Here is a 113,612-nt window from a genome sequence, read left to right on the forward strand (position 1 = left end):
TTGCCGGCGCCGGGGCGATCGGCGAAGACGTCGAGCTGGAGGAAGCGGCGCTGCGTCATGGTTTTCAACCGCGGACGGGGGAGGCGCATTGTGGCCGGCCGCGCGTGGCCCGTCATCGAATAAAATCGCGCGCTCTCATGAGCATGCGTCATTCGCCCGAGGCGGCGTCGCGTGCTCCGATTCGCCTCCCGCGGCAGCCGCCGCACCTCCAGGAAACCTCGTGACCGCTTCGACGCGCTGGGTCGTACTCAAGTTCGGTGGCACTTCCGTGTCGCGCCGGACCCGTTGGGACACCATCGGACGACTCGCGGGCAAACGTGCGAAAGACGAGAACGCGCGCGTGCTGGTGGTGGTGTCGGCGCTGTCGGGCGTGACCAACGAACTTCAGGCGATCGCGAACAGCGGCGCGGGCGAGGCGACGGATGCGAAGGTCGCCGCGCTCGTGGCGCGTCATCGCGAATTCGCGGCGGAACTCGGTCTGGATGCCGACGTCGTGCTCGCCGAACGCCTCGCCGCGTTGCAGGCGCTCGCGACCGATTCGCGCGCGACTCAGCGCACGCTCGACTGGCAGGCCGACGTGCTGGGGCAGGGCGAACTGCTGTCGTCGACGCTCGGCGTTGCGTATCTGAAGTCGCAGGGCCTCGACATCGGTTGGTGCGATGCACGCGAGTGGTTGAACGCCGTCGCGCTGCCGAACCAGAGCGATTGGGCCGGTCGTCTGTCGGTCAACTGCCACCACCGCACCGATCGCGACTTCGCGCAGCGCTTCACCACGCAACCAACGACGATCGTCCTGACGCAGGGCTTCATCGCGCGTCATGGCGACGGCGGCACCGCGATCCTCGGTCGCGGCGGTTCCGACACGTCGGCCGCGTACTTCGGTGCACTGCTCGGCGCCGCGCGCGTCGAGATCTGGACCGACGTGCCCGGCATGTTCAGCGCGAATCCGCGCGAGGTGCCCGACGCCCGCCTGCTCGCGCGCCTCGACTACGCCGAAGCGCAGGAAATCGCCACCACCGGCGCGAAAGTGCTGCATCCGCGTTCGATCGGTCCCTGCCGCGACGCCAACGTACCGATGGCGATCCTCGACACCGAACGCACGGACCTGCCGGGCACGCGTATCGACGCGACCGCCGCGACGGTGCCGGGCGTCAAGGCGATCAGCCGTCGCAACGGCATCGTGCTGGTGTCGATGGAGTCGGTCGGCATGTGGCAGCAGGTCGGCTTCCTCGCCGACGTGTTCGAACGTTTCAAGAAGCACGGCCTGTCGATCGACCTGATCGGTTCGTCGGAAACCAACGTGACGGTGTCGCTGGATCCCAGCGAGAACCTCGTCACCACAATCGTGCTGAGCGCGTTGAGCGAGGACCTGGCGCAGGTCTGTCGCGTCAAGGTCATCGCGCCCTGCGCGGCGATCACGCTGGTCGGCCGCGGCATGCGGTCGCTGCTGCACAAGCTGTCCGACGTGTGGGCGACGTTCGGCCGCGAGCGCGTGCACCTGATCTCGCAGTCGTCGAACGATCTCAACCTGACGTTCGTCGTCGACGAAGCCGACGCCGAAGGCCTGCTGCCGACGCTGCACGCCGAGCTCGTGCGCGGCGGTGCGATGCCCGTGCTCGACGAGAGCGTATTCGGGCCTGCATGGCGCGATGTCGTGCACGGCCGCCCCGAACGCGCGACGCCATGGTGGCTCACACGTCGCGATGCACTGCTCGCTCGTGCGAACGACGGCACGCCGCGTTACGTCTACCACCTGCCGACGGTGCGCGAGCGTGCGCGTTCGCTGATCGAAGGCGGCCCGGTCGACTGTGGCTTCTACGCGCTCAAGGCGAATGCGCATCCCGAGATCCTCCGTGCGCTCGAGGCGATCGGTTTCGGTTTCGAGTGCGTGTCGCTCGCCGAAGTCGAGTACGTGCGCCGGACGCTGCCGTCGCTCGATGCGTCCCGCATCCTGTTCACGCCGAGCTTCGCACCGCGTCGCGAATACGAGGCCGCGTTCGCCGCGGGCGTCAACGTCACGCTCGACAGCATCGAGCTGCTGCAGCGCTGGCCGGATGTCGTGCGCGGTCGCAATGCGTGGCTGCGCCTCGACCTCGGCCACGGCGACGGCCACCACGAAAAGGTGCGCACGGGCGGCGCGGAAGCGAAGTTCGGCCTGCCGATCACACGTTTCGATGCGTTCATGGCCGAGGCCCGCAAGCTCGGCCTGCGCATCACGGGCCTGCACGCGCACCTCGGCAGCGGCATCGACGATCCCGCCCACTGGCGCGAGGTCTACGGCACGCTGGCGGCGCTCGCGGATGCGAGCGAGACGGTCGACACGATCGACATCGGCGGCGGGTTCCCCGTGCCGTACACGCCCGACGCGCGTCCGTTCGATCTAGAGGCGTGGCGTGCCGGCGTGCGCGACATCAAGGCGGCGTACCCGCGTTGCCGCCTCGCGATCGAGCCGGGTCGCTTCCTCGTCGCCGAAGCCGGCGCGCTGCTGCTACACGTCACGCAGGTGATCGAGAAGGACGGCATCCGCCGCATCGGCCTCGACGCCGGCATGAACGCGCTTGCCCGCCCGGCGATGTACGACGCCTACCACGGCATTCACAACCTCACGCGCATCGACGACGCCGCGCTCGACACGTTCGACGTGGTCGGCCCGATCTGCGAAAGCGGCGACGTGCTCGGCCGCGGCCGGCGCCTGCCGGCGGCGACGGGCGAGGGCGATGTCGTGCTGATCGCCGACGCCGGCGCCTACGGCATGGCGATGGCGAACACCTACAACCTGCGGCCGCTGCCGGCCGAGGACATTCTCGATGACTGATTGGCGCTTCTCGCGCGACGCGATCCAGGCCTTCCGGTTCGTCCGCTGCGACTTCGACGCGGCGACGGGCGTGGCCCGGCTCGTCTATGCCTTCGACGACGGCCCCGAACTGGTCGAAACCGTCTCCATCCCCGGTGCGCCGTTCACGCTCGATGCGGCGCGTACGGAGGCCGTGCAGCGCGCTCTGCGTCTCCTGCATCTCATCGCGGGCGTCAGCTACTACAAGGCGGCGGTGCCTAAGACGATCCGCATCGACGGCTATTCGATCGATGCGGCGACGGCCTCGCTGCTGAACGAGGGGTACGAGAACGGCCTCGGCGAGTTCGCGTACCGCAACGGTTTGCACCTGCGCGGCACGATTCGCTTCCCGGCCGATGACGCGCCGGCGCACGCCGCCCCAACGCTCGGCCTCCGTGAGCACGCGCTCACCGCGATCGGCGGCGGCAAGGATTCGCTGGTGAGCATCGAGTCGCTGCGCATCGCAGGCGTCGATCAGACGGTGACGTGGATCGGCGGTTCGCAGCTGATCGCCGCCTGCGCCGAGCGCACCGGCCTGCCGACCCTCAACCTCGGCCGCCAGCTCGCACCGCAGCTGTTCGAGTACAACCGCAATGGGGCGTGGAACGGGCACATCCCGGTGACGGCGGTGAACTCCGCGATCCTCGCGCTGGCCGCGCTCGTGCTCGGCGTCGACCAGGTCGTGTTCTCCAACGAGCGCTCGGCGAGCTACGGCTCGATGATCGAGGGCACGGGCGAGGTCAATCACCAGTGGTCGAAGGGTTGGCAGTTCGAACGCGACTTCGCCGCGCATCTGCGCTCGCACGTGGCGGCGGACCTGCGCTACTACTCGCTGCTGCGTCCGCTCAGCGAACTGGCCGTCGCGCGCCAGTTCGCCAAGTCCGACCGCTACGACCAGCACTTCTCGAGCTGCAATCGCAACTTCCACATTCTCGGCGAGCGCCCGGCACAGCGCTGGTGTGGCATCTGCCCGAAGTGCCACTTCGTGTTCCTTGCGCTCGCGCCCTTCATGAGCAAGCCGCGATTGGTCGGCATCTTCGGTCGCAACCTGTTGGACGAGCCGTCGCAGACCGGCGGTTTCGACGCGCTGCTCGAATACCGCGACCACAAGCCGTTCGAATGCGTGGGCGAAGGTCAGGAGTCGCGCGCCGCGATGGCTGCGCTCACGCAGCGCCCTGAATGGCGAGAGGACGCGATCGTCGAGCGCTTCGCGCGCGAGATCCTGCCGCAGCTCGCCGATGGTCCCGCGGTCGACTCGTTGCTGACCATCGACGACGAGCACGGCATTCCCGATGCGCTCTGGGCCCGCCTGCGTGCGCATTTCGCAGCTTGACGGACAGCGCGTCGCGCTCTGGGGCTGGGGCCGCGAAGGCCGCGCCGCGTATCGCGCGATCCGCTCGCGGCTGCCGACGCTGCCGCTGACGCTGTTCTGTTCGCAGGATGAGGCGGTGGACGCCGCGGCGCTCGGCGATGCGCATCTCGTCGTGTCGACGACCGTGGACGGCGAATCGCTCTCGCGCTTCGAGATCGTTGTGAAGTCGCCGGGCATCAGCCCCTACGGCGAAGCAGGGTCGATCGCGTCGGCCGCGGGCGCGCGGCTCATCGGCGGCACGTCGCTGTGGTTCGGCGATCATGCCGACGAAAATGGAATCGTTGCGAACGCGGTCTGCGTGACCGGCACCAAGGGCAAGAGCACGACGACCTCGCTGCTCGCGCATCTTCTGCGCAGCGCCGGCCACCGCACGGCGCTCGCGGGAAACATCGGCCTGCCGCTGCTAGAAGTGCTCGACCCGCAGCCGGCGCCGGATTACTGGGCGATCGAGCTGTCGAGCTATCAGACAGGCGATGTCGCCGTCAGCGGTGCGCGTCCGGCCGTTGCCGTCGTGCTCAACATCTTTCCCGAGCATCTCGACTGGCACGGCTCGCACGCGCGCTACGTCGCCGACAAGCTGCGCCTCGTCACCGACGCGCATCCACGCATCGCGGTGCTCAATGCGGCGGACCCGATCCTTTCGACCTTGCAGTTGCCGGAGGATGTCGCGGTCCGCTGGTTCGGCGACGCGCGCGGTTGGCATCTGCGCGACGACGTGCTGTATCGCGGTGACGACGCCGTCATCGATACGCGTGGCCTGCCGCTGCCGGGCCGACACAACCGCGGCAATCTCGCCGCGGTGCTCACCGCGATCGAGGCGCTCGGCTTGGACGCGCAATCGCTCGCGACGGCCGCGTTCGACTTCGAGCCGCTTCCGCATCGCCTGCAGACGCTCGGCGAGCGCGACGGCACGACCTACGTCAACGATTCCATCAGCACGACACCCCATGCAACGCTCGCGGCGCTGGACTGTTTCGCCGATCGCGATGTGGCGGTGCTGGTCGGCGGCCACGACCGCGGGCTCGACTGGTCCGACTTCGCGGCGGCGATGCGCGCGCATGCGCCGAAGGCGGTCGTCACGATGGGCGCCAACGGCCCGCGCATCCATGCGCTGCTCGCGCCCGTCGCCGCCGAGGCGGGCTTCGACCTTCGCGAGGCATCGGACCTCGCCGATGCGATGAACCAGGCACGCGACGCGCTGCAGCGTGCTAGCGCCAAGTCGCCGGTCGTGCTGCTGTCGCCCGGCGCGCCGAGCTTCGGCGTCTGGCGCGACTACGTCGACCGCGGGCGCGATTTCGCACGTCGCGCGGGCTTCGATCCCGACATGATCAGCGCGATCCCGGGCCTCGGCATCGCCTGAGCCTCGACACGGGCCGACATGGGGACGCGCTACGCTCGGTCGTCCCCAAGCCGGAGGCTCCCATGTCGATCGTCCGTCGGTTCCGTATCGCTTCGACCCTTCTCGTTCTCCTCGCGGCAGCACATGCGCAGGCCGCAGTGCGCACCCGGAACGTCGACTGGACGCTCGACGGCCAGAAATTCCAGGGGGTGCTCGTCTATGACGACGCCGGTCCCAAGAACAAGCCCGGCCTCGTGATGGTGCCGAACTGGATGGGCGTGAATCCGTCCGCGGTGGAGAAGGCCAAGAAGGTTGCGGGTCGTGATTACGTCGTGCTGGTGGCGGACGTCTACGGTGCGAATGTTCGACCCAAGGATTCGAAGGAAGCGGGCGCGGCCGCGGGCGCGCTGAAGGGTGATCGCCCGAAACTGCGGGCGCGCATGCAGAAGGCCGTCGACGTGCTGCGGGCACAGGCGGGCAGTTCGCCGCTCGATACGAAGCGCATTGGCGCGTTCGGCTTCTGTTTCGGCGGCACGTCGGTGCTCGAACTGGTGCGCAGCGGCGCGGCGCTCGACGGCGCGGTGACCTTGCACGGCGGCCTCGATGCGACGGCGCCGGCGGCGCCCGGAACGGTGAAGACGCCGCTGCTCGTGCTCAACGGTGCGGCGGACAAGTCGGTGTCGCGCGAGGACGTCGCGAAGCTGCAGTCGGAAATGACCGCGGGTGGCGCCGACTGGCAGTTCGTCGATCTCGGCGGCGCGGTGCACTGCTTCGCCGAACCCGATGCCGGCAACGATCCGAACAGCAATTGCCGTTACGACGCCAGGCAGGCGCCGCGCGCGTATCGCATGCTGGCCGACTTCTTCGCGGAGCGGTTCGCCGCTGTAGGTGGCGGCACTCGCAAGCGGTAGTCGCAGCGCGAGAAAATTCGCGCGGCGATCGGGCCGCGCGAATCGTAGGAACCGGAATAAGCCCGCGGATCAGGTGGAGCGGCTGACCGCGTAGTGGGCCAGCCCGCGCAGCGCGTCGGTGTACGCGTTCGCGGGGAGGCTTGCGAGCGCCGCTTCGGCCCTGGACGCGTAGGCATCCGCGACGCTGCGGCTGTAGTCGAGGCCTCCGGTCGCGCGAATCGCAGCGACCACTTCGTCGAGCGCGTCGACGTCGCCGTTCGACACGATCTCGCGCAGGCGTTCCGACGTCGCAGGATCGCTGTTACGGATCGCGTGGATCAGCGGAAGCGTTGCCTTGCCTTCAGCGAGATCATCCCCGAGGTTCTTGCCGAGCGCGTCGGCGTCGGCCGCGTAGTCGAGCACGTCGTCCGCGATCTGGAACGCATAGCCGAGATCGAGGCCGAACGCGTCCAGAGCGTCGCACTGCGCCGCAGGTGCCCCTGCCAGCAAACCACCGAGTCGCGTCGCCGCGGCGAACAGCACGGCCGTCTTGCGCTCGATGACGCGCAGGTAGGCGGCTTCATCCGTGTCCGGATTGCGGATGTGCAGAAGCTGCAGCACCTCGCCCTCGGCGATGCGGTTGGTGGTGTCCGCGAGAATCCGCATCACCTCCGGACGCTCGAGTTCGACCATCAGCTGGAAGCTGCGCGAATACAGGAAGTCGCCGACCAGCACGCTCGCGGCGTTGCCCCACACCGCGTTCGCAGTGCGCCGGCCGCGTCGCATGTCGGACTCGTCGACGACATCGTCGTGCAACAGCGTTGCGGTGTGAATGAACTCCACCACCGCGGCGAGCTGGTGCGCGCGCGCGTCGATCGCCGACTCGCCACCCGCCGCGCCTGTGGCGAGCAGGAGCAGCATCGGCCGCAGGCGCTTGCCGCCGGCCCCGACGATGTACTCGGCGACCTGGTTGATCAGGACGACGTCGGAGGCCAGGCGAGCCCGGATCAGGGCGTCGACCGCGGCCATCGGGCCCCGTGCGAGCGCCTGGATGTCGGGCAGGGACGGGGTCGGCATCGACGCGTCTCGGTCGGTGGGAAAACGGCCGGCGATTATAGGCGGACCCCGTCGTTTGCCGGACATTTCCGACGTCGCCCCGCGGCGTCGGACGACCCCCACCGGCCGCCGGGTATACTCCAATGTCGGTCGTCAACCACGACCCACCCGAAGGAAAAGCACATGGCACGCGGCGTCAACAAGGTGATTCTCGTCGGCAATCTCGGCAACGATCCCGAGGTCAAGTACACCCAGGGCGGCATGGCGATCACGACGATCAGCCTCGCGACGACGAGCGTGCGCAAGGACCGCGACGGCAACCAGCAGGAAAAGACTGAATGGCATCGCGTGAAGCTGTTCGGCAAGCTCGGCGAGATCGCCGGCGAGTACCTGAAGAAGGGCCGTTCCTGCTACATCGAAGGCCGCATCGAGTACGGCTCGTACGAGAAGGACGGCGTCAAGCACTACACGACGGACATCGTCGCCGACGAAATGCAGATGCTCGGTGGTGGTGAAGGCGGCGGCGCCGGTGGTGGCGGTCGCGGTGAGTATCGCGGTAGCGGCGATCGTCCGCAGCGCTCGCAGCAGTCCGCACCGGCTCCCCGTCGCGAAGCGCCCGCAGCACGCAACAATGATTTCGGCAGCGATTTCGCGGACGACGATATTCCGTTCTGATCGCTGACCACTGTAGGCCCCACACTGCAGGAGCAATCGTTTGACCACTTGGCTCGTGACCGGCGGTGCCGGTTTCATCGGCGGCAATTTCGTGCTCGAGGCCGCGCAGCGCGGCATTCGTGTCGTCAATCTCGACGCACTGACCTATGCCGGTAACCTCGATACGCTGTCGTCGCTCGATGGCAACGCGAATCATGTTTTCGTCGAGGGCGACATCGGAGACGCAGCGCTGGTCGAGCGCCTGCTGAACGAGTACCGCCCGGACGCCGTGATCAACTTTGCAGCCGAAAGCCATGTCGATCGTTCGATCGACGGTCCGGCTGCGTTCGTGCAGACCAACGTGGTCGGCACGCTGAACCTGCTCGAGAAGACGCGCGATTTCTGGCGCAGTCTCGATGCACCGGCGCGCGACGCGTTCCGCTTCCTGCACGTGTCGACCGACGAGGTCTACGGCTCGCTCGGCGACACCGGCAAGTTCACCGAGACCACGCCGTACGCGCCGAACTCGCCCTATTCGGCCTCGAAGGCGGCGTCCGATCACCTCGTGCGTGCGTTCCACCACACGTACGGTCTCCCGGTCCTTACGACCAACTGCTCGAACAATTACGGCCCGTTCCAGTTCCCGGAAAAGCTCATTCCGCTGATCATTGCGCGAGCGCTCCGCGGTGAGCCGCTGCCGGTGTATGGCGACGGGCGAAACGTGCGCGACTGGTTGTTCGTCGGCGATCACTGCTCCGCGATCCGTCGCGTGCTGGAGTCGGGTCGCGTGGGCGAGACCTACAACGTCGGCGGCAACGCCGAGCGCGAGAACATTGAAGTCGTGCGCACGATCTGCCGTCTGCTCGACCAGAAGCGGCCAGTCGGCGACGGTCGTGCGCGCGAATCGCTGATCACGTTTGTGGCGGATCGACCGGGCCACGATCGACGTTATGCGATCGATGCGTCCAAGATCGAGCAGGAGCTGGGTTGGTCGCCGACGGTGACGTTCGAACAGGGCATCGAGCGCACGGTCGACTGGTATCTCGACAACCAGTCGTGGGTCGAGCGCGTGCTCGACGGCAGCTACCGTCTCGAGCGGATCGGTCAGGCATGAGCACGACGGGACGCAAGGGCATCATCCTTGCCGGCGGTTCCGGCACGCGCCTGTATCCGATCACGCAGGCGATCAGCAAGCAGCTCCTGCCCATCTACGACAAGCCGATGATCTATTACCCGCTGAGCGTGCTGATGCTCGCGGGCATTCGCGACGTGCTCGTCATCAATACGCCGCATGAGCAGGCGCTGTTTCGCAATCTTCTCGGCGACGGCTCCCAGTGGGGCATGCGCATCGAGTACGCGGTGCAGCCGAGTCCGGATGGCCTCGCGCAGGCGTTCCTGATCGGCGAGAAGTTTCTCGACGGTGCACCAAGCTGCCTCGTGCTGGGCGACAACATCTTCCACGGCCCGGGCCTGACGGCGATGCTGCGCGAGGCCGACGCACGCACTGAGGGCGCGACAGTCTTTGGGTACTGGGTTAATGACCCCGAACGCTACGGCGTCGCCGAATTTGACGCAGATGGTCGTGTGGTCGGTATCGAGGAGAAACCAGCCAAACCGCGCTCGAACTATGCAGTAACCGGCCTTTACTTTTATGACGGCCGCGCAAGCGAGTTCGCCTCGCGCCTTTCACCGTCGCCACGCGGCGAGCTTGAGATCACGGATCTTAATCGGTTGTATCTCGAAGAAGGATCGCTGCACCTGCAGCGCCTCGGTCGAGGTTACGCCTGGCTTGATACGGGCACCCATCAATCGCTTCTCGAAGCTTCCAACTATATTGAGACCATCGAGGCCCGGCAGGGCTTGCGAGTCTGCTGTCCGGAAGAGGTCGCGTGGAGCAATGGTTGGATTTCGAACGGGGAATTGATCGCGCTTGCGAAGCCGCTCAGTAAGAACGGCTACGGCAATTACCTCATGGGGCTTATCGATCGAGGGCACGTGCCGTGAAGCTCGTCGAAACGGATCTTCCAGGTTGCGTGATTGTCGAGCCGCGTGTTTTCGGTGATGACCGCGGCTATTTCTACGAATCGTTCAATCTCGACCGATTGGGCGCCGAAGGACTTGCACCGACATTCGTGCAAGGCAACGTGTCGTTTTCCCAGCGCGGTGTTCTGCGAGGCCTGCACTATCAATGGCCGAAGCCGCAGGGCAAGTACGTCACCGTGCTTCAAGGGGAGGTATGGGACGTGGCTGTCGACATCCGTCGCGGCTCTCCTACATTCGGCAAATGGACGGCCGTCGTCTTGAATGCGGAGAACAAGCGTCACTTCTGGATTCCGGAGGGTTTCGCCCATGGATTCGTCGTGACGAGTGACACGGCGCTTTTCTCGTATCTGTGTACGGCGACCTACGACGCCACGGCAGATGCGGCGATTCGCTGGGACGATCCGACGTTGGGGATCGACTGGCCGGCGAGCAATCCTTCGCTATCGACAAAGGACGCGGATGCGCCTTTCCTCGACGCAATCCCGGCCGATCGACTGCCGGTCTACTCGGCATGACGACACTCGTCATCGGCGCGGGCGGGCAGGTCGGCCGCGCGCTTCTTGCGCGCAGGCCCGATGGTATGCAGTGGCTCGCGACATCCCGTGATGGGGCGGCGGCGGGCGGAGTGGAGATGGCCCCACTCGACGTCACCGACGAAGCTGCTGTCACCGCGCTTGTCGCACGAGTGCGACCTACGGTTGTCATCAACGCCGCTGCTTACACCGCGGTGGATCGAGCAGAGGCGGAACCCGACGGCGCATTCGCCACGAATGCCGCCGCGCCCGCCGCGATTGCCCGCGCCTGCAACGCGGTCGGCGCGTTCCTCGTCCACTACTCGACCGACTACGTTTTCGACGGTGGCGGCGCGGCACCATACCCCGAGGATGCTGCAGTCGCCCCACTCGGCGTTTACGGTGCTAGTAAGCTTGAGGGCGAGCGTGCGGTCCTCGCTCTTGCTCCGGCGTCGCTCGTGATTCGAACGGCGTGGGTCTACGCGCCATACGGCCACAACTTCATGCGCACCATGCTCCGCCTGGCGTCGGAGCGTCCTGAACTGCGCGTGGTGGATGATCAGGTCGGCGCGCCGACCACCGCAGACTTCATCGCGCGTTCGACGATAGCGCTCGTGAATCGTGACGAGCGCCCCACAGGCGTTGTCAACGTTGTCTGCGGTGGCGCCACCAGTTGGTACGGCTTTGCGGACGCCATAGTGCGCGGCGCATTCGCGCGCGGCTTGCTGAAGCAGCGTCCAGACGTGACGCCGATTCCGACGTCGGCTTTCCCGACACTCGCGAAGCGGCCCGCCTATTCAGTCCTGTCGATCCGGAAGCTGATCGAACTCGGCGTCGATGTCCCCGACTGGCGGTCGGAGCTTGACCGCACTCTCGATCTCATGGCGACGCAAGGCGGCTCGAACCCCTGATAATGGCGGTGGGGGAGGGCCGGAGAGGCCCGCCGAAACGTGCCAAGAGGGGATTGCATGAAGACGTTCAAGGCTCTGGTGGGCGCGCTCGCGCTCGCACTGGCTTGCGCCAACGCGCACGCGGTCGATGTCGACTCGTTCATCCGTCGGGACAAGTTCCACGACATCAAGATCTCGCCGACAGGGGAGTATCTGGCGGCAACGGTGCCGTTCGAGGATCGCGTCGCGTTCGTCATCCTTCGACGCAGCGACAACAAGGTCACCGGCACGTTCGATCTCGGGCGCAACACGGCAATTGCCGGATTCGACTGGGTGAACGACGAACGCGTGCTCATATCCGCAGCCGAGAAATTCGGAGCACTCGATAAGCCATCGCCGACGGGTGAGCTGTACGGCATGAACGCTGACGGGTCGCACACCGAATTGCTCGTCGGATTCCGGGCTCATGGCGAGATGGGTACGCACATCCGGAAGAAGCAGGCCGAAGATGTCGCGGCGTTTCCAATCGATAGCCTCGCCGCCAGCGACAAGTTCGCGGTCATCAAGGTGATCCCGTTTGCCGCCGAGCCGTACAACCGCGCCGAACGGCTCGACGTCTACACCGGCCAGCGCCAGCGCCTCGCAAGCGCGCCCATCCGGAATGCCGCCTTCATTACCGACAACAGCGGTGTGGTGCGCTTCGCGTACGGCCAGGAGTCCGACCTCGCGCTGAAACTCTTCTACCGTGATGGTGACGGTGCGAACTGGCAGTTGCTGAACGACGAATCGGTCACCCATCGTCGCGAGGTCGCGATCGGCTTCTCCGCCGACAACGCGACCGCATTCCTTGAGGTCAGCGACGACACGCACCCGGCGAAGCTCGTGGCGCTGGACCTGAAGACGCGGGCCCGCAAGGAGCTGTTCGGAGATGAGGTCGCCGATCCTGCCTCGTTCCTGTACCGCCACGGCACGCGGGAGCCGATTGGCGTCATTTTCGATGACGGCAAAGGGCGGACCGAGTTTTTCGATCCGTCGGGGCCGGATGCGCGCCTACAGAAGAGCCTGGAAGCCGCCTTCGTTGGCCAGCGCGTGTTCGTGACGTCGGAGACCACGGACGGGCGCCTGGCATTGGTGAGCGTGTCGAGTGACCAGAACCCAGGCGACTACTACCTGTTCGATACGGTCGCGAAGAAGGCCGACCTGCTGCTCAGCAGTCGCGATTGGGTCGACCCGGCGCAGGTGCACAAGGCGGAACCGATCGCGATCAAGGCGCGGGACGGTCTCCAGCTGCACGGCTATCTCACGCGCCCCGCCAACGCGGACGGCCGTCGTGTTCCGATGGTCGTCCTACCCCACGGTGGCCCGTTCGGCATCAGCGATACGTGGGACTACGACACGGAGCGCGATCTCCTTGCAAGTGCGGGCTACGCTGTCTTGCAAGTCAACTTTCGCGGCTCCGGAGGCTATGGGCATGCGTTCGAGCAGGCCGGCGCGCTTCAGTGGGGCAAGGCCATGCAGGACGACCTCACCGATGCTACGAAGTGGGCCATCGACCAAGGGATCGCCGACGGCTCGAAGATCTGTCTTTACGGTGCCAGTTACGGCGCCTACGCGTCGCTCATGGGCGTCGCCAAGGAGCCGACCCTCTATCGCTGCGCCGCCGGTTATGTCGGTGTCTACGATCTGCCCACTCTTTACACGAATGGAGACAGCAACGACACGAAGAGCCAGCGGAACTGGCTGGAGCGGTGGGTGGGTGCCAAGGACGAGCTCCCGGATTCGTCGTCACCGACCAAGGTCGCTCAGCAGATCAAGGTGCCGGTCTTCCTCGCAGCAGGTGGCGAGGACCAGCGTGCTCCCATCCAGCACAGCAAGCTGATGGAGCAGGCGCTGCGTCGGGCCGGCGTTCCGGTCGAGACGCTGTACTACGACACCGAAGGTCACGGCTTCTACAAGATCGAGCACCAGCGCGAGTTCTACACGAAGCTGCTGGCGTTCCTGTCGCGCAACATTGGCGGGCAGACGGCGACGCCGTCGACCGGGAGCGCGTCGGCGGCAAAGTAGAGGCCGCCGTCGTAGATCCGGATAGCAAGAAGGGCGCCCTAGAGCGCCCTTCTTATTTGTGCTGACAATGGCGCGGCTCACCGCACGCCGTGCATCCACTTGCGAAGCAGTGGCGAGATCAGGAACGCCACCACCGCGCAGCCGACGCCGATCCACATCATCAGCCAGAAGAGGTGCGCGTACTTCGCGCCGGCTTCGGCCATGTTGATCGTCGTTCCTTCCGGGATGTCGAGCGATGCCAGCTTGCCGAACAGTGCCGCCAGCGTTTCCGAGAACGCGGTCGCAAGGAACCAGGTGCCCATCATCAGGCTGACGACGCTGCGCACCGACAGCTGCGTCACTGCGGACAAGCCGACCGGCGCCAGGCACATCTCGCCGACTTCGAGCACGAAGTAGGCGAGCACCAGCCACCACACGCTCGCCATCGCGCCGGTGGCGCCGGCGTGCTCGGCTGCCCATGCGAGCGGGATGAAGCTCAGCCCGGCGAACAGCAGGCCGAGTGCGGACTTCGTCGGCTTCGAGGGATCGAGTCCACGACGACCGAGGAACGCCCAGATCGCGCTGAAGGTCGGTGCGAGCAGCACGATGAACATCGCGCCGAGGTAGGTCAGCGAGCCCGCGGTTTGCGGCAGCACGAGCGCGTCGCGGATCAGGAAGACGAGCATCGCGACGACGGCGAGGCCGAACAGCACGCCCGGCGCCGACGACTGCGGATTGCGGTCCGACAGCGACGCCGACGCCACGAACGCGAGCGGGGCGAGCAGCAGCGACACGATCGACCACGGCGCCGACTGCACGAACTGCGAGAACGTCACCGCGGGCGCCCCGGCGGCCTGCACGTCCGGCACATGACGCACGAGCGACGGCACAATGTCCTTGGTCAGCATGCGGTCGGTGAACGTCACCCACGAGCCGTACGTCTGCTCGTACAGCGTGAAGAACACGAGGCACATCGCGATGAGCAGGATCAGCGCATACATCTGCTGGCGCTCGACCGGCGTGCAGCGCGTCGCCGTGAACCAGAAGAACCAGGCCAGCACGCCGACCATCACAAGAATCATCAGGCCGAGTGCCAGCGAGATGTCGCCCGGCAGTGCGAACGCGCCATTCGCGACCGCCCACATCAGCCACGCCACCGGGAACAACCCGACGATCGCACCGACATAGATGGCGAGCTCGCGCGGCATGCCCCACACGCGTTCGCGCAGCAGTTCCGGACGCGGCGGTTCGGCGTGCCCTTCGAGATATTTCTGGCCCCATAGGAACTGGCCGAGACCGAGCGCCATGCCGATGCCTGCCGCGCCGAAGCCGTACTTCCAGCCGAGCGTCTGGCCGAGGTAGCCGCAGACGATCGACGCGAACAGCGCGCCGAGATTGATGCCCGCGTAGAACAGCGAGAAGCCCGAGTCGCGACGCGGATCGTCTTCCGCGTACAGGCGGCCGACAATCGTCGAGATGTTCGGCTTGAGGAAGCCGACGCCCATGATGATCAGCGCGAGCGAGAGGTAGAACGCGCGCAGAGCCGATTCGTCGCGCACCACTTCGCCGCCGATGACGTGCGCATCGTGGCCTTCGATCGTCATGCCCATGTGGCCGAGCACGAGCAGGATGCCGCCGAAGATCACGGCCTTGCGCGTGCCGAGATAGCGGTCGGCCAACATGCCGCCGAACACCGGGATGCAGTAGACGAGGCCGCCGTACGCGCCGAGCACGTCGTAGCCCGAGGCGTCCTTGAACAGGTGGTGCTTCAGCAGGAACAGCAGGAGCAGCGCCTTCATTCCGTAGAACGAGAAGCGCTCCCACATCTCGGTGAAGAAGCAGACGTAGACGCCCTTGGGGTGGCCGAACAGGTCGCGACGGGGATCCGCGGCGAGCGCGGCGGCATTCGAGGCTGGCGTCACGCACCACTCCGGCGTGAAAAAGGTGCCCGAGTATAGCCACGGCGCCGCGGGCGGCCCGGCGACGCGCCGTGCACGCTTCAGCCGCAAATGCGCGCGGCGTCGTGTTGCAGTGCACGACGGTCGGCACGCGCTCGCGCCGCCAGCGCGACGCCGCGCACGGATACGCGACCGCACGGCGCCGCCCGCGTCCGCGTTCGCTTTGCCACCACCGGCCGTACGCCTACCATCGGCGCCCTCGTCACCCCCGCGGAGTCCCGATGCCCCGTCTCGCCTTGCTGCCCCTGATGCTCGCCGCCGCGCTGCCCCTCGCCGCGGGCGCCGCGCCCCATGGCCTGCAGCCCAAGGAGCTCGCCACGCTCGACCGCTTCTCCTCGCCGGTGCTGACGCCCGACGGCGCGAAGCTCGTGTTCGCGCGCCGCGTCGTCGAGTTCGATGCGAACAAGTCGTCGACCGCGCTGTGGGTGCAGCCGACGTCGGGCGCCGGCAAGGCGACGCGCCTCACGCCCGAAGGCTGGAACGTCAACTCGCCGCTCGTGTCGGAGGACGGCAAGCGCGTCTACTTCCTGAGCTCGAAGGGCGGTTCGTCGCAGGTGTATTACGTGCCGGTCGGCGGCGGTACGCCGGTGCAGGTCACGGCGATGCCGCTCGACGTCAGCACGTATTCGCTGTCGCCGAAGGGTGACCGCATCGCGCTGTCGATGGAAACCTATCCGGACTGCGCGGCGGATCTTGCCTGCAATACCAAGCACGAGAAGAAGACGGACACGCCGAAGACCACGGGCGTCGTCTTCGATCGCATGTTCATCCGCCACTGGGATGCGTGGAACGAGGGCAAGCTCAATCGCCTGTTCGTCGCCGACCTGCCGGCCGCGGGCAAGACGGTGAACACCGCGAAGCTCGTCGGTGGCAACGTCGTCGCCGACGTGCCTTCGCGCCCATTCGGCGACGCCAGCGAGTTCACCTGGTCGCCTGACGGCCAGCAGCTCGTGTTCAGTGCGCGCAACGCCGACCGCGACGAGCCGACGTCGACCAACTTCGACCTCTACCTCGTGCCCGCCGACGGTAGCGCCGATGCGCGCAACCTCACCGCGGCGAACAAGGCGTGGGATACGGGTGGCGCGTTCAGTGCGAACGGCAAGACGCTCTACTACCGCGCGATGAAGCGCCCCGGTTTCGAGGCCGATCGCTTCGCGCTGATGGCGATGGATCTGGCGACGGGCGAGTCGCGCGAAATCGACCCGAAGTGGGATCGCTCCGCCGACGGCATCACGCTGTCGTCCGACGGCAAGTCGATCTACACGACGGCCGAGGACATGGGCGAGCACCCGCTGTGGGCGGTCGACATCGCGTCGGGCGGCGTCACCAAGCTCGTGGGCGAGGGCACGGTGTCGGCGTTCGACGTCAAGAACGGCGTGCTCGCGTTCTCGCGCAACTCCCTGAAGTCGGGCGACCAGCTCTTCGTCGGTGGCTTGAACGGCAAGGGCGTGCGCGCCGTGTCGCCGTCGGCAGGCGAGCTGCTGAAGGACGTGCGCTTCGGCGACTACGAGCAGTTCAGCTTCAAGGGTTGGAACAACGAGACGGTGCACGGCTACGTCGTGAAGCCGTGGAACTACGAGCAGGGCAAGACGTACCCCGTCGCGTTCCTGATCCACGGCGGCCCGCAGGGCAGCTTCGGCAATGGCTGGAGCTATCGCTGGAATCCGCAGACGTACGCGGGCCAGGGCTATGCCGTCGTAATGATCGATTTCCACGGCTCGACGGGTTACGGCCAAGCATTCACCGACGCGATCAGCCAGCACTGGGGCGACCGCCCGCTGGAAGACCTGCAGAAGGGTTGGACGGCCGCGCAGAAGCAGTACGGCTTCCTCAACGGCGACAAGGCCTGTGCGCTCGGCGCGAGCTACGGCGGCTACATGGTCTATTGGATCGCTGGCAACTGGAACCAGCCGTGGAAGTGCCTGGTCGACCACGACGGCGTGTTCGACAACCGCATGATGGGTTACAGCACCGAAGAGCTGTGGTTCAGCCGCTGGGAGAACGGCGGCACGCCGTGGGAAAACCCGGAGGCGTACGAGAAGTTCAACCCGATCAACTACGTCAAGAACTGGCGCGTGCCGATGCTGGTCATCCACAGCCAGCAGGATTTCCGCATTCCGGCCGAGCAGGGCATCGCTGCGTTCAGCGCGCTGCAGCAGAAGGGCATTGAGTCGAAGTTCCTCTACTTCCCGGACGAGAACCACTGGGTGCTCAAGCCGCAAAACAGCGTGAAGTGGCACGAGACCGTGAACGACTGGCTGCGCACGCACATCGGCCAGTAAGTCCGACGTTCGGTCACGAAAACGCCCGGCATCGCGAGATGCCGGGCGTTTTCGTTGGACGGCTGCGTTGACGGCGCGTAGTCGGCGCCTTGCGCAGGCTTCGCGCATGAACGAATCGCAGAAGTGGCCCGACCGCCTGTGGATCGTCCGCCACGGCGAGTCGGCGGGAAACGTCGCGCGCGAGAAGGCGCGCGTCGCTGACGCACTGACCTATGACTACGGCACGCGCGATGCCGACGTGCCGCTGTCGGCGCTCGGCGAACAACAGGCCGACGCGCTCGGCCGCTGGTTCGCGGCGTTGCCGGAGCACGAGCGTCCCGACGTCTTCCTCTGCTCGCCGTACGTTCGCGCACAACAGACGATGCGTCGCGCGTTACGGCAGGCGGGCATCGACTGCGACCGCATCCGCCTCGACGAGCGCCTGCGCGAACGCGAGTTCGGCATCTTCGACGGCCTCACGCGCCTCGGCGTGCGCGACCGTTATCCCGAGCAGGCGAAGGCGCTCGATCTCATCGGCAAGTTCTATCACCGGCCGCCGGGCGGCGAGAGCTGGTGCGACGTCATCCTGCGGCTGCGCAGCGTCGTCGACACGATCACGCGCGAGTACCGCTGCGATCGCGTGCTGATCGTCGCGCACCAGGTCACGGTGCTGTGCTTCCGCTACCTGCTCGAGCGGATGACGGAAGCAGAGATCCTCGAGATCGATCGGCAGAAGGACGTCGCGAACTGCGCAATCACCGGCTACGAGTTCGATCCGACGCAAGGCCACCGCGGCAAGCTTGTGCTCGAACGCTACAACTTCGTGGCGCCGCTGATCGAAGCCGGTGCGCCGGTGACCACCGAGCCCGACGTGCCGGCGGGACCGAAGTGAGTCGCGCGCGCGTCACGCCGATTTCGCCCGCGTGGCTGCGGCGCCATCCGCTGCCGATGCCCTCGCATGAAGGCGACAAGGATGCGCGCGGACGCATTCTCGTCATCGCGGGCGCCGGCGAAATGCCGGGCGCAGCGTTGTTGTCGGCCGTGGCCGCGTTGCGCGCGGGCGCAGGGAAATTGCAGGTGGCGACGTGCGCGAGCGCGGCGCCGCTCGTTGCGGCGGCGGTGCCGGAGTCGCGCGTGGTCGCCTTGCCGGAAACACGCAGCGGCGCATTGGCTACGGCGGCCCGTAGCCGGATCGAAGCGATGTCCGAACATGCTGACGCCATCGTCGTCGGCCCCGGCCTGCTCGAATCCGATGCGATGGCGCGGATGCTGGGTGGATGGCTGGCGACGTTGCCGGAGATTCCAGTCGTGATCGATGCGGCCGCGCTCTGCGCCTTCGATCGCGATGCGGACGCGATCGCCAACGGCAAGGCACTGCGCATCCTTACACCGCATGCGGGCGAGGCCGCGCGATTGCTCGGTTGCGAACGCGTGGCCGTCGAAGCGCGGCCGCTCGAACTCGGCATCGACATGGCGCGACGCTTCCGTGCGGTGTGCGTCATGAAGGGTTCGACCAGCTTCGTCATCGACGGGCCTGCGCTCGAGGCAGGCACCGCCGGCGCCATCGTGTCGAACCGCTACGGCAACGTGGGCCTCGCGACGTCGGGCTCGGGCGACACGCTGTCGGGAATCATTGGTGGACTCGCTGCGCGCGGCACCGACGCCTTCCGTGCGACGGCATGGGGCGTTTACCTGCACGCCGCTGCAGGCGACGCACTCGCCGAGCGGCAAGGCGGCCCGCTCGGATTTCTTGCCCGGGAATTGCTCGACGAGATTCCGCGGCTGATGCAGGCAGTGCCGGGATCGAAGCGACGGGAACGCTGAGCGTCGCGACGGTCGATCCGACGTGTCGCGATGACCTCGAAGCGCGGGCACTTCGCGTGCAGACAACGGGCGCTCGTTCAGCGCAGTTCGACACCGCAACGCGCCGTGGGGACGAGCGCTTTCGAACGTCGCTCAACAGCAGCGCGAACGGCCGCGTCCGTACCTTGCCTGCAGGCGCTCACGGAAAAACGTCGCTTCGTCCATCGGTGCAGCACCCGGATGCGTGCGGCGCATGTGCTCGAGGTACGCGCCGTAGTCGGGAATGCCGACGGCGAGTCGCGCCCCCTGCACGAGGCTACGCCACGCCTGCGACAGCGGCGAACGACGGAGATGCTCAGAGCGAATGTGCGGCGACATAGTCGGTCTCCCGCGCCGTCGGACGCACCTCACCGCGCGCGGCCAGCATCGCCCGGACGCCGAACACGGCGGTGAGCACCAGCACGCCGACGAACAGCACGCACAACGCGGCGTCGAGCGTGTTGTTGAAGGCAACGCGTTGCATGTCGGCGATCGTTTTGGCGGGGGCGAGGATCTCGCCACGCGATGCGGCGTCAGAGAACTTTCGCGCCGCTGCTAGGAAGCCGATCTTGGGATCGGGATGCAGAAGCTTCTCCGCGCCCGCCGTCAGTGTGCAGACGAGCAGCCACAGCGTGGCGATGCCGGGAATCCACACGTAACGCTCGCGCTTCATGCGCACCATCACGACGCAGCAGAAGACCAGCGCGATCCCGGCGAGCATCTGGTTGGCGATGCCGAACAGCGGCCACAACGTGTTGATGCCGCCGAGCGGATCGACGACACCCTGATACAGGAACCAGCCCCAGCCGCCGACCGCGAGCGCAGTGCACAGCATGTTGCCGAGCCAGCTCTCCGTCGCGCGCAACGGCGGATACGCGAGGCCGGCGATCTCCTGGAACATGAAGCGCGCCACGCGCGTGCCGGCGTCGATCGTCGTGAGGATAAACAGCGCTTCGAACAGGATGGCGTAGTGGTACCAGAACGCCATCATGCGATCGCCGCCGCCGAGCCCCGCGAGGATGTGCGCCATGCCGACCGCGAGCGTCGGCGCGCCGCCGGTGCGCGACAGCACGGTCTCCTCGCCGATCGACTTCGCGGCCGCGGCCAGCGTGTCGGGCGTGATCGCGAAGCCCCATGCGTTGATCGCGGCCGACGCGGAGTCGAGCGTCGTGCCGAGCGCTGCGGCCGGCGCGTTCATTGCGAAATAGAGGCCCGGTTGCAGCACGCAGGCGGCGACCAGCGCCATCACCGCGACGAACGCTTCCATCAGCATCGCGCCGTAGCCGATCAGCGGGATGTCGCGCTCGTTGCGCAGCATCTTCGGCGTCGTGCCGGAGCTGATTAGCGCATGGAAGCCGGACACCGAACCGCAGGCGATCGTGATGAACAGGAACGGGAACAGCTTGCCGGCGAACACTGGGCCCGTCCCGTCGACGAAGCGCGTCATCGCCGGCATGTGCAGGTCGGGCATCGCGATCAGGATGGCGACCGCAAGGCCGACGATCGTGCCGATCTTGAGGAAGGTCGACAGATAGTCGCGCGGCGCGAGCAGCAGCCACACCGGCAACACCGAGGCGACAAAGCCGTAGCCGATCAGCAACCACGCGAGCGTCGTGCCCTGCAGACGGAACACCGCGCTCCCCTGCGGGTCGGCTGCGACATGCCCGCCGATGGCGATTGATGCGAGCAGCAACGCAAGGCCGATGATCGACGCTTCGAGAATGCGGCCCGGCCGGATCCAGCGCAGCCATGCGCCCATGAGCAGCGCGATCGGAATCGTCATCGCAAGGGTGAACGTGCCCCACGGACTCTGCGCGAGCGCCTTGACGACGACGAGCGCCAGCACCGCGAGCAGGATTAGCATGATCGCGGCGATGCCGAACATTGAGACGACACCCGCGGCATTGCCCATCTCGCTGCGGATCATTTCGCCGAGCGAGCGGCCGTCGCGACGCGTCGAGAAGAACAGCACGAGCATATCCTGCACCGCGCCGGCGAACACCACGCCGAACAGGATCCACAACGTGCCGGGCAGGTAGCCCATCTGCGCGGCGAGCACGGGGCCCACGAGCGGGCCCGCACCGGCGATGGCGGCGAAGTGGTGGCCGAACAGCACGCTGCGCTCGGTCGGCACGTAGTCGAGGCCGTCGTTGCGGCGATACGCGGGCGTGAGGCGCGACGGATCGATGCCGATCGCGCGCGCGACGTAGCGCGAATAGAAGCGGTACGCGATGAAGAACGTGCTCGCCGACGCCGCGACCAGCCACATCGCGCTCACCGTCTCGCCCCGATGCAGGCCGAGCACCGACAGGGCCGCGACCGCGATCACGCCGAGTGCCGCCCAGAAAAGTCCTGCCGATCCCCGCATCGCACGCTCCCCCTGTGAGGCCGCGAGCGTCGCGCAGGCGGTCGGCGGGGTCAATCTGCGATGCGGCAGAAACCGCAGCGCGGGCCTAGAGCCAGCGCGCCTTCTTGAACTTCCAGTACAGCGCGAGCGTCACCAGCGCCATAGCGCCAATCAGGATGAAATAGCTCCAGCGCCCGTGAAGCTCGGGCATGTGCTCGAAGTTCATGCCGTACCAGCTGGCCACGAGCGTCGGCGCCGCGAGCAGCGAAGCCCACGCACCCAGCCGCTTGACGATCTCGCCCTGCTGCACGGTCACAAGCGACAGGTTCACGCCGACCGCCGCGGTCAGCATTTCGCGCAGCGTCTCCGTACTCGACTGGATGCGGATGGCGTGGTCGAGCACGTCGCGCAGGTAGGGCTGGATGACGTCGTCGATCAGGCCGGTCTGCATGCGCGTGAGGTGGCTGATGATGTCCTGCAGCGGTTCCGCCGCCATGCGCAGGCGCGTGAGGTCGCGCTTCAGCCAGTACAGGCGCTCGACCGTTTCCTTGCGGAAATCCGCGGCGAACACGTCCTTCTCGAGTTCGCCGAGCAGGCGGTCGTACTCGTCGACGATGGGCATGAAGTTGTCGACGATCAGGTCGAGTACCGCGTACAGCGCAGCGCCCGGCCCATGTACCAGCAGCGCCTTCTCGCGTTCCAGCCGCCCGCGGGCCGGTGCGTAGCTCGACGACGCGCCGTGCCGCACCGTCACGAAATAGCGGGGGCCGACGAACATGTGCGTCTCGCCGAAGCGGATCGTGCCGTCGGTGGTCTGCGCGGTGTGCACGGCGATGAAGATCGAATCGCCGTACGTCTCGAACTTCGGCCGCTGGTGCGCGTTCTGCGCATCCTCGACGGCCAGCGGATGCAGGTCGAATTCTTCCTGCAGCTTGGCCAGCACGCTCGGGCCCGGCTCGTACAGGCCGACCCAGACGAAGCTGCCGTCGTCGACGGCCAGAACGTCGCTGATCTGCTCGATGTCGATGTCGCGACGATTGCCCTGGCGGTCGTAGGCCGCACAGTTGACGACGCAGTGGGCGTACTGGGGCTCGGTCATGCGCCGATGCTAGCGGCCGGGGCGTCCCGCGTCGTGCGAAGGCCCGCCCACAGGCCGAGGTGGGTCGGCAGCAGCAGTGCGATCCAGCGCAGGTTGTCCTGTGCGCCCGATTCCAGCCACGACGCGAACATCGCGATCAACGCGAGGCCGGCGAGCACGGGCAGTGCCTTCTGCATCAACGCGCCGGATCCGCGACCGCGCAGCACGCGCCACGCGCCCGGAACCGCCAGCCACGCCAGCGGATTCAGCAGCAGCAGATTCCGGTTGGCCCACGCGAACTCGTGCACCGTGCCCAGCCACAGGAACAGCATCAGCGCGCCGATCAGGCCGGCGAGCATCCAGAACGGCAGCGCTAACGCGGCGACGAGGCGCGGACGACGTGCCCCCGTCGTTGCGAGCAGCACACCGAGGACAAGCCCGGCCGCCAGCCACGGCCACGTCGCGCGCGGCGCGTCGGCAGGTTCGGGGGCGATGCGATGCGGCAGTACGGGCGTTTCGCTTTCGACCAGCGGATGGTTGTCGATCTCCACCTCGCGCAGCGACGCCGCGAGCCGCATCGGCACGAAGGCTTCTTCCCACAGCGACAGCGGACGATCCGAGCGCGGGCCGAGGCCGACGTCGAATCCCGTGCCCATCCACCACGCGGGCGACGCCAGACGCACCGCTTCGCTGCGATAGGTCGCGCCGTGCGAGCGGCCCGCGAGTTGACGGTGCAGTTCGCCGCCGAGCGCGCGGTCGATCGCGTCGCGCACGCGCGTCGAGCAGTTGTCGCGGAAGTAGTCGTAACCGTAGACGGCGTTCTCGGGCCGCGCGTTGACCGCGAGTGCGTTCGCGAGCTCGTTCGCCTGCGCATCGGTCAGATGCAGCCACTGGATCGACACGCCGCGGCCCTCCTCGCGGTACATCACCATGTCCTCGTCGAAGGGCAGGGCGGCGAGGCGGTAGCGCATGATCCCGTGCACGAAGTTGCCGACGAAGCCGGGCTCGGAGGGATCGAAGAAGCCGAAGTTGTACGACGTCGCGGCACCGGTCACGGGGTCGATGACGACGATCGCGTCGTGCCCGAAGCGCTCCCAGAACACCTCGCCCGGCTGCATCGTCGCCACGCCGATGCGCGGCGCCGCGGCCGATGCCGCGAACGGCATCAGCAGGGCGACCAGGAGAAGCAGCGTGCGGACGAAGCCGCCGGTGCGGCGATCAGGCCTCGCCATGCACGCCCACGTGGAAGGCGTGCACGCGACGCGCGTCGGCACCGGCCACGCGGAACACGAAGCGATCGAGCGTCAGTTCCTCGCCGGCTTCAGGGAGGTGACCGATCGCGGCGGTCACGAGGCCGCCGATGGTGTCGTATTCGTCGTCGTCGAAATCCGCGCCGAAGCGTTCGTTGAAGTCGGCTATCGGTGTCAGCGCGTCGACGACGAACTGGCCGTCGGTCTGCGCGGCGATCAGCGCATTCGGATCGGCGGCTTCGTCGTGTTCGTCATCGATCTCGCCGACGATCTGCTCCAGCACGTCCTCGATCGTGAGCAGGCCGGCGACGCCGCCATGCTCGTCGATGACGATCGCCATGTGGTTGCGCGACTGGCGGAATTCGCGCAGCAGTACGTCGAGGCGCTTGGATTCCGGAATCAGCAGCGCGGGGCGCAGCAGCTCGTGGATGGTGGCCGGCCCGTGGTCGGCGACCACGCCGCGCAGCAGGTCCTTGGCGAGCAGCACGCCCAGCACCTCGTCGCGATCCTCGCCGTGCACCGGGAAACGCGAATGGCCGGACTCGACGACCATCTTCATGAGGTCGAGGAAGCGGGTGTCGGCCGGCAGGGAGACCATCTGCGAGCGCGGGATCATCACGTCGCCGACGGTCATGTCGGACACCGCGATCGCGCCTTCCATCATGCGCAGCGTGTCGGCTTCGATCAGCCCGTCGTTCTGCGCATCGCGCAGCAGTTCGACGAGGTCCTCGCGCGTGGACGGCTCGCCGGACAGGGCGGAGCTGATCCGTTCGAACCAGGAGCGGCGATCGGTGCCGCGTTCGTGATGGGTACTACTGTCGTCCTCGGACATTGTCTTCGTGTCGTGCGCCACTCGGAGCGGCGGCGCCAGTCTAGCCGGTCGTCATGGCCGGCCCGTGGAGATGGGGGCCGCGCACCGCCGCTTCAACCGGCCGCCCGTCGCTCAGTAGGGGTCGGCGATGCCCAGCCCGGCCAGGATCGCGCTCTCGCGGGACTCCATGGCCTCGGCCTCGTCATCTTCCTGATGGTCCCAGCCCAGCAGGTGGAGGACGCCGTGGACGGTGAGGTGGGCGTAGTGGTCGGCCGGCTTCTTGCCCTGCTCGGCGGCCTCGCGGGCGACGACATCGGCGCAGATCACGAGGTCGCCCAGATCCGGCAGCTCGACGTCGTCCGGCAGGCCCTGCGGCCGCTCGGCCGGGAAGCTCAGGACATTCGTCGCGTAATCCTTGCCGCGATACGTGCGGTTGAGCTTGCGGCCTTCGTCCGGCGCGACGATGCGGATGGCGAGCGACGCTGGCGCGTCGCGGTCTTCAAGCGCCGCCGCGACCCACTTCCGGAAGCTGGCCGACGACGGCACGCCGGTGCGCGACGTCGCATAGCTGACGCTGACTTCGGGTTCGATCGACATCTCGCGCTCCGCGCGGTCAGCTGCGGCCGGTGGCCGCGTCCGCCGCGTCGCGCGCATCGTAGGCGTTGACGATCTTCGCCACCAGCGGATGACGCACCACGTCGCGCGATTCGAAGAACGTGAAGCTGATGCCATCGACGCCACGCAGCACTTCGATCGCATCCTTCAGGCCGGACTTCTGGTGCTTCGGGAGGTCGATCTGCGTCATGTCGCCGGTCACGACGGCGGTGCTGCCGAACCCGATGCGCGTCAGGAACATCTTCATCTGCTCGACGCTGGTGTTCTGCGCTTCGTCGAGGATCACGTACGCATCGTTAAGCGTGCGACCGCGCATGTACGCGAGCGGCGCGATCTCGATGACGTTGCGCTCGAGCAGCTTCGCCACCTTCTCGACGCCGAGCATCTCGTACAGCGCGTCGTAGAGCGGGCGCAGGTACGGGTCGACCTTCTGCGTCAGATCGCCGGGAAGGAAGCCGAGCTTCTCGCCGGCTTCCACGGCGGGGCGCACGAGGATGATGCGCTGCACGCGCGAGGAGTTGAGCGCTTCGACCGCACTCGCCACGGCGAGGAACGTCTTGCCGGTGCCCGCGGGGCCGATGCCGAAATTGATGTCGTTCGTCGCGATCGCGTGCAGGTATTTCGCCTGGTTCTCGCCGCGCGCGCGCAGGGTGCCGCGCTTCACGCGGATGATCACTTCCTGCGGTTCGACGTCGTTCGCCGCGCGCTGCTCCATGCCCGCGTCGGACAGACGAAGGTGGATCGCATGCTCGCTCAGCGTTTCGTTGAGCGTGTCGTCCCAGAGCTCGTGGATCAGGCGGTCGGCCTGCTGCGCGGCAGCGGGCGTGCCGGTCACGCGGAAGACGTTGCCGCGATTGGCGACCTGCACGCCCAGGCGCAGTTCGACCAGGCGCAGGTGCGCGTCGAACGGGCCGGACAGGTTGGCAAGCCGCTCGGGATCGGGCGGGTCGAGGACGAAGTCGCGATGGATCAGCTCGGCCATTCGGATGAGTGCGGTGGGTGTCGGGCGGACGATGCACCGGACGCCGGCAGCGGCGCGTGATCTTGCGTCGGGCGGCCGTGTTGCGCAGAGTCGGCCGCCACGGCGGAGGGATCACGATGCGGATGGCGCGTGCGGGTCGGGTGGTGCAGGGGCTGGGCATTGTCGCAGCCCTGTGGTCGGGTGGGGCGTTCGCGCAGGTCACCGTGGTGACCGCGGCGAAGGGCCACACGATGGACGTCGCGCATCCCGAGGCGGAGGCATTCGCCTACGACGCGGGCGGCCGCCTTCTGGACATCGGACCGCGCGACGCGGTGCTCGCCAAACATCCGGGCGCGAGACGCCTCGATCTCGGCAGCGCCACCGTCGTGCCGGGGCTGATCGACGCGCACGGCCACGTCGCGAATCTCGGCTACACGTTCCTGCGCGCGGACCTCGTCGGCACCACGTCGAAAGACGACGTCATTGCGCGACTGAAGGCGTTCGCCAAGGACCTCAAGCCCGGCGCATGGCTGCTCGGCCGCGGCTGGGACCAGAACGATTGGCCCGAAAAGAATTTCCCGACCGCCGCCGACCTCGACGCCGCCTTCCCCGATCGCCCGGTCTGGCTGCGGCGCGTCGACGGCCATGCGGGCTGGGCGAACACCGCCGCGATGAAGGCGATCGGCCGCGACGTCGGCGGCGACTGGCAACCCGATGGCGGCCGCATCGAACGCAGCGGTGGACGCGCGACCGGCGTGTTCGTCGACGGTGCGATGCAGCTCATCGACCGGGTCGTTCCGCCGGTCGACGACGAGACGGCCACGCGCGCGCTCGAACTCGGCATGAAGTCCGCGGTCGAACACGGCCTCACTGGCGTGCACGACGCCGGCGTGCCGCTCGCCGACCTGCGCCGCTACATGCGCCTCGCCGATGCCGGCAAGATGCCGCTGCGCATCGACGCGATGGCCGACGGCGACCACGAAGCGTTCGCGTGGCTGTGCGAACACGGTGCGTATCAGCATCCCGGCGGCCGCCTCGAGATGCGCACGGTCAAGCTCTACATCGACGGCGCGCTCGGCAGCCGCGGCGCCGCGCTGCTGCAACCGTATGCCGATGCGCCCGACACCCACGGCTTGCTGATCATCGAGCCCTCGAAACTGCGCGAGGTCACGCAGCGCGCACGTCGCTGCAAGCTGCAGGTCGCGACGCACGCCATCGGCGATCGTGGCAACCGCGAAGTGCTCGACGCCTACCAGCTCGCACTCGGCGCGAATCCGGGCGACCACCGCTGGCGCATCGAGCATGCGCAGGTGCTGTCGCAGGACGACCTGCCACGTCTGGCGAAGATGGGCGTCATCGCGTCCATGCAGCCGACGCACGCCACCAGCGACATGCCGTGGGCGGAGGATCGCCTCGGCCCTGAGCGCATCGTCGGCGCCTATGCATGGCGACGCCTGCGCGACACCGGCACGCGCCTCGCGCTGGGTTCGGATTTCCCGGTGGAATCGGTCGACCCACGCCTCGGTCTCTACGCAGCGGCAACGCGCACCGATGCCGATGGCAAACCTGTCGGCGGTTGGCATCCGGAAGAGAAGCTGACGGCGTACGAAGCGCTGCGCGGCTTCACGCTCGACGCCGCGTACGCCGGTTTCGACGAACACGAGGTCGGCAGTCTCGAAATCGGGAAGCGCGCCGATTTCGTCGTGCTGCGCGAGGATCCGCTCGCGATCGATCCGTCGCAGCTGCCCAACCTGACCGTCGAAGCGACGTACGTCGACGGCAAGGCGGTGTACACCGCGAATTAGGCGACGCGCTCAGCCGGTTTCGGTTTCCATCGCAGCGCGTTCGTCGTGAACCTGACGCGCGCTGCGTCGAAGAAAGGGATGCCGCGTCAGCGCGAGTCCGAACAGCGCCGTCGCCAGTCCGCCGATGACGTCGGCCACGACGTGCTGGCCTGTCGTCACGACGGAAGGCAGCAGCACCGCGATCGATAGCCACGCGGCGCGGGCGTAGCGCGGATACTGCGTCGTGAATCCGGTGGCGATGACGATCGGCAACGTGACGTGGCCCGAGGGGAAGCAGTTGCCGGGTGCATCGAGCGCGAGTAGCAATCGCCATGCGGATGACGTGGCGGCATCGAGGCCATCGGGCAGCGGCACGCGCGGAAGCCGCGTCGGAACCGACAGCCACAGCGCGACGTTCAACATCAGCGCGACGACGTACGCACGCATCGTCGCCACGAATACCCGCCGCTCGCTGATCGCCAACGCGAACGCGGGCGCCAGGAGCAGAAGCAGCCAGTACGGCCAGATCGTCCACGCGTGCCGACCGAGCGCCATGTCGAGCGCAGACGGCTCGATCACGGTCGCGCCCGATGGCTGGCGGTGGTTGATCGCGAGATAGATCGCGGAATTCACCGCCACCGCGAGCGCGACGACGCCCGCGCGGCGGCCGAACGTCAGGTACGCGGGCGGATGGTCGAAAGCGGGCACCGGTCCAGTCTGCCAGCAAGCGCGGGGGCATACTGGCCGCGCCTTCGAACGACCTCGACCATGAACCAGCCGCTGCCTGACCTCGTCGCTGGATCGTCGCGGCCGAATTTCGACCTCGGATGGCAGGTCAGGATCGCGGGGACGGGCACATACCTGCCGCGTCGGCGCGTGGAAAGCGCCGAGATCGAAGCGCGCGTGGGCGTGCCCTCGGGTTGGGCCTGCATGAACAGCGGTGTCGCCGTGCGGCACTGGGCCTCGCCGGACGAAACGGCGAGCTGGATGGGTGCGCAGGCCGCGCTGCGCGCGTGCGCCGCGGCGGGCGTCGAACCTGAGTCGGTGGATCTCATCGTCGGTGCGTCCGGTTCGGTCGAGCGCGCGATTCCCGATGGCGCGCCGCTGCTGCAGAACGCGCTGGGTCTGGGGCGCTCGGGCATTCCGAGTTTCTCCGTCCACGCGACCTGTCTGAGTTTCCTTGCGGCGTTCGAACTCGCAGCCGAGCGAATCCACGGCGGGCGCATCCGTCGCGCGCTCGTCGTGAGTAGCGAGATCGCATCCGTCGCGCTCGACTTCAACGCTCCGGAAGCGTGCACGCTGTTCGGCGATGGCGCCGCGGCCTGCGTGCTCGAGCGCAGCGGTGACGACGACACGGGTCGCGTCCATCGCGTCGAATGGATCACCCACGGCGCCGACCTCGAACTCACTACCGTGCGTGGTTGCGGAACGTTCCGGCATCCGAACGCGGCCGACGCCGATCCGCTGGACGCGCTGTTCCGCATGCAGGGCCGCGCGACATTGCGTCGCGCATCGCGGCTGGCGCCGAAATTGCTGGAACGACTCGGGCTCGACGCGGACGCACGTCGTGCATTGCGTTGGGTCGTGCCGCATCAGACGAGTCGTGCGGGCATGAACATCGTCGCGTCGATGGGCTTCGGTGATGGTGCGGTGGTCGACATCCTGCGCGAGACGGGGAACTGCATCGCCGCGTCGATTCCGATGGCGCTCTCGCGCGGGATTGCCGACGGGCGGATCCGACGTGGGGATCGCGGCATGCTGATCGGCACCGGCGCTGGGTTGTCCGCCGCTGCGATCGTGATGACGTACTGACATGAGTGCGTCGAGGTCGCAGCGCGTCGTCGTCACCGGGGCCACGGGGGTCCTCGGCGGCGCGGTTGCGCGACGGCTGCACGCGACGCGACCCGATGTGCATGTGATCGCGCTCGGACGCGATGTCGCGCGCGGCGCCGCGCTGACGTCGGACGGAATCGATTTCGTCCGTGTCGACCTGTGCGATGCCCAGGCGGTGCGAACCGCGATCGCCGGTGCGGATGCGGTCGTCCACGCAGCCGCTCTATCCAGCCCTTGGGGCCCGCGTGCCGCGTTCGTCGCGGCCAACATCGATGCGACGGTGAACGTCGTGCACGCGTGCGTCGACCACGGCGTGCGACGCCTCGCGCACATCTCCACGCCCGGTATCTACCACGACGGTCGGCCGCATCGCGGCATCCGCGAAGACCACCCGCTGCCCGTGCGTGCCGTCAATGACTATGCGGCGACCAAGCGCATCGCCGAACAGCGCGCGCTCGAAGTCGCGACCAACAGCGACACCTCGCTGCTCATCCTGCGCCCACGCGCGATCTTCGGTCCGGGCGATACCTCGCTGCTGCCGCGCATCGCCGAGGCGCTGCGAAGGCGTCGGCTTCCGCGCATCGGCGACGGGCGCTGCACGGTCGATCTCACCTACGTCGACAACGCGGTCGACGCGGTCGTCCATGCGCTCGATGCACCGACGTCGCTGCACGGCCGCGCCTACAACGTCAGCAACGGTGAGCCGGTGCTCATCTGGGACGTGATTGATCGTCTTGCTGCGGCGCTGGGCGCGCCCGCTCCTCGGCGTCGCGTGCCCGCGAGCGTGCTGCACGCGTTCGCCGGCGTCCTCGAGCGTGTGCATCGGATGGCCATGCCGGATCGCGAACCGGCGCTGCTGCGCTACGGCGTCGACCTGCTCAGCGTCGACATGACGCTCGATATCTCACGCGCTCGCGCGGAGCTCGGTTACGCGCCGCGTGTGAGCATCGACGAGGCGCCCCACCGTACGTTTGCCACGCTGGCGGGACCGCGCGCATGACCGGAACACGCGTGATGCTCGGCGTATCGGGCCACAGTCATGTCGATCCGCGTCTTGCGGCGCTGCCGGAGCGCGGCGAAGGGCGCACCGCATTTCCTGCCGGCTGGGCGCTGATCGAACATCCGATCCACGGCCCGATCCTGTTCGACTGCGGCTATGGCGAACCCGCGCGAACGGCGATGCGTCGTGGCCTTCGTCGCGTATATCGCGGCGTCCTCGGTGTCTGCTGTCCCGCGGAAGGGGATGCCTCCACGCTGCTCGCGCAACGCGGCATCGCGCCCGGCGACGTGCGCTGGCTCGTGATCAGCCACTTCCATCCGGACCACGTGGGCGGTCTTCGCGCATTTCCGTCCGCGCGCTTCGTCGCGCATGCCGATGCATGGAAAACGATGCAACGCGGCGCGCTGGCCCGGCTGCATGCGCAGGTCTGGCGGGAGCTGCTGCCCGAGGATTTCGTTGCACGTCTGATGCTGCTCGCGCCCGATCGATTCACGGCACTCGGGGGTGATCTCGCGCCGCTCGGCTCCGGTGTCGACCTGTTCGATGACGGAAGCGTCGTACTCGTCGACCTGCCCGGGCATGCCCACGGACAGATCGGCCTCGCAACGCACCATGACGGCACGCGCATCCTGCTGGTCGCCGATGCGTTCTGGCAACACGCGCAGCTCGACACGCCGCAACCGCTGTCGTGGCTGGCGCGGCGTCTCGCGATGCACGCGTCGGGCGATTACGCGGCGACGCTCTCGCGCCTGCGCCAGTTCCGCGACGCGCAGCCCGACGCATGGATCATCGCGTCGCACTGCGCGCGAACACTCGAACGCTGGACGCATCGCCATCCCGATGCCGTATTGCTCGCATCGGGATGATCTCGCGGCGTGTTACGCCGGCACGGCCTCGTCCTGCACGACCACGCGGCCGCGCAGCGAATTCGACAGCGCCTCGGTAATCACGACATCGACGAACTGCCCGATGAGTCGGGGCGGGGCGGGGAAGTTCACCGAGCGCATGTTCTCGGTCTTGCCCGTCAGCTCGTTCGGGTTCTTGCGCGACGGGCCATCGACCAGGATGCGCTGAACGCTGCCCACCATCGACTGCGAAATGCGCGCCGCATTCGCATTGATCGTCGCCTGCAAGCGCGACAGCCGCGCGTGCTTGGTCTCGCTCGACACGTCGTCTTCGAGATTGGACGCGGGCGTGCCGGGGCGGCGCGAATAGATGAAGGAGAACGATTGGTCGAAGCCGACGTCCTCGATCAGCTTCATCGTCTTCTCGAAGTCCGCATCGGTCTCGCCCGGGAAGCCGACGATGAAATCCGACGAGATCGAGATGTCCGGCCGCACCGCGCGCAGCTTGCGGATCTTCTGCTTGAACTCGAGGGCGGTGTAGCCACGCTTCATCGCGGCCAGGATGCGATCCGAGCCGGACTGCACGGGCAGGTGCAGGTAGTTCGCGAGCTGCGGCACGTCGCGGTAGGCCTCGACCAGCGAATCGGAGAATTCGAGCGGGTGCGAGGTGGTGAACCGAATGCGGTCGACGCCGTCGATCTGCGCGATCGTGCGGATCAGCAGGCCGAGGTCGGCAATCTCGCCTTCGCCCATCGGCCCGCGATACGCGTTGACGTTCTGCCCGAGCAGATTGATCTCACGCACGCCCTGTGCGGCCAGCTGCGCGACTTCGACCAGCACGTCCTCGAACGGGCGGCTCACTTCCTCGCCGCGCGTGTACGGCACGACGCAGAACGAGCAGTACTTCGAGCAGCCTTCCATGATCGAGACGAACGCGCTGGGGCCGTCGGCGCGGGGCTGCGGCAGGCGGTCGAACTTCTCGATCTCGGGGAAGGAGATGTCGACCTGCGGCTTGCCGGACTCGCGGCGGGCCTCGATGAGCTCGGGCAGGCGATGGAGCGTCTGCGGGCCGAACACCAGGTCCACGAACGGGGCGCGCTTCACGATCGCTTCGCCCTCCTGGCTGGCCACGCAGCCGCCCACGCCGATCAGGACCGGCTTGCCACCCTGCTTCAGAGAGCGCCACCGGCCGAGCTGGCTGAAGACCTTTTCCTGCGCCTTCTCGCGGATCGAGCAGGTGTTGACGAGGATGACGTCGGCTTCGGCCGGGTCATGGGTGATTTCGAGGCCGTCGGCTGCGGCGAGAACATCGGCCATCTTCGCCGAGTCGTACTCGTTCATCTGGCAACCGTGGGTTTCGATGAAGAGCTTGCCGCGCGGGGTGGCGGCAGCGATCGTCGCCGGTTCGGCGACGGAGAGGGTCAGGTCGGTCATGGGTTCCGGGAAGGGCGGCGGTTAATCCGGGCCGGCCGGTGCAGTTTACCGCGGTGCAACAGGTCAGGTGATCGCGTCCGCAGATCAACAATTCCTGTCCGATCAAAGGCTTGTGAAAATTCCGGGAACGCGGAATGATGGCCCCATGAAGACGCCCGTCGCACTTCTGCTGCTTGCCGGCCTGTTCGGCGCCGCCCCGGCCTTCGCCGGCACTGTCTATCGCTGCAATGTCGATGGCGTCCGCAGCTACTCCAGCAAGCGGCTGTCCGGCGCGAGCTGCGAAGTGGTGAGCCGCTACACGGCGAAGAAGGCGTCGCGATACGTCGCCCCGAAGGCCCCGGCGATCGGTGCCGTGACGCCCGTGAACCTCGTCGCCGGTTCGCCGGCCTCGGGCTCGCTCCCGGCCGTGTCGACGCCCGCCGTCCAGATCGCGCCGGCCGCCTCCGCGCCGGTGGCGTCCGCTCCGACGAGCCGCCTGGTCCAGGGCCAGATCTATTCGTACATGCAGGACGGCGTGCGGCACTACTCGAGCCGCCGCCCGCAGGGCGTCGCGATCGCGGGTGCCGTCCGCACGATCAAGTACAGCTTCATGGAGACCTGCTACGCCTGCGGCGCGCAGCCGGGCGTCAACTTCTCCACGATCCGCCTGAAGCCGGACGCCTATCGCAGCGAGATCGCCGCGGCCGCCGCCCAGTACGGCGTCGAGGAGTCGATCGTCCGCGCCATCATCCACGCCGAGTCGGCCTACAACCCGAATGCGCTGTCCCGCGTCGGCGCGCAGGGCCTGATGCAGCTGATGCCGGCCACGGCCCGCCGTTTCGGCGTCGGCAATGCCTTCGACCCGGCGCAGAACATCCGCGGCGGCGTGCAGTACCTCGCGTTCCTGTTGAAGCGCTTCAACGGCGACATCCGCCTGATGGCCGCGGGCTACAACGCGGGCGAGGGCGCGGTCGACAAGTACGGCGGCGTGCCGCCCTACAGCGAGACCCAGCGCTACGTACAGCGCGTGGCGCTGCTCGCGGACCGCTACCGGAGTTCGCCGGTCCTGCGCTGAGGCGTCTGCCCGTCCGCCTCGAAAGGCCAGCCTTCATCCGGCTGGCCTTTTGCATTCCGGGGCCTGCGGAGTGCGAAATGCGTCCGGGCTCGTCATTCGAACGCGGGTTGCCGATTGTCGGCCCGTTCACCGTTCCGTTACACTTCCGCGTCTTTATCAGTCGTCCCGCATGGCCTGCGGGGCGGCCCATGTCGAAATCAGTTTTCGGAGTGCCGGATGGCCAACGAAGGGGTCAACGAGCCCAACCACGAGCCGGTCAACCTCGGCCGCCGTCGGTTCCTTACCGCGACGACCGCTGTCGTTGGCGCGGTGGGTGCCGGCTTCGCCGCGGTGCCGTTCATCAAGTCGTGGAACCCGAGCGCGCGCGCCAAGCTCGCCGGTGCGCCGGTCACGGCGGACATCAGCGGTCTGCCGATGGGCCAGCGCATGATCATCGAGTGGCGCGGCCAGCCGATCTGGATCGTCCGTCGCTCGCAGGACATCCTCAAGGCGCTGCCGACGCTCGACAACCGCCTGCGCGACCCGAAGTCGGAAGACGTCGACCAGCAGCCGAAGTACGTGCTTAAGGGTGACGTGCACTACCGCTCGATCAAGCCGGAAATCTCCGTGCTCGTCGGCCTCTGCACGCACCTGGGCTGCTCGCCGGAAATGAAGGCGGAAATCCGCCCCGAGCCGTTCGATCCCGAGTGGAAGGGCGGCTATTTCTGCCCCTGCCACAAGTCGCGTTTCGACATGTCCGGCCGCGTGTTCCAAGGCGTTCCCGCGCCGAAGAACCTCGCGGTGCCGCCGCATTACTTCGAGAACGACAACAGCATCGTGATCGGCGTCGATCCGAAGGGAGCCGCCTGACATGGCCACCAATAACGATACGAAGCAGGCGCCGAACGATCCGGCGACCGGCCTGATCGCCGGCGTCGTGAACTGGTTCCACGACCGCGCCCCGGGCGCGGGCGAGGCGTACAAGAAGCACATGACGGAGTACTTCGCTCCGAAGAACTTCAACGTCTGGTACTACTTCGGTTCGCTCGCGCTGCTGGTTCTGGTCAACCAGATCGTCACCGGCATCTTCCTGACGATGCACTTCAAGACCGACGCCGCGCAGGCGTTCGCGTCGGTGGAGTACATCATGCGCGACGTGGAGTGGGGCTGGCTGATCCGGTACATGCACAGCACCGGCGCCTCGCTCTTCTTCATCGTGGTCTACCTGCACATGTGGCGCGGCCTGATGTACGGGTCGTACAAGAAGCCGCGCGAGCTGGTGTGGATCCTCGGCATGGTGATCTACCTCGTGCTGATGGCCGAGGCCTTCATGGGCTACGTGCTGCCGTGGGGCCAGATGTCGTTCTGGGGCGCGAAGGTGATCATTTCGCTCTTCGGCGCGATTCCGGTCATCGGCAACGGCCTGACCGAATGGATCATGGGCGACTACCTGCCGTCCGACGCCACGCTCAACCGCTTCTTCGCGCTGCACGTCATCGCGCTGCCGCTGGTGCTCCTGCTGCTCGTCGTGCTGCACCTCGGTGCGCTGCACGAAGTCGGCTCGAACAATCCGGACGGCGTCGACGTCAAGTACGGCCCGAAGGGCAATCGCTGGTCGGCGACCGCGCCGAAGGACACGATCCCGTTCCATCCGTACTACACGGTCAAGGACATGGTCGGCGTTGGCTTCTTCCTGATGCTGGCGGCCTTCATCATCTTCTTCGAGCCGACCGTCGGTGGCCTGTTCCTCGAGCACGACAACTTCACCGAGGCCAACCGCCTGGTCACGCCGTCGCACATCAAGCCGACGTGGTACTTCACGCCGTACTACGCAATGCTCCGCGTGGTGCCGAACAAGCTGCTCGGCGTCCTGACGATGTTCGGCGCGATCATGCTGCTGTTCTTCGTGCCGTGGCTCGACAAGGCGAAGGTCAAGTCGATGCGCTATCGCGGCGTGCTGGCCAAGACCATGTTCCTGCTCCTGGCGTTCGCGTTCCTGTGGCTCGGCAAGATCGGTTCCGGCCCCGGCACGGACATCAACGAGACCTACATCGGTCGCGCCCTGACGTTCTTCTACTTCATGTTCTTCATCACCATGCCGATCTGGACGCGCATGGACAAGACGAAGCCGGTGCCCGAGCGGGTGACGATGCATGACTAATCCGTCCGTTCGCCCGTCCACCTCCTTCCAGCCTGCCGGATCCATGAAGATGCGAGTTCTGCGATCGCTTGCGACGCTCGTGCTCGGCCTCGCGGTGTCGATGCCGCTGTTCGCCGAAGAAGAGGGCAACCTCCAGCAGGCGGGCACGGACATCACCGACCGTGCCTCGCTGCAGCGCGGCGCCCAGCTGTTCATGAACTACTGCTCGGGCTGCCATTCGCTGAAGTACCTGCGTTACTCGCGCATGGCCGAAGACCTCGGCCTGACGGAAGACGAGGTGCAGAACAACCTCAACTTCACGGGCGCGAAGTTCGGCGAGACGATCGACGCCGCCATGCCGCCGGAGTCGAAGGACTGGTTCGGCAAGCAGCCGCCGGATCTCTCCCTGATCGCCCGCGTGCGCGGGCCGGACTGGGTCTACACCTATCTCAAGTCGTTCTACCTGGACGAATCGCGTCCGGTGGGTTGGAACAACACCGTGTTCCCCAACGTGTCGATGCCGAATCCGCTCTGGCAGCTGCAGGGTCTGCAGCACGCCGAGTTCGGCAAGGCCGACGCGACGGGCGAGCGCCCGGTCCTGGGCCTGAAGGTCACCGAGCCCGGTACGCTCGATGCCCAGGGCTTCGACCGCGCGGCGCGCGACATCACTACATTTCTCGAGTACGCCGGCGAGCCCGCGGCCATCAAGCGTCAATCGATGGGTGTCTGGGTGGTGCTGTTCCTGGCGTTGCTGACGTTCCTCGCCTGGCTCTTGAAGAAGGAGTACTGGCGCGACGTCGAGCACTGATCGCGGCCGCGGTGTCGGGGATAGGGCACCGCATCGCCGTGACTCGGGACCGTTGGCGACCGCCCGCACGGGGTGGGCGGCGCCCTGCGGCCGGCGGTTTCCGGTCGATCGAGGTCGACGATGGCGGCGAGTCCACGCATGCGTAATACCCTGACCCTGTTTTCCTCTACCGATTGCGTTCTCTGTCATCGCGTGCGCCTGGTGCTCGCGGCCAAGGGCGTGACGTACGACCTCATTCCGGTCGATCCGCAGAATCCGCCGGAAGACCTGGTGGATCTCAATCCGTACCAGTCGGTGCCGACCCTGGTCGAGCGCGATCTCGTGCTCTATGCGGCGAGCGTCGTCAGCGAATACCTCGACGAGCGCTATCCGCATCCGCCGCTGATGCCGGTCGACCCGCTGTCGCGCGCGCGTCTGCGCCTCGCGATGCTGCGGCTGGAGCACGACTGGGTGCCGCAGGTGCAGGCCATCCAGCTGGGCAACAAGGCGCAGCAGGAAGCCGGTCGCAAACGCCTCAAGGAACTGCTGACCGCGTCGGTCCCGCTGTTCAAGGCGAGCAAATTCTTCCTCAATCCCGAGATGAGCCTCGCGGACTGCGCGATGGCGCCGATCATCTGGCGTCTGCCGGCACTCGGCGTGCCGCTGCCCAAGGACGGCAAGGTCATCGAGGACTACGGCAACCGCATCTTCCGCAACCCGGGTTTTGCGCGCAGCCTGACCGAGCAGGAACGCAAGCTCCGCGACATGCCGATGTAAGTGGCGATGCCACGAGCGTCGATCGAGCCCGCCATCCGGCGGGCTTTTTCGTTCTGAACGGGCATCGTGTCACGCGCGCCTGCGACAGTCCCTCGCTTAAACTCCACCTATGAGTGACGAGTTCGAAATGACCAGCCATCGCCCGTACCTGCTGCGGGCGTTGTACGAGTGGATCGCCGACAACGGCCTGACGCCGCACCTGCTGGTCGACGCGACGCGGCCGGGCGTGCAGGTGCCTAAGCACGCGATCAACGACGGGCGCATCGTCCTCAACGTTGCCCAGCGCGCCGTCGCCGGGCTGGAAATGACCAACGACCTCATCCGCTTCAGCGCGCGCTTCGGCGGCGTGAGCCACTCGGTGTCCGTGCCGGTGGGCGCGGTGCTCGCGATCTATGCGCGGGAGAACGGGCAGGGCATGGCGCTTCCTGCGGATTCCGACGAAGGTGCGGGTTCGACCGCTCTGTCGGCCGACGCGCTCGGCGATGACGGCCCGATGCTCGAACTCGTGTCGGACAGCCGCGACGATGCATCGACGGAGCCCGACGACGACGGCGACCACGAGCCGCCGACGCCTCCGCGCCGCGGCCACCTGCGCATCGTCAAGTAAGCCGCGTCAGTTCAGCGGTGCACGCTGCGGAAACGCGATCGGTTCCGGCGTTGGCGGTCCGACGAAGCTGACGAGACGATCGCCGCGCAGCACGAGTCGGCCCTGGTGGCGGTCCGTGCCATCGGTCGAATAGTCGAATCTGAACGTGCGTTCCCAGCCGAGCTTGCCGCTCTCAAGTCGTCGCGGTTGCATGCCGATGACATGGACGGAGTCGTCCAGCCATTGCACGCGCGCAGCGCGGCAGGCGTCGCGGCCGAGATCGCGTGCGCGCTCGGCTGCGGCGCGTCCGGCGTTCCAGAACGCGACCGCAATGGCGGTGAAGATCATCATCACGATCAGGGAAGGCATTTTGTTACTGTGGCGGCGGCAGTGGTTCTGGGCAAGAGCCGCCAAGGATCGAGGGGGCGATCTCAAATGAAACTCGTATTTCCGGGTGGCGAACACCCGCAGGTCATCCTGCAACCGGGCGTCAACAGCGTCGGGTCTGCGCCGGATGCCAACATCGTGCTGGATCGCCCCGGCGTGCAGCCGCGCCATTGCCAGCTCCACGTCACGGCCAACGGCGTGATGCTCGACGTGCCGGTGGATGCGTCCGTCGCGGTCAACGGTTCGCCGGTGCGAGGCCTGATCGCGCTGCGCGACGGCGACCGCGTGTCGTTCGACCGTTTCGAGGCCCGCCTGACGGGCATGGAGAACGTCGCCGCCGCGCGCCCGGGCGCGAGCGCCCCCTCGGCGAACGACGACCTGTTCGCGACGACCGTTCGTGCCGCGCTGCCGAAGTTCATGCTGCGCGGCGTGTCGGGCCATCTGTTCGGCCGCAGTTTCGCGCTGGCCGCGACGAATACCGTCGGCCGCGCGCCGGAATCGACGTTGCGCTTCGACGAGAACGGCATTTCGCGCGCCCATGCGCGCCTCGTGCCGACCGATACCAGCGTGCAGATCGAGGATCTGGGCTCGACGAACGGCACGTTCCTCAATGGCAAGCGCATCCTCAGCGGCGAAGCCAAGATCGGCGACGAAATCGGGTTCGATACGCTGCGTTTCCGCGTGCTGTCGACCGTGCCGTCGGAGAACGAGGAGCACGACGCTGCAGCGCCGTCGCGTTGGGATCCGCGGCTTCTGTGGGGCGTCGTGATCGGTATCGCGCTGCTCGCCGCCGCGATCGTCGTCGCGCTCTAACTCCGCGTCGCCAAATCGGCCGGTTTGCGGCCGAGCTTCAGCGAGAGATCGATCGCGCGGACGTGCTTGGTCAGTCCGCCGATCGAAATGCAGTCGACGCCGTCCTCCGCGATCGCACGCACGCCGTCGAGATCGACGCCGCCCGACACCTCGAGTGGAATTCGCCCGTTCGCGATGCGCACCGCTTCGCGCCGCATGTCGCGGTCGAAGTCGTCGATCAGGATGCGGCTGCAGTCGGTATCCAGCGCCTCGCGCAACTGATCGAGCGTTTCCACTTCCACGATCACCGGCAGCGACGGCGACTGCGCGCGCGCGTTGCGCACGGCGCCGGCGATCGAGCCCGCCGCGCGGATGTGGTTTTCCTTGAGCATCACCGCGTCGTACAGACCCATGCGGTGGTTCGTGCCGCCACCGACGCGCACGGCGTACTTCTGTGCGAGACGCAGGCCGGGAATCGTCTTGCGCGTGTCCAGGATCTTCGCGCGCGTGCCCGCGACTGCAGCGACGTAGTCGGCCGTGACCGTCGCGGTCGCCGAGAGCGTCTGCATGAAGTTGAGCGAGGCGCGTTCGGCGGTCACGAGCGCGCGCGCATGCCCCTGAAGCGTGGCAAGCAGCGTGCCGGCGCGGACACGATCGCCTTCGGCGACGTGCCAGGCGATCGCGACGTCGGGGTCGAGCGCGCGGTGGCAGGCGTCGAACCACGGGCGCCCGCAGGCCACCGCCACGTCCTTGCAGAGCAGGTAGGCGGTGTCGGCGACGTTGGGCAGCAGTGCTGCGGTGACGTCGCCGGTGCCGACGTCTTCCGCGAGCGCGCTACGGATATCCGCCTCGACCGCCTCGAGCGGCGGATCGAACGCGAGGCTCATGCGACGGTGATGCCGCAGGTGGTGAGGTCGAGCGATTCCTCGGCGAGCAGGACCGGAATGCCGTCGTCGATGCGGTAGGCGAGGCGGCCGTCCGCGGTCACAAGGGCGGCGTCGACGGCGGTCGACTGCGCGCTGCCGTCGCCGCGCTTCACGGCGCCGCCGGCGATGGCGACGTTGAGGTCGTGGAGCATGCGGGCATCCGCCGGGCGGAGCGGCTGTCGGGTGGTCGGGCAGGCCAGCAGGTCGAGCAGCTTGCGGTCCATGGCAGGGAATCGCGGGTGGGCCGTTTAGAATACGTCTTTGACCGGAAGGGGACGTATGGCTGCCGTGCAACCGCCCGCCGCCGTGGTCGGCATCGTGATGGGCTCGCGTTCGGACTGGGAGACCATGCAGCACGCGGCTGCGAAGCTCGAGGAGCTCGGCGTGCCGCACGAGGTGCGCGTGGTCTCCGCGCATCGCACGCCGGACGTCCTCTTCGACTACGCGGCGACCGCACGTGACCGTGGCCTGCGCGCGATCATCGCGGGTGCCGGTGGCGCGGCGCACCTGCCGGGCATGCTCGCCTCGAAGACGCCGGTTCCGGTGCTCGGCGTTCCGGTGCAGTCGAAGGCGTTGAACGGCATGGATTCGCTGCTGTCGATCGTGCAGATGCCGGCGGGAATCCCGGTCGCGACGTTCGCCATCGGCAACGCGGGCGCAGCGAACGCCGCACTCTTCGCCGCCGCGATGCTCGCGAGCGACATGCCCGATGTCGCCGCGAAGCTCGATGCCTTCCGCGCCAAGCAGACGGCCGATGTCATGCAGAACGACGATCCACGCCGATGACCACCGTCGGCATCCTCGGAGGCGGTCAGCTCGCGCGCATGCTCGCGCTCTCCGGTGCGCCGCTCGGCCTGCGTTTCCTGGTGATGGACAACGTCGCCGACGCCTGCGCGGGGCAGTTCGCACCGATGGTGGTCGGTGACTATCGCGACGAAGCCGCGCTCGCGGAATTCGCGTCGCGTGTGGACGTTGCGACGTTCGATTTCGAGAACGTGCCGGCGGAATCGGCAAGCTGGCTGACGCAGCGCGTGGACGTCTTCCCGAATCCGCGTGCGCTGGCGACCGCGCAGGATCGCCTTGCCGAGAAGACGCTGTTCCGCGAACTCGGTATCCCGGTCCCACCGTTCGCGGCCATCGACACGCTCGACGACCTGCGTGCGGCCATCGACACCATCGGTACGCCGTCCATCCTCAAGACGCGCCGCCTCGGTTACGACGGCAAGGGGCAGTTCCGGCTGCGCACGAAGGACGACGTCGATTCCGCATGGGCCGCGCTCGGCGCACAGGCGTCGAAGGTCGGCCTCATCCTCGAAGGCTTCGTGCATTTCGAGCGCGAGTTGTCGGTCGTCGCCGTTCGCGGTCGCGACGGCGAATTCCGCGCGTGGCCGCTCACCGAGAACTGGCATGTCGACGGCGTGCTGTCGGCGAGCCTCGCGCCTGCGGTCGTCGACGATGCGACGCAGGCGCTGGCCTGCGACCATGCGAAACGCCTCGCCGAAGCGCTCGATTACGTCGGCGTGTTCGCGCTCGAGCTGTTCTCGCAGGATGGCGTTCTGCTGGCGAACGAACTCGCGCCGCGCGTGCACAACTCCGGTCACTGGACGATCGAAGGCAGCGAGACGTCGCAGTTCCAGAACCATCTGCGCGCCGTGATCGGCCTGCCGCTCGGCGACACGCGGATGGTAGGCGTCGCGTGCATGCTCAACTGGATCGGCGACATGCCGGATGCGACGCCCGTGCTCGAGGAGGCCGGCGGCCATTGGCACGACTACGGCAAGGAACCGCGTGCAGGTCGCAAGGTTGGCCACGCGACGCTGCGCGCGGACGACGGTGCATCGCTCGCCGCGGCGTTGAAGCGCGTCGGCGAGCGACTCGGCCGCGACGCGCAGGTCGCGCCGGTGATCGAGCGCCTTTCCGGTCGTTGAGGCGGATCAGGGCGCGGCGACGGCCGCGTCCGGTGTCGTGACGCGCTTCATCCGCTGCATCAGACCGACGCCCTGCACGACGTAGAACGTCAGCACGGTGGCCGCGATAGCGAGGGTGAGCGGGCTGGAGGACTGCGGCGTCGTGAAGCCGCCCGACGCGAAGCGCCACGCCATGCGTCCGACGAGAAGAGCGGTCAGCGCCGCGCCGATCCATGGATTCGGCGTGTAACCGGGCTGGCCGCCCGCGGTGTCGATGCGGATCAGGCGCAACGCGAGCATGCCCAGTCCGACCCCGAGCAAGGCGCCGACGCCGATCCCCCAGTGTTCAGCGGGACGCAGCGCGCCCAACAGCGCGAGCGGCACAAGGAACAGCGAGAGCAGCACGACGCGCGCCATCGTGCGCTTCGGTCGCCACGGCTGGCGGCCGAAATGGCTGCGGATGCGTCGATAGATGCTGAAGCCGACGGTGGCGGCGATGAGGTACGGCACGTACCCCGGCATGGCGGTCGCGGTCATTCGGAACTCCCCCTGGAGACGCGAAGCCTAACGCAGGTTCCGGAAACACGAACGGCCGGGTCGCCCCGGCCGTTCGTGCGTTCCGTCGTACGACGGATCACTTCATGTTCGACGCCACGAAGTCCCAGTTGACGAGGTTCCAGAACGCCTCGACGAACTTCGGACGCGCGTTGCGATAGTCGATGTAGTACGCGTGTTCCCAGACGTCGCAGGTGAGCAGCGGCGTGTCTTCGCCGGTGATCGGCGTGTTCGCGTTCGACGTGCTCACCAGCGCGAGCGAGCCATCCGGACGCTGCACCAGCCAGCCCCAGCCCGAACCGAACGTGGTCACGCAGGTCTTCGCGAACTCGTCCTTGAACGTGGCGAAGTCGCCGAACGCGAGGTTGATCGCATCAGCCAGCTTGCCCGTCGGCTCGCCGCCGCCGTTGGGCTTCATGCAGTTCCAGAAGAAGGTGTGGTTCCACACCTGCGCGACGTTGTTGAACAGGCCGCCCTGCGCCTTGCGGATGATGTCCACGAGCGGCATGTCGGCGAACTCGGTGCCCTCGATCATCTTGTTGGCGTTGTCGACGTACGCCTTGTGGTGCTTGCCGTAATGGAAGTCGAGCGTCTCGGCCGACATGTGCGGCTCGAGCGCGGCGCGGTCGTAGGGCAGGGGAGGCAGTTCGATGGCCATGCGGCAACTCCTTGTGGGGGCGTACAATTTCGCATTCTATCCCCACCATGCCGCTGCAATCCGTCGCGGCGGTGCAACGCACAGGAGCCGGCCCATGAGCATCATGGAGCGCATCCAGGCGGAGATCGACCGCCACCCCGTCGTCCTCTTCATGAAGGGTACGCCCCAGTTCCCGATGTGTGGCTTCTCCAGTCGAACGGTGCAGGCGCTTCGCCAGGCGGGCGCCACCGAGCTGCACACGATCAACGTGCTCGAAGACCCCGAAGTGCGTGCGAACCTGCCGCGCCTGTCGAACTGGCCGACGTTCCCGCAGCTCTTCATCAACGGCGAGCTGATCGGCGGCTGCGACATCACGCTGGAGCTGCTGGAGTCCGGCGAGCTCGCGCGCATCGTCAGCGAGACGCAGGCTTCGTGAGCGAGTCGGCGTCCCGCGTTCTCGACGGCCGCGTCGTCCTCGTCACCGGCGCGCATGGCGGCTTCGGCAGTGCCGTCGCGCTGGCGTGCGCGCAGGCGGGCGCGACGGTCGTTCTGCTCGGCCACAAGGTCCCGAAGCTCAACCGGCTTTACGACCGGTTGTCCGCTGTGGGTCCGGAACCGGCGATCTATCCGCTCGATCTCGAAGGCGCGTCGCCCGATGACCATGCCGAGCTCGCGGAACGACTGGAGTCCAGCTTCGGTCGTCTCGACGGCATCGTCCACTGCGCCGCCGAGTTTCGTGGCCTGACACCGACGGTGCATGCCGACCCGGCCGACTTCGCACGCTCGATCCACATCGGCCTCACCGCGGCGGGGTGGCTGACGCAGGCGACGCTGCCGCTGCTGGGCAAGTCGAACGACGCGGCCGTCGTGTTCACGCTCGACAGCCCCGAGCGCGTCGGCGCGGCGTACTGGGGCGGCTACGGCGTCTCGCAGTTCGGGCTGCAAGGTGCGGTCCGCATCCTCCACGCCGAGCTCGCGAACGGGCCGGTGCGCGTCGCCGGCCTGATGCCGGGCCCGATGCGGACGACGCTTCGCGCGCGGGCGTGGGTCGAAGAAACCGACCGCCAGGCGGTCGACCCGTCGGTGTACGCGCCGGCCGTTGTCACGCTGTTGTCGGAATCGGGGCGCGCGCACCGCGGCACGATCTGGTCGCCGACCGCCGCCGAGCTGGCCACGGCCGTCGCATGACCGTCGCCTCGGCCGCGCTGCTGCTGTTCCTGATCCTCGACCCGCTCGGGAACATCCCGGTCTTCCTCAGCCTGCTGCGGACCCTGCCGCCGCGCCGTCAGCGCGTGGTGCTCGTCCGCGAGCTGCTGATCGCGCTCGGCGTGCTGTTCGCCTTCCTGTGGGGTGGCAAGTACGCGCTGGAGCTGATGCACCTGCGTCAGGAGTCGGTTTCGATCGCGGGCGGCATCGTCCTGTTCCTGATCGGCATCCGCATGATCTTCCCGCCGCCGGAAGGCTTGATGGGCGAGATCCCGGACGGCGAACCCTTCATCGTCCCGATGGCGATCCCGCTGATCGCGGGGCCGTCGGGCATGGCGGCGGTGATGCTGATGGGCAGCAACGAGCCCGGTCGACTGGGCGAGTGGAGCGTCGCCTTGCTCATCGCCTGGGCGGGGACGGCAACCATCCTGTTCTTCGCGACGGTGCTCTATCGCTTCCTCGGCAAGCGGGTGCTGACCGCCATCGAGCGGCTGATGGGCATGCTGCTGGTCGCCATCTCCGTCCAGATGTTCCTTGACGGACTGTCGGCCTATCTCCGCTGAAATCTTCAGGCCGTCCGTCGGCCGGCGCGTTTTACGTTCCGTCACGCGCCTGTCACGAAACGGCCCTAGCGTGTTAACCTGATCTTAACCACAGCCGGGACGGGGAGTTCCGGTTGTGCCATTCCGTCTGATCGCGTCCACCGAGGCCTCCCGTATGTCCCATACCAGCCGCCTGCGGCTGTCCAAGCTGACGCTTGGCCTGTTCACCGCCCTTGCCGCCGCCAATGCGTTCGCGCAGAGCACGTCCGCCGGTGTCGGCGGTACCGTCACCGATGCAGGCGGCCGGCCTGTCGCCGGTGCGGACGTCTCCATCGTCCATGTGGAATCGGGCACGGTGAGCCACGTTACGACTGACGCCAATGGGCGCTATGCGGCGCGCGGACTTCGCGTTGGCGGTCCGTACACGATCACCGTCACGCACGACGGTCAGAAGGACGTCGAGAACAACATTTATCTCGAGCTGAACTCCGCCGCGAACGTCGATGCCAAGTTGGGTGGTAGCTCGACGCAGCTCGATACGGTGGTGGTGACGGGCGCACGTCTCGCGGCGACCTTCAACCCGGATAACAAGGGCGTCGGTACGTCGGTCAGCGGCCGCAAGCTGGAGACTGCGGTCAGCGGCAATCGGTCGATCGATGACATTGCTCGCCTCGACCCGCGCATTACCGTAACGGACCAGAACGACGGTTCGATCTCGGTCGCCGGTCAGAACAACCGCTACAACAACATCAGTGTCGACGGCCTGTCCCAGACGGACCCGTTCGGCCTGAATGCCAACGGCCTCCCGTACACGAGTTCGCCGATCTCGGCTGACACGATCGCGGCGTACGACATCAAGGTTGCGGACTTCGACGTAACCTCCGATTCGGTTGGCGCAAACATCAACGCCGTCACGAAGTCCGGTACGAACGACTTCCACGGATCGGTGTACTACGCACTGAGCAATGCCAGCAACATGGTCGGCCGCCTGGGGGGGCCGGAATACAAGGGCTACGATCAGAACACCACGAAGGGCTTCACCTTCGGTGGTCCGCTGTTGCGTGATCGCCTGTTCTTCTTCACATCGTACGAAGATCAGGAAATCACGAACATCGCGGGCGTGGGTACGGACGCAATCAGCTCAGGAAAGTTGACGCAAGCGCAGGCGGACTCCGTCGCGTCTGCCTTCAAGCAGATCGGTGTGGATCCCGGCACGCAGATCCAAGCCAACCTCGCCGACAAGCGCTACATCGCCAAACTCGACTGGAACATCAGCGAGAATCAGCGCGCCTCGTTTACCTATCAGCGGACGAAGGAAACCAAGCCAACGCCGTACAGCTCGTACGCGAAAGACTATAGCGTCATTGAGCCGAGCAATTGGTATACGGTTGCGAGCCAGACTGACAACTATGCGCTGCAGGTCTTCAGTGACTGGACCGAGAACTTCAGCACGGAGCTGAAGATCGGCTACCAGAAGTACAACGCGAACACCGGTGCAGCTCTCGACCAGCCGGAAGTCTATGCCTGCTTCACGGCCGTCGCGAGCAACTGCCCGAATAACCCCGCCAATATTTCTTCGAGCACCCCGTGGGTCATTGCGGGCGAGGATCGCTTCCGTCACGAGAACAGCGTGGCTAGCAAGCGCCTGACCGGTACTCTTTCGGGCATCTGGTATGTCGGCGATCACCGCGTGAAGGGTGGTGTGGATTTCGTCAGCAACGAGATCGCCAACGTGTTCGGCCAGCTGCTGCATGGTTCGTACGGCTTCTACGACAAGAACGGTAACGGCACGCCGGTCGACGAGATCCTTGCCAAGAACTACGGCACGTTCGTCAAGAACGTTATTCCGAACGGCGTTGACCTCAACACGTTCGCTGGTGCGTGGAAGTACACACAGGTCAGCCCGTTCCTGCAGGACACGTGGCAGGTCAACGACCGACTGTCGATCGTCTACGGCGTTCGCGCCAACTTCCCGAAGGCAGACCACGCGCCGCCGGTGGCGGGCTACCAGCTCACCGCCCAAACGCTGCCGAACGGCCAGTACAACCCCGCCAACCCGATCCAGCCGGGCGTGTGGGAGCACTACTACGGATATCCGTCGAACACGACGCTTGGCTCAAGCAACCGCGTCATCGAGCCGCGCTTCGCGTTCAACTACAGCTTCGATACCCCGCGTCAGCTTCAATTGCGTGGTGGTCTGGGCCTGTTCCAGAGCACGCCGCCGTACGTGTGGTTGACAAATCCGTACACGAACAATGGCGTTGTTTCGTCTAAGCAATACACCGGCACCAACCCGGTGACTGATCCGTTCAGTGCTGATCCCTACAATCAGCCTGGCGTCCAGTCGAGCGCGATTCCTGCGGGCGTCTGTACGCGTGGCGGCAACTGCCAGATCGACGTGTTGGATCCGAACTTCAAACTTCCGAGCGCGTGGAAGTTCAGCCTCGGTCTCGACGGTGAGCTGCCGTGGTGGGGCTTGGTCGGCACCGTCGAGTACATGCACATCAAGAACAAGAACGCGATCGCGTACTTGCTCCCGAACGTAGGCACCCCGAAGGGCACACTGCCTGACGGCCGCCTGTCGTACTGGCAGACCTATCCGAACGCGAACCCGGCGCAGATCGGTAACGGTTCGAACAACGGCGCGTACCCGGAGCTCAATACACGCTCGACTCTGCTTACGAACACCGATCTCGGTGGCTCTGACTCGCTCACATTGAGCGTCGGCCGGTCGATGCCGAAGGGCTTCAGCGGCAATTTCAGCGTCACCTACACGCGCAGCACCGAGGTCAACTCAGGAAGTAGTTCGCAGGCGTATTCGAACTACAACTATGTGCCGCGCATCAACCCGAACGAGATTGTCAACGCACCGTCGCGCTACGACATTCCGCTGTCGGTGAAGACGTCGCTGAGCTGGGACCATGCGTTCTTCGGCGACAACCGGACAACGATCAGCCTGTTCTATAACGGCCACAGCGGTCAGCCGTATAGCTGGGTGTTCGGCACCGACGTAAACGGCGATGCTGTCGGTACTAACGTTGACCTTGCCTACATCCCGCTGGTTAACGATCCGATCGTCACGTACAAGGCGGGGACGACAGCTGCGCAGATCAACGCGTTCCAAGAGTTCATCTCGCACGATCCTTACTTGCAGTCTCGTCGCGGTCAGATCGCGGAACGCGGTCAGTCCCGCCAGCCTTGGGTCAACCAGCTGGATGTCGGCTTTCAGCAGGAGTTCCCGGGTTTCGTCGCGGGCAATAAGTTCGTGGTTCGGCTCGATATCTACAACTTCCTCAACTTCCTGAACAAGGATTGGGGTACGCAGGAAGGCTTGGGCTTCTTCGGTACTCGCCGCCTCGCAAACGTCGCCGACGTCGCGAATGGTCAGTACGTCTACGACCTGGGCACGCCCGCCTCGCCGTCGTTGCAGAACTTCGGCATCTATGACACGTATACGAATCCGCAGCGCGTCGTCTCCCGCTGGCAGGCTTTGTTTACGGTCAAGTACAAGTTCTAAGCGACGCACGCAGTACCGAAAACGGCCGGGCTCGCCCCGGCCGTTTTCTTTTGCGGGGACGGCGCGTGCGCTAGAGTCCGCGGACACATGAACGACAAGAAGACAGCAAGCGGAATGAGCGCAGTGACCGAAGCACCCACCAGCACCATCCTTCCGACCGTCGATGCGCGGATCTACCCGCGCAACGGTCTCGACATCCTGTCGCGCACCGAGGTCGCGCGCCTGCGCGACGCCTCGAGCGGCGGCATGCACGAACTTCTGCGTCGATGCGCGCTAGCCGTGCTGACCAGCGGCAGCACCAGCGACGACCCGCGCGCCGCGCGCGAGCTGTATCCCGACTTCGACATCCAGGTACAGCAGCAGGACCGTGGCGTCCGCATCGACCTGGTCAAGGCGCCCGCGATGGCGTTCGTCGAAGGCGAACTCATCCAGGGTGTCGCCGAGCTACTCGCCGCCGTGGTGCGTGATCTCGCGTACACCGCGATCGAGCTCGGCCACGACTGCAATCGCGATCTCGAGAGCAGCGACGGCATCACCGACGCCGTGTTCGGCCTGCTGCGCAATGCACGCGTTCTGACGCCGGGCGACCCGAATCTCGTCGTCTGCTGGGGCGGTCACTCCATCAATCGCGATGAGTACCTCTACACCAAGCAGGTGGGCTACGAGCTCGGCCTGCGCGGCATCGACATCTGCACGGGCTGCGGCCCCGGCGCGATGAAGGGCCCGATGAAGGGCGCGACCATCGCGCACGCGAAGCAGCGCCGTCGTCGCATGCGTTACATCGGCATCACGGAGCCCGGCATCATCGCCGCCGAGTCGCCGAACCCGATCGTCAACCACCTCGTGATCATGCCGGACATCGAGAAGCGCCTCGAGGCGTTCGTCCGCATGGCGCACGGCATCATCGTGTTCCCGGGCGGCGTCGGCACGGCGGAGGAGATCCTCTACATCCTCGGCATCCTGCTGCGTGAGGAAAACAAGGATCTGCCGTTCCCGCTGATCCTCACGGGTCCGACTGCGTCGGCGCCGTACTTCGAGCAGATCGACCAGTTCCTGCGGCTCACGCTGGGCGAGGCGGCGACGTCGCGTTACGAAATCATCGTCGGCGACCCGGCTGAAGTCGGGAAGCGCATGTCCAAGGGCCTGCGCCGCGTTCGCGAGCATCGCATCGCGCATCGCGATTCGTTCTTCTTCAACTGGTCGGTCGACGTGCCGCTCGCGTTCCAGCGTCCATTCGTGCCGACGCACGAGGCGATGGCGTCTCTCGACCTGCACCACGGTCGCAAGCCGCATGAACTGGCGGCGGATCTCCGCCGTGCGTTCTCGGGCATCGTCGCCGGTAACGTGAAGGAAGACGGCATCCGCCGCGTGGAAGAGCACGGCCCGTTCGAAATCCATGGCGACGTCGACATCATGCAGGCGCTCGACGCGCTGTTGCGTGCGTTCGTCGAACAGCACCGCATGAAGATCGCGGGCGACTATCGACCGTGTTATCGCGTGGTGACCTGAGTTCGCGAGTTTGCCGGGCGAGGGCGGGGCAGGCGGACGGTGGCGACGTAGTGTTCGCCGACCGTCTGCGTTTCGACACGCCCGGCACCATTGGTAAGCGCATCCACGCGCGCCTGCGCAGCACGAACGCCGACGCCGTGCCCCGGCGTCGAGCGCTCGCTTCCGAGCACCAGTGGGCTGCGCACGCGAATCAGGATCCAGTCGGGATCCGACTCGAGCGCGATGTCGACCGTTCCTCCGCGTTCGACGCGTTCGATGCTGTGATGGATCGCGTTTTCGACGAGAGGTTGCAGCGATAGCGCAGGCACTTTGACGCGTGGCAATTCCGGCGGCAGCGACCATTGCACGCGCAGACGGTCGCCGAAACGCAAGGACTCGATATCGAGATACGCCTTCGTGATGTCGATTTCGTCGCGAAGCTCGACGACCTGAGGTTTTGCGAGCGCGGTGCGCACGAGTTCTGCAAGTCCCAGCAGGACGGTCTCGGCCTTGTCCGGCTGCTGATGCACCAGTGCCACCGCGGTGTTCAACGCGTTGAAGAGAAAATGGGGATGCACGCGAGCCTTCAGCGACTCGAGTTGCGCCTGCTTCGCTTCGAGAGCGAGCTGCTTCGATCGCCAGTGGTTCTGGAGACTGAGCAGTCCTAGCGAACCCGCGATCGCGACGATCCCCACGGAGCGCCAAACGAGCGAATGCCATTCGCGGGGAGAGAGTTGGACGACAGGCTCGAAGACGTACCGCGTCACGACCGCGACGACGACCGTGCTCGCAAGCATCAGGCTGAAAGCGATGTACGCGGCGGTCGGAGCCGGCAGTGGCGCCAAGGGGCGCCGCGCGACGTAAAGCGAGATCACCGTGAGCAGTACGACGACCTGTGTCGCAAGAGAGACCACCGCGAAGCGATCCAGCATGTTCGGCGTTTCGAGCGCCAGCGTCAGGATCGCGGCCAGAAACTCCCCGGCGACCATCACCGCCAGCAGCGTGCGGGTGTCACGCCATAGCAGAGGCAGGGCGTTTTCGTGCGGCGTATCACGGTCCGACGCCGCGGCCGCGCGGCGGCTGGATTTGTCAGGGTTCAATGGGCGCCTCGTTCATACCCGAAATGCGACCGCCGGTCTCGAAGTCCTTGCCGTGGACCGGGACGGCCCTAGCATGTCCATCAGGAGAAAAGGGGACGTCATGCGGCACCATACAGCCAGAGCGCGCGGGGCAGCAGGGTTCACGCTGATCGAACTGATGGTGACGGTCGGCGTCATGGCCATCCTCGCCGCGATCGCGTTTCCGAGCTTCCAGGGCGTCATGCGCTCTAACCGGCTTGCCACGACAACGAACCAGGTGCTCGGTGCGCTGGCGCTGGCGCGGGCCGAAGCGATTCGCAATACCCGCGGCGCCGGTGTCTGCCCCAGCACGGACGGCTCGTCCTGCGCATCCAGCACGAATTGGACCACTGGCTGGCTCGTGTGGTCGGACGTCAACGGCAACGGCACGTACGACGGTTCAAGCACCGATACCGCGCTTCGCTTCGTGCAGGGAAATCCCAAGGTCACCATTACGGGTCCGTCCGGCGCCGCCGCTGTGCGTTTCGACGCGCGCGGTCGCCTTGCCAACACCGCGCAGACCATCACCCTTCAGCCTGACACGTGCGGCTCGCAGGCTCTGCGCCGCACGCTGACCATCAGCGCGACAGGCCAGGTGCGCAAGAACGGGAGTCTCGCAGCATGTTCGTAAGTCGCCGCCGTCGAGCCACGTCCCCGGATCGCGCCCAGCGTGGCTTCAGCCTGATCGAAGTGATGGTCGCGGTGCTGATCCTCGCGATCGGCTTGCTCGGTTTTGCGTTGATGCAGACCATGGGCATACGTTTCGCAGAGAGTTCCAATTACCGAACGCAGGCGATCAATTTGGCGTACGACCTCCTGGACCAGATGCGCGCGAATCGTCTGCTTGCTGCTCAGTACCAGAACGCCACGTTTGCAAGCGGCACGGCGCCGGCCGCCTGCGCGCCGCCGACGGGCACGGTCACCATCGCGACGCGCATCACCGACTGGCAGTGTCGCGTGCGTTTGGCCTTGGGCGACGGAGCGTCGGCGTCGGTGACCTACAACAACGGACAGGCGACCGTGACGATCAATTGGGACGATCAGCGTTGGGAAGCGAACTCGGCACGCAAGACCGGCACATTCAATACCGGGCAGGTCAGCTTGGGGACCCAACTGTGACGGCCCGGGTTAAGCGCGCCCGAGGTTTTTCGCTGATCGAGCTCATGGTCGCACTGTTGATCGGTGCGATTCTGACGATCGGCATCGTGCAGGTGTTTTCCGCTTCGCGTACCTCGTACGCCATGGTGGAGGGCATGAGTCGGGTGCAGGAGAACGCGCGCTTCGCAGTGGATGCGCTGGAGCGTGACCTGCGCATGGTCGGTCACTACGGTTGCGTGAACGACCAGTTTCGACTGATGACCACGGGTGAACTCAATTCCCATTTCGCGACCACCGGTGCGCTCGACTTCAATCGTTCGATCCAAGGCTACGAAGCGACGAATACCGGGCCGGGGAACACGCTGAACTTGGCGTCGCCGACAGCGGGCTGGTCGCCGGCGCTGCCAACGTGGATCACGTCGCTGAACCCTGCGCCCGCCGCTGGCAGCGACGTCATCGTCTTGCGCTATCTGACGCCCGAAGGCATTCCCGTCACCGGGTTTGGCACATCAGGCACCGACGTCACCTTGTCCGTCGATTCGAGCAAGTGGTCGGTCCTCACGCAGAACGGTGTCGCGAACCCCGCCTTGTTCGGGGTCGCCGATTGCACCAATGCCGACATCTTCGAGGCGAAGGCTGTGGCCGGCGGCGTCGTGACCACGGGTGCCGGTGCGCTGAACACGACTGCGATCGATTTCGCCAGTCGATACACCGCAAGCCCTGCCGGCCAGACGGTTCTGTATCGCGCGGAAGCAGTGGCGTATTACGTCGCGAACGGTACGAACGGTCGATCGCTATATCGCGCGCGGTTTACGCCGGCGGTTAATGGCACCGCTGTGCCTGGGCCGGGCATCGCGCCTGAAGAGCTCGTGGACGGCATCGAGACGATCCAACTCCTTTACGGTCAGGACCAGTCGACAGACGTGAATCGTCCGACCGGCCATATCGGCACTCAGGAGAAGGCCGATGCGACGGGTCTGGGCACGGTCGAAACGAATTGGCGGCGCGTCGGGCAAGTGCGTCTGGGCGTTGTCGCGGTGAGCCCGGATTCCGCAGCGGCTGGGACAACGACGTCCACCACGGACACGAACCTTCAGGTGGTGGGCGTAACCGTGACCCGCCCTGCCGATCGCCGCTATCGCGCGTTCTACGACGCCACGATCGCACTGCGCAATCGCCTCTCGAGCACGAACTGAACGCCATGCGAAAAACCCCTTCCATTGCGGGACGTCGGCAGCAGCGAGGCGCCGTGCTGTACGTGGCGCTCATCATGCTCGTCATCATCGCGTTGCTCGGGATCTCGGGCATGCAGGTCGCGACGATGCAGGAAAAAATGTCGTCCAACTACGTCAATACGAACATCGCGTTCCAGAATGCGGAACAGGTCGCGCGAGGCGCTGAGTGCTATCTCGACGCGCGAGTCAACCGCACGTCAACGGCATGCGCACCCGCTTCGACACAGATCGAGGAGATCTGTCAGAGCAGTTTCGACGCGACGAGCTGGGCGAAGGGCATGGCGATGAATACGCCCGCCACTAATTCGATCAGCATGAGGTCGATCGGCAAGTGCATTTCCGGCCAGTCGAGCCTAGCGATGGGGCGCGAAGCCGAAAAGGGCGGCGATCCGAATCCCGTGTTCGAGATCACTGCGTACGCGACCGATGACACGACAAACCCGACAGCCGATTCGGCAGTCGACACCATTTTCATGCCTTGAGGCGTCTGCAGCCATGCGCGCAAAGACTCCAATCATTCTCGCCACGACGGCGGCCATCCTTGGTCTCGGCGGCTATTTCGCCTATTCGGTACTCGCGACCCAAGGCGCGGGCACGCTTGCACAAGCGCCGCTAAACATCGAAGCGAACATCAAGCCCGCTTTCATCATGGCGGTCGACGATTCGAACTCCATGACGTTCGAGCGCCTGTTCGCCGGCGGTGACGGCAAGATGCGTTGGAACACGACGAACAACAGCTTCTTCAGCTCTGCGGGCGTCTTTTACGACGTCGGTGCTCCGTGTACCGGCAACGACACCGATTGCTACGTTTATCTGTACCCGCACAACGGCTACAACGACGCCTACACCCCCGGCGAGGCGATCCCGCCGCTGGATAGTCTGGGTTTCGCGCGATCGCCCGCCTACAACAAGACCTACTTCAATCCCAGCGTCACCTACGAGCCGTGGCTCAACGGTGATGGGTCGAGTTGGCCGAACGCCACGATCAATGCGGTGCGCGCCGATCCCCGTAACCCGACCACGTACGGCACGACCGGCAGCACGACCTCGACTAAAGCGTATTCGGTCGTCTACGACCTGACGCAAAACCGCGCGTCGACGACAGAGGGGTTTCGGATGCAGGCCGGTATGGCCATTCCGGATCTGAGTTCGCGCGGCATGCGATATCGCACGACTGCCAATGGCAACTGGACTACGTCCGCCGCGACTGCAACGAACGCGGTCTACTACTTCGACTACTTCCCGGCGACGTTCTACCTGCCGGCGAACGACCCGGCGCCTACGGGGTATAAGACCGCTGACGCAAACCGTCCCGTGGTCGCCAATGCGTGCGGTCCAGGTTGCGACTTGCGTCGCTACGAGATCAAGTCCGCGAATTACAACACGTCCGCCGACTATGACGCGGCGATCCAGAACTTTGCCAACTGGTTCCAGTACCACCGCGACCGCGTGCTGGCGACGATCGGGTCGATGACGCATGCGCTTTCCGACGTGAGCAACATGCGCGTCGGATATTTCACGATCAACAATCGTGTCAACGCGACCATGGACGACATGGGCGTCCAATCGGAAAAAAACGCCCTCTATGCCCAAATCATGGGGCTGTATACCAGTGGCGGCACCCCGAACCGCCAAGCGGTAGCGGCGCTCGGCGCACAGTTCGCTCGAACTGACGCGAACGCGCCGGTGCAGCTGGCCTGTCAACGCAACTCAGGCATGTTGTTTACGGACGGCTACACCAATTCGGGCAACATCTCCACGGTCGGGAACACTGACGGCGCGTTGAGCGCGCCATTCGCCGACAACTACGCAGACACGATTGCGGACATCACAGCCAAGTATTACTCGGGCACAGGGGTTCCGCTGCGCTCCGGGACGGGTTTCCCGGCGGGCAAGGTGAAGGTTCCGGACCAGTGCGCGACGCTCGATCCCACGACAGCGGCGTACAAGCGACTGGATTGCCAGACGAACCTGCACATGAATTTCTATGGGATCACGCTCGGTGCGGCCGGCCGCATTTACGGCGTGAATTCAGCCGCCACGAGCGATCCGTACGCCAACCCGCCTAACTGGAACAGTTTGCCGAACCCGACCGGTGTTGATGACGGCACCGTGATCGACGAGATGTGGCACGCCACCATCAACAGCCGTGGCGCGTTCATCAACGCTTCGACTCCGAATGAAGTAACGAACGCAATGCGACGCGTCATCGATGCGGCCCGAAATGGCGACTCGCCCTCCGGCGGTATCGGTATCACGGGCGCGCGCATCGGCGCGGGCTCGCTCACGATCGTGCCGGAGTACAGCTCGACGAATAACGGCACCGACTGGTACAGCCGCCTTACCGGTTATCGTGTTGCGACTGACGCGACGACTGGCGCGGTGACCTTTACCAATATCTGGGAAGCGAGTGCTCAGCTGGGCGCTGCCACTTCGCGCCGCATCTTCCGGGCCAAGACCAGCGGGACAGTCACGCCGAACGTCTCCGCGTTCGATTCCTCGTCGGTCACGGCGGCGGATCTCTGCGCAGACTCGCTTGCGCTTTGCACCGCGGGCGGTGTGACCAACGGCATTGTCGGGTCAGGCAGCAAGCTCAGCATCACGATCGCGGACGCGGTCAACTATCTCCGCGGCGATCAGACGCTCGAGGCGACCAAGCTGCGTACTCGTACGTCGCGCCTGGGCGACATAGTGAATTCCACACCCGTGGTCTCGTCGCCTTTCATCGACTTCGGCTATCGCTCGATCCGCACGACGTCGGGCGGCACCACGACTTACCCATACCAGACGTCGTACGCCGCGTTCCTGACCAGCAAGGCGTCGACCACGTCGGTCGTCTATGCCGGCGCCAACGACGGCATGTTGCACGCCTTCAACGGTGACACCGGCGGCGAGTTGTTCGCGTACATCCCGTCGATGGTGCTGGGGCATATGGGCAACTTGTTGTTCCCATACGACCCGGCGCGCCAAGGCGATCAGATCGCGCGTCACAAGTACTACACGGATGGCCCGGTCACTGTGGCAGATGCCTATATCAGTGGCGCGTGGAAAACCGTCTTGGTCGGGACGGCTGGCGCGGGCGGACGTGGTGTGTTTGCACTCGACGTGACGACGCCATCGTCGTTCGGAACAGGCAACGTCCTCTGGGAGGTGAATTCCCAAGTCACGACGCCGTCGAATGTCGACGGGAATATGGGCTTCGTGTTGGGCCGTCCTGTGATCGTGCCGGTGATGGATTCCACGGGCGTTCGATGGAAGGCGATCTTCGGCAACGGTTACAACAGCACGAACCAGCGCGCGGTTCTGTTCGTCGTGGACCTGCAGACGGGTGCGCCGACGATGATTACGGCGCAGGAGACCGGTCGATCCGGTATTGCCAATGGGTTGGGCAACATTGCGGTGCTCGACAGCTGGATCGGCAACACGAAGGGCACGGCCGAACTGAGTGGTCGCGACGGTCTGGCGGACACGGTGTATGCCGCGGACCAGAACGGCGCCATCTGGAAGTTCGATCTCCGCGACAACACTGTGCCGTCTACGCCGTTCTTCATCGCGACGGATCCCTCGGGCGCGCGTCAGCCGATTCTCGGCGGTATCGAGGCCGGTGCGGGTCCGGGCGGCGTCATGGTGTACTTCGGAACGGGCAGCTTCTCATTCGAGAGCGACAAGACCGATACGCAGATCCAGTCGTTCTACGGCGTCAACGATCGCGGTTCGAATGTTGCGCGGTCGCAGCTCGTGCGCCAGACGCTGACCGACAATGGTGCCGTACGCACCATGTCGGCGAATGGCGGCAACGCCTACGGCTGGTACGTCGACCTGGGCGCGATTTCCGGAACCACGGTGACTGCAACGGGCGAGCGTTCGGTCGGCTATCCGCGCGTCGAGAACGGCGTCGTGTTTTTCGCGACGTACCAGCCGACGACCGCCGTCGACTGCGACGGTGACGGTACGAATCGGATTTACGGCGTGAGCGCGGTGTCTGGTGCCTCGTCGATGGACTCGGTGCGTATCGGCTCACTGACGGGCTCTACTCCAGCAGCGGGTACGAATGGGTTCGCGCTGAATACGGGTGGCTCCGCACCGGTCAAGGACATCGCTGTCCTGTCGACCCCACGGCAGCAACCGTTGGCATCGGGCGCCACGACTGCCGAGCAGGCGGCCGCGCTCGCGATGCGGTGCTCCTCGATCGTCCAAGTAGCTGGCGCGCCCCCGATGTATCTGCCGCGCGCATGCGGCCGACAGTCGTGGCGTCAGGTACGCTGACGATGCCTATCCGTTCTTTTATGAGGTCCGACCGAATGCGCCCGAGCGTCGCGCGTACCAGCCGTGGTTTCACGCTGATCGAGTTGATGATCGTCGTCGTCGTGATTGCCATTCTCGCGGCGATCGCCTATCCGTCGTATTCGCAGTACACCCGGAAAGCCAAGCGGAATCAGGCCAAGGCGGACCTGGTGGAGTACGCCGCGCTGGCGGAGAGGTTCCACACGACGAACAACACGTACGTGGGCTTCACATTGCCCAATACGGTCTCACCGAGGCAGGGTGGCAATACGGCTTACAACCTGACTCTGAATCCGGCCGCGACGCAGTCCACGTTCACCATCTCGGCGGCGCCGACGACAAACCAGAACAAGGACAAGTGCGGGACGCTGACGATCAACCAGGCGGGGGTGAAGACTCCCAACACCGGTTCGCAGGCGGATTGCTGGTAGCGCAGCCGCATAGGCAACAAAAAAGGCCTGCATCGCTGCAGGCCTTTTTCATTTCGATCTGGCGCCCGAAGTTGGACTCGAACCAACGACCCCCTGATTAACAGTCAAGTGCTCTAACCGGCTGAGCTATTCGGGCGGGGGCTGCATTCTAACCGACAGGGTGGGGCGGTCAACACCTGGATGCCATCAACTGCAGAGGCGGGCCGCGGCCGATGCGTCAACGCGCGCCCGGCCGGCGTTGTTGACGATCACGGCGCGGTGGATGCCCTCGCTGCAGATTTCTATGGTCGTGTTCGTGCCGCTGGCCGCGCCGTTCGGGAGGAAGCGGACCAGCGGACGGGCCGTACTCGAACGCGTCTGCACGCGGGCGCCGGACGGCCGGGCTTGAGACAGAACTCCCGCGACCGGCCGCCCGCTTCGTGACGCGTCTTCGAAGACGATCCAGCCGGCGTCCCAGACGCCGTCCTGACGGCAGGTTTCGCCATCGGAGCTCGGACAGACGCTTACCGCAGTGTTCCGCGCCACGGCGCTGAGCCGCGCGGACGCCAGGCTCGTCACCAACGTGGCGGTGGTCGTGCGCACATGGGTTCGGCGTGTCACGCCGGCGAGCGACGGCAGCGCCACACCCAGGATCAGGCTGGCGACTGCGAGCGTCATGATCAGTTCGATCAGGGTAAATCCGTTTACCTTGGTGCGCATCGGTTCCTCCGTGTGCCAGCAAGTCTCCGCATAGTTGAGCGCCCGCTGTATCGGTCTGTGCGCCGGTCCCCTGTCAGACTTTTCTGGGGAGCGACCGCCCCCACATCGCGTATTCGCCATGCCCGAGCTTCCGATGCCCGACTCGACTGTCCGCTCCGCGTCCACCGACGGCCGCTTCCAACTCGTTTCCCCCTAGTCCCCCGCCGGTGACCAGCCGCAGGCGATCGAGCGGCTGGCCAACGGTTTCGAGGCCGGCATCGCGGCACAGACGCTCTTGGGCGTCACCGGCTCCGGCAAGACCTACACGATCGCGAACGTCGTCCAGAAGATTCAGAAGCCGACGATCGTGATGGCGCCGAACAAGACGCTGGCGGCCCAGCTCTACGGTGAGTTCAAGGCGTTTTTCCCGCACAACGCGGTCGAATATTTCGTCAGCTATTACGACTACTACCAGCCGGAGGCGTACGTCCCCGCGTCGGACACGTTCATCGAGAAGGACAGCTCGGTGAATGAGCACATCGAGCAGATGCGGCTGTCGGCGACGAAGGCGCTGCTGGAGCGGCGGGACACGCTGATCGTCTGCACGGTGTCCGCGATCTACGGCCTCGGTGACCCTGGCGAATACCACCGGATGGTGCTGCACATGGTGCGCGGCGAGCGCATCGACCAGCGCGAGCTGATCCGCAAGCTGACGGAGATGCAGTACTCGCGTAACGACACGGAGCTGCGTCGCGGTACGTATCGCGTACGCGGCGAAGTGATCGACGTGCATCCGGCGGAAAGCGAGAACGAAGCGCTGCGTGTCGAGCTGTTCGACGGCGAGATCGAGCAGCTGTCCGCGTTCGATCCGCTGACGGGCGAGGTCTTTCGCAAGCTGCCGCGCTACACGATCTACCCGAAGTCGCATTACGTGACGACGCGGAAGACCGTGCTCGAGGCGATCGACACGATCAAGGATGAGCTTCGCGTGCGCCTCGAGCAGCTGTACGCCGAGAACAAGCTGGTCGAGGCGCAGCGGCTTCAGCAGCGCACCCAGTTCGACCTGGAGATGCTCGCGGAAGTCGGCTTCTGCAACGGCATCGAGAACTACTCGCGACACATGACAGGAACCGCCCCCGGCGAGCCGCCGCCGTGTCTGTTCGATTACGTGCCGCCGGACGCGCTCATGGTGGTCGACGAATCGCACGTGACGGTTCCGCAGGTCGGTGCGATGTACAAGGGCGACCGCTCGCGCAAGGAGACGCTCGTCGAGTTCGGTTTCCGCCTGCCGTCCGCGCTCGACAACCGGCCGTTGAAGTTCGAGGAGTGGGAAGGCCGCGCGCCGCGCGCGATCTACGTGTCCGCAACGCCAGGCAAATATGAACTGGACAAGTCGGAAGGCGAGATCACCGAGCTGGTCGTACGACCGACCGGCCTCATCGATCCGGAAGTGGAGGTGCGCCCGGTCGCGACGCAGGTCGACGACGTGCTCGGCGAGATCAACAAGCGCGTCGCCATGGGCGACCGCGTGCTGATTACGACGCTCACCAAACGCATGGCCGAGAACCTCACCGAATACCTCACGGAACACGGCATCCGCGTGCGCTACCTGCACTCGGACATCGACACCGTCGAGCGCGTCGAGATCATCCGCGACCTGCGCCTGGGGAAGTTCGACGTGCTGGTCGGCATCAACCTGCTGCGCGAAGGTCTGGACATGCCGGAGGTGTCGCTCGTCGCCATCCTCGATGCCGACAAGGAAGGCTTCCTGCGGTCGGCGGGCTCGCTGATCCAGACGATCGGCCGCGCGGCGCGTAACGTCCGCGGCAAGGCGATCCTGTATGCGGACGTCGTCACGCGATCGATGAAGATCGCGATGGACGAGACCGACCGACGCCGGCAGAAGCAGGTCGAGTACAACGAGGAGCATGGCATTACGCCGCAGTCGGTGGTGCGGCCGGTCATGGACATCCTCGAAGGCGCGCGGAGCGAGCCCGAGGATGCGAAGGGGAAGGGCAAGAAGGCCCGACGCGTCGCCGAGCCCGAGACCAACTACGCCGCACTCAGCCCGGCGCAGCTGGCCTCGCGCATCAAGGCGCTGGAGCAGCAGATGTACCAGCACGCCCGAGACCTCGAGTTCGAGGCGGCTGCAAACGTGCGCGACCAGCTGCGAAAGCTGAAAGAGGCGGGCTTCGCGAGTTGACCGGCTTGTCGCCGGCGGCCGGTCCGGCTAGACTGTGCGCCCTTCGCCGAGGCAGCCGCTTCGGCATTGGGCGGTTAGCTCAGCGGTAGAGCACTACCTTGACATGGTAGGGGTCACAGGTTCGAACCCTGTACCGCCCACCACTTACGTGGTCAGACGGCGCGATCTCACGATCGCGCCGTTTTGCTTTTGGCGATCAGGCGACGCGCCGCGTCGGGCCACTGGGTGGCCGGGACCGCACCGACCGGCCGTGCCGGCGATGTGCGGCGCGACGATGGGCACGGGCCTCGAGGCGGGCCGCCGTGCGTCCTTCGACGTCGAGCAGGACGAGCCACGCGACCAGGCAACCGACCGCTGCGAGGGCAGCCACGGTGCGCGCGAGCGCCTCGGCGCGGCACGCCCCGGCGATCAGCATCGCGGTCAGAACGGCAAGCAGGGCGAGGGCGCAGCGGAGTCGACGCAGCGGGCGGGGCGTGGCGGTCATGAGGCGCTCCGGGTCGGTCGCGTCATTTTTCGGGCGCGCCATGACAGTCCGGTGAGACGGTACTGAAAGTTCGATGACAGGTCGTCTCGGCCGGTGAATGCGCGAGACGTTAAGCTGCACGCCTGTCATGCCGGCGGCGCTGCCGACGGCGGGAAGGAGTCCGATGTCCGTCCTGTCCGACCCGTTCGGTCGCACATTTCCCTACTTGCGGCTCTCGCTCACCGAGGCCTGCAATTTCCGGTGCGGCTACTGCCTGCCGGACGGCTACGCCGCGGACGGTCGCCCGGTATTCCTCGCACGCGACGAGGTGCGACGCCTGATCGAAGGTTTTGCGAGCGTCGGCATGCGCAAGGTGCGCCTGACCGGCGGTGAGCCGACGTTGCGCAAGGACCTGGTCGACGTCATCGGCGATATCGCATCCGTCCCGGGCGTTTCGAATATTGCGCTCACCACGAACGGCACCCGACTGCCTTCACAGGTGGGCGCGTGGCGCGAAGCCGGCTTGACCTCGCTCAACGTCAGCGTCGACTGCCTCGACCGCGACGTCTTCCACGCCGTCACTGGCCACGATCGTCTTCCGGAAATTCTCGAAGGCGTCGAGCAGGCGCTGACGCTCGGCTACGACGCGATCAAGCTCAATGCCGTGTTGCTGCGTGGCGTCAACGACGAAAGCCTGCCGCAGTGGCTCGACTACCTGCGCGATCGACGCGTCAGCGTGCGTTTCATCGAACTGATGCGCACCAACGACAACGTCGCGTACTTCGAGCGCCACCACGTGCGGGCGGAGACGCTCGAGCGGACGTTGGTCGAATCCGGCTGGGTGCGGATGATGCGCGCGTCGGACGCCGGCCCCGCGAACGAATACGTGCATCCGGATTACGCCGGTCGCATCGGCGTCATCGCACCGTATTCGAAGGACTTCTGCATGGGCTGCAATCGGTTGCGCGTGACGGCGCGGGGCGACCTGCGCCTCTGCCTGTTCGGCGACTTCGGCGTGCCGCTGCGACCGCTCCTGCAGCGCGACGAAGATCGGGACGCCCTCGTCGACCTCATCGCAGGCCAGCTGCGGTTGAAGGCGGCCGGTCACGGTCTGCACGAAGGCAACAGCGGCATCACGCCGCATCTCGCATCCATCGGAGGCTGAGTGTCGGTCGAGTCGTTCCACATGGCCGACGTGCGCGGCAAGCGGCCGACGCGCCGGCGTGCCGTGGCCGTCGGTGAATTGCACGCGGGTGCCGAGGCGTACGCGGCGATCGTCGAGCGTCGCCTGCCGAAGGGCGACGCGATGGTGATGGCGGAGATCGCCGGGCTGCAGGGCGCGAAGCAGGCGTCCAACCTGATGCCGCTCTGCCATCCGTTACTGCTCGAACTCGTGCGTGTTCGTTGCGTGCCGGTGCCGGAGCGCCGTGCGATCCGCGTGTACTGCGAAGTCGCCACCGAAGCGCGCACGGGCGTCGAGATGGAAGCGCTGGCGGGGGCGAGCGCCGCGCTGCTGACGCTGTACGACCTGACCAAGCCCGTCGAGCCGGCGCTGTCGATCGAGGCCGTGCGCCTGCTCTTCAAGGAAGGCGGCAAAAAGGGGCTGTGGCGACATCCGCTCGGGATGAGCGACGAGGAGATCGCGCATTACAAGCCGCGCGATGTCGCGCGACTCGAGGGTGTCCCTTGTGCCGTGATCACGTTGAGCGACCGGGTGAGCAATGGCGAGGCCGAGGATGCGTCGGGGCCGGAACTCGTCAATGGCCTGAAGAAGCTCGGCGCCGAGGTGCGCGCAGAGCAGTTGCCGGACGGCATCGAGCCGCTGCGCTCGCGCTTGATCTTTCTCGCCGCCGACGGCGTTCGGCTGTGCCTGTGCACCGGCGGCACCGGATTGGGGCCGCGTGACAACACGCCCGAAGCGTTGCTGCAGGCGGGCGGTATCGAAGTCGAAGGCCTCGCGGAAATGTTCCGCAGCGAAAGTCGTCATTACACGCCGCTGGCGTGGCTAAGTCGCGCGCGCGCGATTCGTCTCGATCGCATGCTCGTCATCGCACTGCCCGGGAGCCCGCGCGCCGCACGACAGGGCTTCGACATCCTCGCACCGCTGCTTGCGCACGCGCTGGCGATGGTGGAAGGAGCAGGGCACGCGTGATCGATTACGACGACGCACTGCGACGCCTGCTCGACGCCGCGAAACCACTTCCCGCCGAACGCATCGAGGCCAGCGACGCGATCGGGCGCGTTCTTGCGGCGCCCGTGGTGAGCGACGAATCCCTGCCGCCGTTCGACAACTCCGCGATGGATGGCTTCGCACTGCGCACCGCGGGCAACCCAGTTGCGGCAGGCACGGAGTTCATCGTCCAAGGTGGCCGCGCCGCAGGTGACGGGGCGGCCGTCGCGACGTCGGGGGCGTGGGAAATCATGACCGGCGCGCGCATGCCTGATGGGTTGGACGCGATCGTGCCGGTCGAGCAGGTGGAGGTGCTCGAAACCGACGCCAGCGGACGGCCGGCACGCATCCGTCTCACCGCATCGGTTGCCACAGCACAACACCTGCGCCGCGCGGGCGAGGACGTCGAGATCGGTGCGACGCTCGCGCCAGCGGGCACGTTGATCGATCCCGCGTTGCGCACGCTCTGCGCTGCGGTGGGTCTCGCGACGGTCGATGTTGCGCGTCGTCCGCGCGTCGCGCTGATCAACACTGGTCGCGAGCTCGTCGACGATCCGCGCCGGGCGCTCGAGGCCGGGCAGATCCGTAATTCGAACGGCCCGGTCCTCGCTGCGCGTTTGCGCGCTGCAGGCGCCGACGTCGTGGCCGCACACACCGTGGGCGACGACATCGACGCGTTCATCGACGCGATCGCATCGCTGCCGCCACACGATGTCGTCGTCAGCACAGGCGCAGTGTCGATGGGGCGGTTCGATTTCGTGCCGGAAGCACTGAGCCGAATCGGCGCGACGACGCTGTTCCACAAGGTGCGCATACGCCCCGGCAAGCCGATCCTTGCGGCGACGCTGCCGTCCGGCGCGATGTTCTTCGGGTTGCCGGGTAATCCCGCATCCACGGCGGTCGGCCTGCGCTTCTTCGTCGAGCCTGTCCTGCGCGCAATGCTAGGCATGGCGCCGGAAGCCGGGACGTTGCTGCCGTTGCGCGCGTCGTACGCGAAGCGCGTGCCGTTGCGCATGCATCTGAAGGCGCGCGTCGCGCTGGACGCTGATGCGCGTGCGACCGTCGAGCTTCTTGGCGGCCAGGAGTCGTTCCGCATCCGACCGCTACTCGACGCCAACGCCTGGGCCGTGATCGAACACGATGTCGATGCCCTCGACACCGGTGAACGTGTGCGCGTGATGAGCCGCGGGCACCTGGAACCGCTGACGGTGGCTTCATGAAGACAGTCCGCATCGATCTGTTTGGCGCGCTGCGCGACGTCGCGCCTGGTGCGTCGCTCACGATCGACACCGATGCACGCACGGTCGGTGAGTTGCGCGCGCAACTCGACGCGCAATCCGGCGAGTGGCCCGCACAGGCACGCGCACTGTTGTCGCGTTCGGCACTCGCGAGCACGTCGACCGTTCTTCGCGACGGCGACGCGTTGCCCGACGACGGCCAGCTCGCGCTGCTGCCGCCGGTGAGCGGAGGCTGACGTGGAGCGGGTGCACCTCGGCATCGCCGACGCCGCGACGCGCTCGCTCGATATCGGGGCGGCGTTCGATTTCGTCGCCGATCCTGGTTTCGGCGGCTACAACGCGTTCGTGGGCCGCATCCGCGACCTCAACCACGGTCGCCCGGTCGTCGGCGTCAGCTACGACATGTTCGACGCGCTCGCAATGCAACGGTTTCGCGAGATCGCTGACGAGGCGGTCGCTGCGTTCGGCCCCGATATCCGCATCTGGATCGAGCATGCGAAAGGGCGGCTCGACGTCGGCGGCGTGGCGGTCGTCATCGCGGTCGGCACGCGCCATCGCGACGAGGCCTTCCGCGCGTGCCGGCAGGTGATCGAAGCGGTCAAGCACACCGTGCCGATCTGGAAGCAGGAGCACTACGAGGACGGCAGCAGCGAGTGGAGCGAAGGCTGCTCGCTGTGCCACGCACCGTGAGCTTCACCGGCGTCGTGCTCGCCGGCGGGCGTTCCTCGCGGATGGGACGCGACAAGGCGTTGCTCGAGATCGACGGTCGTACGTTGCTGGATCGCGCCATTGCGCTGCTGCAGGACGCGGGTGCGTCACGTGTTCTCGTCAGTGGAGATAGGCCGAAACATGACGGCATCGTCGATCGAACGCCCGGCGCCGGGCCGGTCGGTGGCATCGCGAGCGTCATGCCGCATGTTGCCGGTGGGCCGATGCTGGTGGTGCCGGTCGACCTGCCGGATCTGGACGTCAGGAACGTGCAGATATTGATGGCGGCGCTTTCGACGGCACAGGCCGTCTGTTTCCAGGGCCATCCGCTGCCATGGGCGGCACGCGTGGACGCGCGACTGCGCGGGATCGTCGACGACGTGATGCGTGATGCTCCGCAGGGCCCCTCGATGCGCGCCCTGCACGCGGCGGTCGGCGGCATCGAAATCGAAGTGCTGGCGCCGCTCGCGCTGCGCAATCTCAATGCGCCCGCCGACTTCGAGGCCCGATCACGATGAAGGTGCAGTTCGACGAGCGCCGCATCCGCGTGCGCCTGGGCAAGGCGGAGTTCGCCGCGTTGTGCGGGGGCGCGCCGCTTTCCGTGTCGGCCGGGTGGGCGACGGGCACGTGGTCGTTCGCGATTGGGCTCGGCGATGCCTTCACGACCGTCGGCGAGGGCGGCAACGTCCGAGTGACGCTGCCGCGCGCCGACCTCGAAGTCCTCTCGGTGCGTTTGCCCGCGAAGGACGGTCTGACCTACGCCATCGACGGCCCGTGCGGCGCCTGCGAGCTGACCGTCGAAGTCGACCTGCACGACGGCCGCGCCCGCGCGCGTTGACGTACGCGTCGAAAGCCCCAACCATTACGGTTCGCGCGGCGTCCTGGCCGCGCCCGAGACCGAGGTGGCCCGCGGGAACGCCGGCCGAGCGTGCGACATGAGCACTACCATCGCCCCGCGCTGAATTCCTCCCGCACCGGCCGCCGCCGGTGCCGCGTTCCCGTGTCGCACGGCCGACACTGCAATACCGGATATCCCATGATCGCCATCACGCTGCCCGACGGCTCGCGCCGCGAGTTCGACCACCCCGTTTCCGTTGCCGACGTCGCCGCGTCGATCGGCCCGGGCCTCGCCAAGTCCACCGTCGCCGGTGAAGTCGACGGCAAGCTCGTCGACGCCTGCGACGTCATCGACCACGACGCGAAGCTCCGCATCATCACGCCGAAGGATCCCGAGGGCGTCGAGATCATCCGCCACTCCTGCGCGCACCTCGTCGGCCACGCGGTGAAGCAGCTCTATCCGAACGCCAAGATGGTGATCGGCCCCGTCATCGAGGACGGCTTCTACTACGACATCTGGAACGAGCGCCCGTTCACGCCCGACGATCTCGTCGCCATCGAAAAGCGCATGGCCGAGCTGATCGACAAGGACTACGACGTCATCAAGCGCGTCACGCCGCGCGAGGAAGTCATCGCGGTCTTCAAGGAGCGCGGCGAGGACTACAAGCTGCGCCTCGTCGAGGACATGCCCGACGAAAAGGCGATGGGCCTGTATCACCACGAGGAATACGTCGACATGTGCCGCGGCCCGCACGTGCCCAACACGCGCTTCCTCAAGGCATTCAAGCTGACGCGCATCTCTGGCGCCTACTGGCGCGGCGACTCGAAGAACGAGCAGCTGCAGCGCATCTACGGCACGGCGTGGGCGGATACCAAGCAGCTCAAGGCCTACATCCAGCGCATCGAGGAAGCCGAGAAGCGCGACCACCGCAAGATCGGCAAGCAGCAGGATCTCTTCCACCTGCAGGAAGAGGGTCCCGGCCTGATCTTCTGGCATCCGAAGGGCTGGTCGATCTGGCAGGTCGTCGAGCAGTACATGCGCCGCGTGTACCGCCGCTCCGGCTATCAGGAAGTGCGTTGCCCGCAGATCCTGGACGTGTCGCTGTGGCAGAAGTCCGGCCACTGGGACAACTACAAGGACAACATGTTCTTCACGGAGTCCGAGAAGCGGACGTACGCGCTGAAGCCCATGAATTGTCCGGGCCACGTGCAGGTGTTCAACCAAGGCCTGCACAGCTATCGCGACCTGCCGATCCGCTACGGCGAGTTCGGCGCCTGCCATCGCAACGAGCCCTCGGGCGCGCTGCACGGCATCCTGCGCGTGCGCGGCTTCACCCAGGACGACGGCCACGTCTTCTGCACGGAAGACCAGATCGAGTCGGAAGTCCGCGCGTTCCACGCGCAGGCGCTGAAGGTCTATGCCGACTTCGGCTTCGAGGACATCCAGATCAAGATCGCATTGCGTCCGGACAACCGGCTCGGCGACGACGCGACCTGGGACAAGGCGGAGGACGCGCTGCGTTCGGCGCTGCGCGCGGCCGGGGTCGAATGGCAGGAGCTGCCGGGCGAGGGCGCGTTCTACGGCCCGAAGATCGAGTACCACCTGCGCGATGCCATCGGCCGCACGTGGCAGCTCGGCACGATGCAGGTCGACTTCATGATGCCGGCACGCCTCGGCGCGGAATATGTCGACGAGGCTTCGCAACGCCGCCATCCGGTGATGCTGCACCGGGCGATCGTCGGCTCGATGGAGCGCTTCATCGGCATCCTGATCGAGCACCACGCCGGCGTCTTCCCGAGCTGGCTGGCGCCGATCCAGGCCGTCCTCATGAACATTACCGACGCCCAGGCGGATTGGGTGGCCGATGTCCGGAAAACCCTTATGGATCAAGGCTTCCGCGTCGATTCCGATTTGCGGAACGAGAAGATCGGCTATAAGATCCGCGAGCACACGCTGCAGCGCGTGCCGTACCTGCTGGTGGTCGGAGACCGCGAGAAGGAGAACGGCATGGTCGCCGTGCGGACCCGCGGAGGGGAGGATCTGGGCTCGATGACCATCGACCAGTTCGCCGCGAGGCTGCAAGGCGAGGCCCTGTAAGGGCCCGGCTGCCGACTAGACCGGCCGTCCGGACGGCCGGTTTCCATACCTGGAGACCGCAACATCAGTACGCTCGAAAAGCCGAATCGGAAGAACAGCGAGATCCGCGTCCCACGCGTCCGTGTCATCGGAAGCGATGGCGAGATGATCGGCGTGCTCACGCGCGACGAAGCCCTCACGATGGCCCAGGACGAAGGCCTCGATCTCGTTGAAATCCAGCCGAACGCGGACCCGCCGGTCTGCAAGATCATGGATTTCGGCAAGTTCCGCTTCGAGCAGCAGAAGAAGGCCAACGAGGCCAAGAAGAAGTCGAAGCAGGTCGAGATCAAGGAAATGAAGTTCCGCCCCGTTACCGACGAGGGCGACTACCAGATCAAGCTGCGCAACATGCGCCGCTTCCTGGAAGAAGGCGACAAGATCAAGGTCAACATCCGCTTCCGTGGCCGCGAGATGAGCCACCAGGAGCTGGGTCGCCAGATGGCGGAGCGCATCGAGAAGGACCTGGGCGAGGACATCGTGATCGAGTCCCGTCCGCGCCTCGAAGGCCGCCAGATGGTCATGATGATCGCGCCGAAGAAGAAGCAGCCGTAACGGCCGTTTGCGTTTGCGGGGGCAGGAAATCTCGCAACGCCGCGTTTGGGGCCCGGCGGCCTGCGGCCAGCGGACGGGCGTCCAGGCCCAGCGGGACGCGGCGGCGCGGCCATCGCCAACCCACTGATTTGCACGGGATTAACGGGTCGTGCACAATACGCGGCCCGGTTCGCACCGGGCGTGCCGAGAGGCACCGAGGACCCGTCACGACCGGCCCGGCCGGATCGTCGACCAACACGCCGGTATGGGCAGGACGGAAAGCGTGGCGCAGGCCACCGCCCAGCCAGTCAGAAACTCCGATTAGGACATCGCAATGCCCAAGATCAAGACCAATCGGGCGGCGGCCAAGCGCTTCCGGAAGACCGCTTCCGGCAAGTACAAGTGCGGCCACGCCAACAAGAGCCACATCCTCACCAAGAAGGCGACCAAGCGGAAGCGCAACCTCCGGCAGACGAACCACGTTCGTGCCGAGGACGCGGGCCGTCTGGACCGCATGCTGCCGTATCTCTGAGGAGGGCTGAACCATGGCACGAGTTAAGCGTGGTGTGATGGCGCGTCGCCGTCACAAGAAGGTCCTCGCCCAGGCGAAGGGTTACTACAACGCGCGTCGCAAGGTCTTCCGCGTCGCCAAGCAGGCGGTCACGAAGGCGCTGCAGTACGCGTACATCGGCCGCAAGCAGAAGAAGCGTCATTTCCGCACGCTGTGGATCGCGCGTATCAACGCCGCGAGCCGCACGAACGGCATGAGCTACTCGCGCTTCATCAACGGTCTGATGAAGGCCGGTATCACGCTCGATCGCAAGGTGCTGGCGGACATCGCCGTGCACGACGCGGCGGCGTTTACCGCGCTGACCGAGAAGGCGAAGAGCGCGCTCGCGGCGTAAGAAGCACCAAGCGAAGCCCGCGCTCCATGCGCGGGCTTTCGCCGAAAGCCTCACGCATGGGGAAGGGCGCAAGTCCTTCCCCATGTTCGTTTCTGCGATCCGTGTTTCGTGTTTCCTGCGTCGACCCTGCATCTGCGGCTTCGACGCACGCCATTGCGGCTTTCCGGCGTGCCGATAATCGCCGGGCCCCGCCCGCTTGCCGGGATCGATGCAACGAAGAGAGTGGTCGTCCATGAGTGACATCTCGTCGCTGACGCAACAGGCGCTCGCCGACATCGCCGCCGCCGATTCACCCGACGCGGTCGAAGCGCTGCGCGTCGCGCTGCTGGGCAAGTTGGGCAGCATCACCGGCCAGCTCAAGACGCTCGGTACGCTGCCGCCCGAGGCCCGCAAGGCCGCGGGCGAGGCGATCAACGCCGCGCGCGACACCGTGACCGCCGCGCTCGCCGAGCGTCGCACGGGCCTCGAATCCGCTGCGCTCGATGCGCGGCTCGCGTCCGAATCCATCGACGTCACGCTGCCGGGCATCGACGCCGCGCACGGCGGCCTGCATCCGGTCAGCCGCACGCTCGAGCGCATCGCCGAGATCTTCGGTCGCCTCGGCTACCAGCTCGCCGATGGCCCGGAGATCGAGGATGACTGGCACAACTTCGAAGCGTTGAACTTTCCGCCGCACCATCCGGCGCGCGCGATGCACGACACGTTCTATTTCGGCGACGGTCGCCTGCTGCGCACGCACACCTCGGGCGTGCAGGTGCGTTTCATGCTCGACCACAAGCCGCCGCTGCGCATGATCGCGGCCGGCAAGGTGTATCGCAGCGACAGCGACCAGACGCACACGCCGATGTTCCACCAGGTCGAAGGCCTGCTGGTCGACGAGCACGCGAGCTTCGCGGACCTCAAGGGCACGCTCGTCGAGTTCGTGCGCGCGTTCTTCGAGCGCGACTTCGACATGCGCTTCCGTCCGAGCTACTTCCCGTTCACCGAGCCGTCGGCGGAAGTCGACATCGCATGGGCGCAGCCGGATGGCAGCACGCGCTGGCTCGAGGTGCTGGGCTGCGGCATGGTGCATCCGAACGTGCTGCGCAACGTCGGCATCGACCCGGAGAAATACACGGGCTTCGCGTTCGGCCTCGGCGTCGAGCGCTTCGCGATGCTGCGTTATGGCGTCGACGACCTGCGCAGCTTCTTCGAGAACGACGTGCGCTTCCTGCGCCAGTTCGCGTAACCGCCTCCTTCCGATTGCTGATCCCGCCGGCCGCGCGCCGGCGCGACGAACGAGACTCCGATGAAGTTCTCCGAAAACTGGCTTCGACAGCACGTGCCGACGCAGGCGTCGCGCGACGAACTCGCCGCAACGCTGACCGCGATCGGGCTGGAAGTCGAAGACGTGACGCCGCTCGGCGAATCGCTCGATGGCGTCGTCGTGGCGCGCATCCTCAGCGCCGAACGCCATCCGGAAGCCGATCGCCTGCAGGTCTGCTGCGTCGACGCGGGGCAGGGCGAGCCGGTGCAGATCGTCTGCGGTGCGCCGAATGCACGTGCGGGGCTGTGCGCGCCGCTGGCGACGGTCGGCGCGACGCTGCCGGGCGGCATCGCCATCAAGGCGGCGAAACTGCGCGGCGTGGAGTCGAGCGGCATGCTGTGCTCGGCGAAGGAACTGGGCATCGACGCCGATGCGTCCGGCCTGCTCGAACTGCCGGATGACGCGACGGTCGGCACGCCGATCGCGGAGTTCCTCGCACTTCCCGATTCGAGCATCGAGATCAAGCTGACGCCGAATCGCGCCGACTGCTTCAGCGTGCGCGGCATCGCGTACGACGTCGCCGCTGCGACGGGCGCGCAGGTCGCGTCGCTCGACATCGCACCGGTCGCGGGCGCGACGACGTCCACGCTGCCTGTCGAACTCCATGCAGGCGCGGACGCGCCGCGCTATTGCGGTCGCGTCATCGAAGGTGTGGACGCCACGGTGTCGACGCCCGTCTGGATGGCCGAACGCCTGCGCCGCAGCGGTATCCGTCCAGTGTCGTTCCTGGTCGACGTCACGCAGTACGTGATGATCGAGCTCGGCCAGCCGATGCATGCGTTCGATCGCGGGACGGTGCGCGGCCCGGTCGGCGTGCGCCATGCGCGCGATGGCGAGGCGCTCAAGCTCCTCGATGGCCGCGACGTCACGCTCGATCCGCAGTTCCTCGTCGTCACCGACGCCGATCGCGCGGTCGCGCTCGCGGGCGTCATGGGCGGCCACGACACGCGCGTGACCGACGCGACGCGCGACGTCTTCCTCGAGTCCGCGCACTTCGCGCCCAGCGCGATCATCGGGCGCGGCCGCAAGCTCGGCCTGCACACCGACGCCTCGCATCGCTTCGAGCGCGGCGTCGACCCGGAACTGCCGCGCCAGGCGATCGAGTACGCGACGCGCCTCATCCTCGATATCGCCGGCGGCCAGCCCGGGCCGGTGGTGGAGGCTGCCCTCGAAGCGCACCTGCCGCGTCCGACGCCGATCCTGCTCCGTCGTGACCGCCTCGCGCGCGTGCTCGGCGTGCGCGTGGAGGATGGCGAGGTCGAACGCATCCTGCGTGCGCTCGGTCTTGCGGTCGAAGGCGACGCGAGCGGCTGGCGCGTGACGCCGCCGAGCCGCCGCTTCGACCTCGCGATCGAAGAAGACCTGATCGAAGAGATCGCCCGGATTCACGGCTACGACGCGATCCCCGCGACGCTGCCTGGCGGCGTCGTGCCGTTGGCGCCGGCGACCGAAACGCGCGTCGAGCCGTCGCACCTGCGCCGCGCCCTGGCCGGCCGCGATTTCCTTGAAGCGATCAACTACGCGTTCGTCGACGCAGCGTGGCTCGACGCCTGGTCGCTGCAGGCGAACGCCGTTCCGCTCGCGAATCCGCTCAGCGGCGAGCTGGCGATCATGCGCACCTCGCTGCTGCCGGGCCTGGTCGCCGCGCTGGGGCGCAACGCCGCGCGTCAGCAGTCGCGCGTGCGCCTGTTCGAGCTCGGCAACGTGTTCCATGCGACGGGCGAGGGCGAAGCGCCGCTGCACACGCAGCGTATCGCGGCGGTCGCCTCCGGTGACGCCAAGGGCGAGCAGTGGGGCACGACGTCGCGACCCGTCGACTTCCACAGCCTCAAGGGCGACCTCGAGAGCCTCGCTGCGCTCTCGGGCGCGCCGCTCCAGTTCGAGCGCTCGTCGCGGCCTTGGGGCCATCCGGGCCGTTCCGCCGACATCGTGCTCGACGGTCGCGCGGTCGGCTGGATCGGGCAGTTGCACCCGCGCCTGCAGCAGGCACTCGGGCTCGATGTCGACGTGGTGGCGTTCGAGGTCGATCTCGAGGCCGTCCGGCTTCGCGCGCTGCCGAAGGCGGAGGGGCTGTCGCGTTATCCGTCGGTCCGTCGCGACCTTGCGTTCGTCGTCGCCGAGACGACGCCGTGGGGCGCGATCGAGGCGTCCGTGCGCAGCGCCGCGGGGCCGTCCGTGCGCGACCTCGTGCTGTTCGACGTCTACCGTGGCAAGGGCGTCGAAACCGGATTCAAGAGTGTCGCCATGGGCTTGATCCTGCAGGAGAAAAGTCGCACTCTGACCGACCGCGACGTGGACGCTGTCGTCGGCGAAGTGACCGCTTCGCTACAGCGTGAACACGGCGCGACGATTCGCAGCTGAGCCCGAGGAATCTGCACCGATGACGCTGACCAAGGCCGAGATGGCTGAGCGACTGTTCGACGAGGTCGGCCTCAACAAGCGCGAGGCGAAGGAGTTCGTCGACTCGTTCTTCGACGTGCTGCGCGAAGCGCTGGAGGGCGGCCGCCAGGTCAAGCTTTCGGGCTTCGGCAATTTCGATCTGCGTCGGAAGAACCAGCGCCCGGGCCGCAACCCGAAAACGGGCGAGGAAATTCCGATCTCCGCGCGCACCGTGGTGACCTTCCGTCCGGGCCAGAAGCTGAAGGAGCGCGTCGAGGCGTACTCCGGAGCGAACGAACATGCTTGATCCGGGCAGCAACAAGGAACTGCCGCCGATCCCGGCCAAGCGTTACTTCACCATCGGTGAAGTGAGCGAGCTGTGCGACGTCAAGCCGCACGTGCTGCGCTATTGGGAGACGGAATTCCCGATGCTCAATCCGGTGAAGCGTCGCGGCAATCGCCGTTACTACCAGCGCCACGAAGTGCTGATGGTGCGGCAGATCCGCGGGCTGCTGTACGAACAGGGCTACACCATCGGCGGCGCGCGCCTTCGTCTCGAAGGCGATGGACAGAAGCAGGAATCCGCACTCAGCTCGCAGATCATCCGCCAGGTGCGGATGGAGCTCGAGGAAGTGCTGCAGTTGCTGCGACGCTGATCGGGCGGGCAGGCTGCGCCTCGCGCTGAGGCCGTCCAGCAGGTTCCACCGCGTGGGAACCCGACGCCGGTCATGCGTCCTGCGTTCGCTGACATGGTTTCCTGGGCCGCGACATCGCGGCAGATGCTCGGCGGCGTGGCTCGCGCCCGCTAGCCCAGTCGCCGCGGGTGCGCACCGAGCCCTCCCGTGAATTCCTCAGGTTCGAGTCCGCGAAGTCGTCCATGGCGGCCGCTCTCACGCGTTTGCCGGGCGTAGGATCGGGCGACGGCCATGAGGCGGGTTCGGAGACGTCCGATGGATTCGATGCACTGTCCGCACTGCGGCGCGGTCGCCATGCGCTATGGCGAGAAGGCGTTGCTCGGTCCCATGGCGTCGCGAGGTTGCCAGGCCTGTGGACACGCGCTGTCGGTTCGATGGTCGTCGGTGATCGCGCTTCTTCCGGCAATGGTCGCCATTCCGTTCGCCGTCGAGATGTGGCCGACCAATGCCGCGATGCTGCTGGGCGTGTTGGGCGTGAGCGCGTCGTTGGCGCTGCACGCCCGCGTACCGCTGGTCGTGCGCTGACCGTCCGCTGCCGACGCCGGTCGCGCTATACTTCGCGCCCGCTTCGGCGGACCGGCTTTCCGGGGTATAGCGCAGCCTGGTAGCGCACCAGTCTGGGGGACTGGTGGTCGTCGGTTCGAATCCGGCTACCCCGACCAATTTCGGGCACGTAAGTGCTTGATCCGCTTGAAAGCCCCCAACTTTCAAGCACTTGCCAGGGCCTCGATCTCTAACTGCTACGTCTGAGTGTTACGGGTTGCTGCTACGGCGCCCACTGACGACAGGAGGAGATCGAGGTCCATGGCTGAGTATCTGCAGAAGCGCAAGGGCAGCACTTTCTGGTACGCCCGGGTACCCGCGCCCAGAGAGGTTCTCGAGCTCCGTGCCGAGAAGGGCGTGAAAGGCCGACGTGAAGTCTGGCAGACCCTTGGCACCCGGGATCTTCGTGAAGCCAAGCAGAGGCTTCCGCACGCGATCATTCAGATTCAGGCCGCCTTTGCGGCAGAAGTTGCGTCCCTGCGCCATAAGCCAGCTCAATCTTCTATCGTTCCCACGGAGGAAGACTTCCAGCGCGCTGTTTGGGAGTTTGTGAAGCGCGAACGAGCCCTAGATGAGCTGGAGCGCACGGTCCGGCCGAGCGGCCGTGAAGTGCAAAGCTCCGAGGAGGCGCTTCAGCTTTCCTTCGTGGCTAACCCGCCGAGCTCGGAGCTCGAGGCCCTGTCGAGGTCCCTGACCGTCATCGGTATGCGTGAGGCCGCGCAGACCGCTTCCGAAAATCGCGCCGCGCTCCGCGATGCTCTCAAGACGTCCTTAATCAACAACGACTTCGAGATGATCGATTGGGCGATCCAGGATCTGGTCGAACGCAAGTCGTGGCGGATCGAGGCGGACTCGGTCGCCTACAAGACCCTCGGACGACATCTAATTAAGGCTTGGCTCAACGCTCTCGCTACCGCCGAGCGACGAGACGAGGGCATCTACGAGGATCTGCCGGTAGCTCCGGCGGGATTGGCCGAACCGACCGTGCCTTCCCGAAGCGAACGCCGCGATGTCCTGCCCTTCGCGAAAAAGCCAAAGAAGGGTGAGTCGCTCAAGGACTACTTCGAGGCCTACCTCAAAGAAGCTAGATCCGGAGTTACCTCGGGGGGATTGAAGGAGGCCCGAGCAACGATTCGGCAGTTCGTGGAGTCCGTTGGAGATCGGCCCGTAGACGCGTATCGCCGTGACGACATGGCTCGCTTTAAGCGATTGCTTCGAGAGGCGCCGGTGCTTTCGGAGAAGCGTTTTCCGGGCGTTGGCCTGCCTCAAGCGATTGAGCTCAACAAGAAGGCAAATCACCCCGTGATCAAGGCGAGCACCGCCCGATGCCGTCTCTCGATCATGTCGTCGTTTGGCAAGTGGCTTGAGCTAAACGTCGATGGCGTCGACGCCTCGAGCTTCCAGACTAGCTTGCCGCCGCGAACCGATTCAGAGCGAATGGAGCCTTTCTCGCAGGATGAAGTCCGGAGGATCCTCAACGCTCACGCTTTCATCGGTTGCGAGTCTGAGCAGAACCAACTTCCACCGGGCGAACACCGCATTCGCGATTGGCGTTACTGGCTGACTCTGATCCTTGCGTTTTCCGGCGCTCGACTCAACGAAATCACGCAGCTCACAGTGGCCGACATTACGGAGCGCGACGGCATTCCGGGATTTGCTATCACTGACCGCGCGGCCGGCCAGTCGCTCAAGAATGCCAACTCCAAGCGCTGGATACCCATACACCCGAAGCTGCTAGAACTTGGCATCCTTGATTACGTCGCGGCTGTAGGGGAGTCCGGAGAGTACGATCTCTTCCACGATATCGCGCTCGATCGAGACGGCCGCAGGTCGAAAAGTGCTGGCAAGTGGTTCACCCGGTTCCTCACGCGAATCGGCGTGAAGGGCGAGAGCGACCTGGGTGCAGCTCATCGGTGGCGGCACACCCTGACGGACTCGTTGCGGAGAGCAGGCGTTGACGACTACGACATCTCTGTGGTTCTCGGCCACGGCATTGACGCCGCGAAGATGACTCAGCACTACGGAAGGGAAATCGTTTTCAAGCCGGCCGATCTTCATCGCCTACTGTCCAAGGCCGCATACCCAACAGTCGACTTCGAGCTGCTCCGTTAGTCGAGCCATTTGCCAACTGCGCACATCGACTGTAGGTGCCTGTAGTGCGCTCTGACGTCGTCCGCCCGAATTGTGTATCGGGTGGCCGCGCGCGCAGCCCGCCGCGCTCTCGTTGCGTCTGGCGCGGTCCTGAGAGGCGATGCCACACCACCACCCCGGCGCACGGTTACTCGACGCGTACTTTTGTGAGAGATAGCTATAATGTTGATTTGAAAGGGATTTTTGTTGCAACTCCAATCTGCGTTGCGTCATAATTCCCCTCGGTTCAGGGCCTACTGAGCGCCCCTACGCTGCCGCCTCCGGGCTTCTCAGTGAACTCCTGTCAGCGTTAGCGGCTCCCGTATGTTCGCGCTGGCTTGTAAAGCGAAGTGTCTCGACGAGGCCTCGCGGACATAGAAGAGTCCGAGCTATGTCAGCCGTGTCTAGCGAAAGCTGCGCAACGGTGCTCGGTGAGAAATGCAGGTCAGCCCTACCGACCCGGTCTGCATCTTCAAAAAATTAAGTGCGCAATGGATCGGAAAGCCTCGCGAGAAGAACTCACGAGTGAGGGCGGCTCCCACCTCAGTTCTTGGGGTAAGGGGGTCTATTGCCCTCTCTTGAGAAGATCCCCTAGAACAGCAAAACCTAAAGCAAGAAAAGAGCAACGAAGCTCAGCTTCTGACGAAGCTAAGGGCTCGCGACAAGTGAGGACCTGTCGGCAAAGAGATGCTTGCGATTCAGCTCGCGCAGATTGAGAGGCCGCCCCGGCCTTATCCGCCTTGGAGATCGAACCTCGGGGAGCGCCATCGGTGCTGGGCCGCATCGGTCTGCCCGTGCTGCTTCAGCTCCGCATGCTTACCTCGCTATCGTCTGACGACGATGAGCTGACGGAGGCTCGGCTCTACTTCAAGATTCCCGTCCTCGCGGCTGCGCGCAGCGCACGAACGATTCGCAACTCCTGCTCGCTAATCAGCATCGACGGTGCAATCTTTGAGAGCACGTCGTAAAGCTCCGGCTGGTAGGACTCCAGCGCTACCGCCAGCATCTCTTTTGGGTCGGCGCCTAGTGATTTCGCCAGCGCAGGAATTCGCGCGAGTGGAATCTTTGTCCGACCCGTCTTGATCATGCTTATCGTGTTCGGACTTTCGAAGCCGGCTTCCCGAGCGATCTCATCCTGCGTTTTGGGCGAGGCATCCACCAGCACCGTGAAGTAATTTGCGACGTGCTGCATTGATGGTTTTCGCATCGTTGTTCTCTTCGTGAGTGATTCGTCTAATGATCTTAGACAGCCACTTGAGAACTTCTCAGTCGAATCTCAGGTGCGGGTAGAACGCGCCGAAACCTCAAGCTAACGTCATGGAAACGTCATGAGGATGTCAGCTCGCAGCTCTGCGTATAGACGTTGGTGCCGTGCGCGTTCGCGCGTGAACTAAGCTCCGTGCGCTGGCTTGCCGGAACTGTAAGGTCGAAGTGCGATTCGAAACCTACAGTTCAGCCACTTTTTGACGAGCTCGGAATCTCGCAGATCTCTTCTGCTTCGAAGTCTTAGACGGGAATGCCGGAGACCTATGTGTCTACGGCAAAGTCTGTGATCTTCCGAGCAAACTCCATAGTTCGGAGATCAGAGGCCGAACTGGCTAGTTTGCGGCGGGCGGTTCATCCGGAGCTCGCGACGCCGCGGGCTGTGGAGGTGCGGCAGCTGGATCTGGCGCACTCAACGCTGGCGCATCCTCCGGGGGCGATGCTTGTGGGCGCTGAAGGGCTGGATAGGTATCGAGAGCTGCTGCGGTCTGTAGCTCTACCCAACGCTTTGCCGCCCTCTGCATCGCCGCCCTCATCGCCTCGTCAGCCGTTAGCGACGCGTCAGATCGAGCGAACTCCTCGCTGACGAGCGGCGCGAACCCATCGAGCTCAACTAGTCCCGGATTCCTCGCGACAAAGTCGGACTTGTAGCTAGCCCAGTCGACCTCCGAGAGGCTCGAGAGTTTTCGACTGCCAATGGGTGGCGGGTTGGTCAGTGCTGCCAATTCGTTTGCATCAAGGGCAGTGGCGTCCGCCTGCTCGACTACGGGCTCAGGGAGCGTCTCCGTAGCCACGGTGGATGGCGCAGGGGCAGCGCTTGCAGCCGGTGCCACAGCTGGACTCGGGGCGTTGCCCAGCATGACGGCGATGCCGGCAATGAAACCGCCGATCCCGATGAGCAGGGCCGTGCCGGGTGCGACGCCGGATTTGGGGCGCTGGTCGGTCATGACTCTTACTTGGGGATGCCGACACCGAGCGCATTAAGCGTTTCGGTGCTCATGCGTCCATCGGCTTTGAGCCCCTTGGCCACCTGGTATTGCTTCAACGCCGCCCGAGTTGGTTCGGACATGACGCCGTCGACTGCGCCTGGGTCGTAGCCCGCCGCGTAAAGCGAGACCTGAACTCGCATGATCAGCACCTGTAGCGCGTCCGGTCGGGAGCCGCCCGTGATCGAGCCTGCCGGGGTCTCCACGGGCCGGGTCGACGAGGGGGCGAGCGAGTCGACCGGCGCCGCGCTGCGTGTCGAGCTCGGTGCTAGGGACGGATAGGTCGAAGGCGCGACCCGGGGCGCAGGGGAGGGCGCGACGTAAGGCGACGGCGGCACATACGGCGCCGAGCGGTAACCGCCGCTACCGGAGTAGTGCGACGCGTGCGAGCTGTGGCTACTATGCGAGCGATGGCCGGCGTAGAGGTTGTCCACGCCCACATTCAATGGCGCCGTCATCTCGACGCCGAACGGCGTGTCCTTGACCACGAGCGCATCGAGTCTGGCGCCTTGCTGCGGCCCGTCGTCGTGCCCGTGTAGGCCGGAGAGCACTGCCCCTGCAAGTCCAAGTGCCTCACGCATAACTTTCCCCCTGGCTGACCGGCGCGATGGCGCGGCTGGTCCACTGCGGGGTGATCCATTGGAAGAAGCCGCCACATCGCGACCGGACTGCGCACCCCTCGCAAGCCGGCAAGTAGTCCTGCTTCCAATCAGAAATCGCCCGCTGAGCATACCGCCACAACGGCTGGGGCAGGGCGCACAAAGGCAGGTTGTAGAGCGAGACGGCCAATCCGTGGGTGGTCAGCTCGTCGGCCGCCGTCTGCAAGCTCGGTCCCATATCGGCGGGGTCCATCCATAGCGACCCATGGTGAGCCTTGGCAAACCCGATCGGCTCGGTGCCCATCAGCGCAATGTGGTGCGCAAAGGGCAGGTTGCGCTGGATGAATCGGGCGATTGCTGGCAGGCGTTCCACTACCGGGCGCACCAGCACAACTCGGATCTCAATTCGTTGTCCCGCCTCGTGCAACGCATACAACCCGCGCATGGTCTCAGCGAATGCCCCCTGTCCTTGCACGACAAAGTCATGCAAGCGGTATGTGTCGCCATACAGGGGCACAGCCCAAGTCAAGCGCGAATGCAGGTCTTCGAACTGCTTGGCAAAGTCTGGCTCGGAGAAGCGTCGCCCGTTGGTGAGCACATGCAGCTGTGTCTGGGGCAGTGTTTGGGCGCAGCGCGCAATGATGCGTGCCAAGCCCTCGCCTAATAGTGTCGGCTCACCACCACTGATGCCTAAGGACGCTTCGTCTGCATCGATGAGCTCGATGAGGTGCAACAAATGCTCCACGCGCCACGCATCGTCGATGTCGCGCGGAGGCTGCGAGCACATCAGGCAAAAGTTGTTGCACCGCTCCGTGGTGAACAGCACATTGCCTCGGTCGCCTGGGCGATAAACGACCGGAATTCGCTTGCGACCTCGCTGCATGTCCAGCACGTCGCCTGCGCGCACGTCTGCGGTCGGCGCAAGCTGCAAGGTCGGGACGCCACTTGGCGGGGGCACTGCCCCGATCGGCACCACGACCCCTGCCCAGGGTAGGGTCAACAGGTGGTGCAACGCAGGATCCAAGCCACGCGCATCGAAAACCGAGCGCTCCAACGGTGCGGGCTTCGATGCGAACGACGCCGCGTTCGCCACCCTCACCAGGCGCGGGCCAGACCAGGTGTCGCAGATCGCCTCGACTTCGCGCATCAGGCCGCCATGTCCGCGCTCAGCTGCTTGGAAGGCACGTGCGTGGCCCAGGACCGGAGAACTTCCCGAGTGGCTTCATCGCCCTGGTCCCAAGCCTCCAAGAGCAGATCGAAGATGCCCATGTGTCTGGCGCAAAAATCACTCGTGGGCCGATGGCCGATGAGATCGCCCTGCCGCGCGTAGTGATCAATGGGATCGGCACCGCACAGCGGCACGAAGGCGCAGTCGCTGCACGTGGGCAACGCTTCCGCCACCCCCGCCTGCAGGATCTCCGTCATGACGGGTGAAGCCAGCCACTTTTCGACGGGTTCGCGGACGTGCCCCATGGCGAAGCGTCGGTTACCCATGGATGCGAGCATGCGCGCTTCGTCGGAGGGATACACCCAGCCGTCGTAGTCGTAAACCACCGCACCAAGCCCGGCACCGGTGGGGGATCGCAGGTCAACATAACCGTGGCCAAAGGGTGTGAACAACTGGGACAGCAGCAAGCTCGCCGTAGTCTCTTCCAGTGCGTAACCGGAGCGGTTGACGCGCACCAGGTGCGGCAGCGCTTGTCGATAGAACTGCAAAAACGCCTCAATGGAGTAGCCCTGTCGAGCCTCCCCTTTGCGCGCAAACCCGTATGGGCTCAATGGCCGAAGCGAAATGGTGTGGAAACCGTGGGCGCGATACGTGTCGATGATCGCCTCGGGCGCTTCAAGACTTTTGCGGGTGAGCGTGGTGAGTGCGGAGACCGCTTCATCGCCCATTATCCCGCGCGCCCGTTCGATGCCTTCGATGGTTCGGCGATAGCTGTCGCGTTCCGGACGGGGCCGGTTGGCGTTGTGCAGCCACTCGGGCCCATCGAGCGACGTGGAGAGTGCAAATCCGTGCTCGCGGAAGAACGCCAGCTGATCGTCGGTGATGTCGTGCAGCGTTGAAGCCAGCACAAAGCGCAGCGTCCGGCCCTCGTGGCGATTGCGTTCGACAATGCGCTCGGTAATCGACCGCACGCGATCAAAGTGCAGGAGCGGCTCGCCGCCTTGGAACTCCACCGTGAGCGTTTGCGCGGGCCACTCAAACAGGCGCTCAACCGCGAGGTCCGCGGCGTCGACGGCTAGATCGAATTCGGCGGCGCCCGTGGGCTGACGCGAGACTTGGCAGTAGCTGCACGTGTGATGGCAGCGCAGCGACACCACGAAGATGTGCAGCGCCGGGCCACCGTTGAGATAGCGCTTGCGCGTGCGGATTTGCGATAGCAGAGGCGCCACTGTCGACAGGTCGGGATCCCCCAAGGCCATATGGCGCGCTTCAAAGTCCGCGAACTGCGGGTGATCCACGGGCAGCGTGCCGTTGATCAAGGCTTCAAGCGTGCTCAACTCAGTAATGACCCAGTCCCCGGCCAGCGAGCTGACGAACACACGCGCCGGGTCCCACGGCAGCCGGCGAAAACGCAAAGGCAGCAGGCGGTAACCCGATTGGCCTGCGAATGCGTCCGCGGGGAGGAACCGGCTCATTTGCGGGGCTTGGCCTCGCGAAGTGCGGCTTCTATCAACACATCGCGCAGCGCAGAAGTCTGGTGCGCCACGCGCTCGCGTAGCGCTTCATCGACTAAATCGTTCAGCAGCCGCGTGCGGCACTCCTCAGGGCGGCGCGCCCCCTTTGGGGTCAAGACGACTTGAACGCCCCTCTCGCGCGACTGCACTTCAACGAAGCAGTCTGCTGACTGCCGATGTGCGGCGCGCAGGGCCACCTCGGGCGAATACAGCGCCGAGTCGATGTCGACCGTGATCGAAGCCACGCCCCCTCCTGGCGCTTCCCACGCCCGCAAGGGTAGCCCAAGCGCACCTGCCCGGAGAGGGGAGCGAGGCCGGGTGCGGCTGGTCGATGTGCCCTTTAGTTGTAGGCGAAGGCTTCGACCTTAAAGCTCACCGGTGGGCCTTGGTTCGCCCCGTGCACCACGAGGTAGTAGTCGCCGGGCTCGACGTCCGCGCCCAGCGTATCCATGCAGATCTTCACGGCCTTGGAAATGGCTTGTCCCTTGGCGTTGAACACTTGCATGGCCGGCGTCGTGCCGTCGAAGTCGCTCTGACCCAGGCACGACAGATCCCGCGTGTAGACGTGCAAGTAAACGGTGGGCCCTTTTCGGTTGGCGTCGATGCGGTAGGTCCGGCTCTCGCCGGCTGCCACCGTCATGTCCACCCGGGTGTCGTTGGGCAGGGTCGACACCATGTGCGCCAGATCGGGGACAAACACGGCCTTTTCAATCGTGTAGTTCGTCTTGGGCGCCTCGGCGGGCGTGTCTTGGGGAACGCGGTCGCGTTCGTAGGAAGCGAGAAATTCGCCGCTTCCGGTTACGGCGAGATCAAATGCGCACGCGGCCACTTCGCTAGCAGGAACGCCCGCATCGATGCATTGCTGACGTGCCTTATCCAGCTCCGATGCCGTTGGCGCGGCGGGCGCATACGGGAAGTCGCGCAGGTCGAACGTGGCATACGACTGGCCGGGTGCGTAATCGAACAGGCTCTCTTGGGGATTGATCCGCCAGCTGGACACGAAGGCGTCGGCCTCGTTCGCGTGGTCGAGTCGCCCTTGTTTGCCGGTTCGCCCGATCAGCACAGCGCCATTGGAATTTCGACCGATCAAGCCGCCTTCTTTCTCGGTGGATGAGCCCTTCGCCCACGAAGTTTCGACATCCAACCAGCTGGTGTGCACGCGAATGCGAAGCACGCGTCCATTGGTCCACATCAAGGCGACGGTCGTGGGTTGGTTCGAGCTTCCCCAGACACCCAGCGTGGCATCTCGCGACAGTGCCGTTTGCCAGAACGTCCCCGTCCAAGTGGCGGCCTTGCCATCGATGAGGAGGCGCCCACCCTCGTAGACTCCAACGCGGTGTGTGCCCACCTTTGCTGCCATGGCCGTGATCGCGGACACACTGCGGCTTCGGCTCCACGGGGCTTGCCGCACCTGCACCTGCGTGCCATCCGGAGATGAGAGAAGCCAGAACTCACCCGCACGCTGCGTGGACAGCGTCTGGCCGGTGGGCAGGAGATAGTGCGGCTCCCCCTTACCCGTCGCCCGCCCCGCGGGCGCTTGTTGCGTGCTCGTCGGGGTCGGCGGGGCGGGCGGTGCGGGATCGTTGCGACACGAGTCGATCGCACTGTTGGCTTGTGGTGGCGTCGCACCTGAGGGTGCGGCGCACACCTTGCCGACGACGGCGAGGGATTTGAGCAAAGCTGCTTGTTTGTCGGCCAGCGCCTTGCGCTCAGCGGCATCGCCCATTCCACCCTTGCTGCACCACGCGTCGATCTCGTTGGACGTGTCGCCCAGCGCTTTGGTGTCCGCGGCACGCAGGGTCGCCAGGCCGCGCATGACCTGATCAATCGCGGCCAAGGTGTCCGTCTTGTAAGCGGGCTTGGCCGCTTGGTCCGACCAGTGCGCGTTCTTCAATGCGTTGAAGAATTGCTCGGGTGTGGGGTTGCCCTTAGCCAACTGCTTAAGCTCATTGGTGTAGTTGGGCCGCCGTTTCAAGTAGTCATCGGCCGCAGCATCCAGCGACGGGTAAGAGGGAAAGCACACCTTCACCCATTGCATCGGATTGCCGTTTTCCAGCCAGCACTGCCCTACCGCCGCGACTTTCCCGTTCGCCACATACGGCTTGCCCACGTTATGCGGCAAGCAGCCCACCATGGTGGTGCTGGAACACTCCTTGGTGGCGTCGGTTTGCACATTCCACAAGTTGTTGTTCGGCTTGAAGACGAAGCTGCCGTTTTCGTCGCGCATGTTGGCCAAGCTTTCCGCGCGCGCTTGACCTGCGATATAGGCCCACAACACGGGCCCTAAGCCGCCTGCGTTGTGCTCGATGAGAGGCTTTGTGATGTTGCGCGCGTAGTCTTCGGCGTATTTGGCGTCTGCGCCGGTGAGCGGTTCACCACACTGCACTTGGGCATGTGCGGGGGTGAGGGCAAGGGTCAGCAATGCGACGACAGTAAGGCGTTTCATGGCGCGTCCTCCAGGACTTCGCTCCCGTCTCGCTTGACGTGGTGCGTGTGCCCCTCGGGCGGATACCACCACCTTTCGCGCGTGCCATCGGGGTAGGTCTGCTCCACGACCACATCCCCCTCCTCGTAAAGCGCCTTGGTGAGCGTGGTCGCACCTGCGTCAGGGTGAAGGGACAGCGTCAGGGGGGTGCCCGAAGGCCACGCGGTGGGCAGGTCCTTCGGTGCGGCGGGCGGGGGTGGTGCGGGCTGCTCTGCGACCTGGGCAGTGGTCGCGGTGCGGGGCGCTGCGGCTTCGCGCTTGCACCCCGCAACAGTGCACACCAGCAAAAGGGCGATCAGTCCGAAGTGCCGGCGCATATCAACGCTCCGAAGCAGTGGAGGAGGGCAGGGTGCCAGCGCAACGACAGGACCTGGCCTGCCGCCGGTCGGCACGTCAGACGCGAAACACGCGGTCTAGTCCAACAAACCGCCACTCCGACCGCGGCGCCGGAGTGAGGGTGCATCGCGCCGCTTGCGCGACGACTGGGTTCGCACCAAACGCCGCTGTGAATTCAAGCGGCTCGTAAGACAGCGGAACGGGCGCAGAAATCAGGTTGCGCGAACCCGCAAAGCGTTCCTCTGGACGAGCCGAGGTGCGATCCTCCAACGCCACGGCGTAGTCACCATGCCCGCCACTGATGCCCGCATACAGCACCTGCGTAGGCGTATCGCCTTTGAGCGTGAGTCGCAGGTAATACGGCGATCCCTCGTTCGAGTCCGTGTGGATGCTCGGGATCAGCTCGATGTCTTGCACGACGCTGGGGTCGCAAGTGGCGGCGTAGTCTTCGTGCGTGGTGCGTTGCACGCACAGTCCGCCCGCGGTGAGCCCCGCAGCAAGCAGGGTGAGTAGAGCAATCGAGCGCATCGCAAGAGCATCCGGCTTAGGTTGACGCAGGATGCGTGGTGCAGCGCGTCAAGACAGTCGGACGCCACATGGCCGTCGCGTCGGATTTTTCTGATGTGTTTGCGGCGGCCCGATCCCGGAGAAGTCTGTTCGTGTCCAATCGTCTCCCGCCACGCGTTGGTGCAGGGCGTCTGGTCAGGTCCTTTCCCTAGCTCGCGCTACCCTCCGCTGCTAGTCAACGATATGCGCGCATGGGACGACAATTACGGTGAGCACTGCCACTTCGGGCTTACGCATTCCCTACGGATTGCGCGATGGGCGCATGTGGCGCCCGGATCAGGTTGCAACAGGGCTTGCCTGTGGATGCACTTGCAGGGGGTGCGGCGGTGTCCTTGAAGCTCGAAATAGCGGACTGGTGCGACGCCCTTATTTCGCCCACCGCGGAGCGGCGAGTTGTAACGCCGGCTTCGAGACAGCAGTGCACGCCATGGCTAAGCAGGTCATCGTTGATGCCCGACGACTGATGTTGCCGGAATGGGCCGGTGCGCCCTCTATGCCGGCGCAGATCGGACTTCACGACCGCTGGGGTAGGTATCACGAAGGCCCGCGAGTTCAACACCCAGCACGCATGACCGTCTTTGAGTCTGCGATCGCTGAGCGCGCCATCGGCGGCATACGCCCAGACGTACTCGCGCACGACCAGGACGGCGCTCTTCTCATCGAAGTTCGAGTGACCCACGCAGCGGACGCGCGCAAGCAGCAAATCGTGCGCGAGCGCAGCTATCGCATGGTCGAGATCGATCTCTCAAAGATCCGTGCTCACGACCTGTTCGAGATCGAATCGTTCTCGGCGTTTGTCTTGGACGAGCCCTTGAACCGCCGATGGGTCTGCTGGCCCGAGATGGAAACGCGCTGGCACGCGGGCATGGCCGAACTTAGAGCTCGACCGGCCTTGGCCACGCCGCCCGATCCGCCACCAAAGACGCAGCAGCCAGTCGAGTCCGCGGACCTGGCTCGAGACGCCGTGCCGGTCAACTTCAACGTTCCGCGTGTGCATGTCGCTAACGCGCCGAAGGCGGAGAAGCTCCACTCCGTTGCGATAGGAAGCAAGGTATGGCACATGCGCCGCGGCCAGGGCACCGTGCGCGCCCGTCTGACCGAGATGCGCCCCACGTATTCTGTGGAGTTTGATGACGGGACTTTCGGCGCGATCATTCTCGATGACGCAACTGCGGGGCACGATTGGAGGGTCCTCGAGGACCAAGACTCCCTTGCCTTACGTACACGCCCTCAAGACAGCCTCTGACACCGTATAGGTGGGCCGGAATCCGTGGCCCGAAGCGTCCGAATCATTGTTGGATGCTAGTAATCCGTTTCTCGGCTCCGTAGACCATGGTGTATTCGCCGGGGCGCCGGCTAGCTGGCACGCGAAAAGACCACGATTGCCCCGGCGAAATGGTGACGCGAACTGTCGTCGAGTTCTGCGTAGTCAGGGCCTTCAATAACCGTTCCGACCTGCTCCGAACTAATTGTCCGAACAGTGACATCAACATCAATGTCGGCCAGCGCGCCCAGCGCGCTAACGTAGTCAGCGTATCGATCTCTTAGAGCTTGGAGATTGCGATCCATTTGTGCATCTTCGAGTCGCTTGTACGAATGCAGCGCGCAGAACACCGTAAACTCGAGCACGCTGTCGCCCGTTGGTCCAGTCGTCCTCAGAAACTCCAAGTTCCGCTTCAAGTCCGCCTCAATCACGTTGGCGGCCGGGTCGAAGCCTTTGAGCTCGATCGCGCAGATAGGTTGCAGGCCGAAGTATCCGCTATTCGGCAAGTCACTGTAGACAGTAACGTCTACGCGCCCTGGCCGATCGATCGTCGGGTCATCGGCTCTCAAGAACCGCTTCTCCGACCGGTCGTTCCATTTGCCAAATTTCACTGGAAGCACGCAATCCTTCTTGAAAGTCTTTGCGTCGCGTTCCAGCCGAATTACGTAGGGCTCTCCCGGCGGTCCGTTGAGCTCGGCAATTGCCATCGCTACGCTCACGGTGAAAATGTATTCAGCGGCGAGCGTTTCCGATTTGCTGCTCGTGAAGCGTTCGGATTGGGCGCAAGCAAAAATCATGGCCTCCCGAATCTTCTCCAAAATGTCATTTCGACGGGTCATAGGCTTCAGCTGTCTGCAATTGTTGGAGTCATCACCGTGTCCCGCTATCTGAAGTTTGTTGGGGGGGCGAACAAAACTTGCTGCAGCTCTAGCAGGTGGGCGCCGAGGTCTACCCATTGGCTTACCGACTAATGGCAGCCCCGTGGGCAAAGCGGCTTCTATTTTGAGTAAAGAGTGAGGAGCATAGACATTCAAGTTGCACAGGTGCGGGTGGTCATTGATACATCGGCCGTTCGTTTGATCGCTCTCGAGGAGCACCCAGACTGGGTGACGACCTTCGCTGAAATGAGTAGGGACGGCTACCGCTTCTCGCTGGCCGACGTAACAGCAGCGGAGTTACTACTCCAGTATCAGGACGGTCAGACGACCTTTGAGCAGCACCTACTTATGGTTCGGGGCCTGCAGACGTTCGTCGACCAAGAACTCCCGGTCATGTTCGGCGGCGGTGATCTGCGTGCGCTAGTCACAAGCCGATTGGATCGGTGGAAAGGCCACGAGGCAAGGGACGCAAGCGACTTGGCTTGGAAGGCCATATTGGACCCAAGTTCGCCTATCGAATCTGACGGCATTCCGCTTGATCACCTGCGCAGTGAAGGGAGGGAGAACTGGCCTCGGATGTTGGAACAAGTTGCGCTCCGCGCCGAGCTTTCCGGCATTGACATCGCGAGCAGCGACCCGGACAGCATTGCGGAATATCTGGCGGGATTTGTAGCCCCTGCGATAGACGGTGAGGCGCCTCACGTTTTGCCGCCTTTGAGCATCCGCCGGCACCTTGAGATTCGCTACAAGTTTCGTCAGGCGGCGCGAATGAAGCGCGCGAAAGAGCCCTATGATCCTTACAGCCCAAGGAAGAGGAACGACGGGCTTGACGTTGATCTATTTGATTGCCTGATGCTTCCGGCGTTTGTCGTTACTTGCGACCGCGCGTTCTTTGGCGGGATCGAGAGTATCGCTAGCTTCCAGCGCTCATGGTTCAAGCGGCCAGAAGCCTTGGCACGCGAGTGGCGAGCCGGCGAGCGGCCGGCCCCCCGCTGGCCGGCTGTCTGAGGGAGCGGCAACGCGTCGATCGCTGGTCCGCTTTTGGGCGTACAACTCAGGCGTTAGGCACCGATGTCCGCTTTGGGTCGAAACCGGACGTCGGCTGGTCAGCGTCGTCGTCTTCGTCAGCCCAACCGATACCGCCACAGATCTATACCAGCGCGCATTCGGAAAAGTCTTACCGAATGGCGTGGAATGTGCGGATGGGCTCGGGCAGGCTGAGTCGTAGATCCTATGTCCGTCATCGACGCGACAACACCGGCCGAGGTCCGAGTGAAGCGAACGGGAGCTAGGCAGCGAGGGCTAGCGCCCGAACTTCCACGCGCTAGTGCCACCCTGCATCAATGCTGACGCAGCCCTTCGCATAGCCCCGCATGAGGCCGTAGCTGGGTCGTCACGCAATTGTTGTCCTAGGGAGGCGCCAGTCTCGGCGCGCGAGACTGAAGCGTTTAGTCTTAGGGTCAGAGAACCGATGGGAGCGCCTATGACAGAAAGCGAACCGTATTTCCAGGCGCTTGCGCTCACCGGCGGCGGCTTTCGTGGGCTTTATAGCGCTCATGTTCTGCAACGTTTAGAAGAGCGGTCGGGTCGTCCCATCGCGCAATCAATTGACCTTATCGCCGGAACTTCGATCGGGGGCATTGTCGCGCTCGCTGCGGCATTCGAAGTGCCGATGAGCAAGGTTGTGGAGACGTTCGCCGAGCATGGACCGGCGATCTTCCGGAAGAAGCGGTCACTGGCTGGTCTTGCGAGCAATCTCTACGATCCCGCTCCACTTCAGCAAGTGATTGCGCAACTGATAGATCGCGATGCGATGTTGAGTGACGCGAGGCACGCGCTCGTCATCCCAGCGCTAAATATGACGACGGGGAAGCAACAGATCCTGAAGACACGGCACGACCCATCGTGGGATCGAGATCATCGCTACAACGCATATCAAGTGGCATTGGCCACGGCCGCGGCGCCGATCTACTTTCCCTTGGCTGAAATCGACAACCAATTGTTCGCAGATGGTGGGCTCGTCGCAAACGCGCCGGACCTGGTCGCGCTTCACGAGGCGAACCGGTTTATGGGTCAACGCGATGACCGGGTCCGAATGCTCAGCGTTGGAACTCTATCGTCGCGATATTCTTTGCCCAGTGATATTCAGCGCGGTATGGGCGTCTGGCAATGGCTGAAGCCGCTCAAGTTCCCGCTTATCGAAACAGTTCTTGCCGCACAACAGCAGTTTGCGATCCAGCTTGTGCAGCACCGCTTGGGTGAGAATTACACGCGAATTGACGGTGAGCCATCTGACACCGTCATGCGAACCGTTGGCCTTGACAAGGCAGACGCCGCTGCCCAAAAGGCCCTGCTCGGTCTCGCTGCGAAAGACGTAAGTGATGTCCTTGGCACAGAGGCCATTCAGCGTTTTCTCTTTCATACACCTCGCCGTTGGATCGTGGAGTAAACGATGGGCGCAGCCGCCAAGTACTTCTTTAGTACCTCCGCTGACGCTGACACGCTGAACAAGCGTGTTCGCCCAAGTGACGCCCAGCGTGATTTCCTTAAGTCGAATAAGGACGCGTTAAAGCTGCACCTTGAGTCAGACCTTCGGAGACGGTGTGGCTATTCCGTCTCCACTTGGCTCCAGGGCTCTTACAAACTGCACACGCTTATTCGCCCTATCTACGGTGGCGATTACGATGTGGACGTAGGGGTCTATGTAGAGTGGGGAAGCGGCGAGATGCCTCTGGCGCCTATTGATCTTCGCGGCCACGCGCAGGCTTCGCTCCAAGAGTTTGCCCAGCAAAGCGAAACGACGTGCCGGGTCATCGACCCGCCGAAGCAGCGCTGTTCTCGGGTGAAGTACGAGAAGCACTTCCACATCGATACCCCGATCTACCATCACAACTCGGACACCGGCGTCGCGCGACTGGCGACAATGGATGACGAGTGGGAGCTCAGTGACCCAGAGAAGATGGTCCGGTGGTTTCAGGACCGTCTCGATGGAGACGAACGGGCGCAAGCTCGGCGGTTGGTGCGTTATCTAAAAGCGTGGGCCGCACTGCGCTTTAGTTCCGACCAAGAGGCGCGTCCGAGTTCGCTGTTGCTTACAGTGCTTGCAGTCGATGCTTATGCAGAGACTGTGGAAGGTGGAGATTTCGAAGATGACGATGCCCTGCAGGAAGTGGTGACGTCGATAGTCGATCGCCTTGCGCTGAGCACTGCTGTCGCAAATCCTGTTGGCTCTGATGAAGACGGGAACCTTAATAGGTTGAGCTCTGAAGGCGAGGAGCGCTTCCTCCAGGCGCTTGACGAACTTCTAGAAGTTTGTGAGCGAGCGACTTCCAACGTAGACGAAGGGGCCGCCGTCGCTGCCTGGACGGACGCGTTCGACTTTCTGTTTCCACTTCCGGATAGCGAAGGGCTCGTCGAAGCCGATGCTCAGCAGAGCGCGGTGATTGCAACACCGACGATCGCCATCGACGTCTATGAGACAGACGGGCGGCGCGCTCGCACCTAGGAGGGTGAAGTGGATTTCGCGCGCATAGGGCAAACGCTCAAGTTCCGAATCACGAACCCGCATATCTTGCCGGCTGGTTCGACAATTCGGTGGGTCGTGCGTAACACGGGTGACCATGCCTACAGCGAGAATGACCTTGGTCATAGCTGGTTAGATCGAGGCGAGCTTGAGCGCACCGAACACGTGGCCTATTCGGGTCGGCACTTCATGGATTGCGAGATCCGTGTGGGCGGACGAATTCGCTCGATCTCTCGAATTCCGGTGACCGTGACCTCGATGCCCAGCCCGGTCCGTCGGCCGAGTCGCCCGGCGTACACGCTGATCAACCGGCGTCGCTAGAACAGTTGCGCAGGACGTGCCGTCCAGCTGCAGGACCAACGCCTGCTAATTCGGAGTCCGCTATCGGCCAGTAGCGGTCTTGCGGCTTTGGATGTAGCACTCCTCCAGAAGCTAGCGCCCCGGCGGGAGTTTGGAGGCTTTGATGCCGCCCGTGTGGATCTTGCCCTGTGGCACGCCGAGGCTTGCGACAGCAGCGAGGGTGGAGGCAACGGTCAGCAGAGTCAGCGCTAGCGCAGTGCGCTTGGAAGGTTGGAAATCATGAGTGCTCCGATGTAGGACATTCGGGTCGCGAAAGTGCGATGCCGGGCGACTCAACTGGACGCACAAGGTCGTCCTCGCACAGAGGCGGAAGATCAGGTAGCGCCCATGGTCCAGGTGGGTAACGTCCGAATGCTCCATCGGACTTCTCGACGATGAGATGTGCAGTGCAGCATCAAGGCAACGGTCTCTTCGCCGTGAGAGACGCCGCTCGTCGGTGAAGCTGGTCCATCGGGGCTGACCACCTTGACCCGCGCAGTCGGATCGTTAGTCGCCAGCTGCGCAGCTCGACCTGCGCTTCAAGGCCCGCGCGCAACGCCTTGATCTGACTTCGTCTCAGACCGTCAAGCGATAGTGGGCGGAGAAAATGATTGCGGACTCACACGGGTGTAGGTGTAAATATTTACACCTATGACCGACCTGACCCTTCGCCAGCTGGCCATCCTCAACTTTGTCCGTCGCGAGATGACGAAGAGCGGGCGCCCGCCCAGCCTTCAAGAGATTGCCGATGCCTTTGGCATGGCCAGCCCCAACGGCGCGGCTAAACATCTCAAAGCGCTGGAGGAGAAGGGGCATATCGCGCTGGCTCCCGGTGCGCGCGGCATTCGCCTAATCGGCGAGGCCAAACCGATTACCACGGTGGAGCTGCCCTTGGTGGGCCATGTGGCCGCGGGCGAGCCCTTGTTCTCCAATGCGTATGTCGAGCGGCGTGTCGCGATTGATCGCAGCCTGTTCAAGCCGCAGCCGAAGTATCTGCTGCGCGTAGAAGGCCACTCGATGATTGACGCCGGCATTCAAGACGGCGACTTGATCGGCGTGCATCCCACGCGCAATGCCGAGCATGGGCAAATCGTGGTGGCGCGACTGGGCGACGAGGCGTTGACGGTCAAGCGCTTGCACAAGAAGGGCAGCCAGCTGCGCTTGCTCTCGTGCAACCCGTCCTACGCGCACATCGATCCCGATCCGACGGACTACTTCGCCATTGAGGGCTTGTTCTGCGGTCTGATCCGGGTGCTTTGATGGGCCAGGTGGTCGCCCTTGACGAGCTGTTGATCGAACGCAAAGTCTGGCGTGGACAGCCGACTGCGTTGCCGCCCAGTGCGCAGCCCACAGGCCATGCGTTGCTCGATGCCGCGTTACCGTTGGGTGGATGGCCGGAGCACGCGCTGATAGAAGTGCTTCACCCCGTCGATGGAGTCGGGGAGTTCGATCTGCTGGTGCCGACCCTGGCGCGCCTCACGCAGGGCGGTGAGGCGGTGGCGTTTGTGGCGCCGCCGTATGTGCCGTATGCACACGGCTTGGAAGATCGAGGATTTGATCTGCGTTTCGTGCATATCGTGGATGCAGAGCCTAGTCGTGAGCTGTGGGCGTTTGAGCAGTGCCTGCGCTCCGGTGCGTGTGCTGCAGTGCTGGGCTGGCCGCGCAAGGTCGACGACCATGGATTGCGTCGACTGCAGGTGGCCGCCGATGCGGGGCGAAGTCTCGCGTTCGTGTTTCGCGATGCGAAGTTCGCGACCAACCCGAGTCCCGCAGCATTGCGGCTGGATGTCGGTCGCACACGGAGCGTGCGGGTGCGCAAATGTCGCGGCGGCGTGGCGCCTGCGCAGGCCTTTGTTGTCGCCGGCCACCATTGAGGCGCGCGCATGCTCTGGGCCTGTATTTATCTCCCGCATCTGGGCATCGACTGCGTCCTGCGTCGCCACCCCGACCCCGTCGCACCTTTGGCGTTGGTGGGTGGCAATGCGCAACGGCGCGAGATCCTCTCGGTCAATCACGCCGCGTTTGAACAGGGCGTGCGCCCCGGTCAGCGATTGGTCGCCGCACAAGCGATCTGCCCCGGTTTTGCCACACATGGGCACGACCCCGAGGAGGATGCGCGCTGGCAACGGTTTTTGGCCGCGTGGGCCTATCGCTTTTCGTCCCAAGTCTTTGCCGGCTGGGATCGCTCTATCGTCTTGGAAGTGGGGCGCAGCTTTTCGATCATGGGAGAATGGCGCTTGTTTCAAGCGCGACTGCGCGATGAGCTGACCGAACTGGGTTTTCGCCATCGCATTGCCTTGGCACCCACACCGATGGGCGCACGTGTCTTGGCGGGGGTGCAAGACGGCATTGGCGTGCTGACGCTGGATCAGCTGCGCTCCACGCTGGCTCGGGTGCCCGTGCGTCGCGCATGTCTGCCGGGTGATTGCGCAACGCGTCTGTATGCCATGGGCGTGAAGCACCTGCGCCAGGTCATGACGCTCCCGCGCGACGGATTGCGACGGCGCTTTGGTGCCGACTTGATTGACACCTTGGATCGGATGCATGGCGATGCACCCGAGATGCTGGAGTTCTATGCGCCACCCGACACGTTCGATGTGCGCATCGAGCTGTCTTATGAGGTGGAGAACCACCAGGCGCTGGTGTTTCCCGTTCGACGCCTGACGGCGGATCTGGCGGCTTACCTGGCGGGTCGAGACGGCGGGGTGCAGCACTTTGTCATCGAGTTGGAGCACGAGGGCATCGCGGCCACGCCGATCGAGGTTGGGCTGCTGGGCGCCGAGCGCGATCCGGCCACCTTGTTTGAGCTGGCCAAGGGGTGCCTGGAACGCGCGCAGGTGCCCAAAGCCACCGTGGGCGTTCGACTTGTTGCCTCGCATCTGCCTCCCTTCATTCCTGCCTCTCGGGACCTGTTCGATCAGCGGCCTGCGCACATGGTGCCGTGGGATCAATTACGCGAGAGGTTGCGCGCACGGCTTGGGCCCGATGCGGTGTATCAAGTGGCCAGCTGCGACGACGATCCTCGCCCTGAGCGATCGTGGGCGAAAGCTCGTCCCGGACGACGCGGTGTAGCGCCTGTGCGGCCCACGCGCCCCGTGTGGTTGCTCAATCGCCCCGTGCCCCTACGCGATCGCGTGGTGGAGATCCTCGACGGACCCGAGCGGCTGGAAAGCGGGTGGTGGGAGCGCGATGCACGACGCGACTACTACGTTGTGCGCACCGCACAAGGGCAGGTGGGGTGGGTGTTTTCGCCCGTGGGCACGCAGGATCAATGGATGCTGCATGGCTGGTTTGCATGAGCCTGCCCGATTACGCGGAACTGCACTGCGTCAGCGACTTCTCGTTTCAGCGAGGCGCGGCCACGGCGCGTGAACTGTTTGAGCGCGCACAGGCGTGTGGTTACACGGCTTTGGCCATTACTGACGAGTGCTCCATGGCGGGGATCGTGCGCGCGCACGAGGCGGCCAAAGACAGTGGCGTGAAGTTGCTTATCGGCACCGAAGTGCGCCTGGTTGATGGGTTAAAACTGGTTTTAATCGCGCAGAACAAGCAGGGTTATGAGGCGCTCTGTGCGCTGATCACGCGCGGTCGGCGTGCCGCGGAGAAGGGTAGTTATCACCTCACGCGCGGGGACTTAGGCGAGCTACCGTGCGTGCTGGTGCTGTGGATCCCGTGCCATGAACTGCGCCGCGAACAGGGTCTGTTCCTGCGAGAGCGCTTTGCAGGGCGACTATGGATTGGCGTGGGCCTGCATCGTGATCAGCACGACGCACGCAAGCTGGCGGCCCTGCAAGCACTCGGGCATGAGCTGTCGCTGCCGTTAGTGGCCGCGGGCGACGTCCACATGGACATCCGCAGGCGTCGCGCACTGCAAGACGTCATGACCGCTATTCGGCACAACACGCCAGTAGCGCAGGCGGGGAAATATCTGTTTCGCAATGGCGAGCGGCATCTGCGCTCGCGCTTGGCGTTATCGAACATCTACCCACGCGAGTTGCTCGACGAGACAGTTCGGATCGCAGCGCGATGCTCTTTTTCGCTGGATGAACTGCGCTACCAATATCCCGCCGAAGTCGTGCCCGATGGGCACACGCCCGCCTCGTGGTTGCGCCAGTTGACCGAGGAGGGCATCGCCTGGCGCTGGCCCAACGGCATCACGGAGAAGGTCCGAGCCCAGATCGAGCATGAGCTCACGCTCATTCGAGAGCTTGACTACGAGCCGTATTTCCTCACCGTGCACGACATCGTGCGCTTTGCGCGCAGCCAGAACATCTTGTGCCAAGGGCGCGGGTCGGCGGCCAACTCGGCCGTGTGTTTCGCGCTCGGTGTTACGGAAGTCGATCCCATGCGCATGAACATGCTCATGGAGCGCTTCATCTCTAAAGAGCGCAACGAGCCGCCGGATATCGACATCGATTTCGAGCACGAACGGCGCGAAGAGGTAATCCAATACGTCTACCGCCGGTATGGACGGGAGCGCGCAGCGCTGGCGGCCACGGTCATCACCTACCGGGGCAAGTCGGCCGTGCGCGACGTGGCCAAGGCGTTGGGGCTGCCCGAGGATCAAGTGCAGGCACTGTCGGATTGCTTCGGGTGGTGGTCGGGCGACGACCCGATGGAAGATCGCCTGCGCGAAGCGGGCTTTGATCCTGAGTCACCTGTTATGCGCCAAATCGTGAGCCTGACGGCGCAGCTGCTAGGCAAGCCGCGGCACCTGTCTCAGCACGTGGGCGGCTTCGTGATCTCCGATGCGGCGTTGTCCACGCTGGTTCCGGTGGAAAACGCCGCCATGGAGGACCGCACGATCATCCAGTGGGACAAGGATGATCTGGACAGCATGCGGCTGCTCAAAGTCGACTGCCTGGCGCTTGGCATGTTGACCTGCATTCGTAAGGCACTGGATCTCATTCGAGAGCACCGCGGGCAGGACTACTGCATGTCCAGCATTCCAGCGGAAGACGAAGCGACTTACGACATGATCTGCCAGGCCGACACAGTGGGCGTGTTTCAGATTGAAAGCCGCGCGCAGATGTCGATGCTGCCGCGCATGAAGCCGCGATGCTTCTACGACCTCATCATTGAAGTCGCGATCATTCGCCCCGGCCCCATCCAGGGAAAGATGGTGCATCCCTTCCTCGCGCGTCGGCAGGGCAAAGAAATGGCCACCTACCCAAACAAGGACATCGAGGCCATCTACGGGCGCACCTTGGGCGTGCCGCTCTTCCAAGAGCAAGTCATGCGCGTGGCCATGGTGGCGGCCGGTTACAACGCAGGCGAAGCCGATCAGCTGCGCCGTTCCATGGCTGCGTGGAAGCGCCACGGCAACATGGACGTGCACGAGGCCAAGATCATCCAAGGGATGCTCGCGCGCGGCTACACGCTGGACTACGCGCAAGAGACGTTCCAGCAGATCCTAGGCTTCTCCGGCTACGGCTTTCCCGAGAGCCACGCCGCGTCATTTGCACTGCTCACCTACGCAAGCTGCTGGCTCAAATGCCACGAGCAAGCCGCGTTTACCTGCGCCTTGCTCAACAGCCAGCCCATGGGGTTTTACTCCACGAGTCAGCTCACGCAAGACGCCCGCCGTAAGGGGGTGGAGGTCAGACCTGTGTGCGTGCTGAGCAGTTGCTGGGACAACACACTGGAAGATGCCAAGGGACCCGAGCAACCGGCCATTCGCCTGGGGTTTCGCGAGATCAAGGGGTTCAACGAGGCGGCTGCGCAACGCATCGAGCAGGCGAGGGCAATGGCGCCGTTTCGCTCGGCGGAGGATCTGTGCCACCGGGCGCGACTGGATCGGCGGGAGCGGGCCGTGCTGGTCGAAGCCGGGGCGTTGCAGGCCCTGTCGGGGCATCGCAATGAGGCCCGGTGGTCGGTGGCGGGCGTGGAAGCGCAGACGCCATTGCTTGATCGTAGTCCGGACGAATTGGACGTCGAGCTGCCTGCCCCCAGCCAGCGAGACGATCTGCTGGCCGACTACGGCACCTTGGGCCTGACGCTAGGGATCCATCCGATCGCGTTGGTGCGCCCGAGTCTGACAGAGAGGCGATGCCTTACCTCGTCAGACGTGTGGAAGCGCCGCAATGGGTCGCGGGTGCGCGTAGCGGGGATCGTCAGCCTGCGGCAGCGGCCGTCGACGGCGCACGGCACGACATTTCTCACCTTGGAGGACGAGGCAGGGGTTATTCAGGTCATCGTCTGGCCGGATCTGGGCAACCGCCAGCGGCGCGAGCTGTTGGGGTCGCGACTACTCGCGGTAGACGGGCAGTGGGAGACGGTCGACGGCGTAGGAAACCTGATTGCGCGACGCTTGCACGACATGAGCGAGCTTATCGGTGGTCTTGACGCTCGGAGTCGCGATTTCCACTAGCCCGGAAAGAATGCAGCTCCTGACCCGGCAGCTGAAGTTGGTGGGTAGACGATCGGCCGTCCCTAGGCATCTAATCGGAATCCGGCAGCTCGGCTAATTGAGTAAGTCGCTTGGGCTCGCCAGCGGACGGGCTGGCGAGCTTGGAGAATCTCTCATGTGCTTCTCTGCTCAGTGTTGGCAAGCCTTCAACGCCTATGTGAAAGAGTTCGGTGATGTCATCGACATCCACGAGTTCGCGCAGCTGTATGGCTTTCGCAAGGAACCGCGCAAGTCCAAGGCGGCGCCGAAGATCCCCAAGGGCATGGATCGCAACTTCGACTATCCCAAGACGCCGATCGAGCGCCAGATCAAAGCCATGATCGATGAGTGGAATGCCCAGCAGATCAGCGCGCAGGAACGGGAGCTGTTCAAGCAGGTCAAGCGCCTCAACGACGCTGAGCGCACGCTTCAAACCAAGACGACCAAGAAGGCACTAGATGATCAGCGCATCGCGACCAGCAAGATTGCGCTGATCAAGGCCAAGCTCGCGGACATCAAGCGAACCGAGGCAAAACCACAGAAGGACGATCGGATCTTCCCCGGCGTCTACGCGCCGGTGTTGATCGTGGAGAACGGTAAGCGCGTGCTAAGGCCGATGCGCTATCAGTGCCGTGTCTGCGGCAAGCCGGCGTCTCACGACGCCAAGTATCCAGGCACCTACACCGCGCGGCGCGACAGTCTGGAAGGCTATTGGCGCAGCACGTTCGGGCAATCCCACGGACTGATGGTGGTGGAGCGCTTCTACGAGAACGTCGAAGGCCCCGACGGCAAGAACCGAGTGCTGGAATTTCGCCCGCGCACGGGCGAGCCGATGTATGTGGCGTGCCTGTGGTCGAAGTGGACCGACCCGAAAGGCGAGGAGCCGGACCTCTATTCGTTTGCGGCGATTACGGACGAACCCGAAGCCGAGGTAGCGGCGGCCGGGCATGACCGCACGATCGTGAACTTGAAGCCCGAATACGTCGACGCCTGGCTCAATCCCCAGGGGCGATCATTGGGCGAGTTTTACGCGATGTTCGATGACCGCAGGCACCCGTTCTACGAGCATCGAGAAGCTGCCTGACCTCAAGTCATTTGCTGTCAGAGTACCAGACGAGTTCCGCTGTGCAGCTGAGCGCTAGCGTAGCGGGAAGGCGGTGTGCCGCGCTTCCCGTATAGGGACATCGCGTCGTTCTTGTTTGTAGCGGAGGGTTGAGTTCCACCCTCCGTATTCCGAGGCGACCGCTTTCCAGCGACTACAAGGCGGCCGCGGGAGCGGTGCAGGGAGGCTGAAGGCGGCTGACCAAGTCAGCAAGCTTGCCGGTCAGTCGCCTTGCTACGCGCGCAGCGCGTGCAACTTCGATGTAATCACCCTCGTCCATGGGATCTGGGTTGCAAATGTCGGAAGCGAACTCCTCGACGTCACTCAGGATCACTGCCGCTTCTTTCACTCGCGACAGCGACGCATCAACGAAGAACCACGTCATATCTGTCGGGTTATTGGCATTCAATCCTTTCGGAAGTTTTCCCAAGGAAAACTCGGCGACGGAAATATTCGATTCGATAGGCGGATTGATCAAGTAAATGGCGTCGAGTGCCTGGCAAAGTGCGTCAGATACTTCGTCCAATGTCGCTGGTGCTGCAGTTCGCTTGTCTTTCATCTGGTGGTTCCCTCAATCCAAGTTGGCTTCACCTGTCACAGCGACAGGGCCAAAAAAATCTATGGATCGATTTCGAACGATGCAACAAATACTTTTAGGCGAATTATTTTTTGTTTTTCTTTAGGAAGTTTTCAGAAAATATCGACGCTATCTCCTCACTTAAATCAGTGGGTTAGAGGCACCATGTTCGGCTCTGGTCGCCCGAGACATCGCCGCTGTGATCTCGCACCTCAGGTATCAAGGGGACTCGAGATCGCCAACATCTTGGCCAAGTGCGCAAATTGAATTCCGTCACCACACAAATGTCGAAGAGACGAGCGCATCGAACTCGCGTGCTGGGACTTGATGTCGTGCGCGCGTCCGCCAGCGGGATTTGGTGCCCCTAGGTGCGTGACGCTGATCTAAGGATCTCGGGAACAGCGCGACAGCTTTCGAAAGGCGCCGCATCCAAGATCGCGTCGGTCTGATGCTCTCGGACGTCCCTCCGACGAGATGGCAAGCGCTAGGGTTGCGACGGCCACCAAGAGCATCGGTGCAGCGGGCACAGCCAAACTGCGACTCTAAGTCCGCGGACGCTCTGAGAAGTTTGCTGCTCTAGCTCGTAGATCTTCGACAGCAGCGCGTTGTTCTGCTGGCGGAAGCGAAGCGAATGCCCGAATGGCCTCTGCCATTACTTCGTCGTCAGCGTAGAGCGATGCCAGCGGCACGCCTAGGCAGTCCGCCAGGTTTTGGGCAGTAGCGGAGTCACTGTCGTGGACGCCGCGTTCGTATCGATTAACCCTAGTTCGTGCCACGTCTGCCGGAATTCCAGCGCGGATGCCCAGCGCTTCTTGGGTTAGCCCGGCAGCTTGTCGTGCCGCTTTAAGGCGAGCAGCGAAAACGGCGCGGGCGTCGACTTTTGGCAAGGCATCCGGCGGGTCTGAGGGCCCGGAGAGGATGCATGCTCAATTTTCGCCTGTAAGCTACGTTAAACGTAACACAGGCGCGCGTAGCGCTGATTCAAGGGGCGGTGAATGAAGCAAGTGTTGTTGCTCTCTCTTGTAGTGCTAGTAGGTTGCAGTCGCGCACCCGTGTTCGATGCAGCGGAGGCTGCCAAGCGCGTTGTAAGTGCGAGCTTGAAAGATCCGGAATCCGCACGATGGACGGACGTTCGTGCAGAGCAGATGCACGACGGTTACGTTGCATGCGGGTGGGTTAACTCGAAGAACTCATTTGGAGGATATGGCGGGCAAACGCACTTCGCGGCTGCGTTCAAGGCGGACGGCAAGGGTTCCGCGGACTTCGCCGATAGTCCTGCGCTCGCACTGATTCAAAAAACGTCGTGCGACGTCATGTTCGACGTCGCGAAGCGGCACTCGCCACCGGCGAGATGGGCGAGCGAGAGGGCGGAAGTTGTCGCGCGATCGAAAACGGAGATCGATAAGTTGACGCCGGAATTGTTGAGGCTCACGCGGAACGCGAACTGAGGACGGTTCGCGATTGCGCTTGCTGCGGTTCGCGCCCGACAGCGAATCGCGCACGTGCTACGTTACGTTGCAACGCGGGCGTGCTACATATCGACGGATTAGGAACGCCTAAGTCCTTGATTTGTCGTTCTGAAAAACTGCAACGAACAGAGTCGTTGTAGCAGCGTCCTAAGTTATTGATTTTAAATGGATGTTAGCCAGTTCGAATCCGGCTACCCCGACCAATTCGATGCATCACGACGCCCGGCCCCGTGCCGGGCGTCGTCGTGTCGGTCGCGTGTCGTCGGTCATGGCGACGACCGGCCGACGCCGCTACAGAGTGACTCGCTCAGACTCTCCGGAACTTTCGTCACGCGCGCCCGGTCACAGGCGCCGACCTCGTCCAGGGAATCAGGAGCCGTCATGCGCTTTGCACTGTTTACGCTCGCCGTCGCCGCGGCATCGGTGGCGTTCGACGCGACCGCCCAGCAACCGGCACCGGTCCCGCCTGCAGCAGCTACTGCGCAGGATCGTCTGCTGGATACGGCGGTCGTGCGCGCGCCAGGGCCCGGGATGTGGAAGGTGCGGCGTGGCGACAACACGCTGTGGATTCTCGGCACGGTTTCGCCGCTTCCGGCGCGCATGGCGTGGAATTCCGCGCGCATGCGGTCCGTCGTCGCGTCCGCAGACGAGGTGATGTACGAGCCGTCGGTGGTGGTCGACGCCGACATCGGCTTCTTCGGCAAGCTCGCCTTGCTGCCGTCGCTGGTCGGCATTCGCGACCTCCCGGATGACGCGCACCTGCGCGACGTGCTGCCGCCGGCGTCGTACGCGCGATGGCTGCGTCTGAAGCAGCGCTACATCGGCAACGACGGCGGCGTGGAGTCCTGGCGGCCGATCTTCGCGGCGCAGAAGCTCTACGAGGAAGCGCTCAAGACGCGCGGGCTGTCGACCAAGGGCGTGGTGTCCGACGCGCTCGGCGACGCCCTGAAGGCCCGAGGCATCAAGGGCGTTTCGACCGCGGCGAAGGTGAAGATCGCCAATCCGAAGAAGGCGCTCAAGGAGTTCAAGGGCACGCAGCTCGCCGACGTCCAGTGCTTCGATCGCGTTCTGGATCGTGTCGAAAACGATCTCGACCTGCTGCAGTCGCGCGCTGACGCCTGGGCGTCCGGTGACGTCGATACCTTGCGCCGCCTCGACCGTCCCGAAGCCAGCGAAGCCTGCGAAAACGCCGTGCTGAGCGGTGCGTTCGCGGAGAAGTACGGCCTCGACCGGTTGCAGGCGCAGGCCACGGCGAAGTGGCTGTCGGAAGCGGAAGCGAGCCTGACGAAGAACCGCGTTACCTTCTCGACGCTGCCCATGAGCGAACTGCTGTCGCCGACGGGCATCGTGTCGAAGCTGGCGGCGCGGGGATATGTCGTCGAAGCACCCATGACGGAGCCAGCGCAGCAATCCGTTGCGCCGACCGCAGTCGGTGGGGCTCTCTAGTCGTTCGCACCGACGTCGCGTTCGCCCGGCGCCACACGTGCTTGCAGAGCGCGTCTCGTTTGCGACGTAGCGACATCGCATCGTGGCCGAAACGCGCTGGCCCGACCGTCACGCACCAGCGCCGACAGGCGAGAACGGTGCAACATCTCCCGCACGCAAACGCGACGCGGTCGATCGACGTGACGCGTCTCGCGAACGGGGAAGGACTCAGCTCGCAGCAGCGCGCGGCGGGTTCAGAAGCTGCGGCCAGCGTGCCGTGACCGACGCGCGGATACCCGCAACATCCAGACCTGCTTCGGCGAGCAGCTGCTCGCGACTCGCGTGGTGCTGGAACTCGTCCGGCAGGCCGAGGTGCAGCACGGGCAACGTAATGCCTTCGGCCGCAAGCAGTTCGGCGACGCCCGATCCGGCGCCGCCCGCGACGACGTTGTCCTCGAGTGTGACGAAGCCGTCGTGCGTGCGCGCGAGTTCGAGGATCAGTTCGCGATCCAACGGCTTCACGAAGCGCATGTTCGCGACGGTGAGTCCGAGTTCGTCACCGACGACCTCCGCCGCCGGCACGATCGCGCCGAACGCAAGCAGTGCGATGCGCGAGCCGCGACGACGAATTTCGCCGCGACCGATCGGCAGCGTGTCGAGCGTCGGTTCGATCGCGACACCGGGGCCGGTGCCGCGCGGATAACGCACTGCGGCCGGGCCTTCGAAGTAGTGGCCGGTCGACAGCATCTTGCGGCACTCGTTCTCGTCGGCTGGCGCCATCACCACCATGTTCGGCACGCAGCGCAGGTAGGAGAGGTCGAGGTTGCCCGCGTGCGTCGCGCCGTCGGGGCCGACGACGCCGCCGCGATCGATCGCGAACAACACGTCGAGGTTCTGGATCGCGACGTCGTGCACGAGCTGGTCGTAGCCGCGCTGCAGGAACGTCGAATAGATCGCGCAGACCGGCTTCGCGCCTTCGCAGGCCATGCCCGCCGCGAGCGTCACCGCATGCTGCTCGGCGATGGCGACGTCGAAGTAGCGGTCGGGATATTCCTTGCTGAAACGCACCAGTCCCGAGCCCTCGCGCATCGCGGGCGTGATGCCCATGACGCGCGGATCGGCCGCGGCGATGTCGCACAGCCAGTCGCCGAACACGTCGGTGTAGGTCGGCTTCTTCGCGCCCGTCTTCGCGACCATGCCCTTGGCGGGATCGAACGGCGACACGGCGTGGTAGCCGATCTGGTCGCCTTCGGCGGGCTCGTAGCCCTTGCCCTTGGTCGTAATGATGTGCAGCAGCTGCGGGCCCTTGAGGCCCTTCAGCGTCTTGAGCGTGGCGACCAGCGCGTCCATGTCGTGGCCGTCGATCGGGCCGGTGTAGTGGAAGCCCATCTCCTCGAACAGTGTGGACGGCACGAACATGCCCTTCCAGTGTTCTTCCCAGCGACGCACGAATCGCGCGGGGCCCTTGTTCTTGTCGCCGAGCAGCTTCTTGCCGCCTTCGCGGATCGCGTTGAGCGCGCGGTTGCCGCTCAGCCGCCCCAGCATCTTCGTCAACCCGCCGACGTTCTCGCTGATCGACATCTGGTTGTCGTTGAGGATGACGAGCAGGTTCGGCTCGGGCTCCATGCCGCCGGCATGCATCAGCGCTTCGAACGCCATGCCCGCCGTCATCGCGCCGTCGCCGATCACCGCGACGACCTTGCGGTCATCGCCCTTGGTCTGCGCGGCGATCGCCATGCCGAGCGCGGCGGAGATCGACGTCGAGCTGTGGCCGACGCCGAACGTGTCGTATTCGGAGTCCTCGCGCTTCGGAAACGGCGCGACGCCGTCCTTCTGCTTGACCGTCGCGATCGTGTCGCGGCGGCCGGTCAGGATCTTGTGCGGATAGGTCTGGTGGCCGACGTCCCAGACCAGGCGGTCGACCGGCGTGTCGAACAGCCAGTGCAGGGCGACCGTCAGCTCGATCACGCCGAGCCCTGCGCCGAAGTGGCCGCCGACGAGGGCGACCTGCTCGATCAGGTACGCGCGCAACTCGTCGGCGATCGCCTGCAGCTCGTCCTCGCCGAATTCGCGAAGGTCGGCGGGCGTGGCGATGCGCGAGAGGCGCGGGTAACGCTGCGGATCGATCATGTAAGCGGCCGGCAAAACGAACTGCGCATTGTCCCGCCGCGAGGCGGGCAGCGGCAAGGCGCGCCGTGTCGCGTACGGCGGGTGTACAGCCCGGTCAGCGGCCGCGCAGGCGGCCGAACAGCCCCGACTTGCCGGCTTCGGGCTCGGGCTCCGGCTCGCGGTACGGCTCGGCGAAGCCCGTCGCGAGCGACGCGTTCACGAAGTCCGCGACCTCCGCTTCCGGCACGCTGCTGGCTTCGGCGACTTCCTTCACGGTCGCCGGGCCTTTCATCATCGCGGTCGCGATGCGGAAGTGCTTCGGGAACTCGCGTTCGGTCTGCGGCCACTTGATGAGGCGGAAGCGGTCGTCCGGGTCGTAGCCCGGCGCGATCCGGCCTTCGCCGGCGAGCAGCGCGCCGTACCAGATGAGGCGTGCGATCGGCTGCGGCGCACCGAGCGCGGCGGTCTGCGCATTCCAGACGTCGGGTGAAACGGTCTCGAAGTCGGCGAGCTTGGCGTCGCGGGAGAACAGCGGCGCGACCGGCTTGAGCGCCGACGGGCCGAAGTACTGACGCTGGTCGGTGTCGAGCAGCACGGCGGTGCCGTTGTCGGCGAAGCGCACGCGGCCGCGCAGGCGGCCGGAGGCGAGCCATTCGGCGAGCGACTGCGGTTCGGCGCTGCGCGCGGGGGTCGGCGCCGGAGCGGGCGCGGGCGTCGGTGCGGCGGCCGGCGGTGGCGCCACCGGTTCGATGCTCGGCGCGGGCGGCATCACCTGCGCGACAGCGACGCTCGGCGGCTCGTTCGCGGGCGCGGCGGGCTCGGTGATCGCGATCGGGTTGGCCGGCAGTTCCGTCGCGGTGATCGGCGCGGGGCGCTCTTCCGGCAGCTGGTCGGTCGGCTGCGGCGACGGCGTCATGCCAGACGGTTTCGCAGCGACGGGTTCCGGGGCCGGTGCAGCTGCGGGAGCCGCAGCCGGGGGCGGCGTCGGTGCGGCGGCAGGCGCGGGCGCCGCGGCGACGGCTTCGACACCGTTCGCGACGCGGATATCGCGCAGCAATTCGGTCAGCGCATCGGCGTCGACCGGACGGCCCAGGCGATACGGCGCCTGCGTGCGCGGCGACGCGGTCAGGCCGACGACCTGCTTGCCCGCATTGTGCAGGCGCAGCCAGCTCATCGGGCCGTACATGCTGTCCATGTCGACCACGACGTAGTCCGCATGCGTGTCGGGCACCAGCTGCCAGCCACCGCCCGAGGCCGGCAGTGCGCGTTCGAACGCGCTGCGCAGCTCGCCCTCGGTGGAAGCGTCCATGCCGGTGAAGCCCAAAGTCAGTGCGGCCATACGTCTCTGCCTGATATTTGGGTCGAGTGTCGCGAAGGGGTCACCCGGCGTCAACGCGCAAAAGGCATGGGCGCGGACATGCGATGCACGCACGCTGCCGAATCGTGAACAGGCACGCAGTCCTCAGCCGGCGATGCGGCGGTTGCGCCTCGGCAGCTGCGCCTTCAGAAATTCCATCTGGTCCGCCAGGATGTGGCGGTTCGACAGGATCAGGTGTTCGATCCAGCTCGGCCGGTACGGCACCGCGAGCAGCGGCATGCTGGCCTGTTGCGGCGTGCGATTGCGCTTGCGCGAATTGCACGGGAAGCACGCGGCGACGACGTTCTCCCACGTATCGCGTCCGCCCTTCGACAACGGCATGACGTGATCGCGCGTGAGCTGGCTGCGCGGGAACAGCTCGCCGCAGTAGAGGCACAGATGTGCGTCGCGGGCGAACAGCGCGGGGTTCGTCAGCGCAGGCGTCGGATTGAGTGCGTGTGCACGCGCGCGGCCGCGCGTCGCGACGATCGGATGCAGTTCGATGATGCTCTGGTCGCCGGTGCTGCGCGCCTGGCCGCCGCGCACGCGCAGGCAGGGTTCGCCGAGCGTCCAGGCCACCGCACCGCGCGCGTAGAGGCAGGTGGCTTCGTGCCAGTGCAGCCAGTCGAGGACGTGGCCGTGGGCATCGAGGGAGAGCAGGCGCACACCGTCGAGCGGGAATCCGCCGGGCGGCGGCGACAGCGGTTCCGCGGACCAGACGGGATCGTGGTCGACGAGTCGCAGGCGTGCGTGATGGTGCGCCATGGCCCGAGCTTATAACGAGCCGGTGACGTTTGGGCGTCACCGGCTCGCGTCGCGGCGAATCCGCCGCTTCCCGGTTCAGCGCCCGGCGTCGAAGGCCTCGGCGTCGAGGGCCATCAGCGCGTCGGCGCCGCTGCGGATCGCCGCGGCATGGAGGAGGGTGCGGGGCAGGATGCGCTCGAAGTAGAAGCGCGCGGTGGCGCGTTTCGCGTCGGCGAAGGCCGGCGTCACGGAGGCGCCGTCGAGCGCGGCGACGCTGCGCGCCCACCAGTAGCCCAGCAGCACGTAGCCCGAGAACATCAGGTAGTCGTACGACGCCGCGCCGAGCTCGTCCGCGTTCTCGCCGCTGCGCTGCGCGATCGACACGCTGAGGTGCTGCCACTGTGCCGCGAGGTCGGACAGCTCCGCGCAGTACGTGCCGATCTCGCCATCGCCGGCGCGGGACTCGGCAAACGAACGAATGCGGCCGAGCATCGCCTTCAGCCCGGCGCCCTTCATCTGGATGACTTTGCGACCCAGCAGGTCGAGCGCCTGGATGCCGGTGGTGCCTTCGTACAACGTGGTGATGCGCGCATCGCGTGCGAGCTGCTCGAGGCCGTGCTCGTGGATGTAACCGTGGCCTCCGAAGCACTGCAGCGCGTCGTACGTGACCTCGATGCTCCACTCAGTCAGGCAGGCCTTCACGATCGGCGTCAGGAAACCGACCAGCGCGTCCGCTTCGGCGCGTTCGTCTTCCGTCGTCCCGTGCGACGCGATGTCGAACTGCAGCGCGGCGTCGTACGACATCGCGCGGCCGCCTTCGACCAGCGCCTTGCACGTCAGCAGCATGCGGCGCACGTCGGGGTGGACGATGATCGGATCTGCCGGCTTGTCCGGGAATTTCGCGCCGGTCGCCGAGCGCATCTGCAGGCGTTCCTTCGCGTAGGCGAGCGCGTTCTGGTACGCGCGATCCGAAAGACCAAGACCCTGCAGACCCACCGCGAGGCGCGCGGTGTTCATCATGACGAACATCGCCATCAGGCCCTTGTGCGGTTCGCCGACCAGGTAGCCCTCCGCGCCGTCGAAGTTCATCACGCACGTCGCTGAGCCATGGATGCCCATCTTGTGTTCGAGGCTGCCGCAGCGAAGCGTATTGCGCTCGCCGATCGAACCGTCCTGCGCGACGCGGAACTTCGGCACGACGAACAGCGAGATGCCGCGGCTGCCGGCGGGTGCGTCGGGCAGTTTCGCAAGCACGAGATGGACGATGTTGTCCGTCATGTCGTGCTCGCCGGCGGTGATGAAGATCTTCGTGCCGGAGATCGCGTAGGTGCCGTCGTCGCGCGGTTCCGCGCGCGTGCGCAGTAGGCCGAGATCGCTGCCGCAGTGCGGCTCGGTGAGGCACATCGTGCCGGTCCAGCGGCCTTCGACGAGCGGCTTCAGGAAGACCTCGCGTTGCCACTCGGTGCCGTACACCGACAGCGCTTCCACGGCACCGTTCGACAGCAGCGGAAAGTTGCCCCAGGCGAGGTTCGCGGCGTCGACCATTTCCTTGATCGGGAAACCGACGAGGTGCGGCAGGCCTTGGCCGCCGTGCTCGGTCGCGGTGACCAGGCCGGTCCAGCCGCCTTCGACGTACTGCGCGTATGCCTCCTTGAATCCGGGCGGCGTGCGCACGTCACCCGTCGCGGCGTCGAGCGTGCAGCCGACTTCGTCGCCGACGCGATTGAGCGGCGCGAGCACCTGCGTGGCGAAGCGCGCGCCTTCCTCGAGCACGGCGTCGATGACGTCGCGCGTGGCATCGGTGTAGCCGAGGTGCGCGAAGGCCTGTTCGCTGCGCAGCAGGTCGAACAGCACGAAGCGCATGTCGGTCAGCGGGGCGTCGTAACGGCTCATCGCGGCGATCTCAGCGGAGCACGCCGGGCAGGCCCGGCGCGGGGTTCAGGGTGCTGCTGTGGCGCACGTCGAAGGTCTTCTGCGACTTCTTCTCGGGCGTCGCGGTGATCTGGCCGTCGAGTCGGTAGTCGACGGCGCGACCCGAGGCGAGCGCATCGGCCACCGCGAGCTTCGCAGCGGTGGCGGGCTGCACGCGCACGTCGATGACGTCCGCCGATTCGGGCCCGATGTCGAGCCCGGGCGAGGCCACGACGTCGCCGGCCGCCTGCTGCGCCGCGTTGAGCGTCAGCCGCACGCTGTCGAAGCGCATCGGGATGGAGCTGTAGTTCTGCAGGCGAAGCTGCAGATCCCAGGCGCCGTCGGCGCGCACGGTCAGTTGCTGGATCTGCGCGGTCGGCTCGGACACGCGACGCACGGGGCCGCCTGCGCAGGCGGCGAGCAAGGCGAATGCGGTGCCGGCGAGGGCGAGGCGGAGGGGCGTAGCAAGACGCATCGAGCGGCTCCTGTCGGAATCGCGTCGAGCATACCGCCCCGCACGGTGGCTGCGGAGCACGGCGGTCGCGTCAGTCCAGCAGGCCCTTGCGCAGCGCGTATCGCACGAGCTCGGCGGTGTTGCGGACGCCTACCTTGTCCAGCACGCGTGCGCGGTGGTTCTCCGCGGTCTTCGCGCTGATGTCGAGCTTTCGCGCGATTTCCTTGGTGGTGTGGCCTTCGGCGATGAGGTGGAAGACTTCGCGCTCGCGCGCGGTGAGCCGGCCGTAGGGGTCGTCGAGCGTGCGTTCGGGATGCTGCAACTGCTGCGCGAGCGTGCGCGCCGCCTGCGGCCCGAAATGCCCGCGCCCCGCGTGCAGGTTGCGCACGGCGGCGAGCAACTCGGACGCTGCACTGTCCTTGACCAGATAGCCCGACGCGCCGGCCCGCACAGCCTGCAGCACGTACTCGTCTTCCTGGTGCATGGTCAGCACCAGCACGCGCGTCTGCGGCAACGCCTCGCGCAGGCGACGCACGACCTCGATGCCGCCGAGCCGGGGCATGGAGAGATCCGCGACGACGATGTCGGGCTGCACCGCGATCGCCTTCTCGACCGTCTCGATGCCGTCGGCCGCCTGCGCGACCACCTGCACGTCGCCGTCCGCCTGCAGCAGGCCCACCAGGCTTTCGCGCACCAGCGTGTGGTCGTCGGCGATGAGGATGCGGATCGGCATCGGCGCACCGTGCGGTGCCGGCCGTGGCGGCGTCAAGCCGGGGCGCGCCCCACGCTAGCCCGCGAGTGGCACGATCGCGCGGATGCGCGTGCCGTGGCCCGGCTCCGAATGCACTTCGAGGACGCCCTCGAACAGGCGCAGGCGTTCGCGCATGCCGGACAGGCCGCTGCCCGAGGCGCGCGCCGCGAGGTCGAACCCGACGCCGTCGTCGACCACCTGCAACTGGAGCCGGCCGTCGCGTTCGACCAACCGCAGCAGCACGCTGCGCGCTTTGGCGTGCTTGGCGATGTTGTTCAGCGCCTCCTGCGCGACGCGGAACAGCAGCGTCTGGCGTTCGCCGTCCAGCGGCGGCAGCGGTTCGACTTCGACGGCGACCGAAATCCCTGCCGTCTGGCCGACGCTGCGGCCAAGCCATTGCAACGCGGGTTCGAGGCCCAGGTCGTCGAGGATGGTGGGACGCAGCAAACGCGACAGTTCGCGCGTGTCCTCGAGCGTGTCGGCGCACAACGACACGGCGGCGTCGAGCGCATCGCGGAGCCCCGCGGCGTCAGGTGAATCACGCAACTGCGCGAGGCGATGCTTGAGTGCGGTGAGGTTCTGCCCAACGCCGTCATGCAGGTCGCGCGCGAGGCGGCGGCGTTCGTCTTCCTGCACGCGCAGCACCGAGCGGCCGAGGCGTCGGAATTCGCGTTCGTTCGCTTCCAGGCGCTGCACGAGCTGCGCGTAGCGGTCGACAGGATCGTTCATGGCGTCTTCGATGCGACCGCAGGCGAGGGCGCTGGCCGCGCTGCCGCGAATTGGGCGCGGGCGTCGCGCGCTGCGGCGTCGGCATCGTTCGCAGCCGCGCTGTCACCGAGCGTACGCTCGGCCGCAGCGGCCTGCTCGTGCAGCGATGCGACGACGGGGTTCGATGTTCCGCGCAGCCACGTCGAGGCATCGCGATACAGGCGGAGCGCGGTGTTCGCATCGCGACGCGCAAGCGCCGAACGCATCGCCAGATCCGTCCACTGCAGGCGAAGGCCGGCGTTGCCGAGTGCCGCCGTCGGCGCGTCGAGCGACGCGGGATCGCGGCCCGACATCCGCGCCTGCAGCAGGTCGAGCTCGAGTTGCAGCGCGCGCACGCCGGACGCCACGGCGAGCGGTTGCGCTTTCGCGAGCGCGGCGAGCGCACCGCGTCGGTCGCCGCGTGCATCGGCGAGCTGTGCGCCGAGGCGGCCGGCGATCGCGCGCTGCTCGGTCGACGCCTCCGCGAGATCCGCCTGAAGCGCAGCGAGTACACGCGACGCGGCGTCGACATCGCCGGCATCGAGTCGCGCTTCGGTCTCCAGCAGTCGCGCATCGACGCTGCCGCGGAGGTCGTCGCGTTCCTTGAATAAGCGCAGCGCCGCCGCTGCGTTGCCGACGGCCGCGCCGGTATCGCCGCGCGCGATCGCGAGCTCGGCGAGGTTGCGATACGCGACCGCCGCTTCCTCCGCCATCTGGCGACGCTGCGCCTGCGTGAGCGCATCGTGCTGCGCCTCGTTCGCCGCGGCCCAACGTCCACGCGCGGCATGCAGCAGGCCGAGGTTCTGGCGCGTGCGGATGACGCCGGTTTCATCGCCGAGCGTTCGGTAGGCCTCGGCAGCACGCTGCCAGTACGTCTGCGCGTCGTCGTAGGCGCCGAGCTGGTATTGCGCGAAGCCGATGTCGTTGAGCGCCTGCGCGACGCCGTGCGGATCGCCGGCGCGCTCGTAGCCCTGCAACGCGAGCCGGAATGCGTCGAGCGATGCCGCGTAGTGACCGCGCTCTTCCTCCAGCAGCCCACGCTCGTTGTCGACCGCCGCGAGCCCCGCGCGATCGTTGAGTTCCACGTTGATGCGACGCGCTTCGTCGAGCGCGGCCGCCGCGGCGTCGAACGCACCGCGCTGGCTCAGCAGGTTGGCGAGGTTGCGTTGGCTGGTCGCGACGCCACGCCGATTGCCGACCGCGCGTCGAAGCTCGACGGCGCGTCGGTACTGCTCCTCGGCATCCGCCGTCTGACCGAGCCGGCCATAGCCCACCCCGAGCGCGTTCACGGTCTCTGCTTCGCCGTACGCATTGCGGCCGCGCTTGAACAGCACCAGCGCGCGCAACAGGTAGTCGTCGACTGCGGGGCGCGCGTCGCCCTTGAGGATCGAGAACTTGCCGAGTTCGAACCAGGCGCGGGCGTCCTGCGCGTCGTGCTCGGTGAGCTGCTGAAGTTCGGCGACGGCGGCGTCGAATTCACCGGCCGCGCCCAGCGAACGGGCGAGCTGGAGCTGCGCGAACGTGTCGGAGGGCGATTGCGATGCCAGCGCGCGCCATGTCCGTGCTGCCCCTGCCGCGTCGCCCTCGAGCAGGGCACGCGAGGCGCCCAGACGCTCACGAAGTCGCGGCGGCAGGG

The 113,612-nt window shown here is 65.6% G+C and carries 105 protein-coding genes, 3 tRNA genes and 1 pseudogene (1 of these 109 running past the window's edge); 69 read left to right on the forward strand and 40 right to left on the reverse strand.

Annotation, left to right across the window (positions count from 1 at the left end):
- The 5 genes from EVS83_RS15845 to EVS83_RS03075 form a co-directional block, all read left to right on the forward strand.
- Nucleotides 1–224: hypothetical protein (locus EVS83_RS15845; protein WP_208108676.1), on the forward strand; the 224-nt coding region annotated here is incomplete at its 5' end.
- Nucleotides 221–2,815 (forward strand): bifunctional aspartate kinase/diaminopimelate decarboxylase, encoded by a 2,595-nt coding sequence (locus tag EVS83_RS03060; RefSeq protein WP_133499503.1) that lies wholly within the window; start codon nucleotides 221–223, stop codon nucleotides 2,813–2,815. The genes EVS83_RS15845 and EVS83_RS03060, both read left to right, overlap by 4 nt.
- A complete protein-coding gene (gene murL / locus EVS83_RS03065) occupies nucleotides 2,808–4,166 on the forward strand; it encodes a UDP-N-acetyl-alpha-D-muramoyl-L-alanyl-L-glutamate epimerase (protein ID WP_133499505.1) in 1,359 nt (452 codons plus the stop codon). Before EVS83_RS03060 ends, murL begins: the two co-directional genes overlap by 8 nt.
- On the forward strand, nucleotides 4,147–5,565 hold the full coding sequence (gene murD / locus EVS83_RS03070; RefSeq protein WP_133499507.1) for a UDP-N-acetylmuramoyl-L-alanine--D-glutamate ligase: 1,419 nt from the start codon (nucleotides 4,147–4,149) through the stop codon (nucleotides 5,563–5,565). The genes murL and murD overlap by 20 nt, the downstream gene beginning before the upstream one ends.
- Before the next feature lie 62 nt (nucleotides 5,566–5,627).
- On the forward strand, nucleotides 5,628–6,455 hold the full coding sequence (locus tag EVS83_RS03075; RefSeq protein ID WP_133499509.1) for a dienelactone hydrolase family protein: 828 nt from the start codon (nucleotides 5,628–5,630) through the stop codon (nucleotides 6,453–6,455).
- Nucleotides 6,456–6,524: 69 nt separating this feature from the next.
- Here EVS83_RS03075 and EVS83_RS03080 read toward each other — a convergent pair whose 3' ends face one another.
- Complete coding sequence (locus EVS83_RS03080; protein ID WP_246022754.1) at nucleotides 6,525–7,511, reverse strand: polyprenyl synthetase family protein; 987 nt, start codon at nucleotides 7,509–7,511, stop codon at nucleotides 6,525–6,527.
- 162 nt (nucleotides 7,512–7,673) lie between these two features.
- Here EVS83_RS03080 and ssb point away from each other — a divergent pair, with 162 nt between their 5' ends.
- Genes ssb through EVS83_RS03110 form a run of 6 tightly spaced genes read left to right on the forward strand, consistent with a single transcriptional unit; the run spans nucleotide 7,674 to nucleotide 13,653 of the window.
- Nucleotides 7,674–8,165, forward strand: coding sequence for a single-stranded DNA-binding protein (ssb, locus tag EVS83_RS03085; protein ID WP_133499511.1), 492 nt, complete (start codon nucleotides 7,674–7,676; stop codon nucleotides 8,163–8,165).
- Between the two features lie 40 nt (nucleotides 8,166–8,205).
- Complete coding sequence (rfbB, locus tag EVS83_RS03090) at nucleotides 8,206–9,258, forward strand: dTDP-glucose 4,6-dehydratase (protein WP_133499513.1); 1,053 nt, start codon at nucleotides 8,206–8,208, stop codon at nucleotides 9,256–9,258.
- Nucleotides 9,255–10,148: a glucose-1-phosphate thymidylyltransferase RfbA gene (gene rfbA, locus EVS83_RS03095; RefSeq protein WP_133499515.1), complete on the forward strand. Its 894-nt coding sequence runs from the start codon at nucleotides 9,255–9,257 to the stop codon at nucleotides 10,146–10,148. The genes rfbB and rfbA overlap by 4 nt, the downstream gene beginning before the upstream one ends.
- Nucleotides 10,145–10,702: a dTDP-4-dehydrorhamnose 3,5-epimerase gene (gene rfbC / locus EVS83_RS03100; protein ID WP_133499517.1), complete on the forward strand. Its 558-nt coding sequence runs from the start codon at nucleotides 10,145–10,147 to the stop codon at nucleotides 10,700–10,702. Before rfbA ends, rfbC begins: the two co-directional genes overlap by 4 nt.
- Nucleotides 10,699–11,610, forward strand: coding sequence for a dTDP-4-dehydrorhamnose reductase (gene rfbD / locus EVS83_RS03105; RefSeq protein WP_133499519.1), 912 nt, complete (start codon nucleotides 10,699–10,701; stop codon nucleotides 11,608–11,610). Before rfbC ends, rfbD begins: the two co-directional genes overlap by 4 nt.
- Before the next feature lie 57 nt (nucleotides 11,611–11,667).
- A complete protein-coding gene (locus EVS83_RS03110) occupies nucleotides 11,668–13,653 on the forward strand; it encodes an alpha/beta hydrolase family protein (RefSeq protein ID WP_133499521.1) in 1,986 nt (661 codons plus the stop codon).
- A gap of 77 nt (nucleotides 13,654–13,730) precedes the next feature.
- On the opposite strand, the gene EVS83_RS03115 is transcribed toward EVS83_RS03110, so the two are convergent.
- Nucleotides 13,731–15,554 (reverse strand): peptide MFS transporter, encoded by a 1,824-nt coding sequence (locus tag EVS83_RS03115; protein WP_246022755.1) that lies wholly within the window; start codon nucleotides 15,552–15,554, stop codon nucleotides 13,731–13,733.
- 257 nt (nucleotides 15,555–15,811) lie between these two features.
- Between EVS83_RS03115 and EVS83_RS03120 the strand changes: the two genes are divergently transcribed.
- The 3 genes from EVS83_RS03120 (at nucleotide 15,812) to EVS83_RS03130 (ending at nucleotide 19,675) form a co-directional block, all read left to right on the forward strand.
- Complete coding sequence (locus tag EVS83_RS03120) at nucleotides 15,812–17,872, forward strand: S9 family peptidase (RefSeq protein ID WP_133499523.1); 2,061 nt, start codon at nucleotides 15,812–15,814, stop codon at nucleotides 17,870–17,872.
- A 106-nt stretch (nucleotides 17,873–17,978) separates the two neighbouring features.
- Complete coding sequence (locus EVS83_RS03125; protein ID WP_133499525.1) at nucleotides 17,979–18,743, forward strand: histidine phosphatase family protein; 765 nt, start codon at nucleotides 17,979–17,981, stop codon at nucleotides 18,741–18,743.
- A complete protein-coding gene (locus EVS83_RS03130) occupies nucleotides 18,740–19,675 on the forward strand; it encodes an NAD(P)H-hydrate dehydratase (protein ID WP_208108677.1) in 936 nt (311 codons plus the stop codon). Before EVS83_RS03125 ends, EVS83_RS03130 begins: the two co-directional genes overlap by 4 nt.
- Nucleotides 19,676–19,807: 132 nt before the next feature.
- Here EVS83_RS03130 and EVS83_RS03135 read toward each other — a convergent pair whose 3' ends face one another.
- The 7 genes from EVS83_RS03135 to EVS83_RS03165 all read right to left on the reverse strand — a co-directional run bounded on the left by EVS83_RS03135 (nucleotide 19,808) and on the right by EVS83_RS03165 (nucleotide 26,776).
- Entirely contained in the window at nucleotides 19,808–20,032 is a 225-nt protein-coding gene (locus tag EVS83_RS03135; RefSeq protein WP_133499527.1) for a YbdD/YjiX family protein, read from the reverse strand.
- Entirely contained in the window at nucleotides 20,010–22,061 is a 2,052-nt protein-coding gene (locus EVS83_RS03140; RefSeq protein WP_133499529.1) for a carbon starvation CstA family protein, read from the reverse strand. Before EVS83_RS03140 ends, EVS83_RS03135 begins: the two co-directional genes overlap by 23 nt.
- An 85-nt stretch (nucleotides 22,062–22,146) precedes the next feature.
- A complete protein-coding gene (locus EVS83_RS03145) occupies nucleotides 22,147–23,139 on the reverse strand; it encodes a magnesium and cobalt transport protein CorA (RefSeq protein WP_133499531.1) in 993 nt (330 codons plus the stop codon).
- The gene (locus EVS83_RS03150; protein WP_133499533.1) at nucleotides 23,136–24,350 is read right to left on the reverse strand and encodes a lipoprotein N-acyltransferase Lnb domain-containing protein; all 1,215 of its coding nucleotides are present in this window, start codon (nucleotides 24,348–24,350) and stop codon (nucleotides 23,136–23,138) included. Before EVS83_RS03150 ends, EVS83_RS03145 begins: the two co-directional genes overlap by 4 nt.
- Nucleotides 24,337–25,200: a CorC family transporter gene (locus EVS83_RS03155; RefSeq protein WP_133499535.1), complete on the reverse strand. Its 864-nt coding sequence runs from the start codon at nucleotides 25,198–25,200 to the stop codon at nucleotides 24,337–24,339. The genes EVS83_RS03150 and EVS83_RS03155 overlap by 14 nt, the downstream gene beginning before the upstream one ends.
- A 111-nt stretch (nucleotides 25,201–25,311) precedes the next feature.
- Nucleotides 25,312–25,776 (reverse strand): rRNA maturation RNase YbeY, encoded by a 465-nt coding sequence (gene ybeY, locus EVS83_RS03160; RefSeq protein WP_133499537.1) that lies wholly within the window; start codon nucleotides 25,774–25,776, stop codon nucleotides 25,312–25,314.
- Between the two features lie 16 nt (nucleotides 25,777–25,792).
- Nucleotides 25,793–26,776, reverse strand: a complete 984-nt coding sequence (locus tag EVS83_RS03165) for a PhoH family protein (RefSeq protein WP_133499539.1) — start codon at nucleotides 26,774–26,776, stop codon at nucleotides 25,793–25,795.
- Between the two features lie 116 nt (nucleotides 26,777–26,892).
- Between EVS83_RS03165 and EVS83_RS03170 the strand changes: the two genes are divergently transcribed.
- The gene (locus EVS83_RS03170; protein ID WP_246022756.1) at nucleotides 26,893–28,560 is read left to right on the forward strand and encodes an amidohydrolase; all 1,668 of its coding nucleotides are present in this window, start codon (nucleotides 26,893–26,895) and stop codon (nucleotides 28,558–28,560) included.
- A 9-nt stretch (nucleotides 28,561–28,569) separates the two neighbouring features.
- On the opposite strand, the gene EVS83_RS03175 is transcribed toward EVS83_RS03170, so the two are convergent.
- Nucleotides 28,570–29,247: a phosphatase PAP2 family protein gene (locus tag EVS83_RS03175; RefSeq protein ID WP_133499541.1), complete on the reverse strand. Its 678-nt coding sequence runs from the start codon at nucleotides 29,245–29,247 to the stop codon at nucleotides 28,570–28,572.
- A gap of 60 nt (nucleotides 29,248–29,307) precedes the next feature.
- Between EVS83_RS03175 and EVS83_RS03180 the strand changes: the two genes are divergently transcribed.
- From EVS83_RS03180 to EVS83_RS03190, 3 genes are read left to right on the forward strand one after another with little or no spacing between them, the layout of a single operon-like run.
- The gene (locus EVS83_RS03180; RefSeq protein ID WP_166636781.1) at nucleotides 29,308–30,351 is read left to right on the forward strand and encodes a 3-oxoacyl-[acyl-carrier-protein] synthase III C-terminal domain-containing protein; all 1,044 of its coding nucleotides are present in this window, start codon (nucleotides 29,308–29,310) and stop codon (nucleotides 30,349–30,351) included.
- A 1-nt stretch (nucleotide 30,352) separates the two neighbouring features.
- On the forward strand, nucleotides 30,353–31,372 hold the full coding sequence (locus EVS83_RS03185) for an NAD-dependent epimerase/dehydratase family protein (protein WP_133499545.1): 1,020 nt from the start codon (nucleotides 30,353–30,355) through the stop codon (nucleotides 31,370–31,372).
- Entirely contained in the window at nucleotides 31,369–32,238 is an 870-nt protein-coding gene (locus EVS83_RS03190) for an MBL fold metallo-hydrolase (RefSeq protein WP_133499547.1), read from the forward strand. The genes EVS83_RS03185 and EVS83_RS03190 overlap by 4 nt, the downstream gene beginning before the upstream one ends.
- A gap of 12 nt (nucleotides 32,239–32,250) precedes the next feature.
- Here EVS83_RS03190 and miaB read toward each other — a convergent pair whose 3' ends face one another.
- Nucleotides 32,251–33,651, reverse strand: coding sequence for a tRNA (N6-isopentenyl adenosine(37)-C2)-methylthiotransferase MiaB (gene miaB / locus EVS83_RS03195; protein ID WP_133499549.1), 1,401 nt, complete (start codon nucleotides 33,649–33,651; stop codon nucleotides 32,251–32,253).
- Nucleotides 33,652–33,796: 145 nt separating this feature from the next.
- On the opposite strand from miaB, the gene EVS83_RS03200 reads away from it, so the two are divergent.
- The 6 genes from EVS83_RS03200 to EVS83_RS03225 all read left to right on the forward strand — a co-directional run bounded on the left by EVS83_RS03200 (nucleotide 33,797) and on the right by EVS83_RS03225 (nucleotide 38,995).
- A complete protein-coding gene (locus tag EVS83_RS03200; RefSeq protein ID WP_133499551.1) occupies nucleotides 33,797–34,705 on the forward strand; it encodes a lytic transglycosylase domain-containing protein in 909 nt (302 codons plus the stop codon).
- A 216-nt stretch (nucleotides 34,706–34,921) separates the two neighbouring features.
- A complete protein-coding gene (petA, locus tag EVS83_RS03205) occupies nucleotides 34,922–35,554 on the forward strand; it encodes a ubiquinol-cytochrome c reductase iron-sulfur subunit (RefSeq protein ID WP_133499553.1) in 633 nt (210 codons plus the stop codon).
- 1 nt (nucleotide 35,555) lies between these two features.
- Nucleotides 35,556–36,845, forward strand: a complete 1,290-nt coding sequence (locus EVS83_RS03210) for a cytochrome b (protein ID WP_133499555.1) — start codon at nucleotides 35,556–35,558, stop codon at nucleotides 36,843–36,845.
- 43 nt (nucleotides 36,846–36,888) lie between these two features.
- Nucleotides 36,889–37,632, forward strand: coding sequence for a cytochrome c1 (locus tag EVS83_RS03215; RefSeq protein ID WP_133499557.1), 744 nt, complete (start codon nucleotides 36,889–36,891; stop codon nucleotides 37,630–37,632).
- Nucleotides 37,633–37,752: 120 nt separating this feature from the next.
- On the forward strand, nucleotides 37,753–38,388 hold the full coding sequence (locus EVS83_RS03220; RefSeq protein ID WP_133499559.1) for a glutathione S-transferase N-terminal domain-containing protein: 636 nt from the start codon (nucleotides 37,753–37,755) through the stop codon (nucleotides 38,386–38,388).
- A 109-nt stretch (nucleotides 38,389–38,497) separates the two neighbouring features.
- Nucleotides 38,498–38,995, forward strand: coding sequence for a ClpXP protease specificity-enhancing factor (locus EVS83_RS03225; protein WP_133499560.1), 498 nt, complete (start codon nucleotides 38,498–38,500; stop codon nucleotides 38,993–38,995).
- A 6-nt stretch (nucleotides 38,996–39,001) separates the two neighbouring features.
- Here EVS83_RS03225 and EVS83_RS03230 read toward each other — a convergent pair whose 3' ends face one another.
- Nucleotides 39,002–39,343, reverse strand: coding sequence for a DUF3301 domain-containing protein (locus tag EVS83_RS03230; protein ID WP_133499561.1), 342 nt, complete (start codon nucleotides 39,341–39,343; stop codon nucleotides 39,002–39,004).
- 66 nt (nucleotides 39,344–39,409) lie between these two features.
- Here EVS83_RS03230 and EVS83_RS03235 point away from each other — a divergent pair, with 66 nt between their 5' ends.
- Nucleotides 39,410–40,174, forward strand: a complete 765-nt coding sequence (locus EVS83_RS03235; protein WP_133499563.1) for an FHA domain-containing protein — start codon at nucleotides 39,410–39,412, stop codon at nucleotides 40,172–40,174.
- Here EVS83_RS03235 and nadC read toward each other — a convergent pair.
- A complete protein-coding gene (gene nadC, locus EVS83_RS03240; RefSeq protein ID WP_133499564.1) occupies nucleotides 40,171–41,040 on the reverse strand; it encodes a carboxylating nicotinate-nucleotide diphosphorylase in 870 nt (289 codons plus the stop codon). The genes EVS83_RS03235 and nadC overlap by 4 nt on opposite strands.
- Nucleotides 41,037–41,303, reverse strand: a complete 267-nt coding sequence (locus EVS83_RS03245; RefSeq protein WP_133499566.1) for a Trm112 family protein — start codon at nucleotides 41,301–41,303, stop codon at nucleotides 41,037–41,039. Before EVS83_RS03245 ends, nadC begins: the two co-directional genes overlap by 4 nt.
- A 55-nt stretch (nucleotides 41,304–41,358) precedes the next feature.
- Here EVS83_RS03245 and purE point away from each other — a divergent pair, with 55 nt between their 5' ends.
- Together purE and EVS83_RS03255 are read left to right on the forward strand one after the other, a co-directional pair.
- Nucleotides 41,359–41,865: a 5-(carboxyamino)imidazole ribonucleotide mutase gene (purE, locus tag EVS83_RS03250; protein WP_133499568.1), complete on the forward strand. Its 507-nt coding sequence runs from the start codon at nucleotides 41,359–41,361 to the stop codon at nucleotides 41,863–41,865.
- Entirely contained in the window at nucleotides 41,862–43,007 is a 1,146-nt protein-coding gene (locus EVS83_RS03255; protein ID WP_133499570.1) for a 5-(carboxyamino)imidazole ribonucleotide synthase, read from the forward strand. Before purE ends, EVS83_RS03255 begins: the two co-directional genes overlap by 4 nt.
- A gap of 6 nt (nucleotides 43,008–43,013) precedes the next feature.
- Here the strand turns inward: EVS83_RS03255 and EVS83_RS03260 are convergent, their stop codons facing one another.
- Complete coding sequence (locus tag EVS83_RS03260) at nucleotides 43,014–43,523, reverse strand: CcdC protein domain-containing protein (protein ID WP_133499572.1); 510 nt, start codon at nucleotides 43,521–43,523, stop codon at nucleotides 43,014–43,016.
- A 97-nt stretch (nucleotides 43,524–43,620) separates the two neighbouring features.
- Nucleotides 43,621–44,199, reverse strand: coding sequence for a superoxide dismutase (locus EVS83_RS03265; protein WP_133499574.1), 579 nt, complete (start codon nucleotides 44,197–44,199; stop codon nucleotides 43,621–43,623).
- A gap of 94 nt (nucleotides 44,200–44,293) precedes the next feature.
- Here EVS83_RS03265 and grxD point away from each other — a divergent pair, with 94 nt between their 5' ends.
- The 5 genes from grxD (at nucleotide 44,294) to ppnN (ending at nucleotide 50,952) form a co-directional block, all read left to right on the forward strand.
- Nucleotides 44,294–44,614 carry a Grx4 family monothiol glutaredoxin gene (grxD, locus tag EVS83_RS03270; protein WP_133499576.1) on the forward strand — a complete coding sequence of 107 codons (321 nt, stop codon included), beginning with the start codon at nucleotides 44,294–44,296 and terminating at the stop codon, nucleotides 44,612–44,614.
- Nucleotides 44,611–45,366, forward strand: a complete 756-nt coding sequence (locus EVS83_RS03275) for an SDR family NAD(P)-dependent oxidoreductase (RefSeq protein WP_133499578.1) — start codon at nucleotides 44,611–44,613, stop codon at nucleotides 45,364–45,366. The genes grxD and EVS83_RS03275 overlap by 4 nt, the downstream gene beginning before the upstream one ends.
- Nucleotides 45,363–45,947, forward strand: a complete 585-nt coding sequence (locus EVS83_RS03280; protein WP_133499580.1) for a YhgN family NAAT transporter — start codon at nucleotides 45,363–45,365, stop codon at nucleotides 45,945–45,947. Before EVS83_RS03275 ends, EVS83_RS03280 begins: the two co-directional genes overlap by 4 nt.
- Before the next feature lie 154 nt (nucleotides 45,948–46,101).
- Nucleotides 46,102–49,443, forward strand: a complete 3,342-nt coding sequence (locus EVS83_RS03285; protein ID WP_133499582.1) for a TonB-dependent receptor — start codon at nucleotides 46,102–46,104, stop codon at nucleotides 49,441–49,443.
- 114 nt (nucleotides 49,444–49,557) lie between these two features.
- Nucleotides 49,558–50,952 carry a nucleotide 5'-monophosphate nucleosidase PpnN gene (ppnN, locus tag EVS83_RS03290; protein WP_133499584.1) on the forward strand — a complete coding sequence of 465 codons (1,395 nt, stop codon included), beginning with the start codon at nucleotides 49,558–49,560 and terminating at the stop codon, nucleotides 50,950–50,952.
- Here ppnN and EVS83_RS03295 read toward each other — a convergent pair.
- Nucleotides 50,934–52,031, reverse strand: coding sequence for a sensor histidine kinase (locus EVS83_RS03295; RefSeq protein ID WP_133499586.1), 1,098 nt, complete (start codon nucleotides 52,029–52,031; stop codon nucleotides 50,934–50,936). The two genes, ppnN and EVS83_RS03295, sit on opposite strands and share 19 nt — an antisense overlap.
- Nucleotides 52,032–52,104: 73 nt before the next feature.
- Here EVS83_RS03295 and EVS83_RS03300 point away from each other — a divergent pair, with 73 nt between their 5' ends.
- Genes EVS83_RS03300 through EVS83_RS03325 form a run of 6 tightly spaced genes read left to right on the forward strand, consistent with a single transcriptional unit; the run spans nucleotide 52,105 to nucleotide 59,097 of the window.
- The gene (locus EVS83_RS03300; protein WP_425456057.1) at nucleotides 52,105–52,680 is read left to right on the forward strand and encodes a GspH/FimT family pseudopilin; all 576 of its coding nucleotides are present in this window, start codon (nucleotides 52,105–52,107) and stop codon (nucleotides 52,678–52,680) included.
- Nucleotides 52,671–53,168 carry a type IV pilus modification protein PilV gene (pilV, locus tag EVS83_RS03305; protein WP_133499588.1) on the forward strand — a complete coding sequence of 166 codons (498 nt, stop codon included), beginning with the start codon at nucleotides 52,671–52,673 and terminating at the stop codon, nucleotides 53,166–53,168. Before EVS83_RS03300 ends, pilV begins: the two co-directional genes overlap by 10 nt.
- Complete coding sequence (locus EVS83_RS03310) at nucleotides 53,165–54,343, forward strand: PilW family protein (RefSeq protein ID WP_133499745.1); 1,179 nt, start codon at nucleotides 53,165–53,167, stop codon at nucleotides 54,341–54,343. Before pilV ends, EVS83_RS03310 begins: the two co-directional genes overlap by 4 nt.
- A 5-nt stretch (nucleotides 54,344–54,348) precedes the next feature.
- Nucleotides 54,349–54,864 (forward strand): pilus assembly PilX family protein, encoded by a 516-nt coding sequence (locus EVS83_RS03315; protein ID WP_133499590.1) that lies wholly within the window; start codon nucleotides 54,349–54,351, stop codon nucleotides 54,862–54,864.
- A 13-nt stretch (nucleotides 54,865–54,877) separates the two neighbouring features.
- Nucleotides 54,878–58,648, forward strand: a complete 3,771-nt coding sequence (locus tag EVS83_RS03320; RefSeq protein ID WP_133499592.1) for a pilus assembly protein — start codon at nucleotides 54,878–54,880, stop codon at nucleotides 58,646–58,648.
- A gap of 35 nt (nucleotides 58,649–58,683) precedes the next feature.
- Nucleotides 58,684–59,097, forward strand: a complete 414-nt coding sequence (locus EVS83_RS03325; protein WP_133499594.1) for a type IV pilin protein — start codon at nucleotides 58,684–58,686, stop codon at nucleotides 59,095–59,097.
- A 59-nt stretch (nucleotides 59,098–59,156) separates the two neighbouring features.
- Here EVS83_RS03325 and EVS83_RS03330 read toward each other — a convergent pair.
- Nucleotides 59,157–59,233: transfer RNA gene (locus EVS83_RS03330), tRNA-Asn, on the reverse strand.
- A gap of 50 nt (nucleotides 59,234–59,283) precedes the next feature.
- The gene (locus EVS83_RS03335; protein ID WP_166636796.1) at nucleotides 59,284–59,796 is read right to left on the reverse strand and encodes a GspH/FimT family pseudopilin; all 513 of its coding nucleotides are present in this window, start codon (nucleotides 59,794–59,796) and stop codon (nucleotides 59,284–59,286) included.
- 133 nt (nucleotides 59,797–59,929) lie between these two features.
- On the opposite strand from EVS83_RS03335, the pseudogene uvrB reads away from it, so the two are divergent.
- Nucleotides 59,930–61,978 (forward strand): annotated as a pseudogene (gene uvrB, locus EVS83_RS03340) (excinuclease ABC subunit UvrB).
- A gap of 68 nt (nucleotides 61,979–62,046) precedes the next feature.
- A tRNA-Val gene (locus EVS83_RS03345) sits at nucleotides 62,047–62,121 on the forward strand.
- 53 nt (nucleotides 62,122–62,174) lie between these two features.
- On the opposite strand, the gene EVS83_RS03350 is transcribed toward EVS83_RS03345, so the two are convergent.
- On the reverse strand, nucleotides 62,175–62,462 hold the full coding sequence (locus EVS83_RS03350) for a hypothetical protein (RefSeq protein WP_133499598.1): 288 nt from the start codon (nucleotides 62,460–62,462) through the stop codon (nucleotides 62,175–62,177).
- A gap of 163 nt (nucleotides 62,463–62,625) precedes the next feature.
- Between EVS83_RS03350 and moaA the strand changes: the two genes are divergently transcribed.
- From moaA to EVS83_RS03440, 18 genes are all read left to right on the forward strand, one after another.
- Entirely contained in the window at nucleotides 62,626–63,606 is a 981-nt protein-coding gene (gene moaA / locus EVS83_RS03355; protein ID WP_133499600.1) for a GTP 3',8-cyclase MoaA, read from the forward strand.
- 21 nt (nucleotides 63,607–63,627) lie between these two features.
- Nucleotides 63,628–64,593, forward strand: coding sequence for a bifunctional molybdenum cofactor biosynthesis protein MoaC/MoaB (gene moaCB, locus EVS83_RS03360; RefSeq protein WP_133499602.1), 966 nt, complete (start codon nucleotides 63,628–63,630; stop codon nucleotides 64,591–64,593).
- Nucleotides 64,590–65,831: a molybdopterin molybdotransferase MoeA gene (locus tag EVS83_RS03365; RefSeq protein ID WP_133499604.1), complete on the forward strand. Its 1,242-nt coding sequence runs from the start codon at nucleotides 64,590–64,592 to the stop codon at nucleotides 65,829–65,831. Before moaCB ends, EVS83_RS03365 begins: the two co-directional genes overlap by 4 nt.
- Entirely contained in the window at nucleotides 65,828–66,085 is a 258-nt protein-coding gene (locus EVS83_RS03370; protein ID WP_133499606.1) for a MoaD/ThiS family protein, read from the forward strand. The genes EVS83_RS03365 and EVS83_RS03370 overlap by 4 nt, the downstream gene beginning before the upstream one ends.
- A 1-nt stretch (nucleotide 66,086) precedes the next feature.
- Nucleotides 66,087–66,539, forward strand: coding sequence for a molybdenum cofactor biosynthesis protein MoaE (locus tag EVS83_RS03375; protein WP_133499608.1), 453 nt, complete (start codon nucleotides 66,087–66,089; stop codon nucleotides 66,537–66,539).
- The gene (gene mobA / locus EVS83_RS03380) at nucleotides 66,536–67,075 is read left to right on the forward strand and encodes a molybdenum cofactor guanylyltransferase (protein ID WP_246022759.1); all 540 of its coding nucleotides are present in this window, start codon (nucleotides 66,536–66,538) and stop codon (nucleotides 67,073–67,075) included. The genes EVS83_RS03375 and mobA overlap by 4 nt, the downstream gene beginning before the upstream one ends.
- Complete coding sequence (locus tag EVS83_RS03385) at nucleotides 67,072–67,395, forward strand: hypothetical protein (protein WP_133499609.1); 324 nt, start codon at nucleotides 67,072–67,074, stop codon at nucleotides 67,393–67,395. Before mobA ends, EVS83_RS03385 begins: the two co-directional genes overlap by 4 nt.
- A 198-nt stretch (nucleotides 67,396–67,593) precedes the next feature.
- On the forward strand, nucleotides 67,594–69,492 hold the full coding sequence (thrS, locus tag EVS83_RS03390) for a threonine--tRNA ligase (RefSeq protein WP_133499610.1): 1,899 nt from the start codon (nucleotides 67,594–67,596) through the stop codon (nucleotides 69,490–69,492).
- Nucleotides 69,493–69,555: 63 nt separating this feature from the next.
- Nucleotides 69,556–70,083 carry a translation initiation factor IF-3 gene (gene infC, locus EVS83_RS03395; protein ID WP_246022766.1) on the forward strand — a complete coding sequence of 176 codons (528 nt, stop codon included), beginning with the start codon at nucleotides 69,556–69,558 and terminating at the stop codon, nucleotides 70,081–70,083.
- Nucleotides 70,084–70,396: 313 nt separating this feature from the next.
- Nucleotides 70,397–70,594 (forward strand): 50S ribosomal protein L35, encoded by a 198-nt coding sequence (gene rpmI / locus EVS83_RS03400; RefSeq protein ID WP_027083463.1) that lies wholly within the window; start codon nucleotides 70,397–70,399, stop codon nucleotides 70,592–70,594.
- A gap of 13 nt (nucleotides 70,595–70,607) precedes the next feature.
- On the forward strand, nucleotides 70,608–70,967 hold the full coding sequence (gene rplT / locus EVS83_RS03405; protein WP_133499612.1) for a 50S ribosomal protein L20: 360 nt from the start codon (nucleotides 70,608–70,610) through the stop codon (nucleotides 70,965–70,967).
- Nucleotides 70,968–71,199: 232 nt separating this feature from the next.
- Nucleotides 71,200–72,195, forward strand: a complete 996-nt coding sequence (gene pheS, locus EVS83_RS03410) for a phenylalanine--tRNA ligase subunit alpha (RefSeq protein ID WP_133499613.1) — start codon at nucleotides 71,200–71,202, stop codon at nucleotides 72,193–72,195.
- A 60-nt stretch (nucleotides 72,196–72,255) separates the two neighbouring features.
- A complete protein-coding gene (gene pheT / locus EVS83_RS03415; RefSeq protein ID WP_133499614.1) occupies nucleotides 72,256–74,634 on the forward strand; it encodes a phenylalanine--tRNA ligase subunit beta in 2,379 nt (792 codons plus the stop codon).
- Nucleotides 74,635–74,653: 19 nt separating this feature from the next.
- Entirely contained in the window at nucleotides 74,654–74,959 is a 306-nt protein-coding gene (locus tag EVS83_RS03420; RefSeq protein WP_133499615.1) for an integration host factor subunit alpha, read from the forward strand.
- Complete coding sequence (locus tag EVS83_RS03425) at nucleotides 74,952–75,308, forward strand: MerR family transcriptional regulator (protein ID WP_115645567.1); 357 nt, start codon at nucleotides 74,952–74,954, stop codon at nucleotides 75,306–75,308. The genes EVS83_RS03420 and EVS83_RS03425 overlap by 8 nt, the downstream gene beginning before the upstream one ends.
- A 294-nt stretch (nucleotides 75,309–75,602) precedes the next feature.
- On the forward strand, nucleotides 75,603–75,872 hold the full coding sequence (locus EVS83_RS03430) for a hypothetical protein (RefSeq protein ID WP_133499616.1): 270 nt from the start codon (nucleotides 75,603–75,605) through the stop codon (nucleotides 75,870–75,872).
- Nucleotides 75,873–75,932: 60 nt separating this feature from the next.
- Nucleotides 75,933–76,009: transfer RNA gene (locus tag EVS83_RS03435), tRNA-Pro, on the forward strand.
- Nucleotides 76,010–76,151: 142 nt separating this feature from the next.
- Nucleotides 76,152–78,002 carry a site-specific integrase gene (locus EVS83_RS03440; protein WP_133499617.1) on the forward strand — a complete coding sequence of 617 codons (1,851 nt, stop codon included), beginning with the start codon at nucleotides 76,152–76,154 and terminating at the stop codon, nucleotides 78,000–78,002.
- Nucleotides 78,003–78,882: 880 nt separating this feature from the next.
- Here the strand turns inward: EVS83_RS03440 and EVS83_RS03445 are convergent.
- The 8 genes from EVS83_RS03445 to EVS83_RS03480 all read right to left on the reverse strand — a co-directional run bounded on the left by EVS83_RS03445 (nucleotide 78,883) and on the right by EVS83_RS03480 (nucleotide 86,899).
- The gene (locus EVS83_RS03445; protein WP_166636782.1) at nucleotides 78,883–79,212 is read right to left on the reverse strand and encodes a helix-turn-helix domain-containing protein; all 330 of its coding nucleotides are present in this window, start codon (nucleotides 79,210–79,212) and stop codon (nucleotides 78,883–78,885) included.
- A gap of 1,023 nt (nucleotides 79,213–80,235) precedes the next feature.
- Nucleotides 80,236–80,850 carry a His-Xaa-Ser repeat protein HxsA gene (gene hxsA / locus EVS83_RS03450; protein ID WP_133499619.1) on the reverse strand — a complete coding sequence of 205 codons (615 nt, stop codon included), beginning with the start codon at nucleotides 80,848–80,850 and terminating at the stop codon, nucleotides 80,236–80,238.
- A complete protein-coding gene (hxsC, locus tag EVS83_RS03455; RefSeq protein ID WP_133499620.1) occupies nucleotides 80,843–82,015 on the reverse strand; it encodes a His-Xaa-Ser system radical SAM maturase HxsC in 1,173 nt (390 codons plus the stop codon). Before hxsC ends, hxsA begins: the two co-directional genes overlap by 8 nt.
- Nucleotides 82,015–83,511 (reverse strand): His-Xaa-Ser system radical SAM maturase HxsB, encoded by a 1,497-nt coding sequence (gene hxsB, locus EVS83_RS03460; protein WP_133499621.1) that lies wholly within the window; start codon nucleotides 83,509–83,511, stop codon nucleotides 82,015–82,017. Before hxsB ends, hxsC begins: the two co-directional genes overlap by 1 nt.
- Nucleotides 83,508–83,795 carry a hypothetical protein gene (locus tag EVS83_RS03465; RefSeq protein ID WP_133499622.1) on the reverse strand — a complete coding sequence of 96 codons (288 nt, stop codon included), beginning with the start codon at nucleotides 83,793–83,795 and terminating at the stop codon, nucleotides 83,508–83,510. Before EVS83_RS03465 ends, hxsB begins: the two co-directional genes overlap by 4 nt.
- A 95-nt stretch (nucleotides 83,796–83,890) precedes the next feature.
- Entirely contained in the window at nucleotides 83,891–85,996 is a 2,106-nt protein-coding gene (locus tag EVS83_RS03470) for a hypothetical protein (RefSeq protein ID WP_133499623.1), read from the reverse strand.
- Nucleotides 85,993–86,352: a hypothetical protein gene (locus tag EVS83_RS03475; RefSeq protein WP_133499624.1), complete on the reverse strand. Its 360-nt coding sequence runs from the start codon at nucleotides 86,350–86,352 to the stop codon at nucleotides 85,993–85,995. Before EVS83_RS03475 ends, EVS83_RS03470 begins: the two co-directional genes overlap by 4 nt.
- 76 nt (nucleotides 86,353–86,428) lie before the next feature.
- Entirely contained in the window at nucleotides 86,429–86,899 is a 471-nt protein-coding gene (locus tag EVS83_RS03480; protein WP_133499625.1) for a hypothetical protein, read from the reverse strand.
- 466 nt (nucleotides 86,900–87,365) lie between these two features.
- On the opposite strand from EVS83_RS03480, the gene EVS83_RS03485 reads away from it, so the two are divergent.
- Nucleotides 87,366–88,184: a hypothetical protein gene (locus EVS83_RS03485; RefSeq protein ID WP_133499626.1), complete on the forward strand. Its 819-nt coding sequence runs from the start codon at nucleotides 87,366–87,368 to the stop codon at nucleotides 88,182–88,184.
- 110 nt (nucleotides 88,185–88,294) lie between these two features.
- Here EVS83_RS03485 and EVS83_RS03490 read toward each other — a convergent pair whose 3' ends face one another.
- A complete protein-coding gene (locus EVS83_RS03490) occupies nucleotides 88,295–89,041 on the reverse strand; it encodes a hypothetical protein (protein ID WP_133499627.1) in 747 nt (248 codons plus the stop codon).
- Between the two features lie 267 nt (nucleotides 89,042–89,308).
- Between EVS83_RS03490 and EVS83_RS03495 the strand changes: the two genes are divergently transcribed.
- The 9 genes from EVS83_RS03495 to EVS83_RS03530 all read left to right on the forward strand — a co-directional run bounded on the left by EVS83_RS03495 (nucleotide 89,309) and on the right by EVS83_RS03530 (nucleotide 100,414).
- Nucleotides 89,309–90,088: a hypothetical protein gene (locus EVS83_RS03495; protein WP_133499628.1), complete on the forward strand. Its 780-nt coding sequence runs from the start codon at nucleotides 89,309–89,311 to the stop codon at nucleotides 90,086–90,088.
- Between the two features lie 475 nt (nucleotides 90,089–90,563).
- Nucleotides 90,564–91,529 (forward strand): CBASS cGAMP-activated phospholipase, encoded by a 966-nt coding sequence (locus tag EVS83_RS03500; protein WP_166636783.1) that lies wholly within the window; start codon nucleotides 90,564–90,566, stop codon nucleotides 91,527–91,529.
- A gap of 3 nt (nucleotides 91,530–91,532) precedes the next feature.
- Nucleotides 91,533–92,585 carry a cyclic GMP-AMP synthase DncV-like nucleotidyltransferase gene (locus EVS83_RS03505; RefSeq protein WP_133499630.1) on the forward strand — a complete coding sequence of 351 codons (1,053 nt, stop codon included), beginning with the start codon at nucleotides 91,533–91,535 and terminating at the stop codon, nucleotides 92,583–92,585.
- 9 nt (nucleotides 92,586–92,594) lie between these two features.
- Nucleotides 92,595–92,924: a nucleotide-binding domain-containing protein gene (locus EVS83_RS16225; protein WP_166636784.1), complete on the forward strand. Its 330-nt coding sequence runs from the start codon at nucleotides 92,595–92,597 to the stop codon at nucleotides 92,922–92,924.
- Nucleotides 92,925–93,593: 669 nt separating this feature from the next.
- On the forward strand, nucleotides 93,594–94,202 hold the full coding sequence (gene lexA, locus EVS83_RS03510) for a transcriptional repressor LexA (protein ID WP_133499631.1): 609 nt from the start codon (nucleotides 93,594–93,596) through the stop codon (nucleotides 94,200–94,202).
- Nucleotides 94,202–94,816: a translesion DNA synthesis-associated protein ImuA gene (gene imuA, locus EVS83_RS03515; protein ID WP_133499632.1), complete on the forward strand. Its 615-nt coding sequence runs from the start codon at nucleotides 94,202–94,204 to the stop codon at nucleotides 94,814–94,816. Before lexA ends, imuA begins: the two co-directional genes overlap by 1 nt.
- A 9-nt stretch (nucleotides 94,817–94,825) precedes the next feature.
- Nucleotides 94,826–96,241 carry a Y-family DNA polymerase gene (locus EVS83_RS03520; protein WP_133499633.1) on the forward strand — a complete coding sequence of 472 codons (1,416 nt, stop codon included), beginning with the start codon at nucleotides 94,826–94,828 and terminating at the stop codon, nucleotides 96,239–96,241.
- On the forward strand, nucleotides 96,238–99,312 hold the full coding sequence (locus EVS83_RS03525; protein WP_133499634.1) for an error-prone DNA polymerase: 3,075 nt from the start codon (nucleotides 96,238–96,240) through the stop codon (nucleotides 99,310–99,312). Before EVS83_RS03520 ends, EVS83_RS03525 begins: the two co-directional genes overlap by 4 nt.
- 154 nt (nucleotides 99,313–99,466) lie before the next feature.
- On the forward strand, nucleotides 99,467–100,414 hold the full coding sequence (locus tag EVS83_RS03530; RefSeq protein ID WP_133499635.1) for an SOS response-associated peptidase family protein: 948 nt from the start codon (nucleotides 99,467–99,469) through the stop codon (nucleotides 100,412–100,414).
- A gap of 172 nt (nucleotides 100,415–100,586) precedes the next feature.
- On the opposite strand, the gene EVS83_RS03535 is transcribed toward EVS83_RS03530, so the two are convergent.
- From EVS83_RS03535 to EVS83_RS15570, 3 genes are all read right to left on the reverse strand, one after another.
- Nucleotides 100,587–100,991: a hypothetical protein gene (locus EVS83_RS03535; RefSeq protein ID WP_133499636.1), complete on the reverse strand. Its 405-nt coding sequence runs from the start codon at nucleotides 100,989–100,991 to the stop codon at nucleotides 100,587–100,589.
- 560 nt (nucleotides 100,992–101,551) lie between these two features.
- A complete protein-coding gene (locus tag EVS83_RS03540; protein WP_133499637.1) occupies nucleotides 101,552–101,896 on the reverse strand; it encodes a helix-turn-helix domain-containing protein in 345 nt (114 codons plus the stop codon).
- Between the two features lie 404 nt (nucleotides 101,897–102,300).
- Complete coding sequence (locus EVS83_RS15570) at nucleotides 102,301–102,441, reverse strand: hypothetical protein (protein WP_166636785.1); 141 nt, start codon at nucleotides 102,439–102,441, stop codon at nucleotides 102,301–102,303.
- Between the two features lie 418 nt (nucleotides 102,442–102,859).
- Here EVS83_RS15570 and EVS83_RS03545 point away from each other — a divergent pair, with 418 nt between their 5' ends.
- Nucleotides 102,860–103,924: a TraB/GumN family protein gene (locus EVS83_RS03545; protein WP_166636786.1), complete on the forward strand. Its 1,065-nt coding sequence runs from the start codon at nucleotides 102,860–102,862 to the stop codon at nucleotides 103,922–103,924.
- A 207-nt stretch (nucleotides 103,925–104,131) separates the two neighbouring features.
- On the opposite strand, the gene dxs is transcribed toward EVS83_RS03545, so the two are convergent.
- From dxs to EVS83_RS03585, 8 genes are all read right to left on the reverse strand, one after another.
- The gene (gene dxs, locus EVS83_RS03550; RefSeq protein ID WP_133499639.1) at nucleotides 104,132–106,033 is read right to left on the reverse strand and encodes a 1-deoxy-D-xylulose-5-phosphate synthase; all 1,902 of its coding nucleotides are present in this window, start codon (nucleotides 106,031–106,033) and stop codon (nucleotides 104,132–104,134) included.
- Nucleotides 106,034–106,127: 94 nt separating this feature from the next.
- Entirely contained in the window at nucleotides 106,128–107,321 is a 1,194-nt protein-coding gene (locus tag EVS83_RS16140) for a hypothetical protein (RefSeq protein ID WP_166636780.1), read from the reverse strand.
- 153 nt (nucleotides 107,322–107,474) lie between these two features.
- Nucleotides 107,475–108,134 (reverse strand): HNH endonuclease, encoded by a 660-nt coding sequence (locus tag EVS83_RS03560; RefSeq protein ID WP_133499641.1) that lies wholly within the window; start codon nucleotides 108,132–108,134, stop codon nucleotides 107,475–107,477.
- A 75-nt stretch (nucleotides 108,135–108,209) separates the two neighbouring features.
- Nucleotides 108,210–110,006, reverse strand: coding sequence for an acyl-CoA dehydrogenase C-terminal domain-containing protein (locus tag EVS83_RS03565; RefSeq protein ID WP_133499642.1), 1,797 nt, complete (start codon nucleotides 110,004–110,006; stop codon nucleotides 108,210–108,212).
- Nucleotides 110,007–110,016: 10 nt separating this feature from the next.
- A complete protein-coding gene (locus EVS83_RS03570; RefSeq protein WP_133499643.1) occupies nucleotides 110,017–110,499 on the reverse strand; it encodes an LEA/WHy family protein in 483 nt (160 codons plus the stop codon).
- Between the two features lie 70 nt (nucleotides 110,500–110,569).
- Nucleotides 110,570–111,211, reverse strand: coding sequence for a response regulator (locus EVS83_RS03575; RefSeq protein ID WP_133499644.1), 642 nt, complete (start codon nucleotides 111,209–111,211; stop codon nucleotides 110,570–110,572).
- Between the two features lie 54 nt (nucleotides 111,212–111,265).
- Entirely contained in the window at nucleotides 111,266–111,958 is a 693-nt protein-coding gene (locus EVS83_RS03580; RefSeq protein ID WP_133499645.1) for a sensor histidine kinase, read from the reverse strand.
- Nucleotides 111,955–113,612 carry the 3' portion of a serine/threonine-protein kinase gene (locus EVS83_RS03585; protein ID WP_133499646.1) on the reverse strand. Its footprint extends 1,609 nt past the window's final position, so only the last 1,658 of its 3,267 coding nucleotides appear in the window; the start codon falls outside the window, past its right edge; the stop codon is at nucleotides 111,955–111,957. The genes EVS83_RS03580 and EVS83_RS03585 overlap by 4 nt, the downstream gene beginning before the upstream one ends.

Source organism: Cognatilysobacter terrigena (genome assembly GCF_004361065.1).
In the GTDB taxonomy this organism is placed as follows: Bacteria; Pseudomonadota; Gammaproteobacteria; order Xanthomonadales; family Xanthomonadaceae; genus Cognatilysobacter; species Cognatilysobacter terrigena.

Bases quoted from the DNA above. Each gene is read 5' to 3' on its own strand.
- purE (WP_133499568.1), top strand. From the start codon at position 41,359: ATGGCTGCCGTGCAACCGCCCGCCGCCGTGGTCGGCATCGTGATGGGC.
- EVS83_RS03280 (WP_133499580.1), top strand. From the start codon at position 45,363: ATGACCGTCGCCTCGGCCGCGCTGCTGCTGTTCCTGATCCTCGACCCG.
- EVS83_RS03140 (WP_133499529.1), bottom strand. From the start codon at position 22,061: ATGCGGGGATCGGCAGGACTTTTCTGGGCGGCACTCGGCGTGATCGCG.
- ybeY (WP_133499537.1), bottom strand. From the start codon at position 25,776: ATGTCGATCGAACCCGAAGTCAGCGTCAGCTATGCGACGTCGCGCACC.
- EVS83_RS03350 (WP_133499598.1), bottom strand. From the start codon at position 62,462: ATGACCGCCACGCCCCGCCCGCTGCGTCGACTCCGCTGCGCCCTCGCC.
- EVS83_RS03530 (WP_133499635.1), top strand. From the start codon at position 99,467: ATGTGCTTCTCTGCTCAGTGTTGGCAAGCCTTCAACGCCTATGTGAAA.
- EVS83_RS03335 (WP_166636796.1), bottom strand. From the start codon at position 59,796: ATGCGCACCAAGGTAAACGGATTTACCCTGATCGAACTGATCATGACG.
- rfbD (WP_133499519.1), top strand. From the start codon at position 10,699: ATGACGACACTCGTCATCGGCGCGGGCGGGCAGGTCGGCCGCGCGCTT.
- EVS83_RS03535 (WP_133499636.1), bottom strand. From the start codon at position 100,991: ATGAAAGACAAGCGAACTGCAGCACCAGCGACATTGGACGAAGTATCT.
- EVS83_RS03575 (WP_133499644.1), bottom strand. From the start codon at position 111,211: ATGCCGATCCGCATCCTCATCGCCGACGACCACACGCTGGTGCGCGAA.
- EVS83_RS03125 (WP_133499525.1), top strand. From the start codon at position 17,979: ATGAACGAATCGCAGAAGTGGCCCGACCGCCTGTGGATCGTCCGCCAC.
- EVS83_RS03165 (WP_133499539.1), bottom strand. From the start codon at position 26,776: ATGGCCGAGCTGATCCATCGCGACTTCGTCCTCGACCCGCCCGATCCC.
- EVS83_RS03325 (WP_133499594.1), top strand. From the start codon at position 58,684: ATGCGCCCGAGCGTCGCGCGTACCAGCCGTGGTTTCACGCTGATCGAG.
- EVS83_RS03145 (WP_133499531.1), bottom strand. From the start codon at position 23,139: ATGACCGAGCCCCAGTACGCCCACTGCGTCGTCAACTGTGCGGCCTAC.
- nadC (WP_133499564.1), bottom strand. From the start codon at position 41,040: ATGAGCCTCGCGTTCGATCCGCCGCTCGAGGCGGTCGAGGCGGATATC.
- EVS83_RS03525 (WP_133499634.1), top strand. From the start codon at position 96,238: ATGAGCCTGCCCGATTACGCGGAACTGCACTGCGTCAGCGACTTCTCG.
- EVS83_RS03485 (WP_133499626.1), top strand. From the start codon at position 87,366: ATGGCTAAGCAGGTCATCGTTGATGCCCGACGACTGATGTTGCCGGAA.
- EVS83_RS03245 (WP_133499566.1), bottom strand. From the start codon at position 41,303: ATGGACCGCAAGCTGCTCGACCTGCTGGCCTGCCCGACCACCCGACAG.
- EVS83_RS03475 (WP_133499624.1), bottom strand. From the start codon at position 86,352: ATGCGCCGGCACTTCGGACTGATCGCCCTTTTGCTGGTGTGCACTGTT.
- miaB (WP_133499549.1), bottom strand. From the start codon at position 33,651: ATGACCGACCTGACCCTCTCCGTCGCCGAACCGGCGACGATCGCTGCC.
- EVS83_RS03155 (WP_133499535.1), bottom strand. From the start codon at position 25,200: ATGTCCGAGGACGACAGTAGTACCCATCACGAACGCGGCACCGATCGC.
- EVS83_RS03075 (WP_133499509.1), top strand. From the start codon at position 5,628: ATGTCGATCGTCCGTCGGTTCCGTATCGCTTCGACCCTTCTCGTTCTC.
- EVS83_RS03570 (WP_133499643.1), bottom strand. From the start codon at position 110,499: ATGCGTCTTGCTACGCCCCTCCGCCTCGCCCTCGCCGGCACCGCATTC.
- murL (WP_133499505.1), top strand. From the start codon at position 2,808: ATGACTGATTGGCGCTTCTCGCGCGACGCGATCCAGGCCTTCCGGTTC.
- EVS83_RS03235 (WP_133499563.1), top strand. From the start codon at position 39,410: ATGAAACTCGTATTTCCGGGTGGCGAACACCCGCAGGTCATCCTGCAA.
- EVS83_RS03225 (WP_133499560.1), top strand. From the start codon at position 38,498: ATGAGTGACGAGTTCGAAATGACCAGCCATCGCCCGTACCTGCTGCGG.
- EVS83_RS03215 (WP_133499557.1), top strand. From the start codon at position 36,889: ATGAAGATGCGAGTTCTGCGATCGCTTGCGACGCTCGTGCTCGGCCTC.
- pilV (WP_133499588.1), top strand. From the start codon at position 52,671: ATGTTCGTAAGTCGCCGCCGTCGAGCCACGTCCCCGGATCGCGCCCAG.
- rpmI (WP_027083463.1), top strand. From the start codon at position 70,397: ATGCCCAAGATCAAGACCAATCGGGCGGCGGCCAAGCGCTTCCGGAAG.
- imuA (WP_133499632.1), top strand. From the start codon at position 94,202: ATGGGCCAGGTGGTCGCCCTTGACGAGCTGTTGATCGAACGCAAAGTC.
- petA (WP_133499553.1), top strand. From the start codon at position 34,922: ATGGCCAACGAAGGGGTCAACGAGCCCAACCACGAGCCGGTCAACCTC.
- EVS83_RS03490 (WP_133499627.1), bottom strand. From the start codon at position 89,041: ATGACCCGTCGAAATGACATTTTGGAGAAGATTCGGGAGGCCATGATT.
- pheS (WP_133499613.1), top strand. From the start codon at position 71,200: ATGAGTGACATCTCGTCGCTGACGCAACAGGCGCTCGCCGACATCGCC.
- hxsC (WP_133499620.1), bottom strand. From the start codon at position 82,015: ATGCGCGAAGTCGAGGCGATCTGCGACACCTGGTCTGGCCCGCGCCTG.
- EVS83_RS03520 (WP_133499633.1), top strand. From the start codon at position 94,826: ATGCTCTGGGCCTGTATTTATCTCCCGCATCTGGGCATCGACTGCGTC.
- EVS83_RS03210 (WP_133499555.1), top strand. From the start codon at position 35,556: ATGGCCACCAATAACGATACGAAGCAGGCGCCGAACGATCCGGCGACC.
- EVS83_RS03580 (WP_133499645.1), bottom strand. From the start codon at position 111,958: ATGAACGATCCTGTCGACCGCTACGCGCAGCTCGTGCAGCGCCTGGAA.
- EVS83_RS03430 (WP_133499616.1), top strand. From the start codon at position 75,603: ATGGATTCGATGCACTGTCCGCACTGCGGCGCGGTCGCCATGCGCTAT.
- EVS83_RS03220 (WP_133499559.1), top strand. From the start codon at position 37,753: ATGGCGGCGAGTCCACGCATGCGTAATACCCTGACCCTGTTTTCCTCT.
- EVS83_RS03255 (WP_133499570.1), top strand. From the start codon at position 41,862: ATGACCACCGTCGGCATCCTCGGAGGCGGTCAGCTCGCGCGCATGCTC.
- moaA (WP_133499600.1), top strand. From the start codon at position 62,626: ATGTCCGTCCTGTCCGACCCGTTCGGTCGCACATTTCCCTACTTGCGG.
- EVS83_RS03370 (WP_133499606.1), top strand. From the start codon at position 65,828: ATGAAGACAGTCCGCATCGATCTGTTTGGCGCGCTGCGCGACGTCGCG.
- EVS83_RS03500 (WP_166636783.1), top strand. From the start codon at position 90,564: ATGACAGAAAGCGAACCGTATTTCCAGGCGCTTGCGCTCACCGGCGGC.
- dxs (WP_133499639.1), bottom strand. From the start codon at position 106,033: ATGATCGATCCGCAGCGTTACCCGCGCCTCTCGCGCATCGCCACGCCC.
- EVS83_RS03505 (WP_133499630.1), top strand. From the start codon at position 91,533: ATGGGCGCAGCCGCCAAGTACTTCTTTAGTACCTCCGCTGACGCTGAC.
- ssb (WP_133499511.1), top strand. From the start codon at position 7,674: ATGGCACGCGGCGTCAACAAGGTGATTCTCGTCGGCAATCTCGGCAAC.
- EVS83_RS03565 (WP_133499642.1), bottom strand. From the start codon at position 110,006: ATGAGCCGTTACGACGCCCCGCTGACCGACATGCGCTTCGTGCTGTTC.
- EVS83_RS03080 (WP_246022754.1), bottom strand. From the start codon at position 7,511: ATGCCGACCCCGTCCCTGCCCGACATCCAGGCGCTCGCACGGGGCCCG.
- EVS83_RS03135 (WP_133499527.1), bottom strand. From the start codon at position 20,032: ATGTCGCCGCACATTCGCTCTGAGCATCTCCGTCGTTCGCCGCTGTCG.
- EVS83_RS03285 (WP_133499582.1), top strand. From the start codon at position 46,102: ATGTCCCATACCAGCCGCCTGCGGCTGTCCAAGCTGACGCTTGGCCTG.
- EVS83_RS03150 (WP_133499533.1), bottom strand. From the start codon at position 24,350: ATGGCGAGGCCTGATCGCCGCACCGGCGGCTTCGTCCGCACGCTGCTT.
- EVS83_RS03545 (WP_166636786.1), top strand. From the start codon at position 102,860: ATGCGCTTTGCACTGTTTACGCTCGCCGTCGCCGCGGCATCGGTGGCG.
- EVS83_RS16140 (WP_166636780.1), bottom strand. From the start codon at position 107,321: ATGGACGCTTCCACCGAGGGCGAGCTGCGCAGCGCGTTCGAACGCGCA.
- EVS83_RS03230 (WP_133499561.1), bottom strand. From the start codon at position 39,343: ATGCCTTCCCTGATCGTGATGATGATCTTCACCGCCATTGCGGTCGCG.
- EVS83_RS03300 (WP_425456057.1), top strand. From the start codon at position 52,105: ATGTCCATCAGGAGAAAAGGGGACGTCATGCGGCACCATACAGCCAGA.
- EVS83_RS03170 (WP_246022756.1), top strand. From the start codon at position 26,893: ATGCGGATGGCGCGTGCGGGTCGGGTGGTGCAGGGGCTGGGCATTGTC.
- rplT (WP_133499612.1), top strand. From the start codon at position 70,608: ATGGCACGAGTTAAGCGTGGTGTGATGGCGCGTCGCCGTCACAAGAAG.
- EVS83_RS03440 (WP_133499617.1), top strand. From the start codon at position 76,152: ATGGCTGAGTATCTGCAGAAGCGCAAGGGCAGCACTTTCTGGTACGCC.
- EVS83_RS03315 (WP_133499590.1), top strand. From the start codon at position 54,349: ATGCGAAAAACCCCTTCCATTGCGGGACGTCGGCAGCAGCGAGGCGCC.
- ppnN (WP_133499584.1), top strand. From the start codon at position 49,558: ATGAGCGCAGTGACCGAAGCACCCACCAGCACCATCCTTCCGACCGTC.
- EVS83_RS03420 (WP_133499615.1), top strand. From the start codon at position 74,654: ATGACGCTGACCAAGGCCGAGATGGCTGAGCGACTGTTCGACGAGGTC.
- EVS83_RS03200 (WP_133499551.1), top strand. From the start codon at position 33,797: ATGAAGACGCCCGTCGCACTTCTGCTGCTTGCCGGCCTGTTCGGCGCC.
- EVS83_RS03480 (WP_133499625.1), bottom strand. From the start codon at position 86,899: ATGCGCTCGATTGCTCTACTCACCCTGCTTGCTGCGGGGCTCACCGCG.
- EVS83_RS03180 (WP_166636781.1), top strand. From the start codon at position 29,308: ATGAACCAGCCGCTGCCTGACCTCGTCGCTGGATCGTCGCGGCCGAAT.
- hxsA (WP_133499619.1), bottom strand. From the start codon at position 80,850: ATGCGTGAGGCACTTGGACTTGCAGGGGCAGTGCTCTCCGGCCTACAC.
- EVS83_RS03425 (WP_115645567.1), top strand. From the start codon at position 74,952: ATGCTTGATCCGGGCAGCAACAAGGAACTGCCGCCGATCCCGGCCAAG.
- EVS83_RS03185 (WP_133499545.1), top strand. From the start codon at position 30,353: ATGAGTGCGTCGAGGTCGCAGCGCGTCGTCGTCACCGGGGCCACGGGG.
- thrS (WP_133499610.1), top strand. From the start codon at position 67,594: ATGATCGCCATCACGCTGCCCGACGGCTCGCGCCGCGAGTTCGACCAC.
- hxsB (WP_133499621.1), bottom strand. From the start codon at position 83,511: ATGAGCCGGTTCCTCCCCGCGGACGCATTCGCAGGCCAATCGGGTTAC.
- EVS83_RS03445 (WP_166636782.1), bottom strand. From the start codon at position 79,212: ATGCAGCACGTCGCAAATTACTTCACGGTGCTGGTGGATGCCTCGCCC.
- pheT (WP_133499614.1), top strand. From the start codon at position 72,256: ATGAAGTTCTCCGAAAACTGGCTTCGACAGCACGTGCCGACGCAGGCG.
- moaCB (WP_133499602.1), top strand. From the start codon at position 63,628: ATGGCCGACGTGCGCGGCAAGCGGCCGACGCGCCGGCGTGCCGTGGCC.
- EVS83_RS03120 (WP_133499523.1), top strand. From the start codon at position 15,812: ATGCCCCGTCTCGCCTTGCTGCCCCTGATGCTCGCCGCCGCGCTGCCC.
- EVS83_RS03560 (WP_133499641.1), bottom strand. From the start codon at position 108,134: ATGGCGCACCATCACGCACGCCTGCGACTCGTCGACCACGATCCCGTC.
- EVS83_RS03320 (WP_133499592.1), top strand. From the start codon at position 54,878: ATGCGCGCAAAGACTCCAATCATTCTCGCCACGACGGCGGCCATCCTT.
- EVS83_RS03260 (WP_133499572.1), bottom strand. From the start codon at position 43,523: ATGACCGCGACCGCCATGCCGGGGTACGTGCCGTACCTCATCGCCGCC.
- EVS83_RS03470 (WP_133499623.1), bottom strand. From the start codon at position 85,996: ATGAAACGCCTTACTGTCGTCGCATTGCTGACCCTTGCCCTCACCCCC.
- grxD (WP_133499576.1), top strand. From the start codon at position 44,294: ATGAGCATCATGGAGCGCATCCAGGCGGAGATCGACCGCCACCCCGTC.
- rfbA (WP_133499515.1), top strand. From the start codon at position 9,255: ATGAGCACGACGGGACGCAAGGGCATCATCCTTGCCGGCGGTTCCGGC.
- lexA (WP_133499631.1), top strand. From the start codon at position 93,594: ATGACCGACCTGACCCTTCGCCAGCTGGCCATCCTCAACTTTGTCCGT.
- EVS83_RS03265 (WP_133499574.1), bottom strand. From the start codon at position 44,199: ATGGCCATCGAACTGCCTCCCCTGCCCTACGACCGCGCCGCGCTCGAG.
- EVS83_RS03190 (WP_133499547.1), top strand. From the start codon at position 31,369: ATGACCGGAACACGCGTGATGCTCGGCGTATCGGGCCACAGTCATGTC.
- EVS83_RS03110 (WP_133499521.1), top strand. From the start codon at position 11,668: ATGAAGACGTTCAAGGCTCTGGTGGGCGCGCTCGCGCTCGCACTGGCT.
- EVS83_RS03385 (WP_133499609.1), top strand. From the start codon at position 67,072: ATGAAGGTGCAGTTCGACGAGCGCCGCATCCGCGTGCGCCTGGGCAAG.